Source organism: Ornithinibacillus xuwenensis (genome assembly GCF_039614845.1).
Classification (GTDB): Bacteria; Bacillota; Bacilli; order Bacillales; family Amphibacillaceae; genus Ornithinibacillus; species Ornithinibacillus xuwenensis.
The window spans coordinates 1-115,343 of record NZ_JBDIML010000001.1 but is presented as its reverse complement, the minus strand read 5'-3'; the positions used below and the strand labels follow the sequence as shown (position 1 = coordinate 115,343).

At 35.8% G+C, this 115,343-nt stretch carries 129 protein-coding genes, 1 pseudogene, 1 riboswitch and 3 other annotated features (1 of these 134 running past the window's edge); of the genes and pseudogenes, 22 read left to right on the top strand and 108 right to left on the bottom strand.

Annotated elements, in window-relative coordinates; genetic code table 11:
* The 36 genes from ABC228_RS00650 to ABC228_RS00475 all read right to left on the bottom strand — a co-directional run.
* On the bottom strand, positions 1-423 hold the 5' end (the start) of the coding sequence (locus tag ABC228_RS00650) for a hypothetical protein (RefSeq protein WP_345823159.1). The gene continues 1,701 nt to the left of window position 1, outside the view; the window shows 423 of its 2,124 coding nt (coding positions 1-423); its start codon is at positions 421-423; the stop codon falls past the left edge of the window.
* Positions 424-641: 218 nt separating this feature from the next.
* Entirely contained in the window at positions 642-992 is a 351-nt protein-coding gene (locus tag ABC228_RS00645) for a hypothetical protein (RefSeq protein ID WP_345823158.1), read from the bottom strand.
* A gap of 12 nt (positions 993-1,004) precedes the next feature.
* Positions 1,005-1,616, bottom strand: coding sequence for a major tail protein (locus tag ABC228_RS00640; RefSeq protein ID WP_427902201.1), 612 nt, complete (start codon positions 1,614-1,616; stop codon positions 1,005-1,007).
* Between the two features lies 1 nt (position 1,617).
* Positions 1,618-1,950: a hypothetical protein gene (locus ABC228_RS00635; protein ID WP_345823157.1), complete on the bottom strand. Its 333-nt coding sequence runs from the start codon at positions 1,948-1,950 to the stop codon at positions 1,618-1,620.
* Complete coding sequence (locus ABC228_RS00630; protein WP_345823156.1) at positions 1,947-2,315, bottom strand: HK97 gp10 family phage protein; 369 nt, start codon at positions 2,313-2,315, stop codon at positions 1,947-1,949. The genes ABC228_RS00635 and ABC228_RS00630 overlap by 4 nt, the downstream gene beginning before the upstream one ends.
* Entirely contained in the window at positions 2,308-2,619 is a 312-nt protein-coding gene (locus ABC228_RS00625) for a phage head closure protein (RefSeq protein ID WP_345823155.1), read from the bottom strand. Before ABC228_RS00625 ends, ABC228_RS00630 begins: the two co-directional genes overlap by 8 nt.
* 4 nt (positions 2,620-2,623) lie before the next feature.
* A complete protein-coding gene (locus ABC228_RS00620) occupies positions 2,624-2,905 on the bottom strand; it encodes a hypothetical protein (RefSeq protein ID WP_345823154.1) in 282 nt (93 codons plus the stop codon).
* Positions 2,906-2,918: 13 nt separating this feature from the next.
* Positions 2,919-4,202 (bottom strand): phage major capsid protein, encoded by a 1,284-nt coding sequence (locus ABC228_RS00615; protein ID WP_345823153.1) that lies wholly within the window; start codon positions 4,200-4,202, stop codon positions 2,919-2,921.
* A 1-nt stretch (position 4,203) separates the two neighbouring features.
* Positions 4,204-4,863: an HK97 family phage prohead protease gene (locus ABC228_RS00610; RefSeq protein ID WP_345823152.1), complete on the bottom strand. Its 660-nt coding sequence runs from the start codon at positions 4,861-4,863 to the stop codon at positions 4,204-4,206.
* Positions 4,856-6,103, bottom strand: coding sequence for a phage portal protein (locus ABC228_RS00605; RefSeq protein WP_345823151.1), 1,248 nt, complete (start codon positions 6,101-6,103; stop codon positions 4,856-4,858). Before ABC228_RS00605 ends, ABC228_RS00610 begins: the two co-directional genes overlap by 8 nt.
* Positions 6,100-6,306 carry a DUF1056 family protein gene (locus ABC228_RS00600; protein ID WP_345823150.1) on the bottom strand — a complete coding sequence of 69 codons (207 nt, stop codon included), beginning with the start codon at positions 6,304-6,306 and terminating at the stop codon, positions 6,100-6,102. Before ABC228_RS00600 ends, ABC228_RS00605 begins: the two co-directional genes overlap by 4 nt.
* Before the next feature lie 5 nt (positions 6,307-6,311).
* A complete protein-coding gene (locus tag ABC228_RS00595; protein WP_345823149.1) occupies positions 6,312-8,063 on the bottom strand; it encodes a terminase large subunit in 1,752 nt (583 codons plus the stop codon).
* The gene (locus ABC228_RS00590; protein ID WP_345823148.1) at positions 8,060-8,389 is read right to left on the bottom strand and encodes a hypothetical protein; all 330 of its coding nucleotides are present in this window, start codon (positions 8,387-8,389) and stop codon (positions 8,060-8,062) included. Before ABC228_RS00590 ends, ABC228_RS00595 begins: the two co-directional genes overlap by 4 nt.
* A 92-nt stretch (positions 8,390-8,481) precedes the next feature.
* Complete coding sequence (locus ABC228_RS00585) at positions 8,482-8,739, bottom strand: hypothetical protein (RefSeq protein ID WP_345823147.1); 258 nt, start codon at positions 8,737-8,739, stop codon at positions 8,482-8,484.
* 10 nt (positions 8,740-8,749) lie between these two features.
* Positions 8,750-8,917 (bottom strand): hypothetical protein, encoded by a 168-nt coding sequence (locus ABC228_RS00580; protein WP_345823146.1) that lies wholly within the window; start codon positions 8,915-8,917, stop codon positions 8,750-8,752.
* A 121-nt stretch (positions 8,918-9,038) separates the two neighbouring features.
* On the bottom strand, positions 9,039-9,722 hold the full coding sequence (locus ABC228_RS00575; protein WP_345823145.1) for a hypothetical protein: 684 nt from the start codon (positions 9,720-9,722) through the stop codon (positions 9,039-9,041).
* Positions 9,722-10,102: a hypothetical protein gene (locus tag ABC228_RS00570; protein WP_345823144.1), complete on the bottom strand. Its 381-nt coding sequence runs from the start codon at positions 10,100-10,102 to the stop codon at positions 9,722-9,724. Before ABC228_RS00570 ends, ABC228_RS00575 begins: the two co-directional genes overlap by 1 nt.
* A gap of 24 nt (positions 10,103-10,126) precedes the next feature.
* Complete coding sequence (gene terS, locus ABC228_RS00565; RefSeq protein WP_345823143.1) at positions 10,127-10,855, bottom strand: phage terminase small subunit; 729 nt, start codon at positions 10,853-10,855, stop codon at positions 10,127-10,129.
* 290 nt (positions 10,856-11,145) lie between these two features.
* Positions 11,146-11,706, bottom strand: coding sequence for a tyrosine-type recombinase/integrase (locus tag ABC228_RS00560; RefSeq protein WP_345823142.1), 561 nt, complete (start codon positions 11,704-11,706; stop codon positions 11,146-11,148).
* 392 nt (positions 11,707-12,098) lie between these two features.
* Positions 12,099-12,476: an ArpU family phage packaging/lysis transcriptional regulator gene (locus ABC228_RS00555; protein ID WP_345823141.1), complete on the bottom strand. Its 378-nt coding sequence runs from the start codon at positions 12,474-12,476 to the stop codon at positions 12,099-12,101.
* 22 nt (positions 12,477-12,498) lie between these two features.
* On the bottom strand, positions 12,499-12,636 hold the full coding sequence (locus tag ABC228_RS00550; protein WP_345823140.1) for a hypothetical protein: 138 nt from the start codon (positions 12,634-12,636) through the stop codon (positions 12,499-12,501).
* Complete coding sequence (locus ABC228_RS00545) at positions 12,633-12,848, bottom strand: hypothetical protein (protein ID WP_345823139.1); 216 nt, start codon at positions 12,846-12,848, stop codon at positions 12,633-12,635. Before ABC228_RS00545 ends, ABC228_RS00550 begins: the two co-directional genes overlap by 4 nt.
* A gap of 95 nt (positions 12,849-12,943) precedes the next feature.
* Positions 12,944-13,204 (bottom strand): hypothetical protein, encoded by a 261-nt coding sequence (locus ABC228_RS00540; RefSeq protein ID WP_345823138.1) that lies wholly within the window; start codon positions 13,202-13,204, stop codon positions 12,944-12,946.
* 22 nt (positions 13,205-13,226) lie between these two features.
* Positions 13,227-13,391, bottom strand: coding sequence for a DUF3954 domain-containing protein (locus tag ABC228_RS00535; RefSeq protein ID WP_345823137.1), 165 nt, complete (start codon positions 13,389-13,391; stop codon positions 13,227-13,229).
* Between the two features lie 108 nt (positions 13,392-13,499).
* Positions 13,500-13,871: a hypothetical protein gene (locus ABC228_RS00530; protein WP_345823136.1), complete on the bottom strand. Its 372-nt coding sequence runs from the start codon at positions 13,869-13,871 to the stop codon at positions 13,500-13,502.
* A gap of 28 nt (positions 13,872-13,899) precedes the next feature.
* Entirely contained in the window at positions 13,900-14,670 is a 771-nt protein-coding gene (locus ABC228_RS00525) for a DNA-methyltransferase (protein WP_345823135.1), read from the bottom strand.
* A gap of 129 nt (positions 14,671-14,799) precedes the next feature.
* Positions 14,800-15,225 carry a hypothetical protein gene (locus ABC228_RS00520; RefSeq protein ID WP_345823134.1) on the bottom strand — a complete coding sequence of 142 codons (426 nt, stop codon included), beginning with the start codon at positions 15,223-15,225 and terminating at the stop codon, positions 14,800-14,802.
* Positions 15,222-15,476 carry a hypothetical protein gene (locus ABC228_RS00515; RefSeq protein ID WP_345823133.1) on the bottom strand — a complete coding sequence of 85 codons (255 nt, stop codon included), beginning with the start codon at positions 15,474-15,476 and terminating at the stop codon, positions 15,222-15,224. The genes ABC228_RS00520 and ABC228_RS00515 overlap by 4 nt, the downstream gene beginning before the upstream one ends.
* On the bottom strand, positions 15,473-15,640 hold the full coding sequence (locus tag ABC228_RS00510; RefSeq protein WP_345823132.1) for a hypothetical protein: 168 nt from the start codon (positions 15,638-15,640) through the stop codon (positions 15,473-15,475). Before ABC228_RS00510 ends, ABC228_RS00515 begins: the two co-directional genes overlap by 4 nt.
* 3 nt (positions 15,641-15,643) lie before the next feature.
* A complete protein-coding gene (locus ABC228_RS00505; RefSeq protein WP_345823131.1) occupies positions 15,644-16,456 on the bottom strand; it encodes an ATP-binding protein in 813 nt (270 codons plus the stop codon).
* An 11-nt stretch (positions 16,457-16,467) separates the two neighbouring features.
* The gene (locus ABC228_RS00500; protein ID WP_345823130.1) at positions 16,468-17,274 is read right to left on the bottom strand and encodes a hypothetical protein; all 807 of its coding nucleotides are present in this window, start codon (positions 17,272-17,274) and stop codon (positions 16,468-16,470) included.
* Between the two features lie 168 nt (positions 17,275-17,442).
* Positions 17,443-17,682, bottom strand: coding sequence for a hypothetical protein (locus ABC228_RS00495; protein ID WP_345823129.1), 240 nt, complete (start codon positions 17,680-17,682; stop codon positions 17,443-17,445).
* Between the two features lie 283 nt (positions 17,683-17,965).
* The gene (locus tag ABC228_RS00490) at positions 17,966-18,250 is read right to left on the bottom strand and encodes a hypothetical protein (RefSeq protein ID WP_345823128.1); all 285 of its coding nucleotides are present in this window, start codon (positions 18,248-18,250) and stop codon (positions 17,966-17,968) included.
* A complete protein-coding gene (locus tag ABC228_RS00485) occupies positions 18,250-18,531 on the bottom strand; it encodes a helix-turn-helix domain-containing protein (RefSeq protein ID WP_345823127.1) in 282 nt (93 codons plus the stop codon). The genes ABC228_RS00490 and ABC228_RS00485 overlap by 1 nt, the downstream gene beginning before the upstream one ends.
* Positions 18,532-18,663: 132 nt before the next feature.
* Positions 18,664-18,828 carry a hypothetical protein gene (locus ABC228_RS00480; protein ID WP_345823126.1) on the bottom strand — a complete coding sequence of 55 codons (165 nt, stop codon included), beginning with the start codon at positions 18,826-18,828 and terminating at the stop codon, positions 18,664-18,666.
* 64 nt (positions 18,829-18,892) lie between these two features.
* Entirely contained in the window at positions 18,893-19,135 is a 243-nt protein-coding gene (locus ABC228_RS00475) for a helix-turn-helix transcriptional regulator (RefSeq protein ID WP_345823125.1), read from the bottom strand.
* Between the two features lie 151 nt (positions 19,136-19,286).
* Between ABC228_RS00475 and ABC228_RS00470 the strand changes: the two genes are divergently transcribed.
* From ABC228_RS00470 to ABC228_RS00450, 5 genes and pseudogenes are all read left to right on the top strand, one after another.
* Positions 19,287-19,703, top strand: coding sequence for a helix-turn-helix domain-containing protein (locus ABC228_RS00470; RefSeq protein ID WP_345823124.1), 417 nt, complete (start codon positions 19,287-19,289; stop codon positions 19,701-19,703).
* 121 nt (positions 19,704-19,824) lie between these two features.
* The gene (locus ABC228_RS00465; protein ID WP_345823123.1) at positions 19,825-21,501 is read left to right on the top strand and encodes a ParB/Srx family N-terminal domain-containing protein; all 1,677 of its coding nucleotides are present in this window, start codon (positions 19,825-19,827) and stop codon (positions 21,499-21,501) included.
* Between the two features lie 30 nt (positions 21,502-21,531).
* Positions 21,532-22,386 (top strand): DNA adenine methylase, encoded by an 855-nt coding sequence (locus tag ABC228_RS00460; protein WP_345823122.1) that lies wholly within the window; start codon positions 21,532-21,534, stop codon positions 22,384-22,386.
* A 92-nt stretch (positions 22,387-22,478) separates the two neighbouring features.
* The gene (locus ABC228_RS00455; RefSeq protein ID WP_345823121.1) at positions 22,479-22,982 is read left to right on the top strand and encodes an ImmA/IrrE family metallo-endopeptidase; all 504 of its coding nucleotides are present in this window, start codon (positions 22,479-22,481) and stop codon (positions 22,980-22,982) included.
* Positions 22,983-23,029: 47 nt separating this feature from the next.
* Positions 23,030-23,116 (top strand): annotated as a pseudogene (locus ABC228_RS00450) (helix-turn-helix transcriptional regulator); the annotation flags it as partial.
* Between the two features lie 44 nt (positions 23,117-23,160).
* On the opposite strand, the gene ABC228_RS00445 reads toward ABC228_RS00450, so the two are convergent.
* The 4 genes from ABC228_RS00445 to ABC228_RS00430 form a co-directional block, all read right to left on the bottom strand.
* Positions 23,161-23,613 (bottom strand): acyl-CoA thioesterase, encoded by a 453-nt coding sequence (locus ABC228_RS00445; protein WP_345823120.1) that lies wholly within the window; start codon positions 23,611-23,613, stop codon positions 23,161-23,163.
* 81 nt (positions 23,614-23,694) lie between these two features.
* Positions 23,695-24,459, bottom strand: coding sequence for a succinate dehydrogenase iron-sulfur subunit (gene sdhB / locus ABC228_RS00440; protein ID WP_345823119.1), 765 nt, complete (start codon positions 24,457-24,459; stop codon positions 23,695-23,697).
* A gap of 37 nt (positions 24,460-24,496) precedes the next feature.
* A complete protein-coding gene (gene sdhA / locus ABC228_RS00435) occupies positions 24,497-26,248 on the bottom strand; it encodes a succinate dehydrogenase flavoprotein subunit (protein WP_345823118.1) in 1,752 nt (583 codons plus the stop codon).
* Positions 26,249-26,276: 28 nt separating this feature from the next.
* Positions 26,277-26,897 (bottom strand): succinate dehydrogenase cytochrome b558 subunit, encoded by a 621-nt coding sequence (locus ABC228_RS00430; RefSeq protein ID WP_345823117.1) that lies wholly within the window; start codon positions 26,895-26,897, stop codon positions 26,277-26,279.
* Positions 26,898-27,174: 277 nt separating this feature from the next.
* Between ABC228_RS00430 and ABC228_RS00425 the strand changes: the two genes are divergently transcribed.
* The gene (locus ABC228_RS00425; protein ID WP_345823116.1) at positions 27,175-27,612 is read left to right on the top strand and encodes a YslB family protein; all 438 of its coding nucleotides are present in this window, start codon (positions 27,175-27,177) and stop codon (positions 27,610-27,612) included.
* A 195-nt stretch (positions 27,613-27,807) separates the two neighbouring features.
* Positions 27,808-28,887 carry a GGDEF domain-containing protein gene (locus ABC228_RS00420; RefSeq protein WP_345823115.1) on the top strand — a complete coding sequence of 360 codons (1,080 nt, stop codon included), beginning with the start codon at positions 27,808-27,810 and terminating at the stop codon, positions 28,885-28,887.
* Between the two features lie 346 nt (positions 28,888-29,233).
* On the opposite strand, the gene ABC228_RS00415 is transcribed toward ABC228_RS00420, so the two are convergent.
* The 4 genes from ABC228_RS00415 to ABC228_RS00400 all read right to left on the bottom strand — a co-directional run bounded on the left by ABC228_RS00415 (position 29,234) and on the right by ABC228_RS00400 (position 32,893).
* A complete protein-coding gene (locus tag ABC228_RS00415) occupies positions 29,234-29,632 on the bottom strand; it encodes a GyrI-like domain-containing protein (protein ID WP_345823114.1) in 399 nt (132 codons plus the stop codon).
* Between the two features lie 35 nt (positions 29,633-29,667).
* On the bottom strand, positions 29,668-30,024 hold the full coding sequence (locus tag ABC228_RS00410; protein WP_345823113.1) for a hypothetical protein: 357 nt from the start codon (positions 30,022-30,024) through the stop codon (positions 29,668-29,670).
* Positions 30,025-30,235: 211 nt separating this feature from the next.
* The gene (locus tag ABC228_RS00405) at positions 30,236-30,994 is read right to left on the bottom strand and encodes a GNAT family N-acetyltransferase (protein ID WP_345823112.1); all 759 of its coding nucleotides are present in this window, start codon (positions 30,992-30,994) and stop codon (positions 30,236-30,238) included.
* 129 nt (positions 30,995-31,123) lie between these two features.
* The gene (locus ABC228_RS00400; RefSeq protein WP_345823111.1) at positions 31,124-32,893 is read right to left on the bottom strand and encodes a M3 family oligoendopeptidase; all 1,770 of its coding nucleotides are present in this window, start codon (positions 32,891-32,893) and stop codon (positions 31,124-31,126) included.
* 233 nt (positions 32,894-33,126) lie between these two features.
* Between ABC228_RS00400 and ABC228_RS00395 the strand changes: the two genes are divergently transcribed.
* Positions 33,127-34,041 (top strand): class I SAM-dependent methyltransferase, encoded by a 915-nt coding sequence (locus ABC228_RS00395; RefSeq protein ID WP_345823110.1) that lies wholly within the window; start codon positions 33,127-33,129, stop codon positions 34,039-34,041.
* 184 nt (positions 34,042-34,225) lie between these two features.
* Here the strand turns inward: ABC228_RS00395 and uvrC are convergent, their stop codons facing one another.
* From uvrC to zapA, 12 genes are all read right to left on the bottom strand, one after another.
* Complete coding sequence (uvrC, locus tag ABC228_RS00390) at positions 34,226-36,007, bottom strand: excinuclease ABC subunit UvrC (RefSeq protein WP_345823109.1); 1,782 nt, start codon at positions 36,005-36,007, stop codon at positions 34,226-34,228.
* An 88-nt stretch (positions 36,008-36,095) separates the two neighbouring features.
* Positions 36,096-36,410, bottom strand: coding sequence for a thioredoxin (trxA, locus tag ABC228_RS00385; protein ID WP_345823108.1), 315 nt, complete (start codon positions 36,408-36,410; stop codon positions 36,096-36,098).
* 164 nt (positions 36,411-36,574) lie between these two features.
* A complete protein-coding gene (locus ABC228_RS00380; RefSeq protein ID WP_345823107.1) occupies positions 36,575-37,549 on the bottom strand; it encodes an electron transfer flavoprotein subunit alpha/FixB family protein in 975 nt (324 codons plus the stop codon).
* Positions 37,550-37,575: 26 nt separating this feature from the next.
* Complete coding sequence (locus ABC228_RS00375) at positions 37,576-38,349, bottom strand: electron transfer flavoprotein subunit beta/FixA family protein (protein WP_345823106.1); 774 nt, start codon at positions 38,347-38,349, stop codon at positions 37,576-37,578.
* Positions 38,350-38,391: 42 nt separating this feature from the next.
* Positions 38,392-39,165, bottom strand: coding sequence for an enoyl-CoA hydratase (locus ABC228_RS00370; RefSeq protein ID WP_345823105.1), 774 nt, complete (start codon positions 39,163-39,165; stop codon positions 38,392-38,394).
* A 63-nt stretch (positions 39,166-39,228) separates the two neighbouring features.
* Positions 39,229-39,813, bottom strand: coding sequence for a fatty acid metabolism transcriptional regulator FadR (gene fadR, locus ABC228_RS00365; RefSeq protein WP_427902200.1), 585 nt, complete (start codon positions 39,811-39,813; stop codon positions 39,229-39,231).
* Between the two features lie 130 nt (positions 39,814-39,943).
* The gene (locus ABC228_RS00360; protein ID WP_345823103.1) at positions 39,944-41,641 is read right to left on the bottom strand and encodes a long-chain-fatty-acid--CoA ligase; all 1,698 of its coding nucleotides are present in this window, start codon (positions 41,639-41,641) and stop codon (positions 39,944-39,946) included.
* 218 nt (positions 41,642-41,859) lie between these two features.
* A complete protein-coding gene (locus tag ABC228_RS00355) occupies positions 41,860-42,267 on the bottom strand; it encodes a DUF350 domain-containing protein (RefSeq protein WP_345823102.1) in 408 nt (135 codons plus the stop codon).
* Positions 42,268-42,292: 25 nt separating this feature from the next.
* The gene (locus ABC228_RS00350) at positions 42,293-44,632 is read right to left on the bottom strand and encodes an endonuclease MutS2 (protein WP_345823101.1); all 2,340 of its coding nucleotides are present in this window, start codon (positions 44,630-44,632) and stop codon (positions 42,293-42,295) included.
* Between the two features lie 42 nt (positions 44,633-44,674).
* Complete coding sequence (polX, locus tag ABC228_RS00345) at positions 44,675-46,393, bottom strand: DNA polymerase/3'-5' exonuclease PolX (RefSeq protein ID WP_345823100.1); 1,719 nt, start codon at positions 46,391-46,393, stop codon at positions 44,675-44,677.
* A 146-nt stretch (positions 46,394-46,539) separates the two neighbouring features.
* Complete coding sequence (locus ABC228_RS00340; protein WP_345823099.1) at positions 46,540-47,094, bottom strand: CvpA family protein; 555 nt, start codon at positions 47,092-47,094, stop codon at positions 46,540-46,542.
* Positions 47,095-47,101: 7 nt separating this feature from the next.
* Positions 47,102-47,359, bottom strand: coding sequence for a cell division protein ZapA (gene zapA, locus ABC228_RS00335; RefSeq protein ID WP_345823098.1), 258 nt, complete (start codon positions 47,357-47,359; stop codon positions 47,102-47,104).
* Positions 47,360-47,541: 182 nt separating this feature from the next.
* Between zapA and rnhC the strand changes: the two genes are divergently transcribed.
* Positions 47,542-48,477 (top strand): ribonuclease HIII, encoded by a 936-nt coding sequence (gene rnhC, locus ABC228_RS00330; RefSeq protein ID WP_345823097.1) that lies wholly within the window; start codon positions 47,542-47,544, stop codon positions 48,475-48,477.
* Positions 48,478-48,716: 239 nt separating this feature from the next.
* On the opposite strand, the gene ABC228_RS00325 is transcribed toward rnhC, so the two are convergent.
* The 5 genes from ABC228_RS00325 to ABC228_RS00305 form a co-directional block, all read right to left on the bottom strand.
* Positions 48,717-50,279, bottom strand: a complete 1,563-nt coding sequence (locus ABC228_RS00325; RefSeq protein WP_345823096.1) for an AMP-binding protein — start codon at positions 50,277-50,279, stop codon at positions 48,717-48,719.
* Between the two features lie 46 nt (positions 50,280-50,325).
* Positions 50,326-51,126, bottom strand: coding sequence for an SDR family NAD(P)-dependent oxidoreductase (locus tag ABC228_RS00320; protein ID WP_345823095.1), 801 nt, complete (start codon positions 51,124-51,126; stop codon positions 50,326-50,328).
* 135 nt (positions 51,127-51,261) lie between these two features.
* Positions 51,262-53,688 (bottom strand): phenylalanine--tRNA ligase subunit beta, encoded by a 2,427-nt coding sequence (gene pheT / locus ABC228_RS00315; protein ID WP_345823094.1) that lies wholly within the window; start codon positions 53,686-53,688, stop codon positions 51,262-51,264.
* A gap of 14 nt (positions 53,689-53,702) precedes the next feature.
* Positions 53,703-54,737 (bottom strand): phenylalanine--tRNA ligase subunit alpha, encoded by a 1,035-nt coding sequence (pheS, locus tag ABC228_RS00310; protein ID WP_345823093.1) that lies wholly within the window; start codon positions 54,735-54,737, stop codon positions 53,703-53,705.
* Between the two features lie 161 nt (positions 54,738-54,898).
* Positions 54,899-55,133: a binding site (T-box leader), on the bottom strand.
* Positions 55,134-55,184: 51 nt separating this feature from the next.
* A complete protein-coding gene (locus tag ABC228_RS00305; protein ID WP_345823092.1) occupies positions 55,185-55,922 on the bottom strand; it encodes a TrmH family RNA methyltransferase in 738 nt (245 codons plus the stop codon).
* A 163-nt stretch (positions 55,923-56,085) separates the two neighbouring features.
* On the opposite strand from ABC228_RS00305, the gene sspI reads away from it, so the two are divergent.
* The 6 genes from sspI to ABC228_RS00275 all read left to right on the top strand — a co-directional run bounded on the left by sspI (position 56,086) and on the right by ABC228_RS00275 (position 62,008).
* The gene (gene sspI, locus ABC228_RS00300) at positions 56,086-56,307 is read left to right on the top strand and encodes a small acid-soluble spore protein SspI (protein WP_345823091.1); all 222 of its coding nucleotides are present in this window, start codon (positions 56,086-56,088) and stop codon (positions 56,305-56,307) included.
* A gap of 340 nt (positions 56,308-56,647) precedes the next feature.
* Complete coding sequence (locus tag ABC228_RS00295) at positions 56,648-58,234, top strand: DUF6583 family protein (protein WP_345823090.1); 1,587 nt, start codon at positions 56,648-56,650, stop codon at positions 58,232-58,234.
* Positions 58,235-58,310: 76 nt separating this feature from the next.
* Complete coding sequence (locus ABC228_RS00290) at positions 58,311-59,534, top strand: ABC transporter permease (RefSeq protein ID WP_345823089.1); 1,224 nt, start codon at positions 58,311-58,313, stop codon at positions 59,532-59,534.
* Complete coding sequence (locus tag ABC228_RS00285; RefSeq protein ID WP_345823088.1) at positions 59,531-60,664, top strand: ABC transporter permease; 1,134 nt, start codon at positions 59,531-59,533, stop codon at positions 60,662-60,664. The genes ABC228_RS00290 and ABC228_RS00285 overlap by 4 nt, the downstream gene beginning before the upstream one ends.
* Complete coding sequence (locus ABC228_RS00280) at positions 60,657-61,328, top strand: ABC transporter ATP-binding protein (RefSeq protein WP_345823087.1); 672 nt, start codon at positions 60,657-60,659, stop codon at positions 61,326-61,328. The genes ABC228_RS00285 and ABC228_RS00280 overlap by 8 nt, the downstream gene beginning before the upstream one ends.
* Before the next feature lie 53 nt (positions 61,329-61,381).
* Positions 61,382-62,008, top strand: coding sequence for a lytic transglycosylase domain-containing protein (locus ABC228_RS00275; RefSeq protein WP_345823086.1), 627 nt, complete (start codon positions 61,382-61,384; stop codon positions 62,006-62,008).
* Between the two features lie 145 nt (positions 62,009-62,153).
* On the opposite strand, the gene ABC228_RS00270 is transcribed toward ABC228_RS00275, so the two are convergent.
* The 3 genes from ABC228_RS00270 to ABC228_RS00260 all read right to left on the bottom strand — a co-directional run bounded on the left by ABC228_RS00270 (position 62,154) and on the right by ABC228_RS00260 (position 65,065).
* Complete coding sequence (locus tag ABC228_RS00270; RefSeq protein WP_345823085.1) at positions 62,154-63,200, bottom strand: ATP synthase beta subunit C-terminal domain-containing protein; 1,047 nt, start codon at positions 63,198-63,200, stop codon at positions 62,154-62,156.
* Positions 63,201-63,433: 233 nt separating this feature from the next.
* A complete protein-coding gene (locus ABC228_RS00265) occupies positions 63,434-64,519 on the bottom strand; it encodes a M42 family metallopeptidase (RefSeq protein ID WP_345823084.1) in 1,086 nt (361 codons plus the stop codon).
* Positions 64,520-64,579: 60 nt separating this feature from the next.
* Positions 64,580-65,065, bottom strand: a complete 486-nt coding sequence (locus ABC228_RS00260; protein WP_345823083.1) for a dUTP diphosphatase — start codon at positions 65,063-65,065, stop codon at positions 64,580-64,582.
* A 110-nt stretch (positions 65,066-65,175) separates the two neighbouring features.
* Here ABC228_RS00260 and ABC228_RS00255 point away from each other — a divergent pair, with 110 nt between their 5' ends.
* Positions 65,176-65,565 (top strand): sigma-w pathway protein ysdB, encoded by a 390-nt coding sequence (locus tag ABC228_RS00255; RefSeq protein WP_345823082.1) that lies wholly within the window; start codon positions 65,176-65,178, stop codon positions 65,563-65,565.
* A gap of 35 nt (positions 65,566-65,600) precedes the next feature.
* Here ABC228_RS00255 and ABC228_RS00250 read toward each other — a convergent pair whose 3' ends face one another.
* From ABC228_RS00250 to citZ, 20 genes are all read right to left on the bottom strand, one after another.
* The gene (locus ABC228_RS00250; RefSeq protein WP_345823081.1) at positions 65,601-66,173 is read right to left on the bottom strand and encodes a TVP38/TMEM64 family protein; all 573 of its coding nucleotides are present in this window, start codon (positions 66,171-66,173) and stop codon (positions 65,601-65,603) included.
* 101 nt (positions 66,174-66,274) lie between these two features.
* The gene (locus ABC228_RS00245) at positions 66,275-66,547 is read right to left on the bottom strand and encodes a DUF1294 domain-containing protein (protein WP_427902199.1); all 273 of its coding nucleotides are present in this window, start codon (positions 66,545-66,547) and stop codon (positions 66,275-66,277) included.
* 65 nt (positions 66,548-66,612) lie between these two features.
* Positions 66,613-66,972 (bottom strand): 50S ribosomal protein L20, encoded by a 360-nt coding sequence (rplT, locus tag ABC228_RS00240; RefSeq protein ID WP_345823080.1) that lies wholly within the window; start codon positions 66,970-66,972, stop codon positions 66,613-66,615.
* An 87-nt stretch (positions 66,973-67,059) separates the two neighbouring features.
* The gene (gene rpmI / locus ABC228_RS00235) at positions 67,060-67,254 is read right to left on the bottom strand and encodes a 50S ribosomal protein L35 (protein ID WP_345823079.1); all 195 of its coding nucleotides are present in this window, start codon (positions 67,252-67,254) and stop codon (positions 67,060-67,062) included.
* A gap of 94 nt (positions 67,255-67,348) precedes the next feature.
* Positions 67,349-67,852, bottom strand: a complete 504-nt coding sequence (infC, locus tag ABC228_RS00230; RefSeq protein ID WP_345823078.1) for a translation initiation factor IF-3 — start codon at positions 67,850-67,852, stop codon at positions 67,349-67,351.
* Between the two features lie 65 nt (positions 67,853-67,917).
* Positions 67,918-68,040, bottom strand: a sequence feature (ribosomal protein L20 leader region).
* 123 nt (positions 68,041-68,163) lie between these two features.
* A complete protein-coding gene (gene thrS, locus ABC228_RS00225) occupies positions 68,164-70,113 on the bottom strand; it encodes a threonine--tRNA ligase (protein ID WP_345823077.1) in 1,950 nt (649 codons plus the stop codon).
* Positions 70,114-70,175: 62 nt separating this feature from the next.
* Positions 70,176-70,393 (bottom strand) — a binding site (T-box leader).
* 56 nt (positions 70,394-70,449) lie between these two features.
* Positions 70,450-71,307, bottom strand: a complete 858-nt coding sequence (gene ytxC / locus ABC228_RS00220) for a putative sporulation protein YtxC (protein WP_345823076.1) — start codon at positions 71,305-71,307, stop codon at positions 70,450-70,452.
* 159 nt (positions 71,308-71,466) lie between these two features.
* Positions 71,467-72,396 carry a primosomal protein DnaI gene (gene dnaI, locus ABC228_RS00215; RefSeq protein ID WP_345823075.1) on the bottom strand — a complete coding sequence of 310 codons (930 nt, stop codon included), beginning with the start codon at positions 72,394-72,396 and terminating at the stop codon, positions 71,467-71,469.
* A 23-nt stretch (positions 72,397-72,419) separates the two neighbouring features.
* On the bottom strand, positions 72,420-73,775 hold the full coding sequence (locus ABC228_RS00210) for a replication initiation and membrane attachment family protein (RefSeq protein ID WP_345823074.1): 1,356 nt from the start codon (positions 73,773-73,775) through the stop codon (positions 72,420-72,422).
* Positions 73,776-73,803: 28 nt separating this feature from the next.
* A complete protein-coding gene (gene nrdR, locus ABC228_RS00205; protein WP_345823073.1) occupies positions 73,804-74,271 on the bottom strand; it encodes a transcriptional regulator NrdR in 468 nt (155 codons plus the stop codon).
* 28 nt (positions 74,272-74,299) lie between these two features.
* Positions 74,300-74,689, bottom strand: a complete 390-nt coding sequence (locus ABC228_RS00200) for a cytosolic protein (protein ID WP_345823072.1) — start codon at positions 74,687-74,689, stop codon at positions 74,300-74,302.
* 227 nt (positions 74,690-74,916) lie between these two features.
* Positions 74,917-75,945, bottom strand: coding sequence for a glyceraldehyde-3-phosphate dehydrogenase (locus tag ABC228_RS00195; protein WP_345824139.1), 1,029 nt, complete (start codon positions 75,943-75,945; stop codon positions 74,917-74,919).
* 124 nt (positions 75,946-76,069) lie between these two features.
* On the bottom strand, positions 76,070-76,669 hold the full coding sequence (gene coaE / locus ABC228_RS00190) for a dephospho-CoA kinase (protein ID WP_345823071.1): 600 nt from the start codon (positions 76,667-76,669) through the stop codon (positions 76,070-76,072).
* Positions 76,670-76,680: 11 nt separating this feature from the next.
* Positions 76,681-77,508: a DNA-formamidopyrimidine glycosylase gene (gene mutM / locus ABC228_RS00185; protein WP_345823070.1), complete on the bottom strand. Its 828-nt coding sequence runs from the start codon at positions 77,506-77,508 to the stop codon at positions 76,681-76,683.
* Positions 77,509-77,520: 12 nt separating this feature from the next.
* Positions 77,521-80,157, bottom strand: coding sequence for a DNA polymerase I (gene polA / locus ABC228_RS00180; RefSeq protein WP_345823069.1), 2,637 nt, complete (start codon positions 80,155-80,157; stop codon positions 77,521-77,523).
* Positions 80,158-80,329: 172 nt separating this feature from the next.
* Entirely contained in the window at positions 80,330-81,694 is a 1,365-nt protein-coding gene (gene pnpS / locus ABC228_RS00175; protein ID WP_345823068.1) for a two-component system histidine kinase PnpS, read from the bottom strand.
* Positions 81,691-82,383: a response regulator transcription factor gene (locus ABC228_RS00170; RefSeq protein ID WP_345823067.1), complete on the bottom strand. Its 693-nt coding sequence runs from the start codon at positions 82,381-82,383 to the stop codon at positions 81,691-81,693. The genes pnpS and ABC228_RS00170 overlap by 4 nt, the downstream gene beginning before the upstream one ends.
* 235 nt (positions 82,384-82,618) lie before the next feature.
* Entirely contained in the window at positions 82,619-83,557 is a 939-nt protein-coding gene (gene mdh, locus ABC228_RS00165) for a malate dehydrogenase (RefSeq protein WP_345823066.1), read from the bottom strand.
* 21 nt (positions 83,558-83,578) lie between these two features.
* A complete protein-coding gene (icd, locus tag ABC228_RS00160; protein WP_345823065.1) occupies positions 83,579-84,850 on the bottom strand; it encodes an NADP-dependent isocitrate dehydrogenase in 1,272 nt (423 codons plus the stop codon).
* Positions 84,851-84,935: 85 nt separating this feature from the next.
* Positions 84,936-86,051, bottom strand: a complete 1,116-nt coding sequence (citZ, locus tag ABC228_RS00155; protein ID WP_345823064.1) for a citrate synthase — start codon at positions 86,049-86,051, stop codon at positions 84,936-84,938.
* A 331-nt stretch (positions 86,052-86,382) separates the two neighbouring features.
* Here citZ and ytvI point away from each other — a divergent pair, with 331 nt between their 5' ends.
* Positions 86,383-87,489 (top strand): sporulation integral membrane protein YtvI, encoded by a 1,107-nt coding sequence (gene ytvI, locus ABC228_RS00150; RefSeq protein ID WP_345823063.1) that lies wholly within the window; start codon positions 86,383-86,385, stop codon positions 87,487-87,489.
* Positions 87,490-87,494: 5 nt separating this feature from the next.
* On the opposite strand, the gene ABC228_RS00145 is transcribed toward ytvI, so the two are convergent.
* From ABC228_RS00145 to dnaE, 8 genes are all read right to left on the bottom strand, one after another.
* Positions 87,495-87,881, bottom strand: coding sequence for an FxsA family protein (locus tag ABC228_RS00145; protein WP_345823062.1), 387 nt, complete (start codon positions 87,879-87,881; stop codon positions 87,495-87,497).
* An 89-nt stretch (positions 87,882-87,970) separates the two neighbouring features.
* Positions 87,971-89,731, bottom strand: a complete 1,761-nt coding sequence (gene pyk, locus ABC228_RS00140) for a pyruvate kinase (protein WP_345823061.1) — start codon at positions 89,729-89,731, stop codon at positions 87,971-87,973.
* A gap of 19 nt (positions 89,732-89,750) precedes the next feature.
* A complete protein-coding gene (gene pfkA / locus ABC228_RS00135) occupies positions 89,751-90,710 on the bottom strand; it encodes a 6-phosphofructokinase (protein ID WP_345823060.1) in 960 nt (319 codons plus the stop codon).
* A 302-nt stretch (positions 90,711-91,012) separates the two neighbouring features.
* A complete protein-coding gene (accA, locus tag ABC228_RS00130) occupies positions 91,013-91,969 on the bottom strand; it encodes an acetyl-CoA carboxylase carboxyl transferase subunit alpha (protein ID WP_345823059.1) in 957 nt (318 codons plus the stop codon).
* The gene (accD, locus tag ABC228_RS00125; protein WP_345823058.1) at positions 91,966-92,820 is read right to left on the bottom strand and encodes an acetyl-CoA carboxylase, carboxyltransferase subunit beta; all 855 of its coding nucleotides are present in this window, start codon (positions 92,818-92,820) and stop codon (positions 91,966-91,968) included. The genes accA and accD overlap by 4 nt, the downstream gene beginning before the upstream one ends.
* Before the next feature lie 162 nt (positions 92,821-92,982).
* Complete coding sequence (locus tag ABC228_RS00120) at positions 92,983-93,612, bottom strand: FadR/GntR family transcriptional regulator (RefSeq protein WP_345823057.1); 630 nt, start codon at positions 93,610-93,612, stop codon at positions 92,983-92,985.
* Between the two features lie 53 nt (positions 93,613-93,665).
* Complete coding sequence (gene ystJ, locus ABC228_RS00115; RefSeq protein ID WP_345824138.1) at positions 93,666-94,868, bottom strand: NADP-dependent malic enzyme; 1,203 nt, start codon at positions 94,866-94,868, stop codon at positions 93,666-93,668.
* A 126-nt stretch (positions 94,869-94,994) separates the two neighbouring features.
* Positions 94,995-98,348: a DNA polymerase III subunit alpha gene (gene dnaE / locus ABC228_RS00110; protein WP_345823056.1), complete on the bottom strand. Its 3,354-nt coding sequence runs from the start codon at positions 98,346-98,348 to the stop codon at positions 94,995-94,997.
* 132 nt (positions 98,349-98,480) lie between these two features.
* On the opposite strand from dnaE, the gene ytrH reads away from it, so the two are divergent.
* From ytrH to ABC228_RS00095, 3 genes are all read left to right on the top strand, one after another.
* Positions 98,481-98,813 carry a sporulation membrane protein YtrH gene (ytrH, locus tag ABC228_RS00105; protein WP_345823055.1) on the top strand — a complete coding sequence of 111 codons (333 nt, stop codon included), beginning with the start codon at positions 98,481-98,483 and terminating at the stop codon, positions 98,811-98,813.
* Positions 98,813-99,304 carry a sporulation membrane protein YtrI gene (gene ytrI, locus ABC228_RS00100; protein ID WP_345823054.1) on the top strand — a complete coding sequence of 164 codons (492 nt, stop codon included), beginning with the start codon at positions 98,813-98,815 and terminating at the stop codon, positions 99,302-99,304. Before ytrH ends, ytrI begins: the two co-directional genes overlap by 1 nt.
* 184 nt (positions 99,305-99,488) lie before the next feature.
* Entirely contained in the window at positions 99,489-99,683 is a 195-nt protein-coding gene (locus tag ABC228_RS00095) for a YtzJ family protein (RefSeq protein ID WP_345823053.1), read from the top strand.
* 36 nt (positions 99,684-99,719) lie between these two features.
* Here the strand turns inward: ABC228_RS00095 and ABC228_RS00090 are convergent, their stop codons facing one another.
* Positions 99,720-100,661, bottom strand: a complete 942-nt coding sequence (locus ABC228_RS00090; protein WP_345823052.1) for a DHH family phosphoesterase — start codon at positions 100,659-100,661, stop codon at positions 99,720-99,722.
* Between the two features lie 116 nt (positions 100,662-100,777).
* Here ABC228_RS00090 and ABC228_RS00085 point away from each other — a divergent pair, with 116 nt between their 5' ends.
* Positions 100,778-101,074 carry a YtpI family protein gene (locus ABC228_RS00085; protein WP_345823051.1) on the top strand — a complete coding sequence of 99 codons (297 nt, stop codon included), beginning with the start codon at positions 100,778-100,780 and terminating at the stop codon, positions 101,072-101,074.
* A gap of 25 nt (positions 101,075-101,099) precedes the next feature.
* On the opposite strand, the gene ABC228_RS00080 is transcribed toward ABC228_RS00085, so the two are convergent.
* The 15 genes from ABC228_RS00080 to ABC228_RS00010 form a co-directional block, all read right to left on the bottom strand.
* Complete coding sequence (locus ABC228_RS00080; RefSeq protein WP_345823050.1) at positions 101,100-102,407, bottom strand: DRTGG domain-containing protein; 1,308 nt, start codon at positions 102,405-102,407, stop codon at positions 101,100-101,102.
* A 77-nt stretch (positions 102,408-102,484) separates the two neighbouring features.
* Positions 102,485-102,712 carry a hypothetical protein gene (locus ABC228_RS00075; protein ID WP_345823049.1) on the bottom strand — a complete coding sequence of 76 codons (228 nt, stop codon included), beginning with the start codon at positions 102,710-102,712 and terminating at the stop codon, positions 102,485-102,487.
* 102 nt (positions 102,713-102,814) lie between these two features.
* Positions 102,815-103,339 (bottom strand): hypothetical protein, encoded by a 525-nt coding sequence (locus ABC228_RS00070; protein ID WP_345823048.1) that lies wholly within the window; start codon positions 103,337-103,339, stop codon positions 102,815-102,817.
* Positions 103,332-103,874 carry a hypothetical protein gene (locus ABC228_RS00065; protein ID WP_345823047.1) on the bottom strand — a complete coding sequence of 181 codons (543 nt, stop codon included), beginning with the start codon at positions 103,872-103,874 and terminating at the stop codon, positions 103,332-103,334. The genes ABC228_RS00070 and ABC228_RS00065 overlap by 8 nt, the downstream gene beginning before the upstream one ends.
* A 16-nt stretch (positions 103,875-103,890) precedes the next feature.
* A complete protein-coding gene (gene pilM, locus ABC228_RS00060; RefSeq protein ID WP_345823046.1) occupies positions 103,891-104,805 on the bottom strand; it encodes a type IV pilus biogenesis protein PilM in 915 nt (304 codons plus the stop codon).
* A 12-nt stretch (positions 104,806-104,817) separates the two neighbouring features.
* Complete coding sequence (locus tag ABC228_RS00055) at positions 104,818-105,573, bottom strand: prepilin peptidase (RefSeq protein WP_345823045.1); 756 nt, start codon at positions 105,571-105,573, stop codon at positions 104,818-104,820.
* Between the two features lie 68 nt (positions 105,574-105,641).
* Positions 105,642-105,986 carry a competence type IV pilus major pilin ComGC gene (locus ABC228_RS00050; RefSeq protein WP_345823044.1) on the bottom strand — a complete coding sequence of 115 codons (345 nt, stop codon included), beginning with the start codon at positions 105,984-105,986 and terminating at the stop codon, positions 105,642-105,644.
* A 37-nt stretch (positions 105,987-106,023) separates the two neighbouring features.
* Positions 106,024-106,107: riboswitch (cyclic di-GMP riboswitch) on the bottom strand.
* Positions 106,108-106,150: 43 nt separating this feature from the next.
* Entirely contained in the window at positions 106,151-107,350 is a 1,200-nt protein-coding gene (locus tag ABC228_RS00045; RefSeq protein ID WP_345823043.1) for a type II secretion system F family protein, read from the bottom strand.
* A gap of 3 nt (positions 107,351-107,353) precedes the next feature.
* A complete protein-coding gene (locus ABC228_RS00040; RefSeq protein ID WP_345823042.1) occupies positions 107,354-108,394 on the bottom strand; it encodes a type IV pilus twitching motility protein PilT in 1,041 nt (346 codons plus the stop codon).
* Positions 108,395-108,408: 14 nt separating this feature from the next.
* Entirely contained in the window at positions 108,409-110,034 is a 1,626-nt protein-coding gene (locus ABC228_RS00035; protein WP_345823041.1) for a GspE/PulE family protein, read from the bottom strand.
* A 1-nt stretch (position 110,035) separates the two neighbouring features.
* Positions 110,036-110,467: a hypothetical protein gene (locus tag ABC228_RS00030; protein ID WP_345823040.1), complete on the bottom strand. Its 432-nt coding sequence runs from the start codon at positions 110,465-110,467 to the stop codon at positions 110,036-110,038.
* A complete protein-coding gene (locus ABC228_RS00025) occupies positions 110,464-110,868 on the bottom strand; it encodes a pilus assembly FimT family protein (RefSeq protein WP_345823039.1) in 405 nt (134 codons plus the stop codon). Before ABC228_RS00025 ends, ABC228_RS00030 begins: the two co-directional genes overlap by 4 nt.
* A gap of 161 nt (positions 110,869-111,029) precedes the next feature.
* Entirely contained in the window at positions 111,030-112,373 is a 1,344-nt protein-coding gene (locus ABC228_RS00020) for a PulJ/GspJ family protein (protein ID WP_345823038.1), read from the bottom strand.
* Between the two features lie 84 nt (positions 112,374-112,457).
* Entirely contained in the window at positions 112,458-113,141 is a 684-nt protein-coding gene (locus ABC228_RS00015; RefSeq protein ID WP_345823037.1) for a metal-dependent hydrolase, read from the bottom strand.
* Positions 113,142-113,281: 140 nt separating this feature from the next.
* Complete coding sequence (locus ABC228_RS00010; protein ID WP_345823036.1) at positions 113,282-113,947, bottom strand: PspA/IM30 family protein; 666 nt, start codon at positions 113,945-113,947, stop codon at positions 113,282-113,284.
* Between the two features lie 173 nt (positions 113,948-114,120).
* Here ABC228_RS00010 and ABC228_RS00005 point away from each other — a divergent pair, with 173 nt between their 5' ends.
* Positions 114,121-115,215: a M24 family metallopeptidase gene (locus ABC228_RS00005; RefSeq protein WP_345823035.1), complete on the top strand. Its 1,095-nt coding sequence runs from the start codon at positions 114,121-114,123 to the stop codon at positions 115,213-115,215.
* Positions 115,216-115,343: the final 128 nt, after the last annotated feature.

The following is a 115,343-nucleotide window of genomic DNA, read 5'->3' as shown; positions in this document are numbered from 1 at the left end:
CTTAAATGCATCTCCAACTTGATTAACCTTGTTAACAGCTTGCTTACTATTAATCTGGTCAAACGTATTTTTAGCTTGTTTTTTAAAGTTGTCTAAGCGTCCTTCTGTTGCTATTATTTCACGTTGAAAAGCTCTGAATTGATCTTCGCCTATCTCTCCGCTTTTAAACTGTTGTTCTACTTGTTTTTGTGCATTCTTTAACCGATTTAATCTGTCAGATGTGTTTTCTATTTGATCATTTAAAAGCTTTTGTTTTTGTTCTAGCAATTCTACATTATCCGGATTAAACTTTAACAGTCTATCTACGGATCTCAATTCACCTTGTAGGTCTCTTGAACGCTTATTAACATCAGAAAGTGCTTTTTCAAGTGGCTTCGTATTTCCATCTAACTCAATGGTTATTCCTTTTATACCTTTAGCCATTGCCTCACCACCTTATTAGAATCTGTCAAAGTCTGACTGATTCGCATCTCTGACTTGATTAGTACCATTAGGATTTCGTTGACGACTGTATTCCTCTATAAAATCAAGGCACATTCCGATTGTCATATCTTCCATATCATGACGATCAAGACCAGCAGCCTTACAAAAAACGAAAAAAGAATCGGTAGTGAGTGGGTCACCTTCCGATTCTTTATTTTTTATTTTTTTTTAGTTCCTAAATTCTTTAATAACAGATCTTGAACTTGAGGGAAAATTTCCATTAACGGAAATTCATCAAATCCATCTAGCCATTCCATTGGTTCAGGAATACTTTTGTCTGCTGTTTTAGCCATTGTCCAAAGGATGTTGTAAAACACATCAAAATCAATGTGCTTTAGTGATTCTAACGGTAGATTATCTGTATCCTTTTTACTAATGTTAGCTAACGGAGCCATTTTAAGTATGTCACCAAAAAAGTCTCGTCCAAACTGCGCTTTATATCGTAATGGTGCCGCTGCAGTTGATTTAAATCGAATGTCTTTTCCATCTATTGTGATTGTTTTTTCCATTAGTTCACCTCATTAAACTGCCGGAGCTGTTTTTTCGAACACAGTTGAATACCAAGAATCGTAAACCGCTGCAGGGGTTGTTACAGTTGTTTTTCTCTTAACCACGTAATCTGTGTCACGTGGGCTAGAAACAAATGTTAATTCTGTTGGTGTTGGTTCAACAGAATTCGTTTTTGTAGCACTAGATACAGTAGGTCTGTTTGCAGTGCAATTGTATAATACGTGACGAGTTGCCTTAACATCTCCATCGAATTCGAATAAGAAAGCAAACGGTTTACCTTTTGCTGTTGTCTTTTCAGTTAAAACCATATCAGTTTCGTCTTTTTCTTCACCTAGAGCATCAATTTCGAATTGTTCAGGAAGATTTGCGATAGATAATGTTCCGTCATATCCCTGATTATTCGGAGCAGAATAATACAACATATCATCTGCATAAAATTCAACCATGTCACCTCGTGGCTCTAGACTAATTTCTACAGCTCCTGGTATTGGTATAGGTGTATCATAAGTAATAGCACCAGTAGTTGGGTCTTTAGAAAATGTCGCAAAGTGGACATTTTTTAATCCAAATTTTACCTTGTTTCCAAAGAATTGCAGATCTAATGGAATAAGCATTTTTTCCATTTTATATCACTCCAATTTCATATATTTTTTGAAATAGCTTTTCGGATTCTATCCATTCTGTAGGTGTTGTTTCATACGGAATGTCATTGGAGTCTAGTAAATTTTCAATTTTACTCTCCGCTTCTAGATCCTTTTTGTTAGTATAAAGTTCAATATTTACATTTCTTACTTGTTTATAAGTCTTGTTATCCGCATAAAAATTATTAGAGTCTAATTCGAGATACGTTATAAAAGGTGGACTAGGTGGTGATAATGATTCAGTATTTCTAAAATGAGAATAAGCCACTGGTAATCCAGTGGCTTTTAGTAGTTGGTTTAATTCAATCAAGGTCATCCTTTAATCACCTTCTCAACTTTCTTCACATACTTTTCAATTGCTTGTTTTTCAGCAGGTTTAATGTGAGGATTTCCTGGTACTCTTCCCCCACCTCTTTTAGCATGTCCTTTTTCTAAAAGGTGAGTTAATGAAGGTTTATTCCGATTATAGATTACCTGGGCTGTACTGACTTTTTTTCTAGCCCAACCTTTTCCATACTTCTTCGTTGATTTTCTGTTGCTTTTAGGGCTATCCCTTTTTAGTATCTTAACTGTCTCATTAGCTACCTCTAACTTAGATTGTTCCAGTCCTTCACTTACCTCAGATGTATAATCTTTTAATGCCTTTGTTATTTCATCAGCTATATTAGAACTATTAGCCATCACCTATCACCTTTTCGCATATTAATTCAATTTCTTTTGAATTAATGACATAAGATCTAATAACCTTGTATTCCTTATTCTGAAATATGATAGATTCATCACCTTCATATTCAAATCGAAACATATTGAATACAATTTCAGGCTTTAATCCTGTATTACCTGCAGAATAAAATTCATTTCTTGTAACTGATTTTTCCTTGGCCAGAACTTTTCTTTTCAGTGGCTCTCCAACAGGTATTGGATTTCCAATGTTATCCTCTCCATATTCCTGTTTAATTAGAGTAATTTGCTTATCGAATCGCATTTGATCACCCTGCCGCCAATTGTGTAAGTAATGTATTAAAAACAGGGGAAAACTTAACTTCCCCTGAATTTAAATTCCATAGATCAGTCACTCCGAGAACAATAACACCTGTCGATAAATCATTCTCTGCGATAGTTTCATCGTTCACGCCAGAGCCTTTCATGTAAGCAACTATAATCAAAATCTTCTGCTTTACTACTCCATCGATTGCCTCATTAGGTTCTATGGAAATTCCTAATCCCTTTTTACACTCAATAATTAAGTTATTAAGCTGTTCGGTAGTCAATTAGACCACCACCTTATACTGCAGGGTCTGCAGCCTTCTTGATAAGTACTACCCCGTTGCGATCAGAAAGTTTACCATCAGCAATTAAAGTAGACTTGCTAATCCATTCGTCTGTGTCCTCGTTAAAATAGCGCTTGAATGTCATTTGCATATTGCTATTTAGCATGTAATCAGGTAACTTAACAAGAATTGCCACAACTTCACCAGCTGCTGCATCATCAATAGATGGCAGGGAATCTTCTAGTGGCAGAACCTCTTTACCGATGAATCGCTCTGTTTGGGTTCCGTCCAATCCGTAGTTCACACGTGCAACAGGCTGTCCATTTGTATCTACCATTCCTAGTAAATACTTATTCCAGTCGGCATCTGCAGTGATCAAAACCGCACCGCTGCGATATTTACGAGGGACTTTCCCGTATAGCTCAGTCCACTTCTGATACTTGCCAAAATCAGCAACAGAAACTTCAACAATTTGGTTTGCAGGTACATTGGTGTCTTTGGTAATACCCAATGGTTGACCTACGCCAGTACCATTAATCACAGCTTCCTCAATTGCAACGATCATAGCTTCATAGATATTGTCTGATACAGTATCCTCAAATACTGGCATTGCCACCGTACCTGCAACTAATTCAACCGCTACACGACATTGCAATTTGTGGTAAGAAAATGAGATATTACCCGTTACCGATTTCTTCTGTTTATCGGACATGGTTCCTGCAGATACCCAAGTTGCTGTTGGTTTGGCACTAGAAATTGGTATTTCTACTCCGCCCTGCATAGAAGTTTTTGTAATACGAGAATAAATACGGCCATAATCCTTTAATTTCTCAACAATTTTATTTAAAATCGTTGTTGGAATGACAGCTCCTACATCACCAGTTCCTGTTGTAGCATCAGCTCGGAATTCTAGCGTATCGGACTTCTTACCATTTGTAACATAATCCATAAATGCAGAACGATATTCAGGAGTATCATACGGATCTGCTGAACGTTGTTCAGTTGGATTAGATTGATTTTGATTTAAACCGTATGTTCCCAGAACATTAACCTGTCCTTGTGGGGTATTTCGCTGTTCTGGTGTTTGCTGATTGCGTTCTTCCCCAGCACCTATTCCTTCTTCGTCTGGTAAATTATCGACCATGCTTCGCAGTTCAGCGATTTCTGCATTAAGAGTTTCTAGTTCAGCGTTAATGCTTCTTAATTCTTCTACAGATTCTGTTGACTGAGATTTTTTCCCTAATTCCTTTTTACGTGCTTCTTTCTTTTGTAGCATTTCTTGTAGTTTCTTTTTCATATCAGTTTTCCTCCATTTTTAGTAGAATTTGATTTCTTAATTGCAATAATTCCAGCTCGCTGTTCGAGTTATCCAACTGAGATCTAGCATTTTCCAATGCCTTTGCTGCATTATCCAATACAGCTTGATCACGAGCATTTATGTCAGTCCCTGTATAAGCAGGGAAATTGACCGCACTTACTTCAATAACTTTCTTAATCTTTTGGATGCGCCTTGTTGGCATATCACTATCGAGGTCTTCCCACTTTTCTTCATCTACATAAAAAATAAAAGACATCCCATCGATGTCTCCTCTTTTTATTGCACTATATAGTGATTTTGCTTCGCTATTTTCCTCAACATCTAAACTAGCTCGAATATATAACCCTTTATCGTTAGTTTGAAGTTGCATAGTCGAGTTACCATTATTTCTTCGACTTCTAGCAAGTGGAATTTTCTTTAAATCGTGATTAACACTAAATAACACATCATCAAAGTCACAACCATCAAAAGCTCCACGTTCAATTACTTCGTTGAACCAGTTGCCAATAGTCGTCATTTGGTCATAAATCGCTGGATGTCCTTCAATATAATTACCATCGTCAACTGCCCGTAAATCCATTAAGCCAAAATTACGAACTACGGGTAACTCTTTGTTTGGAAACTCTTTTCCCTTACTCAACCTCATTACCTCCCCCATTTGTATTACCTTTTTTACTCATTTGGTAAGCATTTGCTAGATTAACATCAATATAATTAAGTGATATTGTACGCTTGTCTCCATCTGGTATTGGTGGGTACCCAAGGATTCCTAATTTTTGATTATCTGTAAGTAACCCTTGCTCACCCGCTGTTTTCAGCAGGTCCAATTTAGCAGATGTACTCAAATACATCATATCTTTTTGATAGAATACTACCTCATTGCCAACATCTAACTCTCTTTGAGAAAATATGGTCTTTGAGAATGCTTGTCCTAAACTAATCACTAGTGGTTCCAAAGTCTTTTCATAAAATGCTTGATACTGTTCATCCGTATAATCTCCTGTAAGGATTGGAACAGAAACGCCATAATAATTTAGAATCTTGTTTTGTAGAAAATCAAGGACATCTTTATCAACTATTTTAGGGTTAGGTTTTATGTCTATATATTCATTTTTTAAGTCCAACGCCATGATTCCTGTTTTTCCACTTGCAATAGCCGCTTCAAATTTTGCTCTTTCAGCTTTTTGAGCTTCATCATCCATCATGGTATTAATGTTAATAATACCTCTAACAGAAAGACTTGTTTTAATTGCCTTATCCAATCCCTGTAATACAGAGTCGTTAATATTCAAGACTTTTAATATTGCTGTATTATCGGGTTGTCCATCCATACCACCACCCATTACATCATTCACAGAAAACCTTTTCCGTAAATGAATGACATCAGCATAGGCTAAGGTGAACTTTGTTCCATTAGCAAACTGTAATTCTACGAATATATCTTGTTTGTTGTCTTGTAAAAATGTAACAACGGTTGGGTTCAAAGGATAGAATCCTGTATATTCCCGATAACTCATTCCCCTCGAGTCCTCTTTTGTTGTATACATTGGGTAAATGAAGGAATTAAAATCAAAGTAAAGTTGCCAAATTATCTTTTCTAAGAAATCTCTAGTAGTCATTAACTCATTTGGTGAAAACTTAAATAATCTATTTATAGAACTGTTTACTGTCGATTGCATTCCTTCACTATTTTTACGGATGTGTTTGGGTATTAATTTACTGCATTCAGTTGCTATGACATCAATACACATTTGCACAACATCAGAGGCATACACGTTTTGACCAAACTGCGAAAATATTGGACTGTATCCATTTAACATTTTTGCTTGCTGGTACTGTTGATTTGAATTACTCTCTTTAAATAGATTCTTGAGAATCAACCATGATCACCTTCTTTACTTCTGGCATACACATAAGCAAATAGAACAACGAGAATACCTAATGTAATGTATCCTGCTGGAATATAAATTTTAAATACTCCTACTGATATTAGTGCAATACCAATGAAAAGAAGAATGTCATCAAGATAGAGAAAAACTTTTTTAAATGTATTATTAAAATAATTGAGGACTTTCTGTTTCATAGGTATCACCTCCCAACAAGCTGCATGAATTCAGAACGATTATCGCTATATATTTTGTAAGCTATAATTGTTGTTACTGCACCATCAATTTTTTTATTGTCTTGCCCTTGTACTTTTTTAGGCATCATATCCATCTTGCTATTAAAGTTTAATGCAGTATTTTCAAAGCACCATTTATCAATCGGATTATTATTGTAGACTATCAAATTACTTTTCAAGTCAGCCTCAACTAGTTTCATAGGCTCTGATAAACTCCAATCTTGTGCAACTCTTTCTGTATCAAAACCGTATTCCTCCATCTCTTTTCTCCAGTAAACAGCAGACCATTTATCATAACCTGTTTTAAATACTCTAATGCCATATTCCTTATATAGTTTTACAAACCACGCAGTTACTAGACTAAAGTCGTTTTCATTACCAGGTGAGACAGTTAAATAACCATCTTGTATCCATTCTTTGAATAATTTTTTATCAGCTACTGATAGATTTTTAATTTTCGATTCCGGAATAAAGTACATTTGTACAATGTACTTCTTGGGGTCCCCACTCCTCATCAAGATTACTCTTGCACTAGTTAAGTCACCTGTTTTTGAAAGGTCAACTCCACCAATGCCAAAACAATTTCGGAATTCTTCTAAATTAAAGGTATCCTCATTCTTAATGTCCTCTGTTGTCAGCCATGCTGTTGCGTTGTTTTGCTTAATATTAAAGTCCTTGGACATTACAAATACACGCATGGATTTACTTGTTTTAGATTCCTCAACCATTTTTTTGAGAAAGCTTCGTTTTTTAATTACACCAAGACCTGGATTAGACTTAACCCACATATCTTCGTTTTTCCAAACTTCCCTTTCACTATCTTGTGTGTAGAGCCATATTAACCATCTAGGCCGATCTAGTTCACCATTCAATACTTTCCTAGCTTCACGAAGCCTTTCATCAAGATACCCCTCATTTATGACACCTTCTGTTGTTAATTCAATATATAAAGGCTCATCCTGTGTAGAAACTGCTTGTCGTATAGGCATAATTGAAGTATTATCTTTTAACTCATGCACTTCATCAACTGCACCGACACGAATGTTCTTACCTTCTTTAGCACCTGTTTTTGCGGATATCTTCTTAATCTGACCTTTGTTTTTATAACTGAACTTACCAGTCTTTTTTGGTTTTTTGGGATTTCCAAAGAAGATACCTTTAATATTGCTCCTAGTCACTTTAGAAAGTGACTTACTTTCTTCTCGCATGGAATTAATCGCTTGAAACATTAAATCAGCCTGTTCATAATCATTACTGCTGCATAATATCCTTGTCCCAATTTCCCCACAAAAAAACTCAGCCAAACATATAGCTGAGATAAGTGGGGTTTTCCCATTTTTCCGTGCTACCAGAAATAGCACATCTTGATGCAATCTAATCCATCTATTAATTTCATCATCATATATTTGAAAAATATAAATGGCTTCAACAAATGCCTTTTGAAACAATTCCAGTATGAATGGTTTACCAGCAAACGGTGCTTCAAAGTGTTTACACTTTGTTTCTATGAACTTAATCCGCTTATGGCCATCTTCAAAATCAATCTTGATTTCAGGATTGTTGAAGTGCTCTATTAGCATATCCAATTGGGTCATTAACTCATGACCTATTGTTATTTCTCCATTTTTACACTTGAATATGTATTCAAGTAAAAAAGAATGCGTACCATTATACGAATAAGGTTCCGCCTGTACATTTGGTGCTTGCGCTTGAATCATGCAAATTCACCCAAATCATCTTCATCATCATCAAGTATATTTTTATTCAGTACACCATTAAGTGTTTTAATGATTACCGAATAACTATTTACATTCTTAAGATATTGTCTTGCAGCTTCAACAGGTTTTTGCAGTTGTTTATTCGATGGATGAATGTTTACCATACCTGTTTCTTTAAGGATCTCTTTTAATTCATGATTTTCGGATTTTAAGAAACAAGCATCTTCAATTAGTCCTTCAACAAGTTTTCGTTTGGAATTCTCAACATCTTGAAAGATTTCAATCAACTTTTCTTTTTCTGCTTGGAAAATCGCCTTTTTAGACATGTTTCAAAAAACCTCCAATCAATTTCAAAATTTTAGGCATGTGTGTAAGTTGTGTACCCCTCTCGGTCCCCGAGAGCTTCTTTATTTTTTTGTTACCGGGGGGATGTTTTGGAATATCCGCACTCAGAACATTCTACTTTTGAGAAATGTAATACTTCATCAGCAAAATAATTTTCTTCGAGTAAAACATTATTGCACATTGGACAAGTCATCTCATCCATCTGCTCTAGCTCCTCTGCTAATGCTATTGCGTGTTTCGATATTACTTTTAACTTAGCAGTTAGGTTAGTTGTATTTACATCTACATTAATACTCAATGAGTTATTTGTTTCATTTTGTTTAGTCATCATATATCTCCCCCTACTTATGCAACATAAGTTCCTTTGGTATTGTTGACACATCAGTTATAAAATCCACTAAAGTTTCATGAGTTGGATTCACCCATACGGCAGCTTGTACAGTTACATCTGGTTTGCTGGCCAAATCAATCCCCATAGCAACAGTTTTATTTGACTTAACACTACTCATTACAAGTCCACCACATTTAGGACATCTGATACCATCACGTATCTTATGCGACTTCTCTTGCCAACCGCAATCTTTATCCATACATACCTGTTTTGTTAATGGTTGTTTCATAACTTCAACCTCACTTCGTATATGATTCAAACCACTTATTAATATACTTAGTCCATTCATCTTTCCTGTACTTTCTCTCTTCATCCTGTTCCAACCTAATCAAGCAGTCCTCTTTACTAACATTACAGAAGATAAGCTCTGCTCCTACATCATCTGCTAATCTATCACGCTTATACTTATCAGCATATCCACCAACAATCCAAGCGTTATGCCACTTCCCATAGCGTGTACGTATGTTGTCGATTAATTGATTGTGAATACCTATTACATTGCTAAATAGATTATCAGGCTTGTCATATGTAGGCATCATAGATACAGCTTCATACAATGCATCCATGTCTACAACGATATCACCACGCTCCATGTTCTGATGAACAAATGTAGACTTACCACTCATTGGTGGACCATAGACTAAATACACTTCTTTAGTTCCTTGGTAACCAAAACGCTTATGCTCTTTGTTGTGGCAATCAAAACATATTATTTCTATTAGTTCGGGATTCAAACTAATAGAATGATCATGTACATTTTCAGGTGTTAGTTCAATCTTATGATGACCAATAATATCTCTTGACCTTGGAATAATTTCATTACAACGTGCGCACTTATTACCACGTTCATTGATTAGTGATAACCTAAGATTAATCCAATTATCAGAAGCATAGAATTGTTTGAGTACTGCATGTTTAGCCATTATTTGTCAGCTTCTTTTTCTTTCTCTTTCTTATCTTTTTTAGCCGACTCTTTCTTAGCTTCTGCTTTAGCCTTTTCTAAAGCTTCTCTCTCTGCTTCGACTTCTGCCTTTGCTTTTTCTGCTGCTTCTTTCTCGGCTTGGACTTCTGCCTTAAGTTTCTCTAATGCTTCCTTCTCAGCCTCAATCTCTTCAACATTAACCAACTCTGCACTTTGAGGAAGTAAAACAATCTTTACTCCTGATTCTTCCTCTTGCTTTTTAACCAATTGCGATAACAAATTAAATTCATTTTCTTTTAATGGTTTATTTGCTCGTACAACCAACTGCTCTTCTGTTTCTTTTATTACCTCTACATCTAAATTCACTGATTTATTTGTCATTAAATATCTCTCCCTATTTTTTATTTACCAAGCTTTAGACTCGATAGCTTTAATATCAGCCTTCATTTTTTCAATTCGTAATTTGTGCTCCTCTTTAACTTGATCAGGAGGCATAGAACGAATCATTTCCTCGTACTGTTTAATCTTTCCTGTTAATGTCCTCATTGCTGCAGCTTGTGCAGTTAATGCTTTAGCTTGTTTATCCCAAGCAAACTGAATCTCATATTCTCTATCTGTGCTGACTTCCTCAAATCCTTCCACTCTTTCTCCATGTTCATTAACAGACTCAACCTTTTCTTTATAAATTTTCTCTTTTTTAAGTTCTTTGGTCATATCATCTTGGTCCTGAACAAACATGATTTTCTGAGCTCGGATTATATTAGTGAAACTAATAATGATTTCTTCATAGAGAATGTCTAGCATGGTCATTCCTTCTCTAGCTGCTTGATAAATTTCTTGATATTCATTATCGTTTGGAAACCATTTACGGAACAAGCCATGCTTAACTGCGTTTTCATTACCTGGTGGTGCTCCCCCGCCTTTATTGCCTACTGCATTTTTATTACGATAGGGAGCTCCTCTTTTATTTGGAATGTCAGGAATCTCATCCCATTTGTCTTGGCTTTTCCACTTACGAACAAGTCCAGACTTTATCCCTAATTCTTCAGCAATCTCTTTTGGTTGCTTTTCACGACCACTATTAAGCCATATTTTAAGGGCTTTTAGTCGATTAGGACTCATTGGTCTACCCATGTCATAAACACCTCACCTCCGCCCTCTTTTAGGGGTAATTGAGTTTGTTTTCACACTTTAATAAATTCGCTCAGATGAATGAACGAGAATTTATTCTGAACACAAGAAAAAACACCATTTTTGTGGTGTTCTAAATCTGCTCTTATTTTCCTAAAATATGGAAGTAGAGTGAACCATAAATAATATTCTGTTGCACTCATTAGGAACGCTAAATTTATTGATAGATTTCACTTTTTCCCACTTCATAAAAAGCAGTGCGACATCTACATAGTTTTTGTTGCACTCAATAACTAAGCAAGCCTCATAATTGCTGCATCCATCATCTCTTGAGTTACTCCAATATAGCGTAAAGTAATCGCTTGACTGCTATGATTAAACATTTCCATTAGTAACGCTAGGTTACTTGGGTCTTGTCTATATAGGTGATATCCCCATGTTTTTCTCATGGTGTGCGTACCAATTTCTTTTAATCCAAAATGGCGAGCTGCATTATTTAATTTTCTGTAGGCTGTACTTCGATCAATTGGCTGATTTCTCAATCTGCTTTTTGTTTTTATTTGCCTACTAGTAAATAAAAATTCATCATCATCTTTTCCAGCAATAAAACGATTTAAATCTTCTCGGATAATAGGATGAATGATGAATTTTTTAATTTTCTTAGTCTTTTGCTCCCGGATGGTAACATGAGTCCCTCTAACCATACCAACTTTTAAAGTTCTTAGGTCGCTTACTCTTAGACCACTGTAAATACCAAAACAAAAAAACAAGTAGTCTCGTAAACTTCTTGCTTTTAAATATGCCTTCATTCCTTCTATGACTTCTTTGTCCCTGATAGGTTGTACGAATCTCATTTCATATACTCACCTTCTTACTGGTTTTTGGACACCACCTTATGCTAATTGCTAATTTTATTTCTAACTTTCCAATCACCTAGGAGGTCGGCAGGGATTGTTTAAGTTAGTAGGAAGAGTACTTCCAACAAGAGAATTTCACTCTTTCTTTCCCGTATCAATCGCCCGCAATCCTGCCTAAGCTCCAGTTATCCCTCCATAAAAGCCAATAACCTTCGACACTCTTACGATTAATCGAGTACACCATTGATAAAGGAAAGATGCGTCTCCTAAGAAATTCTTCTTAAGATAAGCGTAAAAGTTTTCTCAACAAAAAAAGGTACCCAGTTTGTCCGATATTTGTTCGAAATTTGTCCGGTTTTTGTTCGATTTTTCTCCAGAACAAAAAACGCTTAGATAATCCCAAGCGCCTTCGCTAGCTGAAAGATTGCTTCTTTCTTTTTTATATAGTATTTTCCCTTTTTAAGCCCCAATTCCATATGAATTTCTAAGTCTGTCATATCTCTACTGTTTATGTTGAGATACTTATATTCAATAATTTTTCTTTCAATTGGGTCTAGTGAATCATTAATCGCCCTTTCAATCTGTTTAGCCTTTAACTCATCAATAGACTCATTTCTTTTTAGTACAGGAAATATATGCAAAGCACTTGCTTCTTTACGCTCCCTAATGTTCTCTAATTTTACTTTTAGTGCTTTATAATTCTTTAAGTCTCTTATAACAGCTTCTTGTATATCCTTCACACTTATTTCTTTATATGCAGCTGACATGTTACCGACCCCCACAGTCTTATTACTTATTCCATCCAGTTCCGACTCCGAATAATTGTTGAGCATAATCACTACGCTTTACTGGTTGTACAGCTCCGGTTCTTTTATCTCTTCTATAAGGATTTACTATCCACTTCAATTTGTATATTTGCTTTTTCATAGATTAGCCCTCGCATGGAAGACTAATGGTTTTCTTAGAATAACTTGACTATTCCTCGTTATTTTCTTTGGAACGTACCAGTTATACTCATGTTTAGTTCTCTTTTTTTGTTCTAGATCATTTAGTGCTTCAACAACATTATTAAATATTCTTTTGACTTCTTCCCAGATACTTTGAAGAGTCTCTTTCAACTTTTGTGATTCACTTTGCATTAAAACCCCTCCACGAAATAATAAAAGGGCACAAACCAAGCGAATTTTCGCTCAATATGTGCCCTGGTTGTTCCAGTAGCTCTATTTAGTTGTCTTTACATCAAAGTTCCATCAATGATTAATAAATTACTATCTGGATCAACAAACTCTTTTAAGATCTCTTTAGGATCTAGTAACTTTTTATCCTCGCCCGGTACCTGACTGAATCTTACTAAATCATAGTTCTCAGGCACTTCAAATATATCTTCAATATCATCTAGGTCTGCGACAGTTGAATTATATTCTTTTTTTGCATCTTCCTTGGACTCAGCCTTTATTAATGCGTAATATGGGTCTACTACTTCAAAATATCCCAATCTATCCATCTCCTTTTTTAAATTACTTCACCGTATAACTTACCTTTTCCGCATGTATCTTGCCGTCTTGCCAAGTGATTGTTTGCTCACCAAATCCGCTGTCTGGAGCATTAATTTTCTTTAGTTGTCCTTTTTTAACTATGAATACCGCATCTTGATCTAATTTAATTTCTGCTGTTTTCTCCACTTCAAGACCTCCTCGTTGTCACAATGCCTTTTTATAACAAGAGTCACATAAGCAACTTTTCTTATTTTGCGGGTTCACCCTGCATTCTTTACACGTTTTCATCCTTTACTACCCCTCTATGGTCCATTTTCCATCTATTAAATCTTTCCAATAGTAGTGCGCAAACCATGTTAACGTTCCTTCTTTTCTAACGATTAAGTGGTCATTTTCTTTTGGGTGAAAATGAACTAGTTTATCCTCTTCAACAGCTTGCATAGCATTTTCGAAAGTCACATAATTCGGAACAATGACCCACTTCATGTCTTTAGTGAAGTCATTTACTATGAATTTTCTGTTGTTATCCTTCCAGACTAGGATATTCTCGTTCAAAATAACTTTATCGCTTAACAACGCTTCGCCATGAGGTACACTTACTGATACTGCAACCTGTCCAACTTTCAGATTGTCAATCATCTTTCCGGTAGTTAACCATTCACTCATTTCTCGCACTCCTTACCATTTATGAATATTACTCCATTTGAATCTCAACATGTGGTAACCCTAACTTATCTCTGTTTTCATTTACTCTTTTTTGTCCTAGTGTACAATACTCTTCTTCTAATTCAAATCCAATCCAATTACGGTTTACATTGTCACACGCGACTGCAGTTGTAAACCCTCCCATACAATTATCAAGTACAACTTCACCTTCATTGGTGTAAGTTTTAATAATGTATTCAAATAAATCGGTTGGCTTTTGTGTAGGGTGAAATGTTTTGCTATCTCTTGGATAATTAATAACTGTTTTTGGAAAGTTCTTGTACCTTCTAACATAAACTCTTTTCAATGAATTGTTATTTTTTCCGAGTGCCTGCATATTAGGATCACTTTTTACTTTTTTAGGCTTAATCTTAATAAGACCTTGCGGGTTATAAGTTGGTAGTTTCCTATAAAAGACGCAGATGTTTTCGTGATTTTTCAAAGGCATTCGATTAGCATTTGGAAAGCCTGTAACATGGTTCCCCTTTTTCCAGACCCATTCATACCTAAACCATTTAAAATTTGATTCGATTAGTTTAGTTGTAAAAGGCTGACTAGAAGTTAGTACAATTGCGCCGTTATCCTTAATCACTCGTTTATACTGTTCCCAAAGTGGTTCAAACGGTATTATGCTATCCCAAGAGCAGTTTGTTGTTCCATAAGGTAAATCACAAAGAATTAAATCTACGGATCCATCTGATATATTCTTCATACCTTCTAAACAATCCATGTTGTAAATAGTGTTTTGATTAATATTCATTTCTTTTCCCCTCTCGATGTGCTATATTTTAAGGGGAACTAATGTTCTTGTTTTTGGTGGTTCCTATGAATCTTTATCTCCTTGTTTTGCTAGATTCATAGGTTTACCTCCTTCGCTATTTCTCCGAATTTAGTTATCCTTATGTTCCTCCTTCCAGCGTTTTATCCTTGCATCTGCATATTGCTTTCCAGTCCAATGTGTTAATTCTTCCAAATAAAAAGGCTCTGAACATCTAGGACAGTTAGGCAACATTTTTCTACCTCGATAATCCTTTTCTAGCTTTTTGATAGTAACTAACCAAGGTTTGTAATTAGCGATTTGTTTTCTTTGCTCTAATAGATTACTAACTTGTTCTTGCAGCCTTTCTCCGTTTCTCGCTAACTCATACATTGCCTCATAAGGATCTACTACAGCACCGCAACTCTGACAGGTAATTCTTCTGTTTTTTGTATCAATCATGAATCTCCTGTTATCACATTTACAAATCTTTTCTATTCCTCGATTAATTCTGATTTGGTCAATGCTTACAATCTTTTTAGGTAAGCTTTCTTTCACTGTCCACCCCTCCTATAAGCAAATGGTCTTTTAATTTTCCTTTTCCTAGCTTGGTGAAATAATGCCAAAAACACCTCGTCAATATGTCTTTGATGCTTTTCCGCAATGTCTTCCAATTCAGCACCTTTATTCCACTCTTTAGTAATTTCTTTCAGCTGCATTTCTGTAAATGCTAGTTCCAATTCTTCTAGAATAAATACATATTCGCTTGATAACGGAAGAACTGGCACGGAATAACCAGCAGTATTCATGCCAAACCACGCTCTTGTAAATACTTCCTCGTTTCCTCTGCACTTGGCACTGCCTTATCCTGAACTGCGCTTTTATGCTGATTCCATTCGACCCATTTCCGTTCTGTTTCTGCTTGAGAATCTTTTGGGTCGAATACCATAACGGATTTCATTCCACGCCACATAAATTAAAACCCCTTTCTTCTGTAATCTGGACCGTCCATTTTGATTACTTCTGTACCATCCATTACTCTTGATAAATTTCGTTCATTTAATTTTCTATTGAGCTGACTACTTTCAAGGTTTGTTGTAAATATGGTTGGCTTACCTGACCTGCTATCCAAAACTTCGAATATCTTAGTATGCGCCCAACTATCATCGTCATTTTTCTTATTGGTGTACTCGGTTCCCAAGTCATCTAAAACAAATAAATCAACTGTTTCAACTAGTTCAAGAATATCGGCTTCACTAAACTTACTAGAACCGTTATAAGTTTGCTTAATCTTAGTAAGTAACTTTGGCACCGATAAGAATAAGCACTTAAACCCTTTACCCATTAGTTCCTTTGTGATTGAAACTGATAAATGGCTTTTCCCAGTGCCATATGGTCCAACCAATAGAAGATTCTTAGATTCATTCGGATTAAAGTCCCTTGTATACTCCATTAATCTACTTTTGGCATTTTGTAATTCGAGTGTTGGAGCCTTATAGTTTTTAAAGGTTGCTTTTTGCAGTGAGTTATTCATCATCGAATAGCCTTCAAATAGCTTTTGTATCTTTCGCGCTTTATTTTCCTTGCCTTGTCTTAATGCTTGTTCTACTAAGCGAAGATCTTCACACTTGCAACCTAAGTTAGCGATAATAATTTCGCCTTTTCTAGGTCCCATTGGGATAACCATTTCTTTTCGTTCAACTGACCTTCCACAACCTTCACAAGTATATGTTTCTAGTAATTTTGATTTTGGATTCACAATGCTTCGTGTTTCCTGTATGCTTTGCATCTAATCCCCTCCTAAAATCCGTAATTGTAAGTCTTCTTGTTTTTGTCTATTGGCACTACTTTTGAAGTGGGATTTTGACGTTTCACCTTTAGTACCAAGGAATCAAATCTTTTTCTTAGTTTGGCAGGAGATAAAACATTAGCCATTTCAAACTCGTCTTGTTGAACCCACTTCATCAAGTATCTAACTTGTTCCTCTGTACGATTATCAAGTTCAATCATCTTTCGGATTTCATCAGACCATGTTTGAAAATTTGGTTCTTTATGATTCGGATTGTTGATTTTAATTTGTTCGAAAAAGAAAATAGCTAATTGATAGTAAATCGAATTTGTGTCGTAAACTTGTTTGCGACTATTATTCTTTTTATCTTTATTCTTTAATTCTTTAATTCTATAATTCTTGTTATTGTTTCCCCTTCGTTTACCGTTCGTTTCCCCTTCGTTTACACTTCCGTTTACCGTTTCGATTTCAATGTCTTTCAAATCTTGATATTTAGAGTAATTAAGGACAGTAAAAAGTGTTCCTTGTTTCGTTTCCACTATCGACACCATTCCATCACTAACAAGTTTGTCAACTGACTTTTTAATAGTCTTTGTAGAATACTGTTTTGTTCCTCGTCCTTCCTTATAAGACAGGTCCTCTGCAAGTTTTCTGTAGGATCTAAGGAATTGCCCTTTGTTAAGTTCAATTCCTGCAACCTTGATACCATCTTTATGGCTTGCTTGTCCGACTAAAAATAAGAAGAGACGAAATGTTGATACATCATGCCACAAATCGGACTCAAATACTTTTCGATAGACCTTAAACCAGGTTTCCACTACCTTCCCTCCTTTGAATTAGAAGTATTGATACGTTCACATATTGCAAATCCATTTTCTATGCGAATTAAGGAATAATGAGGATAACGCTGCATATAATCTTTTGTAAGAGCTTGTACATCCTGTTCGTTACTAGCTTGTTTAAATATTCGTTTAGGTATAAAAACCTTATATGGCACATGCATGGCTATACTCCTGTATTGTTTTTAACAAATATTGGTAACATGATTCTGTATTACTGAATCCATCGTGTAGATCAACTGATGTAACTTCATACATTCCGGCATAATTCAATGAAACTGTAAGACTACCTAGGTCGATTTGCTGCCCTTTTTTAAGTTGTTTCAGCTTCTGGTAGATAGGGTCTGTTTCTGAGCCTAAATAGTCATAAATCATAGTTTGAATCATGGTTTTCCTCCCCTGTTCTTGTTAAAATGAGGGAAATATAGTAAAATAGATTTAAGCGTTATTGACTCGTGTTGCTGCACGAGTTATTTTTTTGTCTTGTTTTTTACTTCTCTTCACTTTCATCCTCCTCTTACAAAGCACTCAATCTAGAACAAATAAGAAAAAAGAAACATGTTAAACCAAATGCAATTATCATGAACCTATCGACTGATTTATCATTCAAAATATCTCACCTACCAACCAAAACAATGTGATTACAATTCCTAAAATCGCAAGACTCTTATCACTTCGCTGCATGAGTTTTCACCTTCAGTTCGTATATCTGCTTGTCCACTACTAATTGAGCATCCAATCTTTTAAGCATGAATTGTTGATCGTGCTCTATCTTATTTTGTTTAAGCCTGTCTAGTGCTTCTAGTGACCTCGCAATGTTAATGTGAAATGCTACTGCCTCTATATATCTTCCATTTTTATAGTGCTCTGCTACACGTATTTTGCAGTGCTCAATACAAGCTACTTCTCGGTTGGCTTTATCTTTATCGCTTGGTAGAAATTCTTTAAAATCCATTAAAACCACCACCCTAATAAAATTGTTCCTGCTAATTGAGTTAACTGAGATATCATGTCTGTCGCAGTTGCTAAATCAATGTTGCAAGCAATAGAGATTAAGATGTCCTGTGAGCTCGTTTCTTGCGCCCATCGCAGTAGGTCGTTCCCTCGGATGTCTAATTTGCCTCTCTCTAACTTTGAAATATTACTTCGAGACATGTGTAATCTAGGTGCTAGTGCTTCTTGGCTTAATCCTGACCTCCTTCGCATTTTCTTTAAAACTGCTGCTAATTCCAACATTCTCACCTCCCCCACTGTTCCGTGTTGGAACTATGTTCCGAGAGTGAACGGTTAAATCTATGTAGTTGTTTTATAATGTAATCACCGACCCCCACTCGGTATATTAAGCTTGTCCAGCCAAAAAGGAACGGCTCAACCAAGCCTATTTAAATACAGATGTTTTGCTTTATCTGGGTTGAAATATGGCTCGAATGCCTTAATAAAACATTCTTCAATCGGCATCTTGCCGTAAGTTTCTTTACCAAGCTTTAGGTGAGTCTTTCTTTTTGGTGATTCATTTTTATTTTTATTTGACATAAAAATCACCCCTCCCAATAACCTATGCAGGTAGGACAGTCGGACTGCCCTTGGTTATGATTAATCAAAACAACATTTTGTTGTGTTGATGTTCAAAAAAAATTTCATCAATACCGACATTAAAAATCTTAGAGATAGCAACCCCTAACTTTAGAGTTGGATTTCTAGCCCCTTGTTCAATCATACCGTAATAACTATTAGTAATTTTAATGCCAAACTCTTGATGTAAGATATTTACCACATCTTTTTGCGACCAAAAATTCTCTTTCCTTAGAGATACAAGCTTTGTTCTCTTGATTTTAGCCATCCGGCCACCCCCCCAACATTTTGTTGTTTATAGAATAACCCAACAAAATGTTGTTGTCAATGTATATCACTAAATTTTTTGTTGTTTTTAATTTTTAATCCAACTATATGTTGTATAATGTTTACATGCAAACAAGAAAAGGGTGCTAATTATGGTAGAAGTAAGTCAGCGTTTCAAAGAGTTAAGAAAAAAACATAAATTAACTCAGAAAGATGTAGCTGAATTCTTAGGCATTACCGAAAGTGGATATGGTTATTACGAACAAGGAAGAAACGAACCTTCGATAGAAATATTGAAAAGACTTTCTAAAAAATATGATGTTTCAATCGATTACATAACTGGAGAAACTGATAATCCTAATAGTAATTCTTCAAAAGTTAACGAAGATTTTGATGCATTGTATGAAATAAACATACTACTTAAAAAATACGGCATCGAACAATCAGGATTTTTTGACATAGAAAAATGGAAAGCTATGGGGCCAGATGGAATTAAACAACTTGAAAGTTATTTTCAATTTATAGTAGAACAAGCAGAGAGAATGGAAAAAGAAGAACAACAAGATTAGCACATCAAAGTTTATTTGGTGTGCTTTTTTACGAGGGTTACATAGGTATATTTACTTATTAGATTTAAAATAAAAATGCAGCTAAACCATATTTTAATCTGGTAAATGGAGGGGAATTCAAATGTATAAATCAATTGAAATAGACTTTAACGATTTAGTTCTTGATGATCAGAATCCAAGATTTGTTACCAATTCAACAAAGAATATAACTAATAAGGATATTATGAACTATTTAATAGAGTTTGAAGAGGTAGTAGAGCTAGCTGAAAAAATAAAGGCTTATGGCGGACTCGTTCCTGGTGAGAGATTATTGGTTACCAAAAGCAATTCTAAGTATATTGTTTTAGAGGGAAATAGAAGAACGGCAGCAATAACCATAATATTAAATCCTAACAAAATACTGGATTCATTATCAATAAGCACTAGATATACAAGAAAAATTTCAGACCTGAGGAAAAATATCTCTTCTGAACTTAAAAACTCATTATCTAAATTCTATGTTGATGAAGTTTCAACTCGAGACGATGCAATTTACTCATTAACGCAACGTCACATTGATGGAATAAAAACCTGGTCGCAGATTTCAAAAATGTTCTTCTATCAACAACACTTTGAAAATGGGAAAGATTTAAAAGCACTTAAGAGCTTTACTGGAGAAAGCACAGCTTCAATTAAAGATTCGTTAAGAAAATATAGTTTTCTGAGAATGGTATTAGATTCATATAAAAAGCTATACCCCAAAGGAAGATATAGTGATTCTAATATAGAGACTACCATTCCTACAGAACTTATTATATCAAGAATATATAACTCATTAAAAGGACCATTAAAATTTAAGTTTGAAAATAATACTTTCAAAATGTCTACTAATGAGTATAACGTATACCAAAAAGAACTTTTAACTAATATTTTAGCCAAAATTTCTTATTTGTATTGGGATCTCAAGAAAATTAATACTCGTAATTTAAATACAAAAGATAACTTTCAAGAAGTATTTTTCAACTCGAAAAATAGTTTAGCCACAATAGAAGAAGCTATTGAAATAGGAAAGTTAATTAAGCAATTAGAAGCATCTTTAAAAAACCCTACTTTGTTTGATGATGACATAGATAGTACAAATAATGATTCCCCAGAACAAGAGCAAGAACAAGATCTAAGCTCAATCGAAAATTCATTAGACAATCCCGGCAATAATAATGGCATTCAAAATAATGATACTAATGAAACAGATGAATCTGACCAGAAACAAGATAATGATTCTGAAATAGAAGAAACAAAAAGAGAAAACGACCCAGGTAATAAAAGAGAATACAATAAACGACAGAAAGAACCAAAGAAGAGAAACTATCCATTTAAAGGAATTAACTATAGTGGAAATGTTATAGGAATATCGCAATCGTTATTCGAACTACATAAAATTGATATCAAGATATTTTCTTTAGCAACAACAGTGTTAATTCGTACATTCCTAGAATGTACATTACAGGATTATATCATGGCCAATAACTTTAATATTAAAGTTAAAAATGGAATTCCGGTTAAAGAACTTTCCATAGATAGTCTTCTAAAGGAATGTACAGATAGTAGTAAAGGGAATTTTCAACAGTTTGAAAAGAAAAACAGACATGTGGCTAGAGTTCTAAGGGAAAGTTTTCAAAAAAGAGATCCTGATGAGTTAAATATAGTGGCACATGGGAATCATCGAGAACCATCAATTGACGCACTTTGGGAAATTGAACGAAGGTGGTATTCTGCTGTTAAAATTATGATAGAAGAAATTTCTGGCCATATTAAATAAAATAGTTTATTATAGCAGTGAGGTGATAAAATGGCCAGTAGATTTTCCCCTCTTAGATATCCAGGGGGTAAAAATAAAACCTATCAATATGTTAAACACTTAATAACTCAGAATGGTTTAAGTTCATACATTGAGCCATATGCCGGTGGAGCAGCTGTTGCTTTACGATTGCTCATTAATAATGATGTTAAACAAATCATAATAAATGATTTTGATAGGGGTATATACTCCCTTTGGAAAATCATTAAAGAAAATCACCACGACTTAATCACAATGATTGAAGATACTCCAATTAATATGGAAGAATGGTATAAACAAAAAAAAGTACAACTAAATAAAAATAATATAGATGAACTCACTTTAGCATTCTCAACTTTATTTTTAAATCGAACTAACCGTTCTGGAATTATTAAGGCTGGAGTCATAGGTGGGAAAAATCAAGATGGAAATTATAAAATTGATTGCCGTTTTAATAAATCTGAAATTATTAAACGAATCAATTTGATTGCCTCATTTTCAAATCGTATTAAGGTTTGTAATCTGGATGCAATAGATTTTATTAATACAGAAATTAAGCATACTAGAAAGTCGTTAACTTTTTTTGACCCTCCTTATTATGATAAAGGGCCTGAACTTTATACCAATTTTTATTCACATGAAGATCATGTTGAATTAGCCAAAACTATTAATAAGTATATGGCGAATCGTTATTGGATTTTAACTTACGATGTTGCGGAACAAATTGAAAAATTATACAGACAGCATGACAAAAACAAGTATTACTTAAATTATTCAATTGCAGAGCCAACAAGAGGACAAGAATTTATGTTCTTTTCAAAAAAAATTGATAAAGGGTCAATAGAGGATTACTTGAAAATTATTTAATATATATATAAAGGTGTACAATCCAATGTACACCTTTTATAATATCATTAAATAGAACATATATTCGTAAGCAATTAGGAGGATAAATTAGCATGGGTTATCTCGCATCTGCATTAGAGGATTGGATAACAAAAAAATATGAACGAAATAAAATATTAGTTGCTGGTGAAATAAATCTTCAACAAATAGCAAGAACTGAAAGAATCTTTATTCATCGAAAACCAATGCCAGCTAGATATGATATTCATGGTCGATATCAAGCTATAACTTTGGATTCACGAAGCACGATAGAAGAACAACGCGAACAATTTTTTCATGAATTATGCCATATATTGCGACATGTAGGACATCAATCTATGATGCCTGAAGCATTCCGACAGCTACAGGAATGGGATGCAAATCGATTTACTATGTATGCAGCTCTTCCCTACTTCATGATAAAGAAATATGATTATAATAACCCACGTTTAATAGAAGATCTAGCAGAGGATTTTAATGTATCAGAGGAATTATGTATAAAAAGAATGGATCATATAAAGAGAAATATAATGGCAAATTCTTTACTTGTACGAAATTATCAGGAAGTATATAATTAAACAAACGTTGTTATATCAGGGTTTGCAACTGCTTGCTAATGGTATGCATAACAAATGCTATGCAAAAATTAGGAGTCAAGGGGCGTTCTCAGGCAGTAGTAGAGCTAATTCGCATGGGCGAATTAAAACTCTAAAAAAAACCGACTTTCCTTTTTGGAAGTCGGTTTTATATGCTTGTTTACTGTTTCAATGTTACAGTAAGTTTTTCTTTAATAGCATCACTTAGTGCAATTGGTTTTCCAGTTGAAGGATTAATGTAGACAATTCTCCCTCTACCGGTTATACAGATTTCATCATGTTGATTTAAGCCCATATAATGAATATCAAAAGAAGAATTACCTACATGAGTAGCCTTTACATAAAGCTCTAGACGGTCTTGAAAAAATAGCTGTTTCAAGTAATCACACTGTAAATCCGCAACAATTGGAATACCATCCAAATGTGTGGTGTCATTAAACAATCCAACAGACTTCAAATATTCGATACGCGCTTCTTCAAAGTAGATAAATGGACTAACATTATTTACATGGCCAAACATATCGGTTTCAGAAAACCGAATTCGAATTGGAATTGAAAATAAAAACTCGTTCTTCCACTCTACAAGGTTCTCTATATATGAAATGTTCTTCATCGTAACCACCCCTTAATTGGTATAAAAAAATGACCCTTACCTAAGCTTGAGGTAAGGGTCATGTTGTATGAAAGAATAATATTAATGAGCGTTATCGCTACCAAAGAAATTCTTAAACGATTGAACTGTTGCAGCACGGTTCATTGCAGCAATAGAAGTTGTTAATGGAATACCTTTTGGACAAACTTGGACACAGTTTTGAGCATTACCGCATCCAACAAGTCCTCCCTCATCCATTAGCCCTTCTAATCTCTCACTCTTGTTCATTTCACCAGTTGGATGTGAATTAAATAAACGAGCTTGCGAGATTGCAGCTGGGCCAATAAAGTCTGATTTATCGTTTACATTTGGACAAGCTTCTAAGCATACACCACACGTCATACATTTAGATAACTCATAAGCCCATTGACGTTTCTTTTCTGGCATACGTGGTCCAGGACCTAGATCATATGAACCGTCAATTGGAATCCATGCTTTTACCTGCTTAAGTGCATCAAACATGCGTTCACGATCAATAATTAAGTCACGAACAACTGGGAAAGTTGACATAGGCTCTAGACGAATTGGTTGTTCTAATTCATCGACAAGCGCAGCACATGATTGTCTCGGTGTTCCGTTAATTACCATGGAACAAGCACCACATACCTCTTCTAAACAGTTCATATCCCATTGAACTGGACTAGTGTTTTCCCCTTTTGCATTAACGGGATTTTTTCGTATTTCCATTAACCCAGAGATTACATTCATGTTTTTACGATATGGAACATGAAATGTTTCTTCGTATGGAGCAGAATCTGGGCTATCTTGACGAGTAATAATAAATGTAACAGTCTTTTGTTCAGCCATTTTCACTTACTCCCTTCGCTATATTTGTTATCCCGTCTTAGTGCTTTTTCGTGTAATCACGTTTACGAGGCGGAATTAATGACACATCGACTTCTTCATATGAGAATACAGGCGCATTCTCTTTTGGATCAAATTGTGCAACTGTAGTTTTCAACCACTCTTCATCATTACGTTCAGGGAATTCTGGCTTATAATGAGCTCCACGGCTTTCATTACGGTTATATGCACCGATTGTAATTACTCGTGCCAAGTGAAGCATATTTTTAAGCTGACGAGTGAACATAACACCTTGGTTATTCCAACGAGAAGTGTCATTGATGTTAATATTTTCAAAGCGTTGTAAAAGCTCTTGGATTTTTTCGTCTGTTTTTAGTAGTTTCGCATTTTCACGAACCACCGTTACATTATCAGTCATCCATTCACCAAGCTCCTGATGAATTTGATAAGCATTTTCTTCACCATTCATATTCATCATGGCTTCAAATTTCTCTTCTTCTTCTTTTACGCGGTTTTCAAATAAACTAGGATCTAGATCTTCTACATGTTTTGATAGACCTTCTACATATTCAATTGCATTCGGTCCGGCTACCATACCACCATAAATTGCAGACAGTAGTGAGTTAGCACCTAAACGGTTCGCACCATGCTGAGAATAATCACATTCCCCAGCAGCAAATATACCAGGAATGCTAGTCATTTGATTATAATCAACCCATAGTCCACCCATTGAATAATGAACTGCTGGGAATATTTTCATCGGTACTTTACGTGGGTCTTCCCCAACAAATTTTTCATAAATTTCAATAATACCGCCAAGTTTAACATCAAGTTCTTTCGGGTCTTTATGAGAAAGGTCTAAGTAAACCATATTCTCACCATTAATACCTAGCTTTTGATTCACACATACATCAAAGATTTCACGTGTCGCAATATCACGAGGAACTAGGTTTCCATAAGCTGGATATTTCTCTTCTAAGAAATACCAAGGTTCTCCGTCTTTATATGTCCAAACACGGCCACCTTCACCACGTGCAGATTCACTCATTAGACGAAGCTTATCATCTCCAGGAATAGCAGTTGGGTGAATTTGGATAAATTCTCCGTTCGCATACTTTGCACCTTGCTGATACAAGACACTTGCTGCAGAGCCAGTATTAATCATGGAGTTAGTGGATTTACCAAAGATAATACCAGGTCCACCTGTTGCCATAATCGTTGCATCAGATGGGAAAGATTTTATCTCATGAGACTTCATATGCTGTGCAACGATTCCTCGTCCAACACCTTCTTCGTCAATGACAGCTCCTAGGAATTCCCATCCTTCATATTTCGTTACTAAGCCTTCTACTTCATAACGACGTACTTGCTCATCAAGAGCATATAATAATTGTTGACCTGTAGTAGCCCCAGCAAATGCAGTACGGTGATGCTGTGTTCCACCAAAACGACGGAAGTCTAAAAGACCTTCTGGAGTACGGTTAAACATAACCCCCATACGGTCTAGCATATTAATAATACCAGGTGCAGCGTCACACATCGCTTTTACTGGTGGTTGGTTAGCTAAAAAATCTCCACCATAAACTGTATCATCAAAATGGAGCCATGGGGAATCTCCTTCCCCTTTTGTATTAACGGCACCATTAATACCACCTTGGGCACATACAGAGTGAGAGCGTTTTACTGGAACAATTGAAAATAGATCAACGCTTACACCAGCTTCAGCTGCCTTAATTGTAGCCATTAACCCGGCTAAGCCTCCGCCAACTACAGCGACTTTACGATTACTCATAATGATAACTCACTCCTTTATCTCTTACTTATACGCCATAAGCAAATTGAATTAACGTTCTTACACCAATATAACTAACTACTAAAAAGACAATTAGAGTGGCATATGTAACAATTTTTTGAGATCTTGGTGATTGCGCGAATCCCCAAGAAACTAAAAATCCCCATAAGCCATTTGCAAAGTGGAAAACAGCAGAAACGACACCAATAATATAAAACCAGAACATTACTGGGCTAGATAAAATTCCTTCCATTAAGCTGTAATCAACTTCTGCATTTCCTAGCGCAACCTGTACACGAGTTTCAAATACATGCCATGCAATAAATACTAACGTGATAATACCTGTAATCCGTTGTAGATAAAACATCCAGTTGCGGAAAAAGCCATATCTTCTTACATTGTTTTTCGCAGTAAATACAATGTAAACTCCTAATATTGCATGGAATAAGATTGGTAAATAAATTATGAAAATTTCTAATGCCAGTACAAATGGAAGATTATGCATAAAGCCTGCAGCCTTATTAAAGCTTTCTTCACTATATACTGCAAAGTGGTTTATAACCAAGTGTTGAACCAAGAAAATTCCTATTGGAACTACACCTAATAATGAGTGTAATCTCCTGTAAAAATACTCCCTATGTTCCGCCATGTGATACCCCCCTTAGTTCTTCTGATGATTTTAGAAATTAGTCTGACATTTCACACAAAATTATGCTTATCAAATTTTGTCTAAAATGTAGTTTTGCAACATTTTTATTGTACTTCTATCTCCTATTAGCGTCAAGGATAGGCATTCCGATTTTTTGAACAAATAAAATCGCTTACATTCTATTTATTGTCCTTGCTTAATATATAAAATGCATGGATAATAACATTATACTTATAATGAAACTATGTGACTTTTTTATAGAGGAAGGAAACCAGCTATGCAAAAAAAACAAGAGAGTCTTCCAATCTCATTATTAGACAACATCCAATCTGCAGGTGCAGGATATGATTTGTTGCGTTACGTTAGTCTTCCTGATTTACTCGGTTCAGAATCAGAGGCGCTTCTTTACTTTATGGGAAGAAATCTTGCTAGAAAATTTGACTTACAAGCTGTAGGAGATATCATTTATTTCTTTGAGAAGGTTGGTTGGGGCCGACTGGAGTTATTTAAGGAGAAGAGTAACGAACTTGAATTCCACTTACTTGCAGATGCAGTTGTACAGCGGTTAACGACTGAACTAAATACCGAGTTTCGATTAGAGGCAGGATTTCTTGCAGAAGCCATTACGATGTTAAAGGGAAAAGAATGTGAATGTATTGAGGAAGTTCGCTCAAAGATACACCAAGTAGAATTTAACGTTATTTATGTTGATTAACAATCTTTTCGAGCACGTGAGCGCGACCAAGTATCAGGAAAATATAACCAATAATATTTAAAGCAAATTAAAGATGGAAAGTACCAAAATCACACATAATAACATACAGGACATGGAGCTTGAAATATTCAAGCTCCTTTCATATTCAGTGATGAATTATCTATTTTTACATTTATTAAAAGTAGGAGTATTGAAATGCAGGTTATAATTGAGTCTTTCTTAGAAAACATGACGTTAATCATTGCTTATATGTTTCTAACTCTAAAAGCAAAAGAATTTATCTTAATAAAATTTGATGTGACCCATAAACTATTTTGGTTTGTGCCAATCGCACTCAGTTTATTAAGCTTGTTTATCATGCACTACCCATTAGAGTTCGAAGGAATGCGGGTGGATTTAAGAAGTGTCCCGATATTTTTTATTTCTTATTTAGCCGGCTGGAAGTTCGGAATTGTATCGATCATTCTACCAACATGGTTACGATATTCGCTCGGTGGTCCCACCGTAATGCAAGGAATTTTACAGGCAATTATTATTCCCTTTTTATTAGGGGCTATTTTTCATAAAAGAGATTCATACACGCCACCTTATACGATAATCAGCATTAAACATATGTTCTTCGTGTTTACATGTTATGAAATTATTTTAGTAGCACTCATGCTACTTACTACGCCAATTTCTCTGAAAGCAGCATTGATCATGATGGTGTTTCAAACCCTTGCATTACTAAGTATCGGACTTATTCAAAATGATTCAAATCGTAACATTTTATACAGACAAGAGCTAGAGTTCCAATCTAGACACGATAGCATGACAAATATCTATAATCTTCGACACTTTAGAAGCAAGATTGAACATTTGATGCATCTCAAAAAACCATTTGTCATTGCAATGTTTGATGTCGATCATTTTAAGAATTACAATGACACCCATGGCCACCCAGCGGGGGATGCAGTTTTACGTATGATTGGTCAGCTGCTATCGGAAAGTTTAAAAAATGGGGATGTATTTGCTCGATATGGAGGAGAAGAATTCATCGTTTGCTTACCGAATATCTCCAATATGGAAGAAGCGCTTGAGATTTTAGAAGCATTTAGAGCTAAGGTAGAGGCATATAAATTCTACGGGGAAGAAAGCCAACCTACTGGAAAACTAACAATTTCAATAGGGATAAGTGGTTTCTCAGAGGGAAAAAGCTTGGATGAGTTAATCTCTGAAGCCGATAATGCATTATATAGTTCCAAAAAATCGGGTAGAAACACGATATCCTATTAATAATAGCCATTAAAAAAACTCTTGGATAAGTTTACCAAGAGTTTTTAAATGGATTATTCAAATGCTTGGTATCAATTACCTGAACACCTTTCTAGTCCATTACCCAATAAACAACCGGAGTTAACCATATATTTTTATAAGAGCTGTCCCATTTTTACAAGGTCCGCAAAATGATAATACACCCTTTTCCTTTAGTTCTCTTAAATAGTTTACATGGTCTATTTACAACGAGTTTGTCATTAATTCATGCTGCTTATTTGCAAGATAAACAACAAATTTTCTCATTACAATTCTCCCTTTATATTAGCAAATACTTCAAAAGTTTGGGACTAAATAATAGAAATAACTAGTTCTTTACAGCAATATGAATCTCAATTTCTCCATTAGGATAATATTTCTCAAAGTCAACTGAGTATGCCCTATGTATGATACCGGATTCTTCTTGCTGCCAAATTTTTTTCCATGCTTTGATAATTCCTTGTTCATCAGCCGTATCTACTGGAAAAATTTCATATTTATCACTGTTCGATATCTCCATACTCGGCTCCACATTTCCTTCCACACAAACACTTAGCGAATAATCACCTTTATAATTATCCGCATACTCATGGTAGACACCGTATCGAATTCCTTCATGTTCCGTTAACTGACTAGATGCACCTTTCCATAACTCAATTATCTTTTGCATCATCTTGTCATCGTGAAAATTGTTAGTTCTTACACTATTAATAATAGCTAATTTCATTTATCTCTCCCCTTTCAGATTTTATAAACAATTACTTATGAGGAAATGTCATTAAATGGTACTTCCTCTCCATTATGAAAAGCTTGAATAGTAGAATACTTTTTATCCAGATGTACTTTGTATAACCCTTCACGTGCTAACGTTCGATCTGAATAATCACTTGTCTTATTGCTACTATAATGTATTTCCAATGTATCCGCATTTGCTTTCACACTAAAATCAGTGTAATAAATCGAATTCTCTCCTTGCAGAGAATTCATTCCATGTAAATAAACGTACATTTCATCTGGTTCTTCATAATATAAGTAAATACCATTTTCTCTTGCATGTCTTGAAAGATACGTCTGCATATCTTTCCCGATATGGTCTGTATTCACCTGTGAAAAAGTCAATTCTGAGCTACATCCCATAAACAATAAACATATAACCATAATCAATAAATACCTTTTCAAACCGAACACCTCTATAGTCATCTCAGCTACCGTCACTATTAATTATGCGCAAAAACATTCTCCATACTTATCGTAACATAAACTACTGATTATTTACCCGAAAATTCTGAAACTGAATGTTGAACTCATCTTGTAAGGTTTCATTAAAAATTCACATTAATGCTTTAAGACGCTTAACCGCAGAATGGGTGGTAAGTCTATGATAAGAAATTAATGTGTTTTTGTAAATTACCCCGTAAATACCATATGGAGTTGGCGACAGCCTTAATAAATCTTCCCTGGTTTGGATATCAATTATTTCTGCGGTTATACCAAGGGCATTCGCTGCTTTCAAAACATTGTCAGTGGCTATCTCAACAAATGGGCATTGCCTAGTCCGCACAATGGTTAGCGACTCAAAAGTCATCAATCGTTCTTCCCAATCATTTGGGAAATAAGGATTAGGCGAATCTCCAAATTTATAAACTAACAACTCAAATCCATATGGTGCTTGTTCGATTTCAATAAAATTGTTTTTGATAAAGACCTCTTTACTCGGTGTCCATGAAGTTTCTGGATTTGTAATTACAATTACGCCATCTTTATTTTGTTCCTTTGCGTCCTGGATACATTGCTTAATAAGTTTTGAGGCGTATCCCTTCCCCGTAATATTTACCCATAAGCAATGAATGACGAGATAGTTATCACCATAAACAACTCGAGATGAATATTCAATTGGTGTATATTCAATAAACCCAGCTGGTTTACCATCCTCCATCAGTTTCACATATTTTAATCCTTCACTAAATCTATCCGTCAGCCAGTTATTTTTATCAGTATAACCCTTCTCATTAGGTCTACTGCGAAGACAATAGCACCCTTGAGATTCTAGATTCTCTTCGTCTAATGGTATCATTTCAATGGTTCCCATAGTACTTCCCCCTTACTATATTCATTCATATCGTTCTTATCGAAAAGCGAGATAGCAGCAATGCAGATTATATCCAATTAACTCAATATGAGTGCGTATTGGTATTAAATATAGAAATCAGAAGACGAATTATTTCGTTAACTTATGAGAAAGCATAATAAATTCTTCCACATCTTCTAAGCATAGCTTTATTCCTTTTTCCCAAAAATCTTCCTTTGTTATATCCTCATTCAAATGCTTCCTCACTAATGCTTCCATGGTCATGCTTCCTGAGTCTCGAAGTAATTCTAAATATGACATTTCAAATTCCTTTCCAACTTCTTTTGACTTGGCGTATAAACATAGAGCGAATAGATAACCAAATGTATATGGAAAGTTATAAAATGGAACCTTGGTAAGATAGAAATGCGGAGTCCAAACCCATGAATGAACAGAAACACTAGCAAGCGAACCTTCATACCCCTTGTTTAAAGCCTCTTCCATCAATTCATTTAATCGTTCAGAAGGGACTATTCCTGTTTTACGCTCCTCATAGAACTTCTTTTCAAAGAGAAATCTAACATGCATATTCATAAAGTTCATGACACTACGCTTTAGTTTTTCATCGAGGAAAAATAATTTCTCTTCATCGGATTTCGCCTTAGACTTAGCAGCATCCAAGATGATCATCTCGGAAAATGTTGAAGCAGTCTCAGCAATACACATTGGATATTGCCTATTGATACCATCGACACCCTTCATCGCATAATTATGGAATGCATGTCCTAATTCATGTGCTAATGTTAAGACATTTGTAATACTTCCTCCATACGTCATAAACACTCGCGATTCCTCTGAAACTGGAAACCCTGCACAAAATGCAACAGTTGATTTATTAGAACGGTCTTCAGCTTCAATCCAACCTTTCTCAAATGCTTGTCTAGAGAAACTCTCCATTTCATCTCCAAATGTACTAAACTGTTTTAAAATAAATTCCACAGCATCACGGTATTCAATTTGATGATTCACCCTTGATAATGGTGCCCAGAAATTATAAGCATGCAGCTTCTTCCCACCAATCATTATTGCCTTTTGATTCAAGTAATCTATAAATGGCTGTTTGCTCTGATCAACCACTTTCCACATGGCACGCAAAGTTTCTTTCTTCAATCTATTTCTGATTAATGGCACCGCTAGGACATCATCTACTCCTCGGTTATGATAGTCTTGTAGACGATAGCCAGAAATATGATTAAGTACTTTTGCAAATACTTCTTCATTTTCCTCCCAAATTCCTTCTAATTTAAAGAATGAATCTCGCCGAACGTCTTCATTAGGATGTGACCGTAAATTAATAGCTTGTCCAACAGATAGTTTGTTTTCTTTTCCCTCTACACCAATATTGACAATTATTTTACCGATTAACGCATGATAAAAGTCACCCCAAGCATGGTACCCGTCAGCCATGAAATTAGTAATTATCTGCTCATTGTCAAATATCTCCAATCTATTCTCCTTCCATTCATTTAGAATAAATCTATAGTTACGCAACAACTCGGAATCTATTATTTTTTTCCAAGTAGATTCATTTGTATCCGCTAACATAATTATAAATCGTTGTAAGCAGCTATCAAAACGAGCATTAATCGATAGAACTTCTCCTTTTAACGCAACGGCAGTTTGATCATTTGAATTCTGCGCCATTAGACAACTAACGATAGAACTTGTTTGCGACAAATGAACACGAACCTCAGCAATGGAAGTTAGTAATTCTGTGATATGGATTGCATCCTCCAATATTCGCGGAGTCGTAAAATGATGTAATTTATCTTCCAGTTGTTTTACTAGTTTCGTTAGTTTTTCGTTATAACTCCCCTTCGAATCCAACTTCCAAACCTGTTGATATTTCCTTTCACCCAATTCTGATTCCTCCTTAAAGAAACAACCGCAACCGAACGTACATTCTTATAATAACACAACATGGAATATTTTGGGGGTATATTTTTAAAAAGCAAGAAATTCAAGGTGCTTTAAAGATAAAAAAATTGACAAAAATATTTTTTTATGCTATAATTTACAATTAATTTAATTGTATGTATAATAAGATTCTCCTGGCCAGGAGAATCTTATTTTTTTATAGGAGGTAGAATGGCATGAAGAAACATGATTCTAGTATAACTTCCTTAGTATCGGCTTATGGACGTGCTTATCATAGTAAACATGACACACCTAAAATATTTGATGATTTTATCGCATTACATTTACTTACTGAAGAGGAATTCACAAATATTAGTAAAAATATGATTCAAGGAATGAATTTTTTTGATAAAGACAGCGTGATAAAATTCCAAGATAATTCAGAGGAGATATTAAAGTGGATAACACAGGTACACCTTTCTCCTACACCCTTAGCACGAGGAGCATACTGTGAACAGGTCTTACAGCATGACATAACGTTAGGATTGAAACAATATGTCATACTTGGCTCTGGACTAGATAGTTTTTGTTTTCGTCACCCTGAATATAATGATTGCATAGACATATTTGAGGTTGATCACCCAGCAACCCAAGCTGATAAAAAACAAAGACTAATGCAAGCCAATTTAGATATCCCGAATAATCTTCACTTTATTCCAATGGACTTTACGAAGGAATTTTCTTTTCGGGCACTACTAGATGCAGGCTTCAAATATGAGAAAACCTTCTTTAGCCTATTGGGAGTTTCCTATTACTTATCTAAAGAAGAAATTTCCGATTTGCTAATGAACCTATTTTCCAGAGTTCCATCTGGAAGCTCTATTGTGTTTGATTATGCGGATGAAACACTATTTGAAAAAAAGGGACTGCATAATAGAGTTAGCAATATGGTAAAAATGGCTTCTGCAAGTCACGAACCAATGAAATCTTGCTTCACTTATGAAGAGATAGAGCGTTTGTTAGAAAAATCAAATTTGCTTATATACGAGCACTTATCTCCTGATCACCTAAATGCTCGCTTCTTTAATAATCGTGCAGATTATTTGACAGCTTTTGAAACAATTCATTATATACACGCAGTCAAGAAGTAATGTTATGATTTTCTAGAAAGTCTTAAACTAATAACTAGAGGAGATTAACTAAGCTTTCAATGGTTGATGGTTTAAGAATAAAAGAAAACGTACAGTAAAAATGTACCGACCTCCCAAATTAAGTGTGAAAATCTATCTTTCGGAGGGGGCGGTACATTACCGTACGTTTATAAATCTCTTGTCATTATTCTGTTGGATTGTTTAAATGGCTAATAATATCCGCTGCAATGTTTTGTGGTACACCTAACTTGGTAATGTCTTCAATATCAGCATCGCGAATATCATTAACTGATTTAAAGTGTGTTAAAAGTAATTTTCGACGTTTTTCCCCAACTCCTGGGATTTTATCTAACTCTGATTGGAATAAGTTCTTCCCTCTAAGCTGCCTATGAAACGTTATAGCAAATCGATGCACTTCATCTTGAATACGTTGAATTAAGTAAAATTCCTGTGATTGTCTTGACAAAGGGATAATACTAGGTGGAAAGCCGTAAAGTAATTCACTTGTTCGATGCTTATCATCCTTCGCTAGACCACATAACGGAATATCCAAGCCTAACTCATTCTCCAAAACGTCTAGCGCAGCACTCATTTGCCCTTTACCACCATCTACAATTATTAAATCAGGCAGTGGCAAGGACTCTTTTAACACACGGGTATATCTCCTTCTAATCACTTCACGCATTGTCTCATAATCATCTGGTCCTTTAACATCTTTAATTTTATACTTTCGATAATCCCTCTTACTCGTTTTACCATCAATAAATACTACCATTGCTGAAACTGGATCTGTCCCTTGTATATTAGAATTATCAAAAGCTTCAATCCGTCTAGGCGTTTCAATATTTAATGCATGACCGAGACTTTCAACTGCTTGGATAGTACGCTCTTCATCCCGTTCGATAATAGAAAACTTTTCCAATAAGGATGCTTTCGAATTTTCCATTGCTAGTTCAACCAATTCTTTCTTTCTTCCTCGATAAGGCGTATGAACATCAATATCTAATAATTCCTGTAATAGCTCGGTTTCAGTTCCAATAGGCACAAAAATCTGCTTGGGTTTTGGATGATGCTGGTGAAGATAAAATCGTCCGATAAAGCTCATAAACGTTTCCTCTGGTTCATCGAAGAACGGAAAAACAGATACATCTCGTTCTATCAATTTCCCTTGTCGAATGAAAAACACTTGAATACACATCCAGCCTTTATCATAACTAAATCCAAATACGTCTCGATCAACACGATCATTTAAGGTCATCTTCTGTTGCTCCATCACAACCTCAATATGTTGAATTTGATCCCGTAGCTCCATTGCTCTTTCGAAGTTTAGTTGTTCACTCGCCTCTTGCATTTTCGTCGTTAAATTTTTCTTTATTTCTTTAAAGCCACCTTGAAGAAATGAAGTAATACTTTGAACAATTTCTTTATAATCTGCTTCAGAAGGTGGCGTTTCACTACATGCAAGGCATTGATTCATATGATAATACAAACACGGTCTACCCGATGGGTTATTACACTTACGTAGTGGATATAGTCTATCAAGCAATTTTTTCGTTTCTCTCGCCGCAATGACATTGGGGTAAGGACCGAAATACTTTCCTTTATCTTTCTTTACTTTTCGAGTAATCAATAAACGAGGATGTCGTTCTGATGTGATTTTTAAATATGGATAGGATTTATCATCCTTTAGCATGACATTATACTTCGGATCATACTTTTTGATTAAGTTCATTTCTAATATGAGTGCTTCAATTTCTGAGGAGGTAATAATATACTCAAAATCAACTATTTCCTGAACCAATCGTTGTGTTTTTTGATCATGTGCACCAGTAAAATATGATCGGACTCTATTTTTTAATAGTTTTGATTTCCCTACATAGATGATTGTATTATGCCTATCCTTCATTAAATAACAGCCTGGCTTAGCTGGTAAAACTGCTAACTTTTCTTGTATCGTTTGGTTCATTATTGTCATTCCTTACACACTAAATTAGAAATAATCCCCTGTCACAAGCTGTAACAAGGGATTGATTAACGTATTATATGGAATCGCATTAAGCGTGCTTATTGATTAGTTCAACAAGCGCTTCTTTTGGTTGAAAACCAATTACTTGGTCAACTACATTCCCATCCTTGAATAATAATAGTGTTGGGATACTCATTACACCAAATTTACTTGCAGTTTCTTGGTTTTCGTCAACATCTAATTTTACGATTTGTACTTTTTCAGACATTTCGCCATCGATTTCTTCTAGAACCGGAGCAATCATTTTACATGGACCACACCATGGAGCCCAGAAGTCTGCTAGTACTAATCCTTCAGCAGTTTCACCAGCGAAGTTTTGATCTGTAACATTTACAATTGCCATGAACTTTCCTCCTCTTGTTACGTCTTTCAAAATGAGTATACCATTAATAGAAAATCCTTACTAACAGTTTGCTTATTATCATCGTTCTTATCCAATAAAATCATTGAGTATAACGTTTAGAATAAAAAAATCTAACCAATTAAAGGTTAGATTTTCTTATCTTGTTATCCTTTAATTTTCTTAATTTCCTCGGTTAGCATCGGTATAATTTCGAACAAATCACCAACAATTCCATAGTCAGCAACATTGAAGATATTTGCTTCTGGGTCTTTATTAATTGCAACTATCACCTTGGAATTCGACATACCAGCCAGATGCTGTATTGCACCAGATATACCGACCGCAATATATAAATCAGGCGTTACCACTTTACCTGTTTGACCAATTTGTAAGGAGTAATCACAGTAATCTGCATCACAAGCACCACGAGATGCACCAACTGCACCACCTAATACTTCAGCCAACTCATATAATGGTTTAAACCCATCTGCGCTTTTCACGCCACGACCACCAGCTACCACAACTTTCGCTTCTGATAAATCTACTCCATCAGTTGCTTTGCGAATAACTTCTTTAATAACCGTACGTAAATCTGAGATGTCAACTGTTTTCTGTTGAACATCACCAGAACGAGATTCATCACGCTCTAAGGCTGGGATATTATTAGGACGAATGGTTGCAAATACGATACCATCCGTAATTACTTTTTTTTCAAACGCTTTACCAGAATATATCGGACGAGTAAAAACTACTTGACCACCATCATGGTTGATGTCAACCGTATCAGAGATTAATCCTACTTCCAGTTTACTTGCAAGCTTAGGTGTCAAGTCTTTTCCAACAGCAGTATGTCCCATTACGATACCGCTAGGATTTTCATCATCAATTACTGCTAATGCAGCCTGACCGAACCCTTCTGATGTATAAGAAGATAATTTTTCATTTGTTACGGTAACGACGCGATCTGCACCATAATAAATCATCTCTTGTGCCTGGCTAGCTAATTCTTCACTACCACATAGCACACCAACAACTTCTCCATCTGAACTAATTTTTTTCGCTGCAGCAATTGCTTCGAAAGTTACATTACGTAGTACGCCGTCTCTAGATTCACCAATCACTAGTATTTTATCACTCATTATTTTTTCTCCTTTCTGTCATCCAATTAAAGTACTTTCGCTTCATTTCTTAACAGCGAAACAAGTTCTTTCACTTGATTCTCTATTTCACCCTCTAGTACTCTTCCTGCTTCTTTTTCAGGAGGTAAAAAGATATCGATTGTCTTTGTTTTTGGCTCCAGTTCATCTTCATCCAAATCTAAATCATCGATTTCTAATTCTTCCAGTGGTTTCTTTTTCGCTTTCATAATTCCTGGTAAAGAAGGATATCTTGGTTCATTTAACCCTTGTTGACAGGTTACAAGTAGTGGTAATGTGGTTTGTACTTTTTCAACATCACCTTCAACATCCTTATCAATGTTTGCTGTATCACCATCAATTTCTAAGCTTGTAATCGTTGTTACGTATGAAATACCAAGTCTTTCTGCAAGACGTGGTCCAACCTGACCACTAGCTTCATCAATCGCTACATTACCAGCAAGAATTAAGTCAGCTTCTTTATCTTCAAAGAATGCTTCCAATATTTTAACCGTTGTAAATTGGTCACCTTCTTCTAAGTCCTCTTCCGTATTAATTAATACAGCTTTATCAGCCCCCATCGCAAGTGCAGTGCGAAGCTGTTTCTCAGAATCTTCATCTCCAATCGTGACAACGGTTACCTCTCCACCATGTTCGTCACGCTGTTTTATCGCTTCTTCAACAGCATATTCGTCATAAGGATTAATAATAAATTCAGCACCTTCATCCTCAATACGACCATCTGTTACAATTATTTTCTCTTCTGTATCAAATGTCTTTTTTAATAATACATAAATGTTCACGTGAGTTCCTCCTCTAGTAATCTATTAAGCTATCAATTTTTCTTACTTATCTTTAAAATTAGGCTTTCTTTTTTCAAGGAAAGCTTGAACCCCTTCTTTTGCATCCTCTGAACCAAAAATTTCCCCAAATGCTTTCGCTTCTTCCTTTACACCTTTAGAGAATTGTTCAGATTTGGCGTATGGAATAAGTTGCATAATCCTACTTATGGTAGGCTTGCTCTTGGAAGCGATTTTTGATGCAAGTGAAAATGCAACCTCAAATACTTCCTCTTCACCAGTAATTTGGCTAACCAACCCATACTGATGTGCCTCTTTTGCTGATATTGGCTCCCCTGTTAATATCATCTCATATGCCTTGGCTGTGCCAACGTATAAAGGTAATCGTTGGGTTCCGGCAAATCCAGGGATAATCCCTAGTGTAAGCTCCGGTAATCCAAGCTTTGCATTTTCTGTAGCAATACGTATATGACAGGACAATGCTAGCTCCATTCCTCCACCTAATGCAGCACCATGAATCGCTGCTATTACTGGGATGTGAAATTGTTCAATGCGGTCAAATAAATGTTGACCAGCTTCAGAAAGCGCTTGATAATCGGAAGCCTCTTGTAATGATGTAAACTCCTTTATATCTGCTCCTGCCGAAAAAAATCTTCCTTCGCCTTTTAGAATGATTGCTTTAACTGTTTTGTCCTTCTCGATTAAATCAAGCTGATCAGAAAGCGCATTCAATAGACTGCTAGATAAAGCATTGGCCGGAGGACTCTGTATTGTAAGAATCGCGACATGCTCTTTCAATTCATATGCAATTTTTCCCAAGATAACACCCCTTTACGAATCATTAAATGTATTTTGGGCAGTCATACATTGTTATGTAGTGTTCTACGATGCCTTGATGCCCTTGGTAATTAAATCATGTACAGCAGGAGCTAGGCCTACTAAATCATATTTTTCCTCATTCATTACCCAGTTGGTCACCGTTTCATCAAGTGTCCCAAATATCATCTGTCTAATGAGAGGAATATTAATATCACTACGGAACAAATTCTCATCGATTCCTTCCTTAATGATTCCATCTATAACACCTAGATATGGTTTAAGAATACGATTGATTTGTTGCCGCAAAGATAAATTAGATTGTCTTAGCTCCAGCTGAGTGACAATCGCTAAATGATGATTAGCCGCTAACTGGCCAAAATGCATGCTGATTAGCGTTAAAAGCTTCTCACTCGCAGTCTCCTTTTGACTCGTTGCAGCAGCTATTTGTTCGATAAATTGTCCCATCTTTTCCTCAAAGACGGAAACTAGAATATCCTCTTTGTTCTTAAAATACAAGTAAATTGTGCCATCTGCAACACCTGCTTTTTTTGCTATTTTGGAAACTTGTGAAGCATGATATCCGTTTTCAGCAATCACATCAACAGCTGCTTCGATAATTAATTTGTACTTTGGTTTGTTGTTTTTCATACTAATCTCCTTCAAGCATACATCCGAAACGAAAATGAATGAATAGTCATTCATTTATTATTGTAAATCGCAAATTATATTCTGTCAATATAATGCTTGTATACTTTTTAAGGAAAAATGAGCATGAAGCTCAAGTGGTTGTAACTTTATCTTGTGTTTTCTGTTTTTCTTCATCTACTAACTGTCTCCTTAGGATTTTTCCAACAGCTGTTTTTGGCAGTTCATCACGGAACTCATAAATTCTTGGCACCTTATATGCGGCTAAATTATCACGACAATAGTTATTTAGCTCTTTTTCTGTTATTGCATGCCCTTCCTTTAATACAACATATGCTTTTACGGTCTCACCTCGATATGGATCTGGTACTCCAGCTACTACAGCTTCCAGGATTGCCTCATGTTCATATAAGACTTCCTCAACCTCTCGCGGATAAATATTATAGCCTCCAGCAATAATCATATCCTTTTTGCGATCGACCACATAAAAATATCCGTTTTCATCCATATACCCTAAGTCCCCAGTTAATAGCCAGCCATCTATTAAGGTGTTTTCAGTATCCTCAGGCTTGTTCCAGTAGCCCTTCATAATCTGTGGACCTTTTACAGCTAGTTCTCCAACATCACCTAGCTCTACTTCCTCGTAGGTTTCCATATTCAATATCTTAGCATCCGTATCTGGCCATGGTAACCCAATACTTCCACTTATTCGATTTCCATAAATAAGATTTGCATGGGTAACAGGTGAAGATTCGGTTAAGCCATATCCTTCTACTAAGCAACCACCAGTTACTTTTTCAAACTTCTCTTGTACTTCTACTGGTAGTGGCGCAGATCCACTAATACATGCTTGAATAGATGACAGATCATACTTTTTCAAATCTGGGTGATTTAGAATCCCAATATATATGGTAGGAGCACCTGGGAACAATGTAGGTCTTAACTTTTGAATTGTCTTTAAAACCTCCGTTGCATCAAACTTAGGTAACAGTACCATTTTTGCTCCACTTAATATGGATAGGTTCATAACAGCAGTCATTCCATAAACATGAAAGAACGGCAATACTCCTAGTACAACTTCCTCACCTTTTTTTGTTTTATATATCCAACTGTCACACATTTGAGCATTTGCTACCAGATTTCGATGTGTCAGCATAACACCCTTTGGAAAGCCAGTTGTACCACCCGTATACTGAAGTAACGCAATATCCTCAGTCGGATTAACATGGACTTCCGTATAGTTAGCTTCCGCCCTATCCAAAATGGAGGTCCATAAATGTGTATCTGCTGATTCCTCCACCTTGACAACCATGTTGTATTGCTTCTTTTGAATAAAAGGATAGATTAAGTTTTTGGGAAATGGTAAATAATCCTTTATACCGGTAACAATCACATGTTCTAACTGAGTACTTTTCTTTACATTGGTCACCCTAGGAACAAGAATATCAAGACAGACAATAACCTTGGCACCAGAGTCATTTAACTGATACTCTAACTCTCTTTCTTTGTACAACGGATTTGTTTGGACAACAATTGCTCCCGCCATCAACGCACCGTAATAACCGATAACAGATTGAGGTGTATTCGGTAGCATAATAGCTATGCGGTCTCCCTTTTCTATCCCAAGACTTTGGAGATAGTTTGCAAACTTCTTTGCTTGGTGGTAGACCTCATCATAGGTTAGTTCTTTTCCCATAAAATGAAGCGCTTTCTTTTCTTTGTAGCGTGAAGCTGCATCCTTTAAAAAGAAATACAATGGTCGCTCGTCGTATTCAATAGAAGTCGGTATTTCCTTAGGATAGAGCTGATGCCACCTTTTTTCTTCGACCATTCATAAACCTCCTTTTAATTTACTTACTCCTATTATACCGACTAATTTGTATTTTTTGAAATTTTATTTATGAATTCGCCTTAATTTTTTCTATTCACAATTAAAAAATGCTGAAATCAAAATCAAAAACGAGGTATAAAATCCCAATTAAAACAAAAACAATGGCTACACCTATACAGACTTTTGCTAAAGTTTCCATTATGCTCTCCCTTAATACGTTATATGATACTTGCACCAATAACAAATGATAATCCAACTGAAATAATTAATGAAATTAGTCCTACTGCCTTATTTCCTTTGCCTATTTCTTCATCAATTTTCATTGCAGGTGTTAAAAACTCAAAGATAAAATATCCTATCAATAACAAGATGAATCCTACAGTTCCCCAGGAAATACTTATAAGCAGACTATCATTATGTTCAATTGAATAGCGAAATATCGTGGCAATACCGAATATCTTCCCCCCAGTCGCCATTGCCACGGCAATATTTCCTTTTTTAATTTCATCCCAATTTTTATAAGATGTCACTAGCTCAAAAACAGCTAAAAAAACAATAGTACACAGGACAACTACACTATATCTAGCCGCTGTGTCTACTAAAGCATTCTCCCAAAATCCACTCACATTTATCCCCCCATTAGATCAATCATTATCGAAATTCAATTACAGTTACGCCACTTCCACCTTCACCAGCAGTTCCTGGTCTTGAGGAGTTAATACTCGGATGCTTTTTCACAAATTCTTGTACACCTTTTCTTAGTGCCCCAGTACCTTTCCCATGAATAATAAAGGCTTTTGGATAGCCTGCTAATGTCGCATCATCAACATATTTTTCTAATTTTAATAACGCATCCTCAAACCGTTCACCACGAAGGTCTAGTTCCGTGGAAACATGATAATTTGAACCCTTTACTGTTGTTAATGGCTTCTCATATGACACTTTAGGCTTACCAATTAACTGAAGATCATTTCTTTTTACTTTCACCTTCATAATACCTACTTGAACCAAGTACTCCTGATCACTAACCTTTTCGATAACAGATCCGTTCTGATTGATGGTTAGTAGCTTAATTTCATCTCCCGGGTTAAGCTCTTCAGTAGAAGTGGTGGTTTGCTTCTTATTTGGCTGTTTAGTTGATAACTTAGGTTGGGCTTCCTCCAGCATCTTCTTCGCTTCAATCCACTCATGTTCCTTCAGCTTCGCATCTGTCTTCATATTTCGTATTTCCTGAACGATCAATTCTGCTTCTTCCCGTGCTTGACGAAGTGCTTTCTCAGCTTTCTCCTCAGCCTTCCGATATAGTTCTTCTCGTTTTCGGTCGAACTGATTCCACTCCTCCAACATTTCATTACGGAGCTTTTCGGTTTGAAGGAGGATGTCGTGTGCTTCCTCGTATTCTTTTTCGGCTTGTAATTTAGATTGCTCTAATGAAGCAATCATGTTTTCAACATTTTTAGAATCAATTCCTATATGGCTTTTTGCCTGATCAATAATAGTATCTTCCAACCCTAATCGTTTCGAGATTTCGAATGCATTACTTCTACCTGGAACACCAATTAACAAACGATATGTAGGTTGAAGTGTCTGAACGTCAAATTCCATTGATGCATTAATGACATTTTCCCGATTATACCCATAGGCTTTTAGTTCTGGATAATGTGTAGTCGCAATAACTCGTGCATTTCTAGCAATAACTTCATCCAATATAGACATTGCCAATGCAGCCCCCTCCTGAGGGTCTGTTCCGGCACCTAATTCATCAAAAAGCACTAATGTCTTGTCATCAACTTGCTTTAAAATAGATACAATATTTGTCATATGAGAAGAAAATGTACTTAAATTTTGCTCGATAGATTGTTCATCGCCAATATCTGCAAATACTTGATCGAATACCGACATTTCACATCCGTCAAGAGCTGGAACCTGTAAGCCCGATTGAGCCATTAATGTACATAGTCCTACCATTTTCAATGTAACCGTCTTACCACCTGTGTTGGGTCCTGTTATAACTATAGAGGTATACGCTTTACCGATTTCAATATCATTTGCAACAACTTCACTGATATCGATAAGCGGATGCCTCGCCTGACGCATTTTGATAATACCACTATCATTCATCATTGGTCTAGATGCCTTCATTTCTCTAGCGAGGTTTGCTCTGGCAAACATGTAATCAATCTTCGCTAATCGAGTAACATTATCTGTTAAAAAGGCTTCTTCTAAAGCAATACTTTGGCTCAGCTCCCGAAGAATACGATCTATTTCTTGCTTTTCCTTTGCATATAGCTCTTGAAGCTGATTGTTTAGATCAACGACTGCCTTAGGCTCCATGAATAAGGTTTGACCTGATGCTGACTGATCATGAACAATTCCACCTACAGCTCCACGATACTCGTGTTTTACTGGTAATACATAGCGATCATTACGTATCGTAATAATTGCATCTGATAACATATTACTTTTTGTTTTCGTATAGCTATCTAGCTTCTCGCGAATTCTACTTTCATACGTACGAGTAGAGGAACGGATACCTCGTAGTTTTTCTGATGCACTATCCATAACATGACCATGATCGTCAATGGAATTTTTTATTTCTAATTCCAAATTTCGTAATGGCGTAATGCCATCAACAATATCTTTTAATATTGTGAGTTCTTCCTCTAAGCCATCAATAAAATCCTTTACTTGCCTTCCACCATAGATGGTATTGGCAACATCCAAACATTCAGTTGTACTCAGCACACCGCCAATCACACTTCGCTTAATACTTGGACGGATATCAAATATCCCTCCTAGTGGAATGGAGGCGTTAAGGCGAACAACCTGTGCCGCTTCATCAGTTTCTTCCTGCAGTTGTTTCACTTCCTCTAAATCAGTAGAGGGTTTTAGCTTTGATGCCAAGTCTTTTCCTAGACTGGTTGCAGCATGTCGACTTAAGCGATCTATAATCTTTTGAAAATCTAGTACTCGTAAGATTCTCTCATTCATTTTCTTACTCCTTTACCTTGATGTACAATTTCAAATCCATTATTACTTATTACGGCTAAAATAAGCGATTAGTTTCTCTTTTGACCAAGTATTTATTACCGTATCCTTTTGTAGCCAACCTTTTCGAGCCACTCCAATTCCATATTTCATATGTTCGAGCATTTGGTAGCTATGTGCATCTGTATTGACAGCAAGACTTACTCCAGACTCTTGAGCTAGTTTTGCCCATTCAGCAGAGATATCAAATCGATTCGGATTTGCATTTATTTCAAGTGCAGTATTTGTTTCCTTGGCACGTTCTATTAATTTTTCCAAATTTACTTTATACCCGTCACGTCTACCAATTAATCTGCCTGTAGGGTGTGCAATGAGGGATACATAAGGATTCTCCAAAGCTGCAAATAACCGTTTCATAATTTGCTCTTCTGTTTGACTAAAGCTGGAATGAATCGCTCCAATAACATAATCCATCTCCATTAAAAACGAATCAGAAAAGTCTAATGTTCCATCTGGTAAGATATCCATTTCTACTCCAGCGAATAAATGGATATCAGAATACTTCTCATTCAGCTTCATGATTTCTTCTCGTTGACTTCTTAACCGTTCCTCATCCAATCCATTTGCTACCCGTAGAGATTTAGAATGGTCTGTAATAGCAATATACTCATAGCCAATTTTCCTTGCTTGATTCACCATTTCCTCAAGTGACTGTGCACCGTCACTCCAAGTAGTGTGCATATGTAAGTCACCGCGAATATCTTGAAGCTCTACCAAATCAACTAGCTCTTTAAACGCCTCTACTTCCCCATTATCTTCTCGAACTTCTGGTGGGATAAACTGTAATCCAAAGTGGTTAAAAAATTCTTTTTCAGAATTAAATGTAAGAATTTCACTTGATTCTTCTATCTCTATCCCATATTCATTAATTTTTTCACCTCTGGATTTTGCGAGCTGTCTCATCAATACGTTATGATCTTTCGAACCTGTAAAATGGTGAAGTGTTGTAACAAATTCTTCATTACTTACTAATCTGAAATCAACGTTTATATCATAAACATCATCTATTGTCACAGACACTTTCGTATCGCCCTTCGCAATTACTTCCTTTATAGCTGGTATATGAAGTAGTCTATCCTTTACCACAGCTCTTTCTTCGGTCGCGATAATATAGTCTAAATCTTTAATGGTCTCTCTCATCCTGCGAAGGGAACCGGCTCTAGAAAACCGCTGAATTTCTGGAATTCCCCGAAGAAAATCCTCAATTCTTTCCGCTAATGGCAGCATAAGTGCAATCGGTAAACGCTCAGGGCGTTTTCCAACTTCATGTAACGCCGACATAATTTTTTCAGCTGATTTTTTCCCAAAACCTGCTAGGTTCTCGACCTTACCTGATTCGATTGCATTCTTTAAACTTTCTGCATCATCTACCTGTAATTCCTGATAGAGCTTTGCAAGCTTTTTACCACCCAATCCGGGAACATTTAGAAGTGGAATCAGCCCCACTGGTACTTCCTTTTCTAACTGAGAAAGTGTTTGTGAGGTTCCTTGCTGTATGTATTCCATGATTACCGTACTGGTCCCCTTACCAATTCCTTTTATCGTTGTAAAATCATCAATATCTGTTAAGGAACGATCATCACGTTCAAGGGCTTGTGCTGCTCGTCTGAAAGCAGATATTTTAAAGGAATTTTCTCCTTTAAGCTCTAAATAAACGGCTATTTTCTCTAATAATTTTATAACATCTTTTTTGTTTACTGACATACGAATCACCTAACTTATACAATTTATGTATGATGCATTTCCTTTATAAACTTACATATATAAATAATGGCTAATTCATAGAAGGATTTATTCTTATTGTAACGACCATACAATAGTAATCCTAGTATTATGAATTAGCCATCTATTTATGAATTGATCATTGTAGCAATATGTGTGAACCAGAGATCTTTTATTTTTTCTGAGAAGTATGGTGTATTCTCTACAATGAATAATGCTATGTTCGAGTCATTAACCCATTCCTGGATTGTACCGACCGGTGTTAATACGATGATATAAAGAATGACAAAAAGTATTAAATATATCTCTAAAAAACCTAGTATTGCACCTAAAATTTTATTAATAGAATTTAAGATTGGTAATGACGCTAGAACATCGATCATAGAAGCGACAATCTGCAAGGCTATTTTCACAACAAAAAAGATAACAACAAAAGAGATAGCATTATAAAATGCACTCTCTAAAGGGAGTGCTTGCAAAAAATCCGCCCATAAGCTTTCATCAGTTAATTCTGGGTATGGTATCCATAAAGCTAGCTTTTCAGAGAGGCTATCATAATACGCTGAAGCAACGATAAAAGCCACAATAAAGCCAACTAAATGTACTGCTTGTAGTATAAGTCCCCTTTTAAGTCCGATAAGGAAACCAAAAATTAATAATAATATTAGTATAAAATCTACCATGTATCACTTATCCTCTTTCTTTTTTAATTGATCCTAGCAAAGCTGCATAGTCTTCCTTTAATTTCAAATAATCATTGGTTGAGTTAATTGCAGTTAACACAGCAAGACTAGCAGTATCAAGCTGCGGATTCATCTCTTGAATTTCTCTCATTTTTTGGTCAACAAGGCTTGCAACCAAGCGTACATGGGTTGCATCTTCCTCTCCAACTATGGTATATGATCTATTTCGAATCTCAACGGTTACCCGTGTTCTATCTTGGGCCACTAGTTTACCCTCCCACTAATTACTCGCATATACTAGTTTTAATAAGCCAGTCACATTTTTTACTATAGTTTATCTTAACACGAAGACAGACAATTGGGAAACTGTTCCTATATTATTTTTAAACATTTCTTTATCAGGAATAGTTTGCTATAGTCATATTTATAGAAAGGATTGACGCTTACATGTCTCAGAACGTATATGTATTTTCACTTGAAACAATTGAAAAAATGAAACAATATTATCATAAATCATTAACGACGACACCTCAAGGGGCGATTTTCAGAGCAAAAACATCTAATTCAGTAATTACTGCATATAAATCTGGTAAAGTATTGTTTCAAGGAAGCAAACCAGAAGTCGAAATGAAATTATGGACTGACAATACCACTATAGGAACAACGAAGACAGCACCTAAAAAACCAACTCAATCCACCAAATATTCACCACCGGAATCACTATTCTTATCTTCCCATATCGGTTCAGATGAAGCAGGAACTGGTGATTACTTCGGACCAATCACAGTTGCATGTGCATACATAGAGTCCTCCCAAATACCAATATTGAAGGAGCTAGGCGTTAAAGATTCTAAGAACCTAACGGATGACACCATTGGAAAGCTAGCGACAGAAATTGCTAAAATGCAGATTCCTTATTCCTTATTAATATTACATAATACGAAGTATAATAAATTACAAAAAAGAGGCTGGTCCCAGGGGAAGATGAAAGCTATGCTTCATCATCATGCCATCCAAAACCTATTGAAGAAAATTGGATCGATGGAGCTCGAAGGAATCTTGATTGATCAATTTTGTGAGCCAGGCATATATCAAAGACACATTGCTTCAGAAAAAGGCGTGCTTCCAGACAATACCTATTTTATGACAAAGGCTGAGAGCTATTCGATTGCAGTGGCAACAGGCTCGATTATTGCAAGAGCTAGCTTTGTAAGAGAGATGGATAAGCTATCAGCTCAAATAGGGATACCGTTAAATAAAGGAGCATCCAAGAAGGTTGATCTAACAATCGCTCGAATTATGAAGGAAAAAGGTGAAGAAATTCTTAATTCCTGTGCTAAAGTGCATTTTGCCAATACACAAAAGGCTAAAAATTACTTATAGAATAGAAAATGGCTCGGAGATCCCGAGCCATTTTCTATTCTCCTTTATATTTCCAATGCTTTTATTACTATTACTTTCTTATAATTAATTCCATTAGATAAAACTATAGTGAAATGATAAATGCCTCAAGAATAATGATAATAGTTCCCAGTATCATTAAATATCCTGTATCAGTTCCTTCCTTACTACTTAAAATTAGAAACAAAGCTATACTAATGACTAGTACGATAACAAATATACTAACGTATCTCCCCTACCATACTCTCTCCCTTAACACATGTTATCATTTCAACTATTTTTTTCTTGTCAGGCTTTCCTACAGCTGTGTAAGGTATATCGTCAATGATGTGTATCTTTTTAGGCATTTGAAATCTTGCGATACGTGGTTTTAACCATTTGGTGATATCTGATTCTGTTAGATTATCTGTTTGAATAAAGGCTTGCAATCTTTGACCATATTCTTTATCCTGAATCCCGATTACAACGACGTCTTCTATCTCAGGGTGAGTAATCAGGATTTGCTCCACTTCACTTGGGAAGACATTTACGCCTCCTGAGATAATCATCTCATCCACTCTTCCACATAAATAATAGTAACCATTTTTATCTTGATATCCTAAATCCCCAGTTCTAAGCCACTTATTTTTCTTCTTCCCTACTGACCATGAATTTTTGACGTATAGTTGACCTACCACACCAATAGGTACAGTATTCATTTGTTTATCTTTTAGGTCTAGTACTGCCCCAAAAACCTTTCTGCCTATAGTTTGTGATGAATAGCGTAAATCTCTTGGTGTGGCTATTACATTTAACCCTGTCTCCGAAGTACCATACAAGTTGTATAGAATATCTCCAAGCTTCGTTGTTGTTTCTTCTATTAGCACGGAATCCAGCAGTGCACCTCCAGAAGCTATACATCGTAATGAAGTTAGTTGCGGGTGGTTATATTGAAGCATGCGCTTTAGCATTAGCGGAACAACTGTTATGACTTCCACATGATGTTTTTGTACAATGGAGCATGCCTTCTCTGCTTCAAAACGATTTGTTAGAACACATTTTTTACCCAATGGAAATGACAGTAGTAAAATCGCTAACCCATAGCCATGAAAGATTGGTGTACCAATATAGATTGTATGATAGCTAGTCAATCTTAAACGTTTCAATAATGCCATAAATGGATTTAAATAATAGAAGAGTGATGGAGTATGAACAGCCTCCTTTGCCTTTCCAGTTGTTCCGCCTGTCTGAAGAATAATTCTTCCCTTTGACGATTTAGGCATTTTTTGTTGATTTACCCTTGGTTTCTCCTGATTAATAGCTTGCTTTGGATCAAGCTTAATTTTTTGATTTGTAAAATTAGACGCTTCTATTATCGCTTTAAACTCATCATCAAATATAATGGCATCATATTGATACCGTTTCACGAAATACTTTAACTGTTCCAGGCTCATCTCTGTATTCAAGGGATGTAAATCTGCTCCTATTCGTGATACTGCACATAGTGAAGAAATTAAAAACGTGTGGTTTCGACAAAGAATTGCGACCTTCATACCAGGCTGTAGGTGAAAATCATCATAAAACTTCGTAGCCATTCTATTTGAATATTGAAATAACTCCTTATATGTGAAGGTATGATAATCATCAACTATTGCTTCCTGAGGACCATGTCGCTTGGCTGCGATCTCTACTAATGTCATCAAATTAACGCCAGAGCGATAAAACCCACGTATTAGACTAATTAACCCAGACGGCGTTAATAACTTTAGCTTTACTAACACAGAAACTAGTAACATTATTTTCATCGTGATTTACCTCTTTTTAAATTTCTTTCTATTTCACTTTTTCCCATTAGGCTCTATAGAAGAAGGAGAAGAATTGACCAATAAATATCCACCATGGCTTCTTCCTCTTCTTTCTTGTGTACATTAATTTACACACAATAGTAGCAACATGAAGTGGTGACATAGCTGGCATGTTATGATATACAACAGTCGGCTCAATCATCGGGGTACGTACTAACGGCAAGTAGACCGAAGTTGTTGCAATCCCTCTTGCTTGTAATTCCGGTGATGCAGAACGTAACCACGTATCAAAGGCTAACTTGGAAGCCTGATATGCTGCAAAATTTGGAAATGGGTTTAATAACGCATTAACGGTCGAAATATTGATGATATGACCACGGCTTTTTTCAAGAATTGGGATGATTGACAAAAGTATCTGTACTGGTGCTTCATAATTAATAGACATTGTTCTAGAAAAATCATGAAATCGATCTAGTGAATCAAATATAGAACGCTTTATAGATAGACCTGCATTGTTTACAAATACGTCTATTCCAATAGAAAGCTGATTAAGATAAGACAAAAAGCCTTGTAATTCTTCGGCGTTTCGAAGATCTGCTTGGTAAATCATGACATCTGCCTTCTGCTGTTCCATCAATCTTTTTATGTTTTGAAGCTTATCCCATCTTCTCGCAACCAAAACCAAGTGACACTCTATGTTACCGAGCTGATAAACTAATTGCTCTCCTATCCCAGAGCTTGCACCTGTTATCAAAATGGTCTTATGTGCAAGCTTAGCACGAAGCTGCTTATCATTGATTATGGTCGGAGGAAATAAAATAGATTCAAGTATCGTATAGTTATACATCTTTTTTCAGACCTCCATCTTTAAGGAGTGCTAGTCATCCATTTTAGGATATCTTAACATAAATTAAAAATGAATTTTTAAATATCTTATAATTACAGCAAAAAAATACACACGATTGCTCGTGTGTATTCCTTCTTACGATCTTACATATGCATGGAACTTTTCATTAATTGCTTCGATAATTGCTTGATAAGATGCTTCAACTTCTTCATCAACCAAAGTCTTTTCAGGATCTTGATATAAAAGACTATAGGCAACAGACTTCTTGCCCTCTGGTAGGTTTTCTCCCTTGTACAAGTCAAATACTTGGACTTGTTTTACAAGCGGGGCTCCTAGTTCTTCAATGGTGTCTTTTACATCTCCTGCTTTCACTTTATTATCCAAAATAAATGCGATGTCCCTTGTAACAGAAGGATACCTTGGAATATAGGAATAACTCGGTTCGTGATGATGTGCTTCTAGCACTGCATCCATATTAAGGTCAAAAAGATAAGTTTCCTTTAAATCCAATTCTTTTTCAAGACGTGGATGTAGTTGACCCATAAAACCAATTACTTGATTATTTAAGGAAATCGATGCAGTTCGTCCTGGATGCATATCAGGAAGCTGCGTTTGTTTAATTGAAAGGTTTAACTCTAAATGCTCAAACAATCCTTCTACGATCCCTTTAACAACATAGAAATCGACCTTCTTACTTTCTTGCTGCCAAAGATGTTCCATCCAATTTCCAGTTATTACACCAGATAATCGTAATTTTTCCTCTGGTTGCTTTGTCAGCTCTTGTTCATTCGTTACAAAGATTGATCCAAGTTCATAATAAGCTAAGTTGACTTGATTTCTTGCGATGTTGTAACTAATGGTTTTAAGTAGCTCGGGAAGTATGCTTAAACGTAAATATTTGTGTTCCTCACTCATCGGCATTGCCAGTCCGATAGCCTCTGGATTAAGCTCTGAGATTTCAGGACTAATTAACTTATTAATAAAGGTATCGCTTGTTAGAGAATAAGTTCTATTTTCCATTAAGCCAACACCCTCTAGATATCCTTTAACCGCACGTTTAAGCTGCTGCGCCTTCGTCAAGCCCCCTGCTTGTGTTGATCCTGAAGGTAATGTGTACGGTAGGTTATCATATCCGTAGATTCGCGCGACTTCCTCTAGCATATCCTCGAAGATTGTAATATCTCCTCTACGAGTTGGAGCAAAGACTGTAAAGCTATCTCCTTTTTGTTCAAAGTTGAACTGTAATCGTTTCAAGATTTCTGCTATTTCATCGTTAGAAATAGCTGTACCAAGTCTATTGTTAATTGTATCTGTATCCATTTCGACAGTTTTTTCTGTACGATCTAAATTATCAAATTCAACAATTCCTTCTAATACCTTACCTCCTGCGTACTTCGTTAATAAGTGACAAGCACGTAATCCAGCATGTCTTACTCTACTTGGATCCACGCCTTTTTCAAATCTTGTGCTAGACTCACTACGAAGCCCGGTTGCTTTAACAGTCTTTCGAACTGATACCGAATTAAAGAATGCTGCTTCTAGCAGTATGTTTTTGGTTTGTTCGGTCACTTCCGTGTTTGATCCACCCATAACTCCTGCTAAAGCTACTGGTTCCTTACCATTTGTAATAACAAGATTGTCTTCTGTTAACGTACGTTCTACATTATCTAATGTAACAATCTGTTCATTTGATTTTGCTGAACGGACAACAATTTCTTTTGACTGAAGACGATCGTAGTCAAAAGCATGTAACGGTTGACCGTATTCCAACAACACATAATTTGTGATATCAACGACATTATTTATTGGGCGAATGCCTGCTGCAGTAAGATAATTACGCATCCAAAGTGGTGATGGCTTAATCTCAACATCCTGAATAATAAACGCTCCATAATAAGGATTTAAGTCTTCATCTTCCACTTTCACCTGAATATAATTCTCGGTTCTTTCTCCAATTGTGTCAATCGATTCACTAGGAAGGCTGACGGGCTTATTCAGAAGTGCACCAACTTCATAGGCTACACCTAGCATACTTAAGCAATCTGCGCGGTTTGGAGTCAAATCAAATTCTAACACTGCATCTGATAAATTTAATAGCGGCTCGACATTTTCGCCAATTTGAACATCCTCTGGAAAAACAAAGATACCTTCTGTAAATTCTTTTGGAACATATTTCTCTTCAATGCCAAGTTCTTGAAGAGAGCAAATCATACCATTGGACTCCACACCACGAAGTTTTACTTTTTTAATTTTGAAATTACCAGGTAAAACTGCTCCAGGTTTTGCTACAGCAACTTTTTGTCCCTGCCTTATATTAGGTGCACCACAAATAATCTGCAGGGTCTCATCTCCAACATTAACCTGACAAAGATTTAATTTATCTGCATCTGGATGCTTCTCACAGGATTCTACGTATCCTACGACAACATTTTCACTTTTTTCTGCAACATACTCGATATGATCTACTTCAATCCCAGACTTCGTTACTTTTTCCGCAAGTTCTTCTGGGGTAATTGACTCAACGTCTACATATTCTTTTAACCAGTTTAATGAAACTAACATTATTAAGTACCTCCTTACGCCTGATGGAATTGTTTTAGGAATCGACTATCATTTAAATAAAATTGTCGGATATCGTTAATACCATATTTCAACATCGCTATTCGTTCAGGACCCATCCCAAACGCGAATCCAGAATATACTTTTGGATCATAACCCGCCAATTCTAATACATTCGGATGGACCATTCCTGCTCCTAATATTTCAATCCAACCAGTACCTTTACATACTGAACAGCCTTCACCATCACAAACTTTACAAGAGATATCCATTTCAACAGAAGGCTCTGTAAACGGGAAGAAGCTAGGGCGTAGTCGAATACTGCGATCTTCACCAAACATTTTTTTCGCAAATACATCTAGAACACCTTTTAAATCACTCATTTTCACGTCTTTATCTACATATAGCCCTTCAATCTGCGTAAATTGGTGTGAGTGTGTTGCGTCATCCGTATCACGACGGTACACTTTTCCAGGACAAATCATTTTTACTGCTTTCTCACCCTTGTAGTTGCGCATTGTACGTGCCTGTACTGGTGATGTATGGGTTCTAAGTAATAATTCGTTGGTAATATAGAAGGAATCCTGCATATCTCTTGCTGGATGATCCTTCGGTAGATTCAATGCTTCAAAATTGAAATAGTCTGTTTCAACCTCTGGACCTTCTCGAACCTCATAGCCCATCCCAATAAACAAATCTTCAATCTCTTCTATTACTTTTGTTAATAGATGTGGACCACCAGCTTTAACGGGGCGCCCAGGTAACGTTACATCAATCGCCTCAGATTTCAACTTTTCTTCTAATGCGGCATTTTCAAGCACAACACTTTTTTCATCTATTGCTTTTGTGATGGCCTCTCTTACTTGGTTTGCGATTTCTCCAATAACAGGTCGCTCCTCGGGTGAAAGCTTACCCATACCACGCAGAACTCCTGTAAGAGAGCCTTTTTTTCCAAGATAAGAAACCTTAATAGCTTGTAGCTCTTTTATGTCTTTTACTGTTTCTACATTAGCAAGCGCATCTTGTTCAATAGCTTTTAATTCATCTCGCATGATAAAACCTCCTAAATTAACACAAATTTTCATTACTCGCCCTATGTATGCTCATAGTACGAATTGGATATTAACTGCCAGTTGACATTACCGCATAGAATTCCTTTCACACTTGAAGATTGATTCTTTTATAAAACAATAAAAAAAGCCTTCCATCCCTGATAAGGGACGAGGCTTTACTTCGCGGTACCACCCTTGTTGACACAACATCATATTGTGCCCAACTTAGCGTTAACATAACGGATACAATCCGGAACACCTTTACTTATCCAAAAGGTCCAAGTGTCAGCTCCAGAGTGAAAGATTAATCAGTTCATGATAGGAATGCTTTCAGTCATAGACATTCCTTCCCTGTAATCATGCTCATACTGCTAACCGCTCTTTCATAGCTTTTAACTATTTACATGTTAAATAAATTATAGAGAACGGAACCAAATATTGCAAGAATTATCCTTTAATATGATACATTAAAATACCTGCTGCTACGCTAACATTAAGGGATTCCGCTTTTCCATAGATTGGAATCTTTACAATCTCATCTGCAGTTTCAAGGAACTTCGCTTGAATACCTGCTCCTTCATTCCCTAGAATAAGCGCTACTTTTGAAGTGATTGTCAGTTTATGATAATCTTTTGAATTTGTTAAGGCACTTGCCCAGATACTAAACCCATCTTGTTTTAAAACCTGAATTCGATTTGTAAGATTTTCCTGTCTGACAGGAATGTGAAAAATAGAACCTTGTGTTGCTCGAACAACTTTATCATTGTATAAATCAACCGTTCCCTCTCCTAAGATTACTGCATCAAAACCCGCGGCATCTGCAGTCCGTATAATAGTGCCAAGGTTACCGGGATCCTGTATGCTATCAAGTAGAAGAATATAATCTCCAGTTACTTCTTGTTGACGTCTAAAACGAACCACAGCTGCGATACCTTGTGGCGTTTTCGTTTGTGAAATTTGTTGAAAGACGTTTTCTGTTACTTCAGTAACGGAACAGTTGATATTCCAATCTGGTAATATCGTTCCTTCTTGAAGGATAATCTCTTTTATTTCCCATTTACTTTGAATGGCCTCTTCTATTAAATGAAATCCTTCTATTAAGAAAGTCTCGGAGTTAATCCTTTCTTTGCGCATATGTAATTTCTTCCAATTTTTAACCTTTTCATTTTTAGCCGATGTTAACATATTTTTTCATTCCTTATTGTTTAATCTTACACCATCATACATATTTAAACCTTAACTGGTCAAACTATTCCTAGTTTCATCATGCAATTTGGAGAAATACTTTTGAACACATATGCAGATGGGAATTTAACCATTCTTATCCACAAGCAAAGGGGTGATTTTTTTGGATCTTAACTTACGAAAGGCAATCTTATCAAATATTGCTACTAATGACCAAAGTCAGTTAGAGGCGACAATTGTCGATGCAATTCAATCAGGCGAAGAAAAAATGCTTCCAGGGCTCGGAGTTCTTTTCGAACTAATTTGGAATCAATCAAATGAGCAAGAAAAACAAGAAATGATTGATGCATTAGAACAAGGAGTAAAAAGCGCCGTGTCCGGTTAACTCCAACAGAAGGTATCCTCGGGTGCCTTCTTTTTTTAATTTCAAAAATGATTCTATATACCTATACCGTTATTATTATTTTCAAATTTGACTTAATTACATCGTATTTTTCGTAAGTGGTTTAATATTATCATGTCTAAAGTCCTATTATTGCAACGAAAAATGTAGAGAGAAATAGGTCGTTTAAATCATTAGTAATTTCTAGCATTTGGAAAATTCCATTGACTCTTTCACTTCTTGGTGTTATACATTTTATGTGTTAATTATTTTTTTAGGTTATTTGCAGTACTACCTTTAATAAAATGTAATAGAGGTAGGTATATTTGAAAGGGGAATATAAATGGAAGAGAACAATCCTGAAGTTAAACTTAAAAAGAAAGGATTTAATAAGGTTATTGCAATTGTTATCGCAGCTGCAGTATTACTTGTCGGTGGAAGTGTTGCAGCATTTATCCTAATTGAAGACTCACCAAAAATACAATATTTTCTCTATGAAAAAAATACGATAGACATGTTTGCTGAGCAAGTTGAGAATCGATATGAGCCTGAATTAGAATGGGCTGAGAAATCACTTGATAATCCTACAGAAAATATTTATGAATTATCTGCAGAAGTAAATATGCCTATTCCAGGTGGTACAGGTCCGGTTACAGCGGACCAAATCATTAATAATTCAACTATTACGGTTACGACGAATATGGACCGTCAAGAAAAAGTAGCTTCTGCAAATATTGAAGGTAGTTTTGGCACTTTCGAGGTTGGCAACTTTAATGCGTACCTTACTTCCGAAAAAATGATGCTTGGCTTACCTTTCTTAAATGAAATACTTCAGCTCAAGGGAGATGACTTTGGAAAGCTATTACAACAAGTTGATCCCTACACTTTCACAGGTGAAGAGAAAATTGATTTCAATATGTTATTCGAGGGCAATATTCTACCAGAAAAAGATCTAGACTATTTAGAAGATGAATATGTAAAATCGATCTACAACGCTTTACCAGATGATGCATTTAAATCTGAGGATGAAACAGTAAAAATCGGTAACGAAAATGTTAATACTGAAAAAATCACTTTCCACTTAACTGAAGAACAATTAAAAGTTATTATAGCCGATACATTAAAGAAAATGGAAAAAGATGATCGTTTTAAAGAAATCTTACTTAACTATGTGCAAAGTCATGATACAGGCCCACTTGTATTTGGAGAGGATTCTGAATTAAATATTCAAGATGAATTCGAAGCGAATTATGATACAGCAATTAAAGATGCAATTGATGATATCAATGACTTTAAGATTCCAGATGGGTTAACATCAACCATCTGGGTAGAAGACGATATTATTGTTAAACGAGATTTTTCGATTGAAATGGGACCTTCTGATGATCAATTAGTTACTTTTTACGTAAAAGGTCTTATAAACTATTCAAATGTCGAGCAAACATTCGAATATGACTTCGGCATTATCGACCAAGGTGATGACCAATCAATTGCTGTTGATGGAACACTATCAAACGATGACGGTAAAACAAAGGATTCTATTACTCTATCCATTGGTAGCACAAAGTTAGTCTATGAATCTGATGAAACACTCAAAGATAGTAAGCGAGATTTTGAACGTGTCGTCTCATTTACTGATGAAACAGGGTATACCGTTGACGTTATTTGGTCTGGTAATGCAACGTACGATGGTGATCAAATGCAATCTGAGCATGAGCTAACAGTTGCAAGTGACGATATTATGCAGGATTTAGTCATCTTGTATCTCGATAAAGAATCGAAAGTTACAGATGGAGTGGAACTACCATCAGATGATAATATTAAAGATATTGGAAGCATGAATGTAGATGAGATTATGACATATTTTGAAACAGAAGTAACTCCACAATTTGAAGAATGGTTAATGGGAATTGTTGGTTTTGGATTATAAGCATAGCTGCTTGGATTTGAATAATACGATTCATCGTTAATCAGGCACATTATCTAGTATCAAAGAAGGTGGAAACATGTATTTCCTGAAGCTCGTGACTTTATTCACTACAAATAATTTTGTACAACTCAGGAGGAAGTGGCTATCACTTCCTCTTCTTTTGCTTTTTCCAATCGTATTAATGGGATTAATCGTATTTATTATTGTTCACTTTTTTTCAAATTTGGAAGATGAGCCATTGCAAATTGGACTAGTTGATTTAAATCAATCCACTGAGACGGAGATGATTGTTAGTTTACTAGAAGAGTCCTCTCAGTTAGGTGACTTTGTACAAATGAATCGAATGACAGAAAATGAAGCAACTCAAGATATAGCCCATGATGAGTTAGCTGCTTACATCCTATTTCCAGAGAAATTTACAACTAAACTATACAATGGACAATCTGTCGTCGTAACTGTGGTTGGAAATCCAAAGCGTCCAACGGAAAGCTATTTTATCAAAGAGTTAGTGGATAGCGCAGCTAGACATATCAGTTCTTCTCAAGCAAATATCCTGACCATTAATCATTACACTAAGCAATTAGAACTTGATTCTGAAACGAGAAACGAAATAATGTTGGAGCAGTTTAATGAATTTTTGCTGTACGCTATCGGAAAAGATAGTATTCTAGATCAAAATTTACGAACTAATAATGCTAGTTCTTCACCAAAGCAATATTTTGGATTGGCAGCAGGCTTTTTTATTTTGACGATATGGATAGTTACTATTCACCATATTTTATTTAAAGAAAGTTCCAGCTCCATCCAAAGAAGAATGACACTGTATGGTGTTACAGGTCTGCAACAAACAATTGCCAGATTAATTGTTACCTTCTTAATCACATTATTTTTAGGAGTGTTATTATTCATTGGGATCATCAAGATATTAAACTTTGACTTCAATTCTGACAATTACTGGAGATTGACTTGTTTAATTGTCTTATACAATCTTGGATTTCTCTTATTGTTAGCAGTAATCGATACAATAATTAAATCCTATAAAGTTCGACTACTCGTACAAATCTTCCTAACAATTGTTACATTATTTGCTAGTGGAGCACTCATACCAGAAATCTATTTTCCACTGTACATTCAGGACTATCTCTCTTTTCTGTTTTCCTATCAAGCATATAACTGGTTAGAGGAAATATTACTAAATGGACGTTTGTATGTGGACTTTATTCCTTTATTAATCACAACTGTTTCTGGATTCCTTTTTCTATTGGGAATCTCGTCCATTAAGGAGCGTGTACAATCATGACTAATATTCTTTACACTCGACTCCTCCTATGGAAAAAGAAATGGCTTTCAATGCTTATTTGGTTAGTACTGCCAATTGTAGGAACCTATTTCATTATTACCATAACAGACTCCTTGCAAGAGGATTCTAAAGTTCCTATTGGACTAGTAATAGAGGAGCAAACCGATATAGCTCTTCAGCTACTAAATTCTATACAAGAATCTGAGCTAGTCCGAGTTATCAAAACAACTGAAGAGGATGCGTTATATCGATTAGAAAAACATGAGCTTGATAGTGTATATATTATTCATGAGGGCTTTGAAGAAGCTATATTGAATGGGAAACGAAATAAACTATTGTCAAGCTATCGAACAGACCTTTCTTTTGCATACTCACCTGTAAAAGAGATGATTGTTTCGCTTGTCCAAGAAGATACCGGGCGTTCAAAAGCAGCACATTATATTATCCAATTAAATGAGCATTATCAAGGTGAGAATTCCTGGACCTGGGAAGATATAAGTGAAAAAAGTATTGAGATTCAACAGGATGAAAACTTACTATATACAGCTTTTCACTACAATGACTCTGCAGAATCCCCTACCGAAACTTCACTCATTTCGTGGAATACATGGGGACTATGGGCGATTTTAAGTGTAATTAGCACACTTTTTTTATCTGATTGGATCATTCGTGAGAAAGCCTTAGCAGTATCCACTCGCTTTTCATTTATCAAGCCATCACATTTCACTTATTTTGCCTTTACAATTTGTATATACATGGCACTATTTTTCTTATTTGATATTGCTAGCTTGACTATATTTTCAATTGTTTTGCAGGAAAAGGTCACAATTTACTTTTTGGTATCCTTACTAAGCTTTCGAATCATGTTAACCTTGTTAGCCTTTAGCCTTGCACATTCTTTTAAAAGCAGTGGCATGTATTATGGTATGGCGATTGTTATCACATTAATCGCTGCAACAATTAGTGGGGTAGTATTACCAGTAAATGGATTTATGCTAAAAGGTCCTTGGACCGAGATAATCAACCCACTTGATGCATTTCTAAATGAAAGAATGACAGTTTTATGGTTACTAATTAGTATGATACTTGTACTACTTATTCTCACGCGAAAGGAGCGGTCTAATGCTTAATGTAAAGTCCATTAGTAAGCAATATCATAAGCATGCTATTTTAAACAATATTTCCTTTCAAATAAAACCAGGTGAAATCGTTGGATTAATAGGAGAAAATGGCGCTGGAAAATCTACACTGCTTAAGATTATTGCCACTCTAGAACAAGCTTCTAGTGGCGATGTTGAGCTCTTTGAACAAGGCTATGCCAAAAATCGAAAAGCACTCAGAAAGTATATAGGCTATGTTCCACAGGATATTGCGATTTGGGAGGAGCTCACTGTCGCAGAAAACATGCTATTTTTTGAGAAACTGTCATTTCAATCTAAAAGTAGTGAAGAATTAAAGCAATTATGTCTTGATATGAATCTTCAAAAATGGAATGAGCCTGTAAAAACACTATCTGGTGGGATGAAGAGAAAATTAAATTTAGCAATTACACTAATTCATGAGCCTTCTATTTTATTATTGGATGAACCAACGGTAGGAATTGATTTAAAGTCCAAAAAGGAGATTGGCTCATATTTATTCAAACAAGCAAAAGAGAAGAATCGTATGATAATCTATACCTCACACGACATGGATGAAATTACAGAGTTGTGCGATCGTGCCATCTGCATTGGAGAGGATACCTTCTATCCAGAAATCTTGAAAAATACCGGAAAGGAAATAATTTCACTCTAGTAATTATTGGAGAATATAGTAAAATAGAATAGTGGATAAGGAGCGATTTAACAATGGATATTAAATACTTACAAATGCTCATGCAATACCAAGCAATGTCAATCATGAGTTCAAATAATGGTTCATTATCTAGCTATTCGCCAATGGTAGACATGGCTTTTAAACAAATACTAGAGAGTAAAATGAGTGTTCCCAATACTACTATGACAACAACTAATCAGACTTATTCAAGTTCGTTGCCCTATTCTTATATGAATACAATTAATTCTGGAATTGGACAAGCATCCACAGTAAAGGCATCAACTGATGAATATAATGATTTTATAGTGGAAGCTTCAAGCAAATATGGAGTAGATGAAAAATTAATTCATTCGGTCATCAGAACTGAATCAAATTATAATCAATTTGCTAAAAGCAGCGCTGGTGCTCAAGGCCTAATGCAATTAATGCCTACTACTGCTAGAGGACTCGGCGTTATAAATTCCTATGATGCACAACAAAATATTAATGGTGGTACAAAATATTTGCGCCAAATGCTAGATCGTTACAATGGTAATATTGAAATGGCTTTAGCTGCATACAATGCCGGTCCAGGTAATGTTGATAAATATCAAGGGATACCTCCATTTAAGGAAACTCAAAACTATGTTAAAAAAGTATTACAGAGCTACTTAGCATAAGCCAATCCGTATCGGATTGGCTTTATATGTATGATAAAACGATTTGAACTTCTGTATAGAGTCTTTCATTTATATAAGGTCACAAAAATCCGGATTATCAGATGCTTCACTCGATAAACCGGATTTTTTAAATACGCTACAGGGTTTAGAGTTTTCCTATATAAGATAATTCTTTCGTATCAAGAGAGTCTGTTCCTCCATCTAATATTTTTCGAACATCATTCAGTGTCGTATTTAAATCGACAGATTCTCCTTCTATTCCAGAATATTTCTTTGCTACATAAAATGGTTGGGTTAAATAAGCTTCGAGTCTTTCCCCTCTGTGATATGTTTCTTGCTCAGATGCAGGAAGCTTATCCATTCCTCTCACTGTAACAATCGAACGTAATTCTCGATAGCGACGCAGTAGTTTTCGGGCTCTTTGTTGGGTGAATAGATGGTTTTGGTCTAAGTGTGCCCCTTCCAAAACAGAAGAAGTAGAAACAATCGGATTTACGGCTGGAAAGCTATGTCTAGCTGCGAGGTCTGCATCAAAGTATAATAAAGTTTCTAAAGGTCCATACGGAAGATCTTCGTCTACCACAGCCCCTTTTAAGTCAAGTAAAATTGTAGTCACCGTTTTAATGTTATAACCTTCAAGTCGGTCCTGTAGTTCAAATATTTCTCCGGTTAGTACGTGCGAACGATCAGCTGTAAAAATAATATCTTGCTCTGCTCCAATTGAAAGGATCTTTTCAGAAGCACTTTCAATAGAATGGACAATATGAATGTCCCTAAACTCCGTAACATCCTTTAATTCAGGATGGTCTCCTTGTGGCTGTAATAAAATGATGGCGTAGCCCTCATCCTGAAGTCTATAAAATAATTCACTCAACAAAACTAGTTGCCCCATTCCTGGGCGGGCTACTAAGCCAACCGTTCCTCCCTTTGAAATAGGTGAAAACAAATCCAATGTTTTAATTTTAGTTTCAATCATCTCCACAGACTCCCCTCTTAGTATCAACTCATCTAAACTACATTGAGCAAGTGATGCTAGTGCAACTAAGGTTCGTACTTCGGCACGTTCAATTGGGATTTTCCCTGTACAGAGATTCGAAACAGTGGCAGGACGCAAGCCTATTGATTTAGCCGCACTTGTAAGATTTGGTACTCTTCTACGTAATAACGAAACATTCAATCTTATATTTTCCATAATTATTTCACCCCCTTACTTTATATGGTAATATACATTACTCTTTAAAGCAACAATATATTACTTTAAAGAGTAATTTTAATTACAAATTTATCATTTCTTTCTAATTTATTTCGTATGGAATGATAGTAACTTAGATAAAAGAAGCAAATTTACATAAATACAAATAAAAAATGGTTCCAGGCATCGATTACGGATGAGCGGAACCATTTTTTGGTTATGATAGTTTTTGTTTAAGCTAAGAAAATTTCATTAACCTTTTCACGGTCAAGCTTCTTAATAACCTCAACAATCAGTTTAACAGCATTTTCAAAATCATCACGATGTAAAATTGCTGCATGTGAATGAATATAACGTGTAGCGATTGTAATTGATAACGATGGGACACCATTTGCCGTTAGATGAATAGATCCTGAATCTGTTCCACCACCAGCTATGGATGTATATTGGAAAGGTATATTATTCGCTTCAGCTGTTTGAATAACTAAGTCACGAACACCTTTATGTGAGATCATGGAAGAATCATACAACACAATTTGTGGTCCCTCTCCAATCTTACTATCAGCTTCATGTTCCTTAATTCCTGGTGTATCACCAGCAATCCCTACATCTACCCCAAATCCAATATCTGGTTTAATAGTATGTGCTGACGTTTTCGCTCCACGTAGTCCCACTTCTTCTTGCACCGTGCCAACACCATAAACAATATTCGGATGCTGTTCATTCTTCAATTGCTTCAATACTTCAATCGCAATGGCACAACCAATTCGGTTATCCCAAGCCTTTGCTAGAAGCATCTTTTCATTCTTCATCGGCGTAAATTCAAAATATGGTACAACGGAGTCTCCTGGCCTTACACCAAAATCAGCGGCTTCTTCTTTACTAGAAGCTCCAATATCAATAAACATATCTTTTATATCAACAGGTTTTTTACGTTCTGCAGCGGATAAAATGTGTGGTGGTTTTGAACCAATAACACCAGTAACATCACCTTTAGCTGTAACAATCGTTACGCGCTGAGATAGCATCACTTGGCTCCACCATCCACCGATGGTTTGAAAATAAACAAAGCCTTTATCATCAATTCTAGTTACCATAAAACCAATTTCATCTAGATGACCAGCAACCATAACTTTCGGACCATTCTCATCACCAACTTTTTTAGCAATTAAGCTCCCAATATTATCTGTGAATACTTCATCTGCATAAGGCGTAATGTATCTTTCCATAACATCTCTTGCTTCTTTTTCATTTCCAGAAATCCCTTTTGCATCTGTTAGATCCTTCAGCATGGACAATGTTTCATCTAATTTAGCCATATGTATACCTCCCAAAATTATTTCTTTATTTAGTATAACGCGAAATTTAAAATAAGGATATTAATACCCTTGATTTTGTCGTTCATAATTTACTTCATTCTTTTTTATATATGCCTGTCTTACATCTGCTTCTTGGAAGCCTAGCTTTAGTCCTAATTCTAAATAGCTTTGAAATAAGCGGTTATAGTTTGGCTGAATTGGTTGATTTTTAAACACAACACCGTTTTCAAATACCGTATTAAAGAGTTCTGTTTCCAATTTATTCGACTGCTTAACTGTTTCTGCCTCAAATCTAAGTCCCTTTTCAATACCTAAGGATAAGATAAAATGAATACCATCTACAAATTCTTCTAATATAGTCTGGGAATCGCCTCGTTTCTTATTACTCCAAAATTTAAAGCATCTAGTTTCATTTGCTAGCTCTCCTAGTTCTACTAATAAGGCTAGATATTTATCCTCAAATAAGTCCTTTTCCGATAGATTATGATTTTCTTCAATATATGTATCCAGTTGTTTCTGCATGGAAAATAGTGATTTCCAGTCCATATCATTACCTCTTTTCGTTTTTTATAAAATTTTTCATAAAAATTATGAAACCTTGTATCATACTAATACGTATTGGATGATAATAACAAAATACCAGGGAGACGATGGTAGTGATTGTAATCTTATTTCGCATCCTTATCATTGCTGCAGTACTATTGCTTACGTATTCTATTATACAATACTTTCGCAATCCTCAAAGACTCTTGCAGCATGCAAAGGATTCAAGTGGCTTCTATTTTATTGATGAGCCCAGTAATAGCAAGAAAAATATTCAATTTGTTTATAAAGGATGTCAATTTGTCGGTGAAAAATATGTAGGTACTACAGATAACTCATTTGAGATTATCGATATTCACGTTACGGTAGTCAATTCATTAGAACTACAAGGATTGTCAAGGGATGATATCTATTTCTTAGAAAAGGAACTATTAATCAGGTATCCACATGCCAAAATTAACTGGAAGCATCCAATTAATAAGTTATTGTTAACCCATACGTAAAAAAGCTCATCTATGGTATACATAGATGAGCTTCTTTACGTACTCGTTTGGAAAAAGTCTTCCCACTTAATAATAATTTCTTTCCGTCGTAGTGAATATATCAATAGAAGTAAAGCCGTTAATGAAAAGAGGATGTGTATTGGGGATAAGCTGGATAGCCATTGACCGATTGACGTATAAACAATTGCTAGAGGTATATTGGTTAACAGCGACGATTTTGTATATTCTTTAAAGCTCGATGTAATCTCCATTAAACAAATCGATAATAAGTGAAAATGTATAAAAGGAATAAGCCTTAAAAGCGTTATTTGCGTAGTGGTTAACTCAGTATGCCGTCCAATTAACTTTTGTTTCATACGGGTAAAGCGTTCAAATGTTTTTGGCAACCATCGGATGACAAAATAAAATATTATGCTTGATAACGTAATTCCAATAATCGAATAGATAGTACCTGCAAATACACCAAAAATGATCCCTCCGGATACACAAATAAATACTACTGGCAAAAAGAATAATGGCCGGAGCAAATGAACACTAATAAATAATAATGGTGCAAAGAATCCTCCCGTCTGAATGAATGCCATTATATAGTTCCCAAAGAGCTCCATAAGCTGCCTCCTTCTAATTGCAGATATTTCAAGAGCCATTTATCTTAGTAACTACACTTTTTTGTTTCGTCCTTAAAATGTATATGACAAGAGACGAGCTATTATGACATGAAAAAATATCCAATTAAAGCAGCGTGAATTAGGATTAATAATGGCATGCCAATTCGAAAAGATTGGTGTTTTGTTTTATGCCGAAAGACTTTCATACCAAAATAGGAACCGATGGCCCCACCTAAAATCGCCACTCCCCATAACGTACGCTCTGGTATGCGCCATTTATTACGCTCAGCTTTTCTCTTATCAATTCCCATTAACGCAAAGCCTAGCAAATTTGCAAAGCCTATGTAAAATAGTAACTCCATTAAACCGTTCAATTGACAACTACCTCTTCTCTTCATGAAAATAACCAAATCAGCTGAACTGATTTGGTTATAAATAATTAGTTATTTAATGCAGCTTTAGCTTTATCAGCTAATTGTGCAAAAGCTTGTTCATCATTAATAGCAAGATCTGACAACATTTTACGGTTGATTTCAATACCTGCTAATTTCAAACCATGCATTAATTTATTATATGAAAGATCATTTATACGAGCTGCAGCATTAATACGTGCGATCCAAAGCTTACGGAATTCACGTTTTTTCTGTTTACGGTCACGATATGCATACTGACCTGATTTCATTACTTGTTGTTTTGCAGTTTTAAATAACGTTCTCTTCGAACCATAATAACCTTTAGCTAACTTAAGTACGCGTTTACGACGTGCGCGCGTAACTGTTCCACCTTTAACACGTGGCATAATAATTCCCTCCTAATACAAATCCAATTGTATATCCATTTAGTTTTAGAATGTTGTGTAAAAATAGCTAATCCCGCAATGTCACTATTATTTAGGAAGCATTGCTTTGATGCGCTTGTAATCTCCAGAAGATACTAGAGTACCTTTACGTAATTTACGTTTTTGCTTTTGAGATTTATGTGCGAACATATGGCTTGTGAAAGCATGTGATCTTTTTACTTTTCCAGAACCAGTTCTCTTAAAACGTTTTTGAGAACCTTTGTGGGTTTTCATTTTTGGCATGTTGATTTCCTCCTCGAATGCTCAATCGTTTATTATTTTTTCGGAGTACCTATCAATCAATGGGGAAAACTCCCCAGCTGATTGAAGATTCACTTTATTTTTCAGTAATTGGAGCAAGCATCATAAACATGTTACGACCTTCCATCTTCGGTTTAGATTCAACAGTTGCAATATCTTTTACTTCTTTAGCAAAGCGATCTAATACCTCTTGGCCAAGCTCCTTGTGTGTAATTGCGCGTCCACGGAAACGGACTGCAGCCTTTACCTTGTCGCCTTTTTCTAAGAATTTACGAGCATTTTTTAATTTCGTATTAAAATCATGATCGCCAATTCCAGGTGTAAAGCGAACTTCTTTTACGTTAATAACTTTTTGATTTTTACGAGCTTCTTTTTCTTTCTTTTGTTGCTCGTAACGGTACTTACCATAGTTCATGATTCTACATACAGGCGGTTTTGCGTTTGGAGCAACTAAAACTAAATCTAAGTTTTGTTTTTGTGCTAATTCCAATGCCTCTTGACGTGATTTCACACCAAGCTGATCACCATTTGAATCAATCAGTCGTACTTCTTTCGCACGAATTTTTTCATTAACGTTCATATCTTTGCTAATAGCCAGCCACCTCCAAATAATTTTTGGGTCTGATCCATCATTGACAAGTTCATATCAAACAAAAAATGCGGGCACATAAATGCACCCACACGTCTTTAGTCTTCAAATAAAGATGTTTAACCAGCCAACTGCTCATGCGTTGATCAGGTGAGAAGCGGGTGCTTCTACTTGTCTTAAGATCATTCAATTTTATTCAACTTTTATACAATAGCATACAATTGAATAAAGTGTCAACCCTTTTTACATCTTTAGTATACACTACTTATCCTATTTTGAAAAGCCTAGTATACCATTAGAGCTTACTTCTTTTTACGTAATACTTTAGAATCAACTTCTTCTTTTATCATTTTTTCAAAGTCTTCATAAGCGATTGTTTCGGAGTTTTGTTCGCCATATCTTCTTACATTAACAGCATTATCTGCAATTTCATTATCCCCAACGACAAGCGCAAACGGGATTTTCTCAGTTTGTGCTTCTCTTATCTTATAGCCAATCTTCTCATCACGTTCGTCCACTTGTACACGAATTCCTTGCAGTTGCAACTTCTCAGCAACAGATTTCGCATAATCCAAATGAACTTGTGGTGATACCGGAATAACCTTAGCCTGAACTGGTGCCAGCCAAGTAGGAAAAGCTCCCTTATATTCTTCCAATAAGAATGCAACAAATCGTTCCATTGTTGAAACAACACCTCGGTGAATGACAACAGGGCGATGCTCTTTACCATCTTCCCCGATGTAAGAAAGCTCAAACCGTTCTGGAAGAAGCACATCAATTTGGACAGTCGATAATGTTTCATCTTTACCTAAAGCAGTCTTAACCTGAACGTCTAATTTTGGACCGTAGAATGCAGCCTCACCTTCTGCTTCAAAATACTCTACGTTCATTTCTTCCATTGTTTCTTTTAAGATACCCTGTGTTCTTTCCCACATTTCATCATCATCAATATACTTTTCTTTGTCCTCAGGATCCCGATAGGATAAGCGGAAATAATAATCCTCAATACCAAAATCTTTGTACACATGTTGAATTAATTCCACAACTCGAATAAATTCTTCCTTCAATTGATCTGGACGTGCAAAAATATGGGCATCATTTAATGTCATAGCTCTAACACGCTGTAATCCTGCTAGTGCACCAGACATTTCATATCGATGCATCGTTCCTAGCTCCGCAATACGAACTGGAAGATTACGGTAGCTCCATAATTGATTTTTAAATACCATCATGTGATGTGGACAGTTCATTGGTCGAAGTACTAATTCCTCATTATCCATTTCCATTACAGGAAACATATCTTCCTGATAGTGATCCCAGTGTCCACTAGTTTTATATAAATCAACATTAGCTAGTACTGGTGTATACACATGGTTATAACCTAGACGTTCCTCTATATCTACAATATAACGTTCAATTTGGCGGCGAATCGTTGCACCCTTCGGTAACCATAGCGGTAATCCTTGACCAACCTTTTGATTGATTGTAAAGATATCGAGTTCTTTTCCTAGCTTGCGGTGATCGCGTTCTTTACGCTCTTCAAGAATTTGTAGATATTCTTCAACCTGAGCCGGCTTTTCAAAAGCAGTTCCATAAATCCGCTGTAGCTGTTTGTTGTTACTATCACCACGCCAATAAGCACCTGATATACTTAGTAATTTAAAAGCCTTTAGCTTACTTGTTGATGGCACATGGACGCCACGGCATAAATCGAAGAATTCTCCTTGTTTATAAATCGTAACCTGTTCGTTTTCAGGAATTGCATCGATTAATTCAAGCTTTAAATCATCACCGATTTCATCAAACATTTTCTTGGCTTGGTCCCGTGAAACTTCCACTCGTTCAATTTGTAAATTTTCATCTACAATCCGCTTCATTTCTTTTTCAATCTTCGGAAGGTCTTCTGGCGTGATTTTTTCTTCCATATCAAAATCATAGTAAAAACCTTCCTCGATAACAGGGCCAACACCAAATTTAACATCTTTATATAGGCGCTTTATCGCTTGGGCCATTAAATGTGCAGTTGAGTGACGTGCAACCTCAATACCTTCTTGATTCTTATAGGTAATGATTTCAATTGCTCCACCATGATCTAATTCACGCTTTAAGTCATATTGCTTTCCATCTAATTTAATCGCTAAAGCTTGCTTTCTAAGACCAGGAGAAATTGATCCTGCTATATCTTCTCCAGTTGTTCCTTGTGGAAATTGTTTACTTGCTCCATCTGGAAATACAATTGTGATTTCTGCCATTTGTTACACTCCTTTATCCATATTATAAAACATTAAAAAACGCCCACCCCTCTGCAAATATGCAAAGGGACGAGCGTTTGTCACGTGGTTCCACCCTATTTCCCGTAAAACAATTACGGCTTTAAATCTTTAACGCAGATATACGCTGCCATCTACTAGATTTCAAAAGCAGAGTTCAAAGGTGGTAATCATTTGGCTGCCTGAGGAAGCTTTCAGCCGATGGCTTCCCTCTCTTGCCAGAACAGTTGTCAAATGACCTTGTCCTTATCTTTACTGATTTAAACTATAAATGAATATAAAACAAATTATAACGCTAGTCGTTTTGATAATCAAGTCCTATTCGTCATTTTTTAAATAATATGGAAAAGGAAATTTATTATATGGTTCGAAATCAACTCTCTCCTGAAAAACATTTATGACTGTTAATGTTTTTGGTTCTGAAGGATGATCACCATAAATCTTAATCTTCTTTGGCGCCATTGAAACTAAAGGGGCTAGATTAAGTTCATCGTCATCGAGTCCTACAATGTATAAAGGCTCCTTCTGCATAATCATCCTTAATTCCATTCTTGTAAAACGTTTCCCATTTGCTTTAAAGAATGCAAATGGATTACCTTGTACTATATGAACTACATTGTAGCTCGGTTCTTTCTTCGCAATATATTCTCGTAACATATTAACAAATTCCTGATGGTCTTCCTCACGTTTAAATTCATCGATAGCTAAACCAACCATATTAACAAGATGGTCCTTAAACACCTTTAATCGAAAATTCACGATTGAATCAAAATGAATAGTCGTCGTATTTTTTACATTGGACACAAATAAGGAATATAGAAGCTGCATTGGATCATCCTTTTGCTTTCTTACTTGAATACTCTCATCATCTTCTCCTGCTAATATCCAATGCGTTATCTCTAGAATTTTTTCAATTTCATCTCGATCCGTATAATAATAAAATTCTTCTATGATACTTTGAATCATCGAGGATAATCGATGATCTACAAATACATCCACCATAGATTTTACGATGGAATCGACTAGTAAGTTATCCGCTTGATTAAACTCTATTTGTAAATGATTCCCCCAATCTTCACTTGTTTTCCAGTGCAATTCAATTTTTTTGTTATAAACAAATAATTGTTCACAGAAGCTAATCACTTCTTTATTCGAAGAAAAATAAACATCCAGCAACCAACATCACCCTCATCCAAACCAAACTGTTACATTATATGGACATAGTATGTAAAAAATGTATAATCCATTAAAACTAGTAACTTTAGTAAAGGAATAGTGTGTGAATTAGTACCATTAAAAAAGCCAATAAAAGATAATCTTTTACTGGCTTTATCATTATTTTCTTCGGTTATCAGCAATAATAGGTACTTCTGAACTCACTTGTCTTATTCGTTCTAATATTCTACCTGCTTTAACCTCCTCAATATCACCTCGAGTAGATTTTGCTAGCTGTTCCTCTAGCTGTTTCATACTATAATTGGAAGTGAAAAATACAGGCAATCTCTCCATCATGCGATATTGTAATATAGTGCCAAGAACTTCATCACGGAACCATGCTGATTGCGTTTCAGCTCCAATATCATCAAGCATTAAGACATCTGCTTTTTTGAAGTACTCTATCTTCTCATTAATAGAGTCATCTTTAATAGAGGATTTAATTTCTCTAACAAATTCAGGCATGTAAATTAACATGGATGAGATGTCATACTCTTTCAATGCATTTGCAACGGCACCTAGAAAATAGGTCTTTCCGACACCAAATGGACCATAAAAATAAAGGCCTTTTTGAGGTGTTCCATCTTTTACTTGTCCTAGAAAAGACAGAATTTCCCGGATTGCCTGACTTCTCTTTGGATCATTATCAATTCCATCTATTGTTGCTTCAAGAATTTCTTTTGGCATATATAAGCTCTGGATAAGCGTTTGTTGCTGTTGTTCTTTTTCATACATAATACGACTATGACATTTTTCATAACTTAAATGAATTTCGTTATTTTCAACCCGAAGTATCGGTGAATAACCTGGAATCATATTTTGGCAAGAACCAAATGAAGAACAATGATTACATTGTTTGGATTGTGATTTATACTCATATAGCTTAATTAGGCTTTTCTCAATTTCACGCTGTGATAAACTAGGGTGCAACGATAAGAATTCTTTAATCTCTGAATCGTTTAACACTTCATTTTTAATCTTGTTATAGTTATCTTTAAAGTTTTCATTCTTTTCCATCCACTTTTTAAGTGTAGATTGTACTGGTTTCATCTCTAAATCATCCTTGAAAATGATTATTTTTTATTACTACTCGCATATTGCTTCAGTAGATTTTCGATTTCTGCTTTTTCTTTTTCCAGATCAACTGATGATTCGGATTGTTTTGCAGTCGGTGTTTGCTTACGATCCTTAAACCAATCTGGAATAACCTCTGTTGATGTTCGCTTTTTATAATACTTACTCGTTGTTTGTTTCTCCGTAGAGCTACGATAACGCTCTTTCTCTTGCTTTGCAAACATCATGGCTTCTCTTGCTGTTTTTAAATTTGCTCGAGACCAGTGACTAGCAATCTTTTCTAGATAAGCTTTTGATAACTTCATATTCGATTGCAGTAACACGTAATGAATTAATACATTCATAACTGGAGATGGGAGTCCCTGTGTCGTCATAATCTCACGAATCACCTTCAAATCTTGTTCAGAAGCATGATTACCGCTTGATAAGTCTTCTAATAATTGCTTAGGTGAAATGTTCTCTAACTCCCGAATGAGTTGTTCCTCTTTTGTTTGTGGGGCAGAATTATCTACCGGTGCTGCCTTGGTAGGTGTTTTAGGTACTAATTGGATTGTTGCTTGTTTTTTTGATGTCTTAAATGCATCATGACATGCTTCCTTAAATTCTTCTACATCTAGATAATTCTCATCCGTTAACGCCCACAACACGCATTTTTCAAGTTCATATTGTGCTAAGCCATATAGTTGTAGCATTTGTGTCATAACTCGTTTGTTCTCAGCGGTTAGCACTCGTTTATAAGGTATCATACGTGACTTTAACATTTGTTCAAGCCATAAAAAGTCAATAGCTTCAAGCTCTGGACCAGTATTTTCAGTTGTCTGGTCTAATGATTGAACACCCATTTCTGGAATAATCGTGTCAAATACATCACTAAATGATGCCGTAACATTTTGCCCTATAGGATGCGCATTAGCCATTCGATCTACATATGCTGAACGAATCATATTGAACTTTGCTTTGCCGATATGATGCGATAGGAGCTGCGTTAGCATGGCATCCTGAAAGAAAGCATGAGGTGAGAATGGGCATTGAAGCGCATAATGGTAAATCGTTTTTTCCGACGTTTCATGTTCAAAGGTTTTTAATAGACCTATTCCCTCCAGCTTAAGTCTTGCTTCATAAATTTCGTCAAGCGGGATATTTAAATAATTCATTAAAGTATGATGGGTTTGGATTGTAGATTCTTCTCGTTGGAACTCTATTTCATGTAGTAAAGTTTGATATAACATAATTGCTTTTATTCCGAGTAAAGGTTGGTAAAGATGGGTTAATGCTTTCGTATAGTCAACTGGTAGATTGCCATTTAAGGCAACACTATAGCCATCTACTGGTAATATCTTTCCGATGTAGTTCAACTTAACCCTTCCTTCCTTGTACGTATCATCAAGATTTATTTCGTTCTGATTGCATTAAATCTTTTAATTCATCTAAGAAAACGTTTATGTCTTTAAATTGACGATATACCGAAGCAAAACGCACATATGCTACGTCATCCACTTTAGATAAACGTTCCATGACCATTTCCCCTATTTCCTTGCTATCAATTTCGGAAGCGCCTGTATTACGTAACTCTTTCTCAACATCCACTGCAATGGATTCTATTTTTTCAATCGAAACAGGTCTTTTCTCACATGCTTTAATTAATCCTCGAATTAGTTTTTCACGGCTATATTCTTGCCTTGCACCGTCTTTTTTCACAACAATAAGTGGTACTTCCTCTATCCGTTCAAACGTCGTAAAACGATGTCCGCACTTTTCACATTCACGTCTTCTCCGAATAGAGCGTCCCTCTTCAATTGGTCTTGAATCTAAAACTTTCGTATTTTTATATTGACAATTTGAACATCTCATCTGTTAAACTCCATTCACCTGGCAACTATTAATGATTCTTTTCAATAAGTTGCAGCTCTTTATTTATGACGGCATATAGCTGCTTTATTAGCTTTGCACTATATCCGAAATCAAAAGGAAGTGTCGATTCAGTCGTAACCGTAAAATCAATTGCAGTTTGATATGGTCGTACCATAATAACTGTTGCAATTACAAAGGCCTTTTTCCCTTTCACGACATTAAAGCTAATTTCCCCATGATCGACAGATATTGAATTAACGCTATAATGATTAGAACGATTTATTATTTCTTCTAGCTTTGCTAATCCTTTGTCTTTTGTTGTTTTATAATAATGTGTTTGAAGTTCTTTATCCCAGTGATTTTCATTCGTTTCTGATTGATTATTAAGAATCCTAGATATTTTTTTACCAACAGACATTTCATCCAACTCCCATTTTCATACAGATCCGATATACATATAACTCTATTTATTTTAACATGTTTTATAAAATTACCCTAGTATAAATTTGCTAGAAGCTAGTGTATCGAAAAGAAGAAGATAATAGTATCTTTTCCGGTAAGTTGCAATAGGTTTCACCTACTCCATACTAAAAAGGATTGAGCATGTTGAACGATGCTCAATCCTTTATCTAAATCTATGATAATTTATACAGATACTTTTTTCTCCGCTAGAAAAGTCCCGACGTATTTAACTAAATCAATTACTCTTGTAGAATAACCCCACTCGTTATCATACCATGCCAGTACCTTAATTTTTCTATCACCCATAACCATTGTGGATAACCCATCAATGATTGCTGAGTATTCCGATGTTGTATAATCAATTGAAACTAGTGGTTCCTCACTATATTGAATGATTCCTGCCATCCGACCATTGGCAGCTTCCTGAAATGCACGATTAACAATTTCTTCCGTAACAGGCTCTTCAACATCAATTACTAAGTCAACTAATGATACATTAGGTGTAGGAACTCGTAATGCCATTCCATGTAATTTTCCATTCAAGTGTGGTAATACTTCCCCTAATGCTTTTGCTGCGCCTGTTGAGGTTGGTATTATTGATTGCGTACATCCCCTTGCGCGTCGTAAATCTTTATGTGGGTTATCTAAATTCTTTTGATCATTTGTAAAAGCATGAACAGTTGTCATAAGCCCATTTTTAATGTTGAAATTATCATCTAATACTTTTACAACTGGTGCTAAACAGTTTGTCGTACACGATGCATTTGAGATTACATCATCAATTTCTTCATCATACGTATCATGATTGACTCCCATGACAATGGTTCGATCAACTTGTTTTCCAGGTGCAGTAATAACAACCTTTTTTGCTCCGGCAATTAAATGTAATCCAGCATCTGCTTTTGTTTTAAACTTTCCAGTAGCATCAATGACAACATCGATCGCTAAACGATTCCATGGCAATTTGTCAGGCTCTCTAAAGTTTACAAGTTCAATTCGCTGTCCATTTACTTCTAAAGCGTCTTGAAGCGCTTTCACATCTCCGTTGAAAATTCCATGAACACTATCATATTTAATAAGGTGTGCTAATGTTTCTGGAGGATAACTTGCGTTGATTGCAACAACCTCTAAATGATGATCATTAATTGCTTGCCTAAAGACCATTCTTCCAATTCGTCCAAATCCACTAATGGCAATTCGAGTTTTACTCATCATAAGTCCTCCTAAATGTGATATACTAATTATCCATTATTTGAATAAAGTATAACATATTAATAAAATAAAAGGAATTATAATCACAAAAAAACTCAAAGGATAATCCTTTGAGTTTTGATTGCTAGAATACATTCCATTCACGAAGTATTTCTTTTAATTGTTCAAATGATTCATCTTGGGTCCCATTGTTATCAATCACTGCATTAGCAAGCTTTGTTTTCTCTTTAACAGGTATTTGTGAATTAATTCGTTCCAACGCGTCTTCAGCCCTAGATTCATCTCTGGCCATTAAACGATGTAACTGAACCGATTCATCAACATATACCACTAACACTTTATCTACCAAATGTGTTAATTTACTTTCAAATAACAGTGGAATATCCATCACAATGCAATTTTCTCCCTGCACTATTAATGCTTCTTTTTGTTCTAGCATCCGATTACGGACAGCTGGGTGAACGATTGCATTCAACCTTTGACGTTTCTCATCATTGGAGAAGATAATAGATCCTAATTTTTTACGGTCAAGCGTGTTATCAGGAAATAATACCTCCCTACCAAACTCCTTGACAATTTCCTGATATGCTTTTTCATTAGGCTCAACAACTTCTCTAGCTATTTTGTCAGCATCAATAACGGGAATGTTTAGTGTATGAAACATTGCCGATACCGTGCTTTTCCCACTCGCAATACTACCTGTCAACCCGATTACTAACGCCATAATTGTCCCCCTTATAGCTTCTGGCAGTTAAGACAAATATGTGTACCACGACCGCCAACCTTCATTTTTGTAATTGGTTTCCCGCAATTTTTACAGCCCTTATTTTCCTGTCCATAGACAGATAACTCCTGTTGAAACATACCCATTTCACCTTGGCTATTCACATAGGAACGTATTGTTGTACCACCTTGAGCAACCGCTTCCTCTAGGGTATGAATGGCTTGCTTTTGAATTTCCTGAACTTCCTTCTTCGTTAGCTTATCCGATTTCTTCAACGGATGGACTCTCGCCTTAAACAAGGTCTCATCAACATAAATATTCCCTAAACCAGCAACTACCGTTTGATCAAGTAGTACGGACTTTATCGATCTGTTCGTATTTTTAAATTTTTTATAAAAATAATCGAATGTAAATTCCTTATCAAACGGATCTGGACCTAATTGATTTAGCGGTTTCTGATTACATTCTTCACCTTTTTTCACAATGTGCATGGTACCAAATTTTCGTACATCGTTATAGCGTAGTTCCTCCTCAGTTGTAAAAGAGAAAATCACATGTGTATGCTTTTTAATTGGCTCATCCTTATAATGGACACTATACTTTCCTTCCATCCTTAGATGAGAAATCAATGTATAATCTGTGAGCTCGAATAATAAGAACTTACCTTTTCGACCAATATCTTGAATAGTTTGACCATGTAAAAGTTGTTTAAAGTGTTCCACATCATCTGGCTTTTTAATAATATTTGGCCAGTATACAGATACATGATCAATTGTTCGATTAAGAATAAATCGTTTTAATGTATTTCGTATTGTTTCAACCTCTGGTAATTCTGGCATTATGTTTACTCCTTATTTAGCATCATACCAACTATCTCCATAAGCATATTCCGCCTTTAGAGGAACATTTAATTCAACTGTGTTTTCCATCATAGCTGGCACAATTTCCTTCAATTTCTCCAATTCTTCCTTAGGAGCTTCAATAATTAATTCATCATGCACTTGCAACAGCACACGCGCTTTTAGCTTCTCTTCTTTTAGCTTCTCATCTAAATCGATCATAGCTTTTTTAATGATGTCAGCAGCAGTACCTTGAATTGGTGTGTTCATTGCCGTTCTCTCTGCAAAGCTTCTTAGATTAAAGTTTCTGCTTGTGATATCTGGCAAATATCTTCTTCGATTCATCAAAGTAGTTACATAGCCCTTTTGCTTTGCCTCTTGAACGATATCATCCATATAAGCTTTGACACCCGGATAACTCTCAAGATATCGATCAATAAACTGTTTCGCTTCTTTACGAGTAATTCCAAGATTTTGCGATAGACCGTAATCACTAATTCCATAGACAATACCAAAATTAACTGCCTTTGCTTGTCGACGCATATTTGATGTTACTTCATCTTCTGTAACATGGAATACATCCATTGCAGTTTGTGTATGAATGTCTAATCCATTTTGAAAAGCTGCAATCAATTTTTCATCCTTCGCAATATGTGCAAGTACTCTTAATTCAATTTGCGAGTAATCTGCAGCAAACATAATCCATTCTTTTTCTGAAGGAACAAAGGCTTGTCTAATTTTCCGTCCCTCTTCAAGTCTTATTGGTATATTTTGTAAGTTAGGGTCGATTGAGCTTAATCTTCCAGTTTGTGTTAACGCCTGATTATAGCGGGTATGAATCTTATTGGTATTCTTATCAACAACTTTTAATAGTCCTTCAATATACGTAGACTGAAGCTTACCTAATTGTCGATATAATAAAATTTTAGGAATGATCTCATGGTCATTTTCTAACTGCTCCAAAACGTCAGCAGCAGTTGAATAACCTGTCTTTGTTTTCTTAATCACGCGTAATCCTAGCTTTTCAAATAGAATCGGACCTAACTGCTTTGGGGAATTTAAATTAAAGGTTTCTCCAGCAATCTCGTAGATTTCTCTTTCAATCTCATCTAATCGTTTCCTTAAATCCGTCCCCATTTGTTCTAGGCGCTCTACATCAACGACTACCCCAGTATGTTCCATTTCACCAAGGATTAACGCCAACGGCATTTCCAATGTATTTAATAAGTCGAATAATTCATTCTCCTGAAGCTCTTCTTCCATCTTTTTTTGAAGCTCAAACAATAAGCTCGTTTTACGTACAACGTGCTCCGCTAATTTTTCTTGTTCAGGAACCTTCATTTTTGCCCCTTTTCCATAGACCTCCTCATCAAATCGAACGGACTTCATTCCCATACGATGTCCAATTGCAGGAATATCGTGATTATTTTCTGATGGGTCTAGCAAATAGGAAGCTAGTAGTACATCAAAGGTGATTCCCTTTAAGTGAATACCTTTTTTCAGCAAAGATACTAACGATTTCTTGGCGTCAAAGACTACTTTTTTATTCGAAGTACCCTCTGCCCAATCCTTAAACACGTCAGAATTGATGGCCACCTCAGTCGGAATAAAATAAGCATTTTCTCGATTAACAACCCCAATCCCTTCAATTGGTGCTGTATGATAACTATCTGATAACATTTCAAGGATTAAAGCTTCTTCTCCTATAAACATTTCAGGTGTTATTTCCTCAACAATTGTATAGGATATATCTTCTAGTACTTCATTCGATTCTTCATCAGCTTCATCTGAACTTACTCGATTTAAAAGCGATTGAAAGCCTAGATCCTTAAACAAGGCAGCAACATCTTGTTCTTTATATCCACTATATGGTAAATCATCTAGCGCTATTTCAATTGGTGAATCACAATTAATGGTAGCGAGCTCTTTACTCATGAATGCATCATCTTTATGATTCGTTAAATTCTCTTTTAATTTCTTTCCACTAACTTCATCTAGATGCTCGTATAAATTCTCTAGTGTCTCATATTCTTTTAATAGCTTTGTTGCCGTCTTTTGCCCAACACCAGGTACACCTGGAATATTATCCGAGCTATCACCCATCAGTGCCTTTAAATCAATAATTTGGTCTGACGTAATTTCCATTTTTTCTATCAAATAGTCAGGTGTATAGGCTTCCACATCACTAATACCTTTTTTAGTAACGTTTACCGTAACGTTATCAGAGACAAGTTGAAGCATATCCTTATCTCCAGAAATAATGGATATATCCCAGTTATTTTCATTCCCATGTTTCGATAAGGTACCAATTATATCATCTGCTTCATATTGCTCTAATTGATAGTGACGAATATTAAAGGCATTAAGTAATTCTTTTACAAGCGGGAATTGCTCTGATAGTTCAGGTGGCGTCTTTTGTCTACCACCCTTATATTCTTGATATGTATTATGTCTAAACGTTGTCTTACCAGCGTCAAATGCAACTAGGATATGTGTTGGCTTTTGCTCCTCCAAGATCCTAAGCAACATCGTTGTAAATCCGTAAACTGCATTTGTGTACACTCCTTTATCATTATTTAATAATGGAAGTGCAAAAAAAGCACGATATGTGATACTATTGCCATCAATCAGTACTAATTTATTGGACATATGTTACCTCCTCCTTAACGCCTCTTTTATTTCGTATATTTTACCATTTCCAGAAGCTTCCGTACAAAATATGTCTATTTGCCAATAAAACTGAGCAGACACATTTAGGGTTATGTCGATTATATTTCTACCTCAGTATAACAAAAAAACACCTTCATCACTCGGAAGATGTTTATTGTATTGGAAAATAAATATGAAAGGTAGTTCCAATCTCTAGTTCACTTTCAACATGAATTTTCCCTTTATGAAGTTCTACAATATGCTTGACAATCGCAAGTCCAAGTCCAGTACCACCTGTATTACGACTTCTCGCTTTATCTACACGATAGAACCGTTCAAAGATTCTAGACAGCGCTTCGTTCGGAATGCCGATACCAGTATCTGTAATGGTGATATGGATAAAGTCATTCTGCTTCCCAACTGTTAAAGAAACTTCGTCTTCTTTGTGAGAATAATTAATAGCATTCGCCAACAAATTTATGAGAACTTGTTTTACACCGTTCATGTCTGCAACAAATGTGAGATCTCTTTCCGCTTCTACTTTTAGTTTGATTCCGCTTTGGGTCGCTTGCTGATTCATCATCGGAATTACTTCTTCTAATAACTGAGACATGTTTATTGACGTAAAAACTAATCGTGAATCCTCTTTTTCAAGCTTTGATAACGCGAGCAAATCTTCAATTAAGGTTTGAAGGCGTTTGCTCTCCTCGTTAATAATTCCCAAGAAATGTCTAGCTGTTTCCTTATCATGTAAATCATCATCTAGCAATGTTTCAGAAAAGCCACGAATGGATGTAATTGGGGTTTTCAACTCATGTGAAACATTCGCAACAAAATCCTTCCGCATCGCTTCAAGCTTTTTCAGCTCTGTTATGTCATATAGAACAAGTACTGCCCCTTTTAACATATTTCGATCATCAAATATTGGTGCACCGACAACTTCAAAGTATTGCTTTACACCATTCTCTACCATAATAGAATCCTTCACATTTTCTTCATATAAAAAAGTCAACTGAATCGTTTTATGAATCTTCTCATTATCTAAGACATCATAATAGAGATAACCAAGATAATCACGTTCAGTTTTTCCAAATATAGAGATGAAATTCTGATTGACTAGATGAATGTAGCCTTTCTCATCAATCAGAACTAATCCACTTTGTATGTTTTCAATAACAGTCGATAGCTGCTCTGCCTGCATTTTTTCATTAATCGATAAATCACTTAGACTACGTGCGAGCGCATTAATTTTCATTAATAGAGAGGCCATGCTTCCTGTTGCAGGATGATACATTCTCGCTCGAAAATTCCCTCTAACCAATTCATCCAGGGTATCGGTGGCTTTACGGATTGGTTTGACATATTTGTCAAAGACATAGTGTAATATCATCATGAGGATAATGTATTCTGTCAATAGCACCAGTAATAAAATAATATAATTGCTCATGAACTGGCTAAATACTATTCCAGTAGAAATGACGATTAATAATATCCCCATCGCATACATCATGATTGGTTTAGAAGAAAAAATCCTCACGTTGGATCCTCCATTTTATAACCTAGGCCACGAATGGTTTTAATATAAATTGGTTTTTTCGTGTTTGGTTCAATTTTCTCACGTAGGTGACTGACATGTACATCTACAATTCTAGTATCTCCAACAAAGTCATAATCCCATACCGCACTTAATAATTGATCTCTTGAAAGAACTTTATCCTTATGTGTTGCGAGGTAATACAATAGCTCAAATTCTTTACGAGTAAATGTTAGTACTTTATTATCTTTTTCTGCTTCATATCGTTCTGGATAAATCGTAAGATCACCAATATTTATATTTTTTATCTGACTAGTATTCGTAACATTGGTCCTTCTTAAGATAGCTTTAATTCTAGCAATAACTTCCTTTGGACTAAATGGCTTAGTTAAATAATCATCTGCCCCAATTTCTAGTCCGAGTACTTTATCAAACTCCTCATCTCTTGCTGTTAACATTAATACAGGTGTTTCAATCTGGTTTCTTCTAAGGTGCTTACATACTTCAATTCCATCCATTTCTGGTAGCATGAGATCAAGACAGATGAAATCATAGTTATTCTTATCCGCTTTTCGAATTGCTTCTAGTCCATCGTATGCGACATCTGTTACAAATCCCGCTTTCTCCAAGTTAAATTTTAATAGCGTTACAATAGACATTTCATCATCAACAATTAGAACCTTTTCATTCATGTAAACCATTCCCCATTTCTAATTTGCTGCTAGCATAATCTATCTTTATATTTATCTTACAATGAATTATACATAAATAAAATAACAGAGGCCTATTGTAAACAAAACTTTACAATATAACCCATATTATCGCCTATTTCCTAGAAGGTTATTAATACAAAAAAGTCCTTTACTGAAAGAACTTCCCCTAAACAAAAAGACTCCATTCTGTAACTTGCAGAATGGAGTCTTCTATTTATGCTAAGACCTTTAATACACTTTTCACTGATTCAGCAGACTTATCTAGTGCCGCTTTTTCATCAGCTGTTAGTTCTAACTCGATAATTTCTTCGATACCATTTCCACCTAAAATAGTTGGTACCCCCAGATAAATATCGCTATAGCCGTATTCACCCTCTAAATAAGCAATAGAAGGAAGAACTCGACGTTGATCTTTTAAGATTGCTTCAGCCATAACCGTCAGAGAAGCAGCCGGAGCATAGTATGCACTACCATTACCTAATAGGTTAACAATTTCTCCACCACCAGTACGAGTACGTGCTACAATCTCTTCTAATCGATCCTTCGAGATTAATTTTTCTAATGGGATACCCCCCGCATAGGAATAGCGAATTAATGGAACCATATCATCACCGTGACCACCTAAAACGAAGCCGGTAATATCTTTAACAGATAGATTTAATTCTTGTGCAACGAACGTACGGAAACGAGCAGTATCTAGTACACCTGACTGTCCGATAACCCGCTCTTTAGGGAATCCAGATTCCTTATAAACGGTATAAGTCATTGCATCAACAGGATTAGTTAATACCACAATTGTAGTCTCTGGAGAATACTTCACTACTTCTTGTGTAACGGATTTCATGATTTTAGCATTTGTATTAACAAGATCATCACGGCTCATTCCTGGCTTTCTAGCAATTCCAGCAGTAATGATTACTAAATCAGATTCCTTTGTATCTTCATAATTTGCAGTGCCAGTAACATTGGCATCAAAGCCCTGTACTGGACTAGCCTCTAGCATATCTAACGCTTTACCTTTTGTCGGATTTTCCATATTTGGAATATCGACTAGAACAACATCTCCGAGTTCTTTTTGTGCAAGCATTAGTGCTGTTGTAGCTCCTGTGAAACCTGAACCGATGACTGAGATTTTTTTCCGTTTGTTGCCCATAATAAATCCCTCTCTTCGTAATTAGTCCATGTTTTTGATTAGTTCATTACCAAACTCAGAACATTTCACTTCTGTTGCACCATCCATTAGACGCGCAAAGTCATACGTTACGACTTTTGAAGCGATTGTTTTATCCATTGCTTTTGTAACTAAATCAGCAGCTTCTCTCCATCCAAGGTGCTCTAGCATTAACACACCAGATAAAATAACTGATGATGGATTAACTTTATCCAAACCAGCGTATTTTGGAGCTGTTCCGTGAGTTGCCTCAAATATTGCATGACCAGTATTGTAATTGATGTTTGCTCCAGGAGCAATACCAATTCCACCTACTTGTGCTGCTAATGCATCTGAGATATAGTCTCCATTTAAGTTCATTGTAGCAACAACATCAAACTCATTCGGACGAGTTAGAATTTGTTGTAAGAAGATATCCGCAATAGCATCTTTAATGATGATTTTGCCAGCAGCTACAGCTTCATCTTGTGCTTTATTAGCTGCGTCTTTTCCATCTTTTTCTACAATGCGATCATATTCTGCCCATGTGAATACTTTATCACCGAATTCTTGTTCAGCAACTTCGTATCCCCAGCTTTTAAATGCACCTTCAGTAAATTTCATAATGTTTCCTTTGTGAACAAGTGTCACGCTGCTACGTCCCTCTGTTAGCGCATATTGAATCGCTGAACGTACTAGGCGTTTTGTTCCTTCCTCCGATACTGGTTTAATACCAATTCCAGAAGTTTCAGGGAAACGGATATTATGTACTCCCATTTCATTGTTTAAGAAGTCGATTACTTTTTTCACTTCATCTGAGCCTTTTTGCCACTCAATACCTGCATAAATGTCCTCTGTATTTTCACGGAAGATTACCATATCAACATCTTCTGGACGCTTCACTGGAGATGGAACACCTTCAAAATAACGAACTGGACGTAAGCATGTAAATAGGTCTAACTCTTGACGCAATGCTACGTTTAGAGAACGAATTCCACCACCAATTGGTGTTGTAAGAGGCCCTTTAATAGCAATTTTATATTCGTCAATTTTGTCTAGTGTATCCTGTGGTAGCCATTCACCAGTCTTATCAAATGCTTTCTGACCTGCATATACTTCTAACCACTCAATTTGCTTTGTTCCGTTATATGCTTTTTCAACTGCTGCTTCAAGTACTTTACTAGCAGCTGCCCAAATATCTGGACCAGTTCCATCCCCTTCAATAAATGGAATGATTGGTTGATTTGGAACGTTTAACTTACCATTTTCGACAACGATTTTTTCTCCTTGTGCCATAAAAAAATTCCTCCTAAAATTCATGTAGCTTATCGTAATAATAGCCGGATAGACCGGCTATTAAAACTAACATTCTTAATTGTTTCTAGCGATTCTCGATTGAAACATAATCTTGTGTTGTTGGTCCAACGTACTCTGCACGCGGACGAATTAAGCGATTGTTTGAATATTGCTCTAGTATATGTGCAATCCAACCCGATACACGGCTCATTGCAAAAATAGGTGTAAATAAATCATGATCAATTCCTAAACTATCATATACCGATGCTGAATAGAAATCTACATTCGCTGGTAGTCCTTTTTCTTGCTTAATATAATCCTCAATTTTCACAGACATATTGTACCATTTTTCATGACCAGTTAATGTAGTTAATTCCTTAGACATCTTTTTAAGATGCTTTGCTCTTGGATCACCATTGCGATAAACACGATGTCCCATTCCCATAATCTTTTCTTTGTTTGCTAATCTTTCTTTAATATAAGGTAATGCATTTTCCTCTGAGCCAATTTCAGTTAGCATTTTCATTACTCGTTCATTTGCACCACCATGCAGAGGTCCTTTTAATGCACCAATAGCTGCAGTTACTCCGGAATAAATGTCAGAAAGTGTTGCAACACATACTCTAGCAGTAAAAGTAGATGCGTTTAATTCATGGTCCGCATGTAATACTAGGGCCTTATTAATCGCTTCTATTTCAATAGCCGTAGGTGTCTTTCCACTTAACATGTATAAGAAGTTCTCCGCATAGCTAACATCGCTCTTCGGCTTAATAGGATCTTTACCTTGTCTAATTCTAGAAAATGCAGCTACAATAGTAGAGATTTTGGCTTGTAGACGAATAGCCTTACGTCTGTTTGCTTCTTCCTCCATTACATCTGCTTCCTCGTCATAGAGACCTAATAATGAGATTGAAGTTCTAAGCGCTGCCATTGGATGTACTTTTGACAAATCATAGGAACGTAATTGTTCGATTACTGCTTCAGGTACTTCCATATTGTCTGCTAATTCTTGTTTGAAGGCTTCTAGTTCACTCTTAGTAGGTAATTTAAGATTCCAAAGTAAGTATACTACTTCCTCAAAGCTTGAATTCTCAGCTAAATCATCAATTCTATAGCCAACATAAGTAAGTTGGTCATCGATGATAGAACTAATTGACGATTGTGTTGCTACGATCCCTTCAAGACCTTTCGTTGCTGTCATAGTAAAACCCTCTCCTTTTTCTATAGTGTTCTAACAGGAAGTCAGAAATAAAGTTATTCATATTTACGACAATTTCAAAGAATAATGATGGATATTGCCATCCCCATCCTCAATTATAAAGTATTCTTTTCCTAATGTGAAATGAAACCGTTTAAATTTATATAAATTTTTATAATCGGATTATTATAACGAAATATTTTATAATTATTGGATAAAGAGATGAAATTACACGGTTCCCATGCAATGAAATATATCATTAATATTTTACAATGCATCATCATATATTTCTAAAGAAGTATTTCGATTATTAACTATAAATGGGGTTACTAAATTGTACAAGCAGTTACTTGAACAGTTACTACGAGGTGGACTCGTAGTACTTATATGTATAACACTATATTTCCTAGCTCGTTTCTCTATAGGATATATTTATCCATTTCTTATTGCTTTCTTCATTGCAGCTTTGTTAAACCCTACTGTAACATATATTGAGAATCATTTGAATTTCCCAAGAACGCTTGCCACCCTGACTGTCATTATCTCGATTTTTCTAACATTTATTGGGCTACTTATTTTAATGATAACGGAGATTATCCAGGGAACATCTTATATCACAGAAAGATTACCAAAGTATCTTCATTCCTTTACAGAGATTTCGGAACGAATTCTCGCTGAACATGTTTTACCATTCTATCAAAAAGTTGCTTCTTTTTTTAAATCTTTAGACCCATCACATCAATCAACTATTCAGGAAAATATTATGCAATTTCTAGAAAATATAGCTAATACGATAACCCAACTTATCCAGTCAGCGCTTTTAGAAATTCCAACTATTGTTGGATTCCTTCCAGACTCATTAACACTATTAATATTTATTATTCTAGCTACATTTATTATAACAAATGATTGGTATAATCTTACAGAGAAGTTGAAAGTCTTCCTACCACAAAACATTCTAGTATTTATCTATGATTTTCAAAAAGGGATTAAAAAAGCGTTTTCAGGATATCTCAAAGCCCAGCTTATCCTAATACTGATTTCTGCTACTATTATTTTTGTCGGCTTGTTAATCTTAGGAATAAAGCATGCTTTAACTATTGCTGTATTAGCCGCTCTTGTTGATCTACTACCTTTTATAGGGACAGGACTACTGTTTATTCCTTGGATTATGTATTCCTTTATAACAGCAGATTTTACCATGACAATTGGAGTTAGTGTGCTATATATGACTGTAATTGTGGTCCGCCAAATGATAGAACCCAAAATAATATCAGCAAGTATCGGTGTAAACCCATTAATGAGTTTAATCATATTATTTGTAGCTCTTCAGTTATGGGGCATCATTGGTGTTCTATTAGCTCCGTTTATACTCATTACACTTTTTGTCTTATACGAATCACGTGTATTTATTAAACTAGTAAATTTTATTAAAGGTTAGAATTATCATTTGTGATATGTAATAGTTTTATGATCAATCATTTTCTTGAATACCTTACTTAATAAGCGCTTAAAAATATCTCTTGTCCCAGGAAACACTAAAACAAACCCTGTAATGTCTGTAATAAAACCAGGCGTAAATAAGAATACTCCACCTGTAAATATACAGATTCCATCAAGAATTTCTCTTGTTGGCACTTGCCCTAAGCTCAATGCTCTTTGAGCACGGTTCCATGTTTGGATGCCCTCTTTTTTAGCTAGCGCTACACCAACAAGTCCTGTTAGTAAAATTAGGAATACGACCCACCAAGGTCCAATAATTCCACCTGCCCAAATAAACACCCCAATTTCTGCTGCAGGAACTATTAGAAATGCAAGAAATAGCCATCTCATCTATACCATCCTCTCGCTAACACACTTAAGATTTATAGGAAAAAAGAAGGGAAAAATCCCTTCTTTTGTTCGTCCTACGATGTATTTTTTTATAGAACACCCGCATGTCCTTTATAAACATCACCTTTTGTACCATCAATTGTAATATCTTCGCCATCTTTAATAAGATCAAAGGCTTCATCTACACCAACAATAACAGGTATTCCTAAGCTTAACCCTACTACCGCGGCATGAGATGTTAATCCGCCTTCTTGTGTAATGATTCCACTAGCTTTTTCTATTGCTGGCATCATATCACGGTCTGTTCCATACGTTACAATAATATCACCAGTATTTACTTTTTGAAGTGCTTCTTCAGTATTTTTTACAATAACCGCTTTGCCATAAGCACTCTTTTTACCAATGCCTTGCCCTTTAGCAATTACATCTCCAATAATATGAACCTTCATTAAGTTTGTTGTGCCTGTTTCTCCAACAGGAACTCCAGCAGTAATAATGACACGGTCACCACGCTTGAGTAATTCAGCGCTTAATCCTCTATCGATTGCAATGTCAAGCATTTCATCAGTAGAATTGGCTTTTCCTCCAGTAATAGCATGTACACCCCATACAAGTGATAGCTGACGATTTACTCGTTGACTATAAGTAACTGCTACAATTGGTGCTTGTGGTCGGTACTTCGAAATCATTCGTGCTGTATGTCCACTTTCAGTTGGTGTAATAATTGCACTAACTGATAAGTTCATTGCAGTATGTGTTACGGATTGACTAATTGCATCCGTAATAGTCATATCAACAGATTGTGAGCGATTTTTCAGGATAGCTTGATGGTCTAAAGCTGTTTCGGCTTTGACTGCTATATTATTCATTGTCTGCACGGATTCTACTGGATAATTACCCGCAGCTGTTTCCCCTGAAAGCATGATTGCATCTGTTCCATCAAAGATAGCATTTGCAACATCTGACGCCTCTGCTCTTGTAGGGCGTGGATTACGTTGCATTGAATCGAGCATTTGTGTTGCTGTGATTACTGGCTTACCAGCAGTATTACATTTTCGAATCAATTCCTTCTGTACAAGTGGCACATCCTCAGCAGGGATTTCTACACCTAAATCTCCACGTGCAACCATTAATCCATCACTAATTTCTAGGATACTATCGATATTATCGACACCTTCTTGGTTCTCAATCTTTGGAATGATTTGAATATGATTTGCATCATGTTTTTCAAGTAGTTCTCTAATTTCCAAAATATCTGATGGTCTACGAACAAATGAAGCTGCAATAAAATCGATATCTTGTTCAATTCCGAACTCAATATCTTTTGCATCTTTATCAGTTATACCTGGTAGGTTTACCGATACATTTGGAACATTAACACCTTTCTTGTTTTTAATTAAGCCTGAATTCAGTGCAACAGTCTTTAGTTCTTTATTCGATTGATCAATTTCGACAACTTCTAATTCAATGAGTCCATCATCAAGTAATATTCTAGAACCAACATGAACATCATCAATTAGGCCTGGGTACGTAATAGAAAAGCGCTCTGCTGTCCCTTCTACTTCATTCATGGAAATATAAACCGTATTTCCTTGAACTAAATCCGCTTGTCCTTCTTTAAAATTACCAGTTCTTATTTCTGGACCTTTTGTATCTAATAAAATTGCAACAGTTTTCCCTGTCATTTCAGCAGCTTGTCGAATGTTTTGGATACGTGCACCATGTTCTTCGAAGTCACCATGGGAAAAATTTAAGCGCGCGACATTCATGCCAGCTTCTATAAGGTTTACTAATGTTTCTACAGATTCTGAAGCTGGTCCTATTGTACAAACTATCTTTGATCTTCTCATTATAAAATTCCTCCTACTATTAAATCGATAATTCCTTAGACAACTGATACATTTCCTCATCAATTGTATGTGAATGTGCTAGCATTTCGATAATATCATGATCCACTAATTTATTATTTTGAATACCCACCATTCTTCCTGCTTTACCATCTAACAGCAAATCGACAGCTTTTGCACCTAAACGACTAGCAAGAACACGGTCATTTGCTGTCGGTGAGCCACCACGTTGGATATGACCAAGCACCGTAACACGAGTCTCTAAGCTCGTAGCGGTTTGAATTCTTTCTCCATATTCAATACCACTTCCAACTCCCTCAGCTAGAATGATAATACTATGTTTTTTACCACGCTCATGGCCACGTTTTAAACGAGCGATAACTTCATCAAAATCATCTGTTTTTTCTGGTATAAGAATACTTTCAGCACCGTCAGCAAGTCCTGCCCATAATGCTAAGTCTCCAGCATTCCGACCCATTACTTCAATAACATATGTACGTTCGTGTGAAGTAGCAGTATCACGGATTTTATCAATCGCTTCAATAATTGTATTAAGGGCAGTGTCAAAGCCAATTGTAAAATCTGTTCCAGGAATATCATTGTCAATAGTTCCTGGGACACCAATACAAGGATAACCTTTTTCTGTTAATTTTTGGGCACCACGGAAGCTTCCATCTCCACCAATAACGATTAATCCTTCGATTCCAAATTTCTTTAGCTGTTCAATACCTTTCTGTTGCCCTTCCTCCGTCTTAAACTCTTCACTTCGAGCTGAAAATAGCTTGGTTCCACCACGCTGAATAATATCGCCTACAGAACCAACATCCATCTTTTCAATATTACCTTCAATAAGACCTTGATATCCATTCTTAATTCCATATATTTCAACATTGTGATAAATACACTTACGAACAACCGCACGAATTGCAGCATTCATTCCAGGTGCATCACCACCACTTGTTAAAACGCCTAGTCTTTTCATTCTATATCCACCTCTACTCTACATTTTCTATATTAGTATGTACTTGATTAATTTAATTTACTACCCATACCAACATTGCAAACTAAAATACTGGACGGACGAACTCCTTGCCTCCTATTAAAAGATAAGGCTTCAGACCTAAAATATCAATTAAAAACATCAAAAAAATCTAGTTTATTTTAATGTGATTTACTTATTGATTTAGTTTCCGTTAATAAGTAAAACACATTGAAAATAGGTTATACTTATTGAACTATAAAACAGAAAAAACATAAGACTGACTATTTGTCAGTCTTATGTTTTTATAGTTCCTTGAATTCTCCAATTTGCTTATATTTTTCCCATCTTTGTGTTAATAATTCATCCTCGGATAATTTATTTAAATCCTGAAGTGATTTTTCTAGTACATTCCGGATATAGTCTGCTTGCATCTTAATATCTCGATGTGCCCCACCTTTTGGTTCTGGAATAATTTCATCAATAATGCCAAGTTCTCGCAAATCATATGAGGTTATTTTCATGGATTCAGCAGCCTTTTGCGCAAGACCAGAATCCTTCCATAAGATGGAGGCAGCACCTTCTGGAGAAATAACAGAATACGTTGAATTCTCAAGCATATGAATGCGATCGCCTACACCAAGCGCAAGTGCGCCACCACTACCACCTTCACCAATTACGATACATATAATTGGTACTGTAATGCCGGCCATTTCCATTAGGTTACGTGCAATTGCTTCACTTTGACCACGTTCTTCCGCTGCTTTACCAGGATAAGCACCTTTTGTGTCAATAAAGCAGATAATTGGACGATTAAATTTCTCTGCTTGTTTCATATGACGTAGTGCTTTACGGTAGCCTTCTGGATGTGGCATACCGAAATTTCTACGTATGTTTTCTTTTGTATCTTTTCCACGTTGATGACCAATAACGGTAACTGGCTGTTCTTGATAATAAGCTATTCCAGAAACAATCGCTTCATCATCACCATAATAACGATCGCCATGGAATTCCAAGAAATCTGTAAATAACTCATCAATGTAGTCTAAAGTGGTAGGTCTTTCAGCATGTCTAGCCATTTGAACACGTTGCCATGGCTTTAGATTACCGTAAATATCGTCTTCTAATACTGCCAAACGTTGCTCTAATGTAGAAATCTCTTCTGTTAAATCAATTTCGCTTTCACTAGTAAACTTTTTCAGCTCAGCAATTTTTTCTTTTAAATTTACAATGGGCTTTTCAAAATCAAGTACCTGCTTCATTCAGATTGACCACCCTTCTGATGCATCATAAGTATGGTTCCAAGCACATACTTTAAATCATGGCGGTGAATTACCTGATCCAACTGACCATGCTTCAGCAAAAACTCTGCAGTTTGGAAGTCTTCAGGAAGCTTCTCTCGTATTGTTTGCTCGATAATTCGTCTTCCTGCAAAACCAATTAGAGCGCCAGGCTCAGCAAAATTATAATCCCCAAGTGAAGCAAAACTAGCAGATACACCACCAGTAGTCGGATGTGTCATAACCGAAATCATTAAACCACCAGCTCTAGAGAAACGACTTATCGCAACAGATGTTTTGGACATTTGCATTAAGCTTATTACACCTTCTTGCATACGTGCTCCACCAGAAGCAGTAAAGATGATGAAAGGGAGAGATTCTTCTCTAGCATTTTCAATTGCTCTAGCAATCTTTTCACCTATAACAGAACCCATACTTCCCATTCTAAAACTAGCATCCATTACCGCAAATGCCGTGGCTTGTCCATCTATTGTTCCCTTTCCAGTTACAACCCCTTCATTCAACCCCGTTTTTTTACGATCCTTCTCTAATTTTTCTTCATAGTCAGGAAAGGCTAGTGGGTTTGAAGAAACCATATTTTTATCCCATTCTTCAAATGAGTTAGTATCAAATAAACTATCAATACGTTCCCAGGCATTAAGTTGATGATGGTGCCCGCAGTTTGGGCATACATTTTGATTATTGTTTATTTCTTTACGGTAGAAAATTTTATAACAATTGTCACATTTTTTCATCAAGCCTTCAGGAATATCTACTTTTGATTGCTCGCTTGGAATAGAAGCATACTTCTTCTTTTTATTAAACTTAAGCAAAGCAAGTCCCCCTTTTCTTAAAACCAAAAACAAAAATCAGTTTGATTTTATTTATAGGATTTCTGTTAAATTACACCTAATTATATTACTATACAGCAAGTCTACCCAAAAAGGTGTCGTTTATAGTCGAAGAAAAAATAAAATATACTAGTTAAGAGATGATTACACATTATCCAATAATTCCTCTTCGTTAAACAAATCTTCTATTGTTGAGTATTGCTTATCTTTATAGGATGTAATTAACCTTTCATAAAATTCGAAAGAATAGTGGTCTGTAAAGTTATTTGCATATTCATTTACAAGTCCCCATATTCGTGAAAACAATAGATTCCCAGTCAACTCAAATATAAAGCTAAAAAAAGCAGCATGCTTCTCCTTTATGCTTGAATTGGGATTAGCCATTATTTGCTCTAGTTGTTCTATGTTCACTACAGCCACTTGGCTATAGGCTAATTTAGCAGCTTCCTTTTCCAAAAGCTTTTTTACAATTAATAATTCAAGTCGTGTTGTATTTCCCTTTAAAATAAACGACGATAATAATTCAACAGTTTGAAATGGACGGTACTGACTTAAAAAAGTCCCTTCACCATGCCTAGTTTCAATTAAGCCAATTAATTCCATTGCCCTTAAGGCTTCACGTACAGATGATCTACCTGCACCGAGTTTTTCAGAAAGTTCACGTTCAGAAGGTAGTTTGTCGCCAGCTTTCAAATTATTTGAATCGATATAATTTCGAATTTCTTGTAGGACACCATGATATACTTTTTGTTTCGGTGACATGGACACAACCATGTTTCACTCCTTCTTATACTTTCTACCTAACTAAAACGAACAACATCGAGGCATTACTTGATATTAGCTAACTTCCTTGTCTTTTCAGCAATCTCTTCAGGGTCAACATGAATTCGCGCAACACCTGATTCCATTGCTGCTTTAGCAACACTAGAAGCAACTAATGGCGCAACCCTTGCATCAAACGGAGCAGGAATTACATAATCTTCATTCAGTTCATCATCAGAGATTAAAGATGCAATTGCTTCTGCTGCAGCAACCTTCATTTTCTCATTAATTCTCGTTGCTCGCACATCTAAAGCACCTCGAAAAATCCCAGGAAAGGCTAATACGTTATTAACTTGGTTAGGAAAATCAGAACGACCAGTCCCTATTACTTTTGCACCTGCTTCTTTTGCATCTTCAGGCATAATTTCTGGGTCTGGGTTTGCCATAGCAAATATTATAGGGTCGGTATTCATTTTACGAACCATATCCTTCGTTAATGCTCCACCAACAGAAACGCCGATAAACACATCTGCTCCATCCAACATTTCTTCTAATGTTCCTTCTTTTTTATCCATATTGGTAAATTTCGCCACTGTATCTTTTACATCATTCATTCCATAGGAACGTCCTTCAAAGATAGCGCCCCTAGAATCACACATTACCATATCGCGGACACCAAAGTTATATAATAATTTTATAATAGCAATACCTGCTGCCCCCGCACCATTGGCAACTACCTTGATTTCTGAAAATGATTTTCCAACTAATTTTAAAGCATTAATTAACCCAGCAACAGTTACGATTGCTGTGCCATGTTGATCATCATGAAAAATTGGAATATTTGTTTCTTTCTTCAATCTTTCTTCTATAATAAAACAATTAGGAGCTGCAATATCTTCTAAGTTTACGCCACCAAATGTAGGCTCCATCAACTTAACTGTACGTACTATTTCTTCAACATCATGTGTATCTAGACAGATAGGAAAAGAGTCTACTCCGGCAAAGCTCTTAAATAATACTGCTTTTCCCTCCATAACTGGAAGAGCAGCTTCAGGTCCGATATTACCAAGACCTAATACAGCAGATCCATCACTTACTACAGCAACCATATTTCCTTTCATCGTATAATCATATACGGTCTCTTTACGATCATGAATTTCCTTACAAGGTTCTGCAACACCTGGTGAGTATGCTAAACTCAATTCCTTTGCATTACGCACCGGTACTTTTGCAACTGTCTCCAGTTTTCCTTTATTAGCTTTATGCATATGCAATGCTTCATCTCTTAAACTCACTTCTATTTCGCTCCTTTATGCAGTTGACCGTTAAAGTGGTCAGACCACTTAACTACTCCATTATAACAAATTGAATTATACTGTAAAGTTTCGTTTATATTACGCTTTTTCAAATACAACATTTGGCTTCCCGAAGTATTGATATAAGGAATTCAAACTGTTCTTATTCACCTGAATAAAGTAATCCTGTGCTAATTGATAGGTTCGCTTTTGTTCCTCATGATAGACATATATTGGTGTGGAACCAGGGTTTTCAAGTGCTATCTTCTGGATGATTTTTAACGCATCCTTACTCGTTTTCTCCGTGGTTTTAATAAACAATCTGTCGTTTGTACTGACTTCTAATATTTCCGGATTAAATGGCTCAATTTTGGTAAGCAACCACTGTAGCCTACCGTTTCGTCTTTCAATTTTTCCAGTGATAAACACCAGCATTTCTTCCTTCACCATTCTACTAGAATCGCGATAGAGTTCAGGAAATATAACAGCATCCATATCCTCTGTTTCATCACTTACCGTAACAAAAGCCATCGGTTCTCCCCGCTTCGTACGAATGGTTTTAATACTTTGAATGATTACAGCACTTTTACTATTGTTTTTACCTTCTACATGGACAGCATGGTTCAAAGCAATAAACCCATTTTCTCTTAGACTACCTCGATATTGAATTAGTGGATGACTTGAAACATATACACCTAGAAACTCCTTTTCATCCGATAGCTTCTTAATTTGACTAAAATCTTCTATCTCCACATATGAAGGATCTAAATCAAGTTCATCTTGGAAGAGATTAGGCTGATCGGAAAATTCCCGAAATAGCTCTCCTTGCTCTACCGCTTGATCAATTGAGGCTAATAAGCTTGCGCGATTGGTATACGTCTCATCAAAGGCACCAGCTAGTATCAGCGATTCAATAGTTGCTCGATTCACGAGCTTTGGTGATACACGCAGACAAAAATCAAATAGATTCTTGAATTTACCATGCTTTCTAGCTTGAATTATTTCTTGAACAGATTGATTTCCAATACCTTTTATTGCTAATAATCCCATTCGTATATAATTCTTTTCAACAGAAAACTTCCCAAAGCTTTTATTAATCGATGGTTGTCCGATTGGAATTTTTAGCTCTTTCATCTCTTTTATATACATATGAATTTTTTCATGTTGGTTTCCAATTGACGTTAATAATTCAGCATAAAAATGCTTCGGATAATGTGCCTTTAAATAAGCTAGCTGATACGAAATTTTACTATATGCGACAGCATGACTTTTCGGAAATCCATAATTAGAAAACTTAACAATCCAAGCAAAGATTTCTTCCCCTATATTTTTATCATACCCATTCTTAATACATCCTCGAATGAAATCCTCCTGCTGCTTGTCCATTAATTCCAGATTTTTCTTACTAACTGCACGCCGTAAAACATCTGCTTGTCCCAATGTGTATCCAGCAATATGATGGGCAATTTGCATGATTTGCTCTTGGTATATTAATACACCATAGGTACTTTCGAGAATAGGCTTTAAATCTGGATGTGGATAACTCACATTTTGTCTTCCATGCTTTCGTTCGATATAAGTCGGTATAAAATCCATTGGTCCAGGGCGATACAAAGCATTCACTGCTACAATATCATCAAAAACACTTGGTCTTAGCCGTTCTAAAACCTGTTTCATGCCATCTGATTCTAATTGGAAAACACCATTGGTCTTACCCTTTTTTAAAAGATCAAAGGTTTTTGGATCATTCTCAGGAATTTGACTTAAAAGAAGTTCTTTTCCTTCTTTATATTGAATGGATTGTAAAACCCGCTCAATAAGGGTTAAATTACGTAAGCCCAAAAAATCAATCTTTAATAATCCTATGGACTCTAAATCTGTCATGGTAAATTGTGTTAATGGTGTATTTGCAGCTCCCTTGGTTAATGGAACATGTTCCATCAAAGGTCTTTCACTAATGACAACACCCGCAGCATGTGTAGAAGCATGCCTAGGAATCCCTTCTATTACAGCTGCAATCTGAAAAAGTCGTTTCAAGCTCTCCGACGATTGTATATAGTTAGCTAATTCATTAGAGGACTTTATTATGCTCGCTAGTGACATATTCGTTTGATTTGGAATTTGCTTTAAAATAAAGTAAATATCCTGTTGGTCAACTTCCATCGTTTTACCCAATTCACGAATGATTGAACGCGCTGCAAATGTACCAAACGTAATAATTTGTGCCACATGATCGGGACCATATTTTTCTCGAACATACGCAATCACTTCATCACGTCTTTGATCAGAAAAATCAATATCGATATCAGGCATCGTTATTCTTTCTGGATTAAGAAATCGTTCAAATAATAAATCATGCTTCATTGGATCGACATCCGTTATTCCTAGCGTGTACGCTACTATTGAACCTGCAGAAGAACCTCTACCAGGTCCCACCATAATGTTCTGTTCTTTTGCATATTTAATAAAGTCCCATACAATTAGAAAATAATCGGAAAAATTCATTTTTTTGATAATCGTAAGCTCGTGGTGGAGCCTCGTTTTTATCGGCATCGTTATGTCAGTATATTTGTCTTTTATATTTTCTAAACAAATTTTTTCTAAGTAGTCTGCTGCCGTTGTATGGTTCGGTACCGGAAAAGATGGCAGCATTCTAGCACCAAAGTCAAACGTTACTGTACATTTATCTTCTATCGCTTTCGTTTCTTCTATTGCCTCTGGCCAGTAGGAAAAGATTTGTTCCATTTCCGTAGTAGCACGTAAATGTTGTTGGTGGTGGTTTAGCTTCACCTTGTTAATAGACCAATTTTTTCCTTGCTTCATTGCCTGTAAACAATCAAAGGCATAGACATCTTTTTCATTTAAGTAACACACATTGTTGATAGCAACTACATTTATCTTGTTTGAATCAGCATATGCTTTTATACCTTGATTTATGAGCTTGTCTTGCTCATTGCCGTGATCATCAATTCCGAGATAAAAATCATCAGCAGCAAATAAGGAGCTAAAGTATCCAAGAAAGTGGTCAAGCTGATCATAGTTCATGTCCAATACTAATTGCTGGACACTAGATGATTTGCTCGGGAGGATACCTACTAATTGGTCGGTATATGAATGGAGCTCGTCTTTTGTTATACCTTTTACTTGATTCGTTTGGATGTAAGAGCTTAGCTTTACTAAATTGTTATACCCTGCATTATTTTTCGCTAAAAGGATTATCTCTTCCATAGACTCATCAGCGTTTACTATTGTTGTAGTCATACCAATTATTGGCTTTATCCCGTTTTGTACACATGCTTTATAAAATGGAATTACCCCATGTAACACATTTTCATCCGTTATACTCAACGCAGAAAAATTTAATTCAGTTGCTTTCTTGATTAATTTATCTGTCGTAATTGTACTATTTAAAAAGCTATAACCTGTTTTCACTTGTAAATGCGTAAATGACATACTATCTCGCCTCTACTTTCTCTAACTCTATTATAGCCAATTTAATAGCCTTCTGTATATCAACAAACATAACACGTCCTATTTGAACATACAATGAAGGGAACACAGCTTTTAGGGTAAGGAGTATCCGTTATGGAAGAACGTTTCTTTGCACAATTCATTCACTGTTTCTTTATTGCATTTGGTGTAATTCTTGGTGGCACACTCATTGGAGGCATTGGGGCCTTTGCAACCGGGGATGCTCCATTTACTGAAATGGCTAGACTTGCGAGGAAGCTTGGAATATGGGGGATTGTAGCTGCAATTGGTGGTACCTTTGATGCGATTGAAAATCTGCAAAAGGGAATTTGGGATGGTTCCTCCATAGACCTACTTAAACAAGGGCTCTTAATTCTCTCTGCAATGGGAGGAGCTAAAACAGCGATGATTATCATCGGATGGTTAATTCAGGAGGACGTGACATAATGCATGTACCTCCCTATCATAAAAAACCAGGCTGGCAACGCTTCTTAGTAGGAATATTTTTTGGCGCATTACTAGCCTATTGGGTAGTGATGTTTATGTATGGGACGATGTATGAAAGATTGTTAGAAGAAAATAGTAGCATTAGTAAAGAACTCGATGATGCCCAAAGTAGGATTGAAGTGTTAGAAAAAGACAATGAGAAATCAAATCAGCCAACTACAGTTGAAGAGGTTCATTTAGAAATTTTAAATGCTGAGGAACTAAAACTGGATACGTTGCTTCAGCATCAGTTGGAAAAATTAGTAAAGGAAGAAGTGGAAGCGATTATCGGTAAAGATATTCAAGCAATCGCTGAAAATGACGACCTATTAGTAGCTTCTATTGAAAATAAGCCCTTTAAAGTTGATGATTTTACATACAATTTTGAGATAAGGAGATTAATAATTGCTCCAACTGTTAAAATCGTTACGAATGCTGATATTTCAAATTAACCATGTACATGCACCTTTTCTTCCTTTTTGGCATATGCTTAAGGGTGAGATTTTCATTTTCCTCTTAATTATGTGAACGTTTCATGAAACAAAGCGCATTATAGTAGGAATTATTGGGAACTTCAAGTAAAATAGAGGAAAAGATGAATATCCATTCATATAATTAAGAAAGGGGAGGATTCGCATGTTAATAATGAATGAAAGACGTATTCGCGACCGTAAGATTGAGCAATTAAAAGCCGGGCGTACTGCATATGCAGAATCCAAGGAAGTAATTCGCTTAATTAAAAGGGATATAGAGAGAAACGGACTTGATGTGTATTATGATGAAACACCATCTGGATGTTGGTTTATACCAGTCAAAAAGAAAAGTAGCTAATAAGTGCTGATTTCAAAAGAGAAATCAGCACTTTTTTTAGTAATAATATTCTTCTATAACTTGACGTAAATCTTGAACTACTTGAGAAGCTTCATCCCACGAGTATACAGATGCTCCAGAAGCCATTGGGTGTCCCCCACCATTATATTTTGCTGCAACGCCATTAATAACAGGACCTTTGGAACGCAATCGAACTCGGATTTGGTCTTCTTCCTCAATAAAGAATACCCATGCCAGAATGCCCTCTACATCTCCGAGTGTACCAACTAATTGCCCTGTCTCCAAAGCACTGACATTATATTGGTGTAAAATGTCCTGTTTTAATTCAACAACACTTAAGCCATCGTCAGTAAGACTAAAGTTTTGTAATATGTAGCCTCGAAGTCTTGCAATATTGTCTTTCACATTATATATTCCATCATAAAGCTTTGAACGATCAAAGTCATACGTGACAAGTTCTGCAGCGTACTGCAAGGTTTTTTTCGTTGTACTAGGAAATAGGAATCTACCTGTATCTCCTACAATTCCACCATAAAGTAATCTGGCAGCAGCATCATTCATTTTTAAGCCATCTGCTTGGATAAAAAAGTGATAAATCATTTCACTAGTGGAACTTGCGGAGGTGTCCACCCAGCTTATATCACCATACGCATCTACATTTGGATGATGATCGATTTTAATAATTTTGTCTCCTAAGGTATATCTAGCATCATCTATACGCCCAGTGTTAGCAGTGTCACAAATAATAATAAGCGCATTATGAAATACCTCATCCTCTATTACATCCATCTCTACTAAAAATGTTAAGGATGGGTCATTCTCTCCTACAACAAATACTTGTTTATCCGGGTAGGTTGTTTGAATTATTTCTCGCAAACCAGCTTGTGAGCCTAATGCATCCGGATCTGGACGTACATGCCGATGGATAATGATAGTCTGATATTTCTTGATTGCTTGTTGGATTGCTTCAATAGACATGTGGCATTCTCCTTTACTGTTCAAAATATTATCACATAATAACTGGCTAATTTATAAGTAATAATGCTACAATATGGAATGAATTATCTTCGATTTGAATTTAGGAGTAGATACATATGATCATTTTTCCAATCGTAATCGTTCTATCCATTGTATTGTACCTATATTATAAAGTTGCAATCTTGAAAACAAGGGATGGATTAACACAAGCATACTTTAATGCAAAAGCTAGAATATGTCTTGGTATTTTTATTCTATCATTTGGAATAAACCAGTACATATTCTATCAAACGAAAGTTTCACTATTTATCGGCATGTTATTTGTTATTCTTGGAATCTTACAGCTTATTAGAGGTGTTAGAGAAACAAAGCATTACCGAAATGAGTGGAAACGATTAAATCCAGCTGACTAGTCCTTACTAGTCAGCTTTTTTATGATTAGCGATCCATAATTTGTGCCATTAAGAGCGCTTTTCCAACTAGCTTCTTTTCGTTATATACTTCCACGTCAATTTTCGCATAAATTCTTCCTGCCTCAAGCAATAGTGGCTTAATTAACAAATTAGAGTCAATAGGCACTGGTTTTAGAAAATAAACGGTTAAATTTTCTACTACCAAATCGCCCTTTTTAAGTTGGAGTAGCAATCTACTACTTGCTTCCGTTACAAGTGATGTAAACACGCCATGAGATAATGTACCTAACTGATTGGTCATTTGAGGAATAACCTTTGCCTGGAAAATGGTTTTATCCTCTTCAAGTGATACGACATTGTTTTTCACAATGTCATCAATTGTTTCACCAATTTGTGGTTGACGTTGAATTTGTTGCAGTGCCTTTAGAACATCTTGTCTAGAAACAATCCCAATTAAGGAAGCAGACTCATTGACAACCGGTACAACCTCAATCCCCTCCCAAACCATCATGTGTGCTACATATGCAAGGGAGGTTTTGGATTGGACCACGATAGGATTTCTCGTCATAACCTTCTCAATAGATGTCTCTCGTTCTTTTCCAATAATATCTTTTGATGTCACAATACCGACAACTCTATTTTTTTCATCTAAGACCGGAAACCTCGAATGGGCAGAGGCTTCATTTACTTCATACCAATCCCGAATAGTATCGCCAAGTTTTAAGTATTGTGCCTGCTCTGAGGTTGTACAAATATCCCCTACTAATACTATCTCTTTTTTGATAAGCTGATCATAAATTGCGCGATTAATCATAGCCGCTACAGTAAATGAATCATAGCTTGTAGAAATAATAGGAAGCTGCTTTTCATCAGCTAAGCGTTTGATATAGTCCTCTGTATCAAATCCTCCTGTAATTAATACTGCAGCTCCTTCATTAAGAGCTAGCTCATGTGCTTTGACACGATTTCCAACGATGAGTAAAGAGCCTGCCTCGGTATATCGCATCATCGCATCTAACTGCATGGCACCAATAACAAATTTATTTAAGGTTTTGTGCAGCCCTTCACGACCTCCAAGAACTTGTCCATCGACAATATTAATGACCTCTGCAAATGTAAGCCGATCAAAGTTTTCTTTTTTCTTTCGTTCAATTCGAATTGTTCCAACTCGTTCAATAGTACTTACTAACCCAATGTTTTCAGCTTCTTTAATCGCTCGATAAGCTGTTCCTTCACTCACATTCAAGTTCTTGGCAATTTGTCTGACAGAAATTTTACTTCCAACATTTAATGATATGATATGTTGAATGATTTGCTCATGCTTTGTAGCCATTCGGTTCACCGACTTTCAACTGTACTAGTCACAATATGTAACTATATTATACAGATGAAACTTAATAGGCTCAATGTTTAAGAATCTGTTTGTCTTATTTTATCATATTCCTGTTCCATAACTGGTGGCTCTGAAAGATGTAGTAGCGTAGCAAAATTCGCTCCCATAACAAATACAAAGAACAATAACCAAGCACCCCAAAATACCATTTCTAGCTGTGATTCAGCTGCTGGGATTAATGGCCAAGCAAAATATAAAAAGAAAGCACCTAATAATAAACGAAGTATCGCATAATGTCTCAACATAACCCCTCCTTTATTGCTTTGTAATAGTTTATGAGATGGCTATTTCAAACAGAACAAGCATGTCTTTTTAAAACAAACAAAAAAAAGACAGCATTTGCTGTCTTATTCGTTGATTTGATAGAAGGTCGTGAAGGTAACAGAAGCAAATATGCTTTCTTCCGATTGACTAATGTCGAGTGAATCGACTGTCATAAGCCTTTTACTTTCCAAAAGGGTATTTAAAAAGATATTCATATCGTAAAGATTTTCTGACTCCAACTCAAGTGAATATGGTGCCTTTCCAATCGTATCACTTGGTTCAGATTGTTCCAAAGCCCCAATATACGATATTCTTACATTGGCTTGGTTCCCTAGTTGATATAAACGTTCTATTACGAGATCAGGTGATTTTTCATTTGGAATCATCTCAATTATCTCGAAAGGTTCCCTTTGACCTTGTGTACTTTCTTTTTCCTTTGATATTCGTTCGTAAATAGCTTCGTGTGTTGAGACCTTTTGAATTAACAGATTTTCTTTTGTTTGTAAAGGCTTTACAATCGAAATATATAGTCCAAAATACAGTAATATCGAAAGGATTAATATACCTATTGCGATTAGGAAATGTTTTTTTGACCAGCTTCTACTCATCTTCGCCAAGCTCCTTTTTGACAGCATCCTCACTATAATAAACGGTTATGGTTGCTTCATATCCAGTTGCTGCACTACTTACACTAGTCAGTTGAACATCTTGAACATAAGATCGATTTAGTATAAGGGCTACAAAATTTGCTACAGCTGTTAAATCAGAAAAGCGTGCTTCCAATACAAATTGATCTACCTGTACATTCTGATAACTAACAAGGTGATTTGGGTCAATCAACAATCTTAGCGTATCCTCATAAATTGCAACAGTCGGTAAAGACTCCATTTTTAAAGTATCCATCGTTTCTTGAAGCTGCATGAGATTCTTTGATCCATTCATACCATCTTGATTCGAAGAGATGTGGTCCTCTAATTGTTCAGCATAATCTGTTTTACTTGAGATGGACTGCTTTAACTGAATACTTTGCCATAAGATAGCACTTATTACAGAAATAATTAGAAGTAATGCCATGAAGCCTAATAAGTAAGGAGCAATATTTTTCTTTTCTTTTTTTTCTAGAAAATTAATCTCTACGTTCATCCATTGCTCCCTCTCTTCAAATTCCTTCTTTTAAAGCTAGCCCTAGTACATCAATATATTTTAAATCGTCCACTTCATCTGTAAATGGATGGATTTCGGTTGAAAGTGATTGCCTTAAGGTGTTTTTCACTTGTTGAAGGTATGGAAAATCACCTGTCAATAATATTAAATTGATATCAGCTTGCCCCTTCGATATGGAATATTTATAAAAATCAATAATACGGTTTATTTCTACACTGTACTCATTTATCGTTTGTTCAATAGTTTCTTCACTTAGATCATTACGATGTTCCATCATCTCCACTTTAATGTAACGGGTAAACACGGCTTTATGATGATGAAATGCTGTTAATACAAGAGCATCCCAATTCCAATGCACATGTAATATGTGGTCTTTATTTAGCTCACTCTGTTTATAAAAATAGCGATAAACAGAGAGTGATGTTAGGTCAGCCACAATCGGCCTCAAGCCAGATTCTCGGAATAAGCCCGCAAAAGCATCAATTTTATCTTTTGGGTAGGCATAGAGCAGAATACTTCTTTCATGATTATTTATGTCCAGGAACTCAATTTCAAGGGCAGGGTTGGCAAATGGCAAATAGAAGCTATGCCCGAGCTGTGTCTGTACATAACCTAAAGCCTCTGATTTTGTAAGCCCTGCAGGTATTTGCAACTGTCGAATCACAACAGAATCATCTGGTAAACAAAAACAAATATTTTTACGCTTCCATTTCTTCTGTTGCACAAAATCTATAAGAATATTTCGTAATGTCGTCTTATCTACAATGTTCCCATCTTTGATTGTTTCATGGGGAAGCGGTATTTCACCTTGGTCAATCACACGATCAAGAGATGCATTTTTATGATAAGAGTAACGCAAAACATGATTTGTGATAACAATATTTACTCTGTCCTTATTCATTACTCCCATGCTATCACCTTCTTAAATAATAGTTGATACATACCAATTTATAAGTATATCACCATAAAAATAGGTAACGATTGCCGCCACAACGATATAGGGGCCAAATGGTATTGGTTGCTTCCGATGAATTCGATTAATCCATAGCATTAACAACCCAATAACAGCACCAATTACACATGACAGGAAAAAGGTAAGTAGCACTTTTTTAATCCCTAGAACGATGCCAAGCACACCAAATAGTTTCATATCTCCTGCACCCATGCCACCGTTACTCACAATAATAATAACCGCAATAATGGCAAACCCTAAAGTAGCACCTATAATAGAAGACCACCATGGCTCAAGTGGTTCTAAAACTCTAAGCACAATAAATATCGGCAAGAAAAATAGCAGAACCTTATTAGGAATAAGCATGTACTTCATATCAGATACAAATACTATCACAAGCATCGACATGAGGAATAATGCGAGTATTAGTTCCACACTAAGCCCTAATTGTGCATAGCTATGCGCAAATAAAAACCCTGTCACTAATTCCATTACGGGATAAATAAAAGAGATTTTTGCTTTGCAATGGCGACATCTTCCACGTTGAAATATGTATGAAAATATAGGAATGAGTTCATACCAATTTAATATATGGCTGCAATTCGGGCAGATAGAGCGATCATTGGTAAATGATTTTTGCTGTGGGAGCCGTAGCCCTACAACGTTAAAGAAAGAGCCAAAAAGAAGGCCTAATCCAAAAAATAGGATAAAATATACTGTATTCATACACAATTCTCCTGAAATAATCTTTATGAAAAAAGCCTTGCATTGGATGTGCAAGGCTTTTTATTTAATTATTCATATTCTGCAAGACCATTTGCATCTACACTTACGGTATCTGCTCCATCATAAGTATGATCTCCAGCCGGATCAGGAATTTCTGTTAAGAACCCTTCCGTAACTAGTTCATTTATGGTATACGTTCCATCTTCGCCTAGATCAAGTCCTGATACAAAAGCTAATCTTGCTGCATTTTCAATTAGCTCAACATTCGCTTCGTGAGCATCCTCTTCTGAGTTATTGATAATGTTTCCAATAGCAGGAACCGCGATTGCTAATATAATACCCAAAATTACAATGACGGCAAGTAATTCAATTAGTGTAAACCCTTTTTCATTTTTAAAGATTCGCTTAAACATGTAATTTCCCACCTTTTACTATTATTTATGCTGTATAAACATAGTTGGTCGGTTGCACTACTTACTCCGAACTATCCAAGTGCCCATATACAGATAATTCATCTTCGTATCCTACTTAAGTCCTAATATTAGTATAATTCAAACTTCGACCATTATCTACCTTTTTATTGAATATTTTCAAATAATGAAAACATTGGAATCACAACTGCTGCAATAATACTTCCTACTATAAATGTTAAAATAATTATCATCAGTGGTTCTATTAATACTTTAATCCGATTAGATAATTGCTCTACTTCCTCTTCATAGAACTCAGCAGCTTTTAATAACATTTGATCTAATGTACCTGTTTTTTCTCCAATTTGCATCATTTGAATGATGAGTGGAGGAAATGCCCAATGTTCTTTTAAAGGAACTGTAATCGATTCTCCTTGTTCCAATGATTTTCTCGCTTCTTTCATAACACCTTTCATCACTCGGTTATCTACAACATTTTCTGTAATTTCAACCGATTGTAAGATAGGAACAGCACTATTTACTAATGTACTTAATGTGGAAGTCAGTCGCACGAGTGTACCCTTATGAACAAGTAGACCTAAAACTGGTATTTTCATTTTAACAGCATCCACCCTGTAAGCAAAAGACTCGTTCTTCAAAAGGTATTGATATAACAAAATGATGCCGATAACCATAAGAAACAGAACCCACCAATAAGTTCCTAGCCACTCACTAATAGCTAGTATAGCTTGTGTAAATGGGGGAATTTCTTCTCCAAAGGAATCAAACATGGAAACAAACTGAGGAACAACAAATACTAGTAAGAAAATACTAAGGAACACGGTAATTATTCCCACTATACCCGGATAGAGGAGTGCCGAAACAATTCGTTGCTTATTTCGGTAATCTTTCTCATAATAATCCGCCATATCATTTAGTATTTCATCAAGCTTCCCACTTGCTTCCCCTGCATGAATCATGTTTACAAGAAGAGTTGGGAATATTTTCGGATGCTTAGCCACAGCTTTAGATAAGGGGTCTCCTCTATCTAAATGCTTATCAATAGCTAGTAGCGCGTTCTTTAATACCGTGCTTTCCGTTTGTTTAGCCATGGTCTTGGTTGCATCGGAAATTGGTATTCCCGCGTGAATTAAGGTTGAATACTGTCTGAGGAAAAGAATAAATTCTTTATTCTTTACTCTGTTCGATAAGATAATATCCCTGTTCCAAATGGTTGCTTCACGTAAGTCCACTACAATAAGCTTTTTCTTTTCTAGTTCCTTTAATGCTTCTTCCTTATTATCTGCCTCCAGCGTTCCTTTTACTCTCTCGCCGGTCATTTTTTTTGCTTGATACTGAAAATTCAAGGCTTAATATCCCCTTTCCTGCATAAAAGGAGCTGCGGTTTCCATCGCAATTTCATTCTCTTGAATGAGCCTTCTTAAATCCATCTCTAACGTATGCATTCCGATTTCTCGTGATGTTTGAAGAACGCTCTGAATCTGATGTAATTTTTCATTACGAATTAAATTCTTAACCGCTGGTGTATTAATCAGTACTTCTGTTGCAACCCTTCTACCCAATAGGTCTTTCGATAATAATAATCGCTGTGAAATTACAGCTTTTAAAATAGTAGAAAGCTGAATCCGTACTTGGTCCTGCTGCTCAGAAGGAAAAACATCAATAATCCGCTCAATGGTTGAAACTGCATCTGTTGTATGCAATGTACCTAGAACTAAATGTCCTGTTTCTGCAGCTGTAATGGCAGTTGAAATAGTTTCCAAATCCCGCATTTCTCCTACCATAATAACATCCGGGTCTTGCCTTAGGCTTGCTCTTAGACCACCTGCGAAGCTATTCGTATCAAATCCAACTTCTCGTTGATCAATAACCGATTTGTGGTGCTTATGCATATATTCAATTGGATCCTCCAAGGTAATAATATGCTTGGCCACACTTTGATTCATGAAGTCAACCATGGATGCTAATGTCGTACTTTTCCCACTACCAGTCGGTCCTGTAACGAGAACTAACCCCTGAGGATTTTGAACAATTTTCTTGGTTATTTGTGGTAAGCGCAATTGCTCAATCGAAGGAATTTCTGTCGGAATAAGCCGTATTGCCAGTGATAGCTCTCCTCGCTGATAAAAGGTATTAATTCGGAAACGTGATACCCCGCTTATTCCATAAGAAAAATCTAGTTCACGCTTTCTTTCTAGCTCATTCCATAGATCCTCAGGTAATATTTCCTGCACAATTATTTTTGTAAAGGATGGCAAAATTTTCTCTTTATCTTGTTCCATTAAGTTACCATTCACACGGTAAATAGGGGCTTTACCGATCGTAAGGTGTACATCCGATGCATTCATTTGATATGCTTCCTGAAGCCATTTATCAAATTTTTCTTTCATGGTAATTCCCCCTTTCAAATACTTATAGAAATTTGCATTATTTCTTCCATTGTAGTGATACCAGCATTTACCTTTTCTAAACCATCTTGAATTAGAAACTTCATCCCGTGTTCGCTAGCATATTGTTTGACTGCTTTCATAGTTGCACGATTTAACAGCATTGTCTTTAATGTTTCATCCAGAACAAGCACCTCATGTACGGCAACTCTTCCTCTGTATCCTTGTTGATGACAGCTACTACATCCTTTTCCATAGTATACATGGTCAACTTCAAAACCGTATTTATGAAAGATATCTTTTTCCATCTCCGTTGCTTCTCTTTCTGTTTGACAATCACGACATATTCTGCGTACTAATCGTTGAGCAACCACCCCATTTAATGCCGATACTACTAGATACGGCTCCACTCCCATGTCAATAAGCCGTGGAACGGTATCAATGGCACTGTTTGTATGCAGCGTACTAAAAACCAAATGGCCGGTTAATGATGACCGAATTGCAATTTCTGCTGTTTCCTGATCCCGGATTTCTCCTACCATAATAATATTTGGATCCTGCCTTAATATGGAACGTAAGCCATTTGCGAATGTTAATCCAATGGAACTATTAACCTGCACTTGATTAATTCCCTTAAGCGGTAGCTCCACCGGGTCCTCAACCGTTACAATATTCACATGCTCTTTATTCAAGTGATTGATGGAAGCATATAGTGTAGATGTTTTTCCGGAACCAGTAGGTCCAGTTAAGAGCACAAGACCTGTCGGCTGTGTAATTAATTGTCTATACTTTTGATGGTTTTCTTTCGTAAGGTTTAATTCACTTAGCTGCATTAAGGCATTATTTAAATCCAAAACACGTATGACTACTTTTTCTCCGAAGACAGTTGGAAGACACGAAATACGTAAGTCCACCGGTATTTGATCCACGTTCATTTTAATCCGACCATCCTGAGGTAATCTAGTTTGTGTAATATTTAAATCAGCAAGTATCTTTATTCTGGCAACCAGTGCATTTAGTAATTCCTTCGGCACCAATTTCTCTGTTTGTAACCTACCATCTATACGATAGCGAACATAGACATTATCCTCTTGTGGGTCAATATGAATGTCACTTGCCCTTAACCGAATAGCACCACTTAATAATTGATCTAATAACCTAATTACTGGTGCTTCATCCTCACCCTCTATAAGGTCTATATTGATTCTATTGTCCTCTTTAAAATAATACTTATTAATTGCGAATAGGATATCATCTTTCGTAGCAATGACTGGAGAAATACTTAGTCCAGTTGAAAGCTCTAAGTCATCAATTATGTAATAATCCATTGGGTCTTTCATTGCGAGCAGAAGTGAACGACCTTGTATTTTTAATGGCATAATAAAATTTCGCTGTGCTACTTCTTTCGATACAAGCCCAAGCACTTGTTCATCAACCGGATATTGATATAAAGAAACTTGTGGAATACCCAATTGGAATTCCAACACCTCAATTAACTGTCTTTCCGTTATGTATCCACGTTCTAATAATGCATCTCCAAGCTTTTGGGAAGGCTTCTTGTTTTCCAGTGCTTCATTTATTTGCTTACCAGTAACTAGACCCGCTTCCTGAAGTAGATCACCTAAGCGTTTTCTAGTAGCCATATTAATCACCACTTTCTATCGTAATGGTAATGGAAGAATCAACCTCCGTTACTTCTCCTAATGCTTCTCCAACACTCGTAAAATCAATTTCCATTTCCGACTCTGATACATGATGTAAAGAGTGCTGTTTGATCCAAAAACTAAAATCACCACTATTATCCAATAGAATTTTTTCCTGTAAAGGAATGTCAGGTAATACCACTTCATTAGAGTCTGAAAATGCTTCCGGCATTGTTTCTTCCACATAAGCATGATAATAATCGATTCCCATTGCTGCAATTTGCTCCGCTATTAGTTTCTTCTCAGTCAAGGTGATTTGTTTTGTCGTATTCAGAATTTGATAAAAAAGCGTCAAAATAAACAGCAATACTAAAGTAATCATTAAAAGCGTCATGACCAAAGTGGCACCTGATTCTTTATTTGAATTCATCATGATTGTCCCCCTATCGGAACATAAGTAAATGATTCACTCACCATTTTATCTGTATAGATTTGAATATTAGTTCGATAAAGGTTAACTTGTTCTTCTTTACAAATTTGCAAGTTAACTTTATATGCCATATCATTCACAAAATATGTATCGTATTCAATGGAATCTGGTTGTCCATTACCACAGGTAGTACTGGTTAGTTCTGTAAAAAATGTTGAGTCATTTTTTATATCATAGGCCACTTGACCCAGTAAATTACTAGCAACCAATTCATCATCTGCTTGATTCGTCCAATTAACAATTTGTGAAAATATTGGAATAAATACCGTAATAACCATTGTTAAGATGGCGATTGTTGCAAGTAATTCAATCAGGGTGAATCCATTACGCTTCACACGTTTCATAGTAGATTTCACTCCAAGCATAAGACTTTTATCCTAATTATAGCATGTTGAAAGGAGGAAAATACTCAAAAAAGGTAAAAGAAAAGGGATCGAACCGATAATCCTATTCTTCTTTTACCATTTACAAGTAATCATTATTCTATTAACAGAAAAATGTCATATTAAGGTTGTAGAGGAAAGTCTACTTCATTCTTGATATATTCACCAATCTGACGAAATTCTATAATAGTACCACCACTTACGACATAAAAACCGTCCCTTGAGATTACCATTCCTTCAAATGATGCACCATTAAAGGTAACACGTCCATTAGGGGCGATAAGTATACCAGAAAATTTTTTAATCCAGCTATTTCCACCAATTGTAATGTCACCTTTACTCACGATAGTAAAATTCGTGAAACTATCGATATATTTCCCTACGTTTGCGTTATAGTGACTATCTATTTGTATATTTACACCAAAAAGCTTAACATTCTCGTTCCCTTTTATCGTCTTGGTAAAACCATGTTCTGTGTACCAATTATCTTCTCTCAATGCTGGTAATTCAAAATCTGGTACGCTCTCCATTGCAACATTCTGCTGTTTAATTACCTTAGACAGAATCTGTTGACTATAGCTTGAAGGATGTACTAAATTACCAGTATAATAAATGGCAGAATCACCTACTAATGTTGGTGTCCATCCTAATTCAACACTACCATTAACGTAAACATTGCCGTGTATCTCCGCATCCTTTAATCTAAAATTGCCATTAACGTAAACATCACCATAAATTTTTCGTCGACCACTCCACAATGTTAAATCGCCATTTACTACAATTTGTCCTGGTGTGTTCTGAGAGCCGAATCCAGCACTACCTCTATCAAAGAATACGTCTCCATTTACATATAAATTGGAAGTATTATTCAGGGCACCTCCATTAACTTGACTAGTATCTAAGTCTCCTTGAATAATAATAGAAGCATTTGGACCATTTACCTGATTCCCTTCAAACACAAATTGGGAACCATATATAAATACATTGTTATCTCGTAAATAATCATAGAAATCCTGGTTTTCATCTTTTCTTTCCAGCACAATGGATTGCGTAGCTCTACCTTTTATGGTTGTTTCAACTGTAAAGGAATTATTTTCTCTATCAAATATTGTTAGCACTACAGACAGATCCGCAGTTGGATTGATATCTTCTACACATTCATTATCTTGATTTAACATATTCGTGTTTAGACCTAGGTCCATGACGATGTTTCCCTCTGATAATAACTCATCATAACAGACACGATACTCATTTACCTCTTCAAGATGCTGTGCTTTTAATACACTTACAATGCTGTTTGCTTCTTGTCTTAGGCGGATATTCGATTGAGTCGTATCATTATATTGAATTACTGAAAGAAGGACATTATATCCCAGTCCAATTACCAATGACGCTATTGCTAATACAGCTAATAATTCCACTAAAGTAAAGCCATTTTCAGCAGATTGACTTCGTTCACTCATCATTTACACCACTTTTATCAAAAAGAATATCCTACTAATGTACTACTATTCTATCACTAAAAAACTTAAGCAATATAGCTTAAGTTTTTAATTAAATTCTATCTGTTCACCTGGATTCACTACTTTTGCCTTCCCTGTTTTAACTTTTTCAACAAAAGCAACTGGATCCTGTTTAATGACTGGGAATGTATTATAGTGAATTGGCACAACTACTTTTGACTTAATCCAATCTGTTGCAATAAGTGCATCCTCTGGCCCCATCGTAAAATTATCTCCAATCGGTACAAAGGCCATATCAATATCATGCATCTCACCATACATCTTCAAATCAGTGAATAGAGCAGTATCCCCTAAATGATACAACGTTTTATCCTCAACCGTGAGCAATATTCCAGCTGGCATTCCCGTATATATAATTGTTCCATCCTCTTCCGTGAATGAAGATCCGTGGAATGCTTGTGTAAACTTCACCTTACCAAAATCAAAAGCACGTGATCCTCCGATATGCATGCCATGTGTTTTTACACTCTGAAGTGCTAAATAATCAGCTAGTTCATTTGGCGCAATAACCATTGCATCATTTCTCTTTGCAATTTCAACTGTATCTCCAACATGATCATTATGTCCATGCGTTAATAAAATATAATCCGCTTTAACCGTATCAGCCTGCAAATCACACAAACTGTTTCCAGTGATAAAAGGATCAATTAAAATTGTAGAGCTACCTGTTTCCACCTTCACTACCGAATGTCCATGATAAGAAATTTTCATTGTACCATCCTTTCTAAATCTTTATTATTGTATTCATTCTATCTATTTCACAAAAAATCCTTCTTAAACCATAAAAAACGGCACTTCAATTATCATTTTCTAACAATTGAAGTGCCGTTTTTAAGATGCATCCTTCGATTCTATTCTTTCCCCATAGCCCTCTTTAGCTCAGACAGCTCTTCATCAATACTTGAATCAAACTTCTTAAACTCATCATCTAATGTTCGACTTTGACTGGACAGATCCTCGCTTGTCTCTGCCTCTGCTTCAAAACGAAGAACCTTCTCTTCCATTCGATTGAAACCACGTCTAGACGCATCGCCACCAATAGAGGACATATTGCGATTTATTTTTGTTCTTGTCTTTGCAGACTCTGCACGAGCTTTTAATGTATCCTTCTTTAAATTCATTTCCTGGTATTCTTTTTTCATTTCATCAAGTTTATTTTTTAATACAGTTGTGTCATTTTTAGCTTGTTCATATGATTCTTGCAAAAGTAAAACTTGTTTTTCATAATCCTTTTTTTCCTCTAAAGCACGTTTAGCAAGTTCATCTTCTCCAGCGACTATAGCTTTTTCAGCTTGTGATTGTCTCTTGTTAACCAATGCCTGGGCATCATCAAATTTTCGTTTTAAAATCTTTTCATTCGCAATCTGCTTTGCAACTGCTCCTTCAACTTCTTGAATCTCTTCTCCCATTTCTCGCATAAACTGATCTAACATTTTAACCGGGTCCTCAGCTTTATCCAGCATCGCATTTAATTCGGAACCAACAATTGTCTTCATTCTTTTAAAAAAATTAAACATATGCACCCTCCAAATTATTTTGACTTTAAATTACGGTATACCTTTAGTACGAATTAATACGAAAATAGTTTCAGATTTAAGGAAAGCTTATCTTTACCTCAAATGGCACAATTAACTTCGTTGTACACATCCTCTTAAACAGTCTATAATATGAAGTAAAATGAGGTGAGAAAATGACAAGAATGGAAACATTATTAAACGAATTAACAACTAATAACTTGGATAGCATCCTAATTAGTTCACCTGCGAATGTGTATTATATGAGTAATTATTATACAGACCCGCACGAGCGAGTAGTAGCTGTTTATCTTCATCAGGAAAGTGATCCTGTACTTATCCTACCTGCAATGGAGCGAGAAGATGCAAAATCAGCAGGCTGGGAGCATCACATTATTGCCTATCACGATCATGAGGATCCATGGCAATTATTTCTAGCATTTCTAAATGAACAAGGAAAAATACCTACATCATTAGGTGTGGAAGAAGATGTGCTGACATTAAATCGATATCATCAAATAAAAAGTATTCTACCAGACACAGCTGTTAGAAATGCACAGGAAGTATTGGCATCTTTACGAGTTATTAAAAACGAGAAGGAATACGAATTACTTAAAAAGGCAGCTGAATTAGCAGATTTTGGCGTCCAAACCGGTATTCAAGCGTTAAGAGAAGGAATTACGGAGTTTGAAGTAATTGCCACTATTGAATATGAGCTTAAGAAGAAAGGTGTTCAGGGTATGTCATTTTCTACAATGGCATTATTCGGAAACAAAACCGCTTCCCCTCATGGAACACCTGGAGCAGCTAAGTTAAAAGAGGGTGACATGGTTCTATTTGACCTTGGTGTCATTTATGAGGGGTACTGCTCTGACATAACACGTACTGTTGCGTATAAATCCATTACCGATGAACAAAACAAGATATATCAAACTGTTCTAGAGGCTCAATTAAAAGCAATTAATGCGTCGACGACCGGAACCATTGTAGGAACCATTGATACAATAGCTCGTGACCACATCGAAGGAAATGGTTATGGAAAGTATTTCAACCACCGTATTGGACATGGATTAGGAATTGAAACACATGAATATCCTTCCATACACGGTAAAAATACCTTACCATTACAAAAAGGAATGTGCTTTACCATAGAGCCAGGGATCTATGTGCCAAATACAGCTGGCGTCCGAATAGAGGATATGATATTCATGACAGAAAATGGTGCAGAGACCTTAACGAAGTTTCCTAAAGAATTACAAATTATTAAGTAAAAAAGAGGCTGGGACAAAACCCCAGTAAAATAAAAAGTGGTGTTCACCAAAACCGGTGAATACCACTTTTTTTGCACACAAAAAGGACACCTTTTGATAAAATTAAAGTAACCACACAATAATTTACG

What these genes read in the sequence shown, in the direction of transcription:
- rpmI (WP_345823079.1), bottom strand. Translation starts at nt 67,254, where the DNA reads ATGCCAAAAATGAAAACCCACAAAGGTTCTCAAAAACGTTTTAAGAGA.
- citZ (WP_345823064.1), bottom strand. Translation starts at nt 86,051, where the DNA reads ATGACAGCAACGAAAGGTCTTGAAGGGATCGTAGCAACACAATCGTCA.
- ABC228_RS00270 (WP_345823085.1), bottom strand. Translation starts at nt 63,200, where the DNA reads ATGGAAAATATAAGATTGAATGTTTCGTTATTACGTAGAAGAGTACCA.
- ABC228_RS00320 (WP_345823095.1), bottom strand. Translation starts at nt 51,126, where the DNA reads ATGTATAACTATACGATACTTGAATCTATTTTATTTCCTCCGACCATA.
- ABC228_RS00090 (WP_345823052.1), bottom strand. Translation starts at nt 100,661, where the DNA reads ATGTCTATTGAAGCAATCCAACAAGCAATCAAGAAATATCAGACTATC.
- ABC228_RS00465 (WP_345823123.1), top strand. Translation starts at nt 19,825, where the DNA reads ATGTATAAATCAATTGAAATAGACTTTAACGATTTAGTTCTTGATGAT.
- icd (WP_345823065.1), bottom strand. Translation starts at nt 84,850, where the DNA reads ATGGCACAAGGAGAAAAAATCGTTGTCGAAAATGGTAAGTTAAACGTT.
- ABC228_RS00340 (WP_345823099.1), bottom strand. Translation starts at nt 47,094, where the DNA reads ATGGTAGATTTTATACTAATATTATTATTAATTTTTGGTTTCCTTATC.
- ABC228_RS00475 (WP_345823125.1), bottom strand. Translation starts at nt 19,135, where the DNA reads ATGGCTAAAATCAAGAGAACAAAGCTTGTATCTCTAAGGAAAGAGAAT.
- ABC228_RS00550 (WP_345823140.1), bottom strand. Translation starts at nt 12,636, where the DNA reads ATGAAAAAGCAAATATACAAATTGAAGTGGATAGTAAATCCTTATAGA.
- ytrH (WP_345823055.1), top strand. Translation starts at nt 98,481, where the DNA reads ATGGAAGAACGTTTCTTTGCACAATTCATTCACTGTTTCTTTATTGCA.
- ytrI (WP_345823054.1), top strand. Translation starts at nt 98,813, where the DNA reads ATGCATGTACCTCCCTATCATAAAAAACCAGGCTGGCAACGCTTCTTA.
- sdhB (WP_345823119.1), bottom strand. Translation starts at nt 24,459, where the DNA reads ATGGCTGAACAAAAGACTGTTACATTTATTATTACTCGTCAAGATAGC.
- ABC228_RS00290 (WP_345823089.1), top strand. Translation starts at nt 58,311, where the DNA reads ATGTATTTCCTGAAGCTCGTGACTTTATTCACTACAAATAATTTTGTA.
- infC (WP_345823078.1), bottom strand. Translation starts at nt 67,852, where the DNA reads ATGAACGTTAATGAAAAAATTCGTGCGAAAGAAGTACGACTGATTGAT.
- trxA (WP_345823108.1), bottom strand. Translation starts at nt 36,410, where the DNA reads ATGGCAATTGTAAATGTTACAGATCAAAACTTCGCTGGTGAAACTGCT.
- ABC228_RS00590 (WP_345823148.1), bottom strand. Translation starts at nt 8,389, where the DNA reads ATGTCTAAAAAGGCGATTTTCCAAGCAGAAAAAGAAAAGTTGATTGAA.
- rplT (WP_345823080.1), bottom strand. Translation starts at nt 66,972, where the DNA reads ATGCCACGTGTTAAAGGTGGAACAGTTACGCGCGCACGTCGTAAACGC.
- ABC228_RS00015 (WP_345823037.1), bottom strand. Translation starts at nt 113,141, where the DNA reads ATGAAAATTTCTTATCATGGACATTCGGTAGTGAAGGTGGAAACAGGT.
- ABC228_RS00585 (WP_345823147.1), bottom strand. Translation starts at nt 8,739, where the DNA reads ATGATGACTAAACAAAATGAAACAAATAACTCATTGAGTATTAATGTA.
- thrS (WP_345823077.1), bottom strand. Translation starts at nt 70,113, where the DNA reads ATGGCAGAAATCACAATTGTATTTCCAGATGGAGCAAGTAAACAATTT.
- ystJ (WP_345824138.1), bottom strand. Translation starts at nt 94,868, where the DNA reads ATGCATAAAGCTAATAAAGGAAAACTGGAGACAGTTGCAAAAGTACCG.
- ABC228_RS00360 (WP_345823103.1), bottom strand. Translation starts at nt 41,641, where the DNA reads ATGGTCGAAGAAAAAAGGTGGCATCAGCTCTATCCTAAGGAAATACCG.
- pheT (WP_345823094.1), bottom strand. Translation starts at nt 53,688, where the DNA reads ATGTTAGTTTCATTAAACTGGTTAAAAGAATATGTAGACGTTGAGTCA.
- pilM (WP_345823046.1), bottom strand. Translation starts at nt 104,805, where the DNA reads ATGGGAGTAATGAATAAGGACAGAGTAAATATTGTTATCACAAATCAT.
- ABC228_RS00495 (WP_345823129.1), bottom strand. Translation starts at nt 17,682, where the DNA reads ATGATTCAAACTATGATTTATGACTATTTAGGCTCAGAAACAGACCCT.
- rnhC (WP_345823097.1), top strand. Translation starts at nt 47,542, where the DNA reads ATGTCTCAGAACGTATATGTATTTTCACTTGAAACAATTGAAAAAATG.
- ABC228_RS00445 (WP_345823120.1), bottom strand. Translation starts at nt 23,613, where the DNA reads ATGAAGAACATTTCATATATAGAGAACCTTGTAGAGTGGAAGAACGAG.
- ABC228_RS00145 (WP_345823062.1), bottom strand. Translation starts at nt 87,881, where the DNA reads ATGAGATGGCTATTTCTTGCATTTCTAATAGTTCCTGCAGCAGAAATT.
- ABC228_RS00050 (WP_345823044.1), bottom strand. Translation starts at nt 105,986, where the DNA reads ATGTTTAAGCGAATCTTTAAAAATGAAAAAGGGTTTACACTAATTGAA.
- ABC228_RS00460 (WP_345823122.1), top strand. Translation starts at nt 21,532, where the DNA reads ATGGCCAGTAGATTTTCCCCTCTTAGATATCCAGGGGGTAAAAATAAA.
- polX (WP_345823100.1), bottom strand. Translation starts at nt 46,393, where the DNA reads ATGTCAGTAAACAAAAAAGATGTTATAAAATTATTAGAGAAAATAGCC.
- ABC228_RS00640 (WP_427902201.1), bottom strand. Translation starts at nt 1,616, where the DNA reads ATGGAAAAAATGCTTATTCCATTAGATCTGCAATTCTTTGGAAACAAG.
- ABC228_RS00415 (WP_345823114.1), bottom strand. Translation starts at nt 29,632, where the DNA reads ATGAAATTAGCTATTATTAATAGTGTAAGAACTAACAATTTTCACGAT.
- ABC228_RS00615 (WP_345823153.1), bottom strand. Translation starts at nt 4,202, where the DNA reads ATGAAAAAGAAACTACAAGAAATGCTACAAAAGAAAGAAGCACGTAAA.
- ABC228_RS00035 (WP_345823041.1), bottom strand. Translation starts at nt 110,034, where the DNA reads ATGGCTACTAGAAAACGCTTAGGTGATCTACTTCAGGAAGCGGGTCTA.
- ABC228_RS00470 (WP_345823124.1), top strand. Translation starts at nt 19,287, where the DNA reads ATGGTAGAAGTAAGTCAGCGTTTCAAAGAGTTAAGAAAAAAACATAAA.
- ABC228_RS00010 (WP_345823036.1), bottom strand. Translation starts at nt 113,947, where the DNA reads ATGTTTAATTTTTTTAAAAGAATGAAGACAATTGTTGGTTCCGAATTA.
- terS (WP_345823143.1), bottom strand. Translation starts at nt 10,855, where the DNA reads ATGGGTAGACCAATGAGTCCTAATCGACTAAAAGCCCTTAAAATATGG.
- ABC228_RS00120 (WP_345823057.1), bottom strand. Translation starts at nt 93,612, where the DNA reads ATGGTTGTGTCCATGTCACCGAAACAAAAAGTATATCATGGTGTCCTA.
- ABC228_RS00325 (WP_345823096.1), bottom strand. Translation starts at nt 50,279, where the DNA reads ATGAAAATAATGTTACTAGTTTCTGTGTTAGTAAAGCTAAAGTTATTA.
- ABC228_RS00420 (WP_345823115.1), top strand. Translation starts at nt 27,808, where the DNA reads ATGCAGGTTATAATTGAGTCTTTCTTAGAAAACATGACGTTAATCATT.
- ABC228_RS00505 (WP_345823131.1), bottom strand. Translation starts at nt 16,456, where the DNA reads ATGCAAAGCATACAGGAAACACGAAGCATTGTGAATCCAAAATCAAAA.
- ABC228_RS00530 (WP_345823136.1), bottom strand. Translation starts at nt 13,871, where the DNA reads ATGAGTGAATGGTTAACTACCGGAAAGATGATTGACAATCTGAAAGTT.
- ABC228_RS00395 (WP_345823110.1), top strand. Translation starts at nt 33,127, where the DNA reads ATGAAGAAACATGATTCTAGTATAACTTCCTTAGTATCGGCTTATGGA.
- ABC228_RS00275 (WP_345823086.1), top strand. Translation starts at nt 61,382, where the DNA reads ATGGATATTAAATACTTACAAATGCTCATGCAATACCAAGCAATGTCA.
- ABC228_RS00480 (WP_345823126.1), bottom strand. Translation starts at nt 18,828, where the DNA reads ATGTCAAATAAAAATAAAAATGAATCACCAAAAAGAAAGACTCACCTA.
- ABC228_RS00080 (WP_345823050.1), bottom strand. Translation starts at nt 102,407, where the DNA reads ATGGCTACAAAGCATGAGCAAATCATTCAACATATCATATCATTAAAT.
- ABC228_RS00265 (WP_345823084.1), bottom strand. Translation starts at nt 64,519, where the DNA reads ATGGCTAAATTAGATGAAACATTGTCCATGCTGAAGGATCTAACAGAT.
- fadR (WP_427902200.1), bottom strand. Translation starts at nt 39,813, where the DNA reads ATGAAAAACAACAAACCAAAGTACAAATTAATTATCGAAGCAGCTGTT.
- ABC228_RS00030 (WP_345823040.1), bottom strand. Translation starts at nt 110,467, where the DNA reads ATGATGAATTCAAATAAAGAATCAGGTGCCACTTTGGTCATGACGCTT.
- ABC228_RS00595 (WP_345823149.1), bottom strand. Translation starts at nt 8,063, where the DNA reads ATGATTCAAGCGCAAGCACCAAATGTACAGGCGGAACCTTATTCGTAT.
- accA (WP_345823059.1), bottom strand. Translation starts at nt 91,969, where the DNA reads ATGAAGCAGGTACTTGATTTTGAAAAGCCCATTGTAAATTTAAAAGAA.
- sdhA (WP_345823118.1), bottom strand. Translation starts at nt 26,248, where the DNA reads ATGAGTAATCGTAAAGTCGCTGTAGTTGGCGGAGGCTTAGCCGGGTTA.
- ABC228_RS00070 (WP_345823048.1), bottom strand. Translation starts at nt 103,339, where the DNA reads ATGAGTAGAAGCTGGTCAAAAAAACATTTCCTAATCGCAATAGGTATA.
- ABC228_RS00635 (WP_345823157.1), bottom strand. Translation starts at nt 1,950, where the DNA reads ATGACCTTGATTGAATTAAACCAACTACTAAAAGCCACTGGATTACCA.
- ABC228_RS00285 (WP_345823088.1), top strand. Translation starts at nt 59,531, where the DNA reads ATGACTAATATTCTTTACACTCGACTCCTCCTATGGAAAAAGAAATGG.
- ABC228_RS00075 (WP_345823049.1), bottom strand. Translation starts at nt 102,712, where the DNA reads ATGTTGAGACATTATGCGATACTTCGTTTATTATTAGGTGCTTTCTTT.
- ABC228_RS00305 (WP_345823092.1), bottom strand. Translation starts at nt 55,922, where the DNA reads ATGTTAACATCGGCTAAAAATGAAAAGGTTAAAAATTGGAAGAAATTA.
- nrdR (WP_345823073.1), bottom strand. Translation starts at nt 74,271, where the DNA reads ATGAGATGTTCAAATTGTCAATATAAAAATACGAAAGTTTTAGATTCA.
- ABC228_RS00430 (WP_345823117.1), bottom strand. Translation starts at nt 26,897, where the DNA reads ATGGCGGAACATAGGGAGTATTTTTACAGGAGATTACACTCATTATTA.
- ABC228_RS00260 (WP_345823083.1), bottom strand. Translation starts at nt 65,065, where the DNA reads ATGGACTGGAAATCACTATTTTCCATGCAGAAACAACTGGATACATAT.
- ABC228_RS00095 (WP_345823053.1), top strand. Translation starts at nt 99,489, where the DNA reads ATGTTAATAATGAATGAAAGACGTATTCGCGACCGTAAGATTGAGCAA.
- ABC228_RS00025 (WP_345823039.1), bottom strand. Translation starts at nt 110,868, where the DNA reads ATGAAACGTGTGAAGCGTAATGGATTCACCCTGATTGAATTACTTGCA.
- ABC228_RS00055 (WP_345823045.1), bottom strand. Translation starts at nt 105,573, where the DNA reads ATGAATACAGTATATTTTATCCTATTTTTTGGATTAGGCCTTCTTTTT.
- ABC228_RS00250 (WP_345823081.1), bottom strand. Translation starts at nt 66,173, where the DNA reads ATGGAGCTCTTTGGGAACTATATAATGGCATTCATTCAGACGGGAGGA.
- ABC228_RS00525 (WP_345823135.1), bottom strand. Translation starts at nt 14,670, where the DNA reads ATGAATATTAATCAAAACACTATTTACAACATGGATTGTTTAGAAGGT.
- ABC228_RS00545 (WP_345823139.1), bottom strand. Translation starts at nt 12,848, where the DNA reads ATGCAAAGTGAATCACAAAAGTTGAAAGAGACTCTTCAAAGTATCTGG.
- ABC228_RS00040 (WP_345823042.1), bottom strand. Translation starts at nt 108,394, where the DNA reads ATGAAAGAAAAATTTGATAAATGGCTTCAGGAAGCATATCAAATGAAT.
- mutM (WP_345823070.1), bottom strand. Translation starts at nt 77,508, where the DNA reads ATGCCAGAATTACCAGAGGTTGAAACAATACGAAATACATTAAAACGA.
- ABC228_RS00005 (WP_345823035.1), top strand. Translation starts at nt 114,121, where the DNA reads ATGACAAGAATGGAAACATTATTAAACGAATTAACAACTAATAACTTG.
- polA (WP_345823069.1), bottom strand. Translation starts at nt 80,157, where the DNA reads ATGTCCAATAAATTAGTACTGATTGATGGCAATAGTATCACATATCGT.
- ABC228_RS00625 (WP_345823155.1), bottom strand. Translation starts at nt 2,619, where the DNA reads ATGCGATTCGATAAGCAAATTACTCTAATTAAACAGGAATATGGAGAG.
- ABC228_RS00455 (WP_345823121.1), top strand. Translation starts at nt 22,479, where the DNA reads ATGGGTTATCTCGCATCTGCATTAGAGGATTGGATAACAAAAAAATAT.
- ABC228_RS00405 (WP_345823112.1), bottom strand. Translation starts at nt 30,994, where the DNA reads ATGGGAACCATTGAAATGATACCATTAGACGAAGAGAATCTAGAATCT.
- ABC228_RS00200 (WP_345823072.1), bottom strand. Translation starts at nt 74,689, where the DNA reads ATGTCTGTTGGTAAAAAAATATCTAGGATTCTTAATAATCAATCAGAA.
- ABC228_RS00490 (WP_345823128.1), bottom strand. Translation starts at nt 18,250, where the DNA reads ATGGATTTTAAAGAATTTCTACCAAGCGATAAAGATAAAGCCAACCGA.
- ABC228_RS00645 (WP_345823158.1), bottom strand. Translation starts at nt 992, where the DNA reads ATGGAAAAAACAATCACAATAGATGGAAAAGACATTCGATTTAAATCA.
- ABC228_RS00350 (WP_345823101.1), bottom strand. Translation starts at nt 44,632, where the DNA reads ATGAATGAGAGAATCTTACGAGTACTAGATTTTCAAAAGATTATAGAT.
- ABC228_RS00555 (WP_345823141.1), bottom strand. Translation starts at nt 12,476, where the DNA reads ATGTCAGCTGCATATAAAGAAATAAGTGTGAAGGATATACAAGAAGCT.
- pyk (WP_345823061.1), bottom strand. Translation starts at nt 89,731, where the DNA reads ATGAGAAGATCAAAGATAGTTTGTACAATAGGACCAGCTTCAGAATCT.
- ABC228_RS00170 (WP_345823067.1), bottom strand. Translation starts at nt 82,383, where the DNA reads ATGAATGAAAAGGTTCTAATTGTTGATGATGAAATGTCTATTGTAACG.
- ABC228_RS00020 (WP_345823038.1), bottom strand. Translation starts at nt 112,373, where the DNA reads ATGATGAGTGAACGAAGTCAATCTGCTGAAAATGGCTTTACTTTAGTG.
- ABC228_RS00065 (WP_345823047.1), bottom strand. Translation starts at nt 103,874, where the DNA reads ATGAACGTAGAGATTAATTTTCTAGAAAAAAAAGAAAAGAAAAATATT.
- ABC228_RS00560 (WP_345823142.1), bottom strand. Translation starts at nt 11,706, where the DNA reads ATGAGATTCGTACAACCTATCAGGGACAAAGAAGTCATAGAAGGAATG.
- dnaI (WP_345823075.1), bottom strand. Translation starts at nt 72,396, where the DNA reads ATGAAACCAGTACAATCTACACTTAAAAAGTGGATGGAAAAGAATGAA.
- pfkA (WP_345823060.1), bottom strand. Translation starts at nt 90,710, where the DNA reads ATGAAAAGACTAGGCGTTTTAACAAGTGGTGGTGATGCACCTGGAATG.
- ABC228_RS00425 (WP_345823116.1), top strand. Translation starts at nt 27,175, where the DNA reads ATGCAAAAAAAACAAGAGAGTCTTCCAATCTCATTATTAGACAACATC.
- ABC228_RS00515 (WP_345823133.1), bottom strand. Translation starts at nt 15,476, where the DNA reads ATGAATACTGCTGGTTATTCCGTGCCAGTTCTTCCGTTATCAAGCGAA.
- ABC228_RS00630 (WP_345823156.1), bottom strand. Translation starts at nt 2,315, where the DNA reads ATGGCTAATAGTTCTAATATAGCTGATGAAATAACAAAGGCATTAAAA.
- ABC228_RS00485 (WP_345823127.1), bottom strand. Translation starts at nt 18,531, where the DNA reads ATGTTGGAATTAGCAGCAGTTTTAAAGAAAATGCGAAGGAGGTCAGGA.
- dnaE (WP_345823056.1), bottom strand. Translation starts at nt 98,348, where the DNA reads ATGTCATTTACGCATTTACAAGTGAAAACAGGTTATAGCTTTTTAAAT.
- ABC228_RS00575 (WP_345823145.1), bottom strand. Translation starts at nt 9,722, where the DNA reads ATGGCTAAACATGCAGTACTCAAACAATTCTATGCTTCTGATAATTGG.
- ABC228_RS00380 (WP_345823107.1), bottom strand. Translation starts at nt 37,549, where the DNA reads ATGAGTGATAAAATACTAGTGATTGGTGAATCTAGAGACGGCGTACTA.
- ABC228_RS00085 (WP_345823051.1), top strand. Translation starts at nt 100,778, where the DNA reads ATGATCATTTTTCCAATCGTAATCGTTCTATCCATTGTATTGTACCTA.
- ABC228_RS00580 (WP_345823146.1), bottom strand. Translation starts at nt 8,917, where the DNA reads ATGAGTAGTGTTAAGTCAAATAAAACTGTTGCTATGGGGATTGATTTG.
- ABC228_RS00295 (WP_345823090.1), top strand. Translation starts at nt 56,648, where the DNA reads ATGGAAGAGAACAATCCTGAAGTTAAACTTAAAAAGAAAGGATTTAAT.
- ABC228_RS00280 (WP_345823087.1), top strand. Translation starts at nt 60,657, where the DNA reads ATGCTTAATGTAAAGTCCATTAGTAAGCAATATCATAAGCATGCTATT.
- mdh (WP_345823066.1), bottom strand. Translation starts at nt 83,557, where the DNA reads ATGGGCAACAAACGGAAAAAAATCTCAGTCATCGGTTCAGGTTTCACA.
- ABC228_RS00510 (WP_345823132.1), bottom strand. Translation starts at nt 15,640, where the DNA reads ATGTGGCGTGGAATGAAATCCGTTATGGTATTCGACCCAAAAGATTCT.
- ABC228_RS00195 (WP_345824139.1), bottom strand. Translation starts at nt 75,945, where the DNA reads ATGAGTAAAACTCGAATTGCCATTAGTGGATTTGGACGAATTGGAAGA.
- ABC228_RS00600 (WP_345823150.1), bottom strand. Translation starts at nt 6,306, where the DNA reads ATGAAACAGAAAGTCCTCAATTATTTTAATAATACATTTAAAAAAGTT.
- ABC228_RS00570 (WP_345823144.1), bottom strand. Translation starts at nt 10,102, where the DNA reads ATGACAAATAAATCAGTGAATTTAGATGTAGAGGTAATAAAAGAAACA.
- pheS (WP_345823093.1), bottom strand. Translation starts at nt 54,737, where the DNA reads ATGCGAGATGAATTAAAAGCTATTGAACAAGATGCGCTTGCTAATGTA.
- coaE (WP_345823071.1), bottom strand. Translation starts at nt 76,669, where the DNA reads ATGGCGTTAGTAATCGGGTTGACAGGTAGTATTGCGAGTGGGAAAAGC.
- uvrC (WP_345823109.1), bottom strand. Translation starts at nt 36,007, where the DNA reads ATGAACCAAACGATACAAGAAAAGTTAGCAGTTTTACCAGCTAAGCCA.